Origin of the sequence: Phytomonospora endophytica (assembly GCF_014202425.1) — a bacterium.
Classification (GTDB): domain Bacteria; phylum Actinomycetota; class Actinomycetes; order Mycobacteriales; family Micromonosporaceae; genus Phytomonospora; species Phytomonospora endophytica.
This window is the reverse complement of the sequence record NZ_JACHGT010000017.1, coordinates 1-115,343: the sequence shown is the minus strand read 5'-3', so window position 1 is coordinate 115,343 and position 115,343 is coordinate 1. Positions and strand designations below refer to the sequence as shown.

Genomic DNA, 115,343 nt, shown 5'->3' with positions numbered 1-115,343 from the left:
CCGGGGCGAAGGTGATGTCGTCGAGGAGGTCGGGACGGGTCGCCGCGAGCTCGATGCCCAGTCTGGAGGCGAGTGCCCGGCGGGTCGCGGGCCCGGCGAGGCGGACCAGCCGGAGTTCCGAGGACGTTGTGCCCAGCTCGCGCAGCAGGGCCTCGTAGGCGACGCCGCGGTGGTGTCGGTCGATGGCGGCGTAGGCCGCCGGGGTGGTCGTGCCGATGTGTCCACGCAGGACTTCGACGGCGATGCGCGCCTGCTGGACGGTGGCGGTCGCGGTCTCGAACACGGCGGGGGCGGTGACCCGGTCGAGTGGCTGGAACAGGCGGGCGGCGAGGTTCGCCGGGCTGGGTCCGGGGGTGGCGCCGTCGACGCTGACGTGGTCGCCGGCCAGGACGAGGAGTTCCTGCAGGTAGGTGGTGGGTTCGAAGAAGCGCTCGACCGGGCCGGGGATGAAGGGCTGGCGCAGCTTCACGGTCACCGAGACGGACTGGTCGAACTCCTCGGGCTCGGGTTCGGGCTCAGGCTCCGGCTCGGGTGGGTCGGGCGGATCGCCGTCGCCGGGGAGGAGGTTAGGTGCGTCGCCGTCGTCGGCGACGAGGATCGGGCCGTCGTCGGCGGTTGCGGCCTCGCCGGTCATGACGCCGGGGTTGTGGAAGGGGATGCGGAAGCCGTGCGCGGTGGCGGTCAGGGTGACGGAGTCGCCGCCCTGGATGCCCGGCGGCAGGGGGCCTGAGCAGCTGAAAGGTTGCTGGTTGTTGACTTTCGCGCCGAGCGTCGCCGCGACGACCTGGCCGCCGGTGCCGAAGCGGACGTCGACGGATTCGAGGGTCAGGCGGGGCCAGCCGCTGCCGGTGATGGTGAGGGTTCCGGTGACGGGGGTGGTGAGGCCGACTTCTTCGCCGGCGACGGGGGTGTCGATGGTCATGGTGAGTGATTGGGCCATTGCCTCGCCTCTCTGCGATCCGGCGGTCAGAACCCGCCGAGAATGATGTTTCTGACGCCGATGTAGAAGTCGGTCGTCACGCGGCGTTCGGTGTACTCGTAGCCTTCTTTGAGGGCTTTGCCGCCGTAGTAGACGCCGGTCCCGGCCATGCAGAGCTTCCAGGCGGGGATGCAGAACACGGCGAATCCCGCACTGCCCTCGTCCTTCGCCGTCAGGATGCCGAGGGCGGGGACGGCCGATGCCGCTGCCGCCAGGGCGGCTTCGGCGGGATCCGGAGTGTCGCCTTCGGCCATGCCGATCAGGTAGGTCAGCGCGATCGCGATCGCCCCGCCGGCGGCGATGCCGCCCATGGTCGAGAGATTGGCGCTGCCTTTTTGCCTGGCTCGTGCGGTAGGCAGACCTGACGGAAGCTCGCGCCAGCGTCGGGTGCGGATGGAGTTCGAGAGTGCCCTCTCCCCGGCGGCGACCTGGGCGCGGGCTTCTCTGAGGATGGTGTTGAGCTCCGGCTTGAGGTTTCCGGTGTCGAGTGCGGGCACCTCATTGATCCGTGGCAGTGCCCGTTCCGTCAGGTAGTCGATGCCGCCTTTGAGCGCTCCGGTCTGAGCGTCGAGGGATCCTCGAAGCTCCTTTCTGCGCTGCAGGAGAACGCCTTCATCGTGCAGCGGGCCGTCTTTCCGGTAGAAGTTCTCTTCTTTTTGGCGTGCCGCGTCGAACTCCGTCTTTCGTGCGGCGAGTTCTTGGTCGACGGTGTCCAGTTCCACTGTTGTCGCTCGGGCGCTTTCGGTGACGTCTCGGATGGCCTCACCGTTTCGGGGAATCGCCTCGTCGTCGACCGGAGCCTGCCCGTGCGGGTCGACCAGCCGCATCGGATCGGCTGCGGCGTAGAGGTACTGGTTGAGCCCGCCCGCCATGCCGATGGGATCGCAGCATGTCCATCGGGCCAGCCATGGCGCGTAATACCGCGCCTGGTGATAGCTCAGCCCGCTCTCCTCGTCCCTTTCCTTCCCGGTGAAGCGATACCGCTTGCGCCCGTAGCTTCCGAAGCTCGTCTCCCCGTAGGGCGTGTACTCCTCCCGGCTGACGAACGCTCCCGCCCCGTCCACCACGACGGCACTGCTCCCCAGGTGGTCGGCCAGGTGAACCGCGACCGCCGGCCCACCGTCGTCCGGGTGCGGCGCGCCGACCCGAACCATCGCGATGCGTTGCCGGTCGTCCATGACGTGGATCTGGTTGTTCGCACCTGTCTTCCAGCGGTGGTGCTCGAACCCGTCACCCACGTAGTGGGTGACCGTGACGCCGCCGCCTTGGCGGCGGACGAGCTTCTTCACCCGTCGCCCGTCGGCGTCGTAGAGGTACTGCGCGTGCACCGAGGGCTCGGCGCCGGCGGTCTGGGTGCCGAAGGCGATGAGCTGGTCGGCGTGGTTCCACCCGAAGTGCCGTGTCGCGGTCTCGCCGACCAGATTTCCGGTGGCGTCGAAGGAGTAGTCGAAGGGGGTCGCGCCGACGGTCATCCGCCGCAAGCGGTTGGAGCCCGCCTCGTGGGTGAAGTCGCGGGTGAACCCGTTAGCCGAGGCGTGCGTGAGCCGCAGCAGGCAGCCTGCGGCGTCATAGGCGTAGGTCTCGGTGTACGGCCGGGTCTTGGTGATGTCGTTCCCGCGCGGCAGGTCCGTCCACGGTGGAGCGGCCGGTACGGTGTCGGTCTCGCGTCCGTTCGCGGTCGCCAGCCGGTACACCGGGTCGTAGGTGAAGCCCCGGTCCAGCGCGTCGGGGCTAACGGGGAGGCCGCAGCCCGGCGTGCGGTCGCGGATGGCCAGGACGTTGCCGACCAGGTCGTACTCGTGGCGCAGATCCTGCAGTACGACACCGTTGCGCTCACTGCGCAGCCGCACCAGCCGGAAGGTGTCCGGGTCATAGGCGCAGCGGGTCACCACGCCGTTGCCGTAGCCGATCAGCGTGCGCTGCCCCCTGGCGTCGTAGAAGATCCGGTCGACGTAGACGGCCCCGTCCAGCAGCACCGAGCGCAGGCCGCCGGCGGAGTTGTAGTGAGCGCGCACCTCGCGCCGCCGGTTCTCGACGTCGGTGGGTAGCAGTTGGCGCTTGATCCGGTTGAGGGCGTCATATTCGGTGCCGGTCCGGTAGGAGACCGTTTCGAGGAGCTCGGTGTCGGGTTTGACCCAGTCGACCTGGAAGGGTGTGACGGTCCAGCCGTTGGCGGCAGCGGCCGCGTAGACGGCCTGCACGGGGGCGTCGGCGATGACCTGGCGCGTGGAGTCGAGCACGTTGCCCTTGAAGTCGACGTGGACGATCATCACGAGGCCGGCCTCGTCGTAGTGGCGTGTCATGCGGCCGAGCAGGTTGTTCGCCTTCGCGGCGGCGCGCGTGGCCGGCGGCTGGGCGGGCGTGCCGCCGTCGCCGTAGCGCAGACGCTGCCGGAGGGTCACCGGGCCCGAAGCGTCGTTGCGCGCCCAGACACGGACCGGCCGGTGCGCCAGGTCGAAGGCTGACAGTGACAGCGCGCCTTTGGTGTCACGGACCTCGATCGTCCCGCCCAGCGCGTCGAGCACGGTGTCGCGGCGGCCGGCATCGATGCCGTCGGCACGCCAGACCCGCCCGGCCAGGTCGTGGTGGTAGGCGAACGCCTCCCGGCCGAGGGGGTCGATGACGCTCGTCAGGTTGCCTTGAATGTCGTAAGAGGACCGCGTGACGATGGGATCCCCGCCGTTGCGCGCGGTCGCGGTGACGGTGCGGCCCAGGGCGTCGACCTCGATGCTCGACGGGGTGTTCCAGTGGCCGCTGTAGGCGCTTGCGGCCGCGCCGTGCGTGCGCCCGGCATTGTCGTTGGCGTCGTAGGTGTAGGTCTCCCACGGCGTCGGTGTGAACACCGCCGGGTCGGCCAGATCGACGGGGACGCCCAGCACGACGCGCTGCTCGCTCCCGTCGGGGTTGAGGGTCTGGATCATGTGGCCGCGTGGGTCGTAGCTGATCGTCGCCTTCCGGCCGAGCTGTGCGTCTCCCGGTGGGGCGTAGTCGAAGCCGGTGGAGAAGAACGGCTCGTACCTCTGCACGACCCGGCCCTTGTTGTCACGGAGCTGCCAGCCGCTGACGACAACGTTCTCAGGAGCGCCGGGCGCCCGGATGCGAGTCGGCGGGACCGGCGCGTTCTGCCCGGTGGGCAGCACACCCCCGCCGAAGACCGGGTCGCCGATCAGCTCGTCCTCAGCCCGGGTCCGCGTCTGGACGACCCTGCCGAAGCCGTCGGAGAACTCCACCGAGACGATCACCTGGTCGCGTTCGGCGGCCGGGACCGCGGTGTCGGTGTCGTGGTGGACCCGGCGGGTCGAGCGGACCGACACCGGTCGCCCCCGCTCGGCGAAGGCGAGCAGGTCGTGGTCCAGCCGGACGCTGGGGGACAGGGTGTCGCCCTCGCCGTTCTTGCCGCGCACGAACTGGCCGGTCACCAGACCCGCGGGGGAGTAGGTCACCGAGGAGGTGTTGCCGTTGACATCGGTGATCGTCTCCACCGCGAGGACGCGGGGGTCGTAGGACGCCTTCGTTTCCAGGCCGAGCGGGTCGACGACGCGGACGGGGTGGAGGTCGTGGGCGTCGTATTCGAAACGGGTCTCGGCGCCGAACGGGTCGCGTGCGGCGGTCGGCATGCCGCGCGCGGTCCGCCCGGCTTCGTGGAAGTCGTAGCGGTGGCGTTCGCCGACGACGTAGTAGCCGGGAACGTCGCCGGTCTCGTGCCGGTAACCGGCGAGCGCCGGTGTGAGGGAGCGGAACTCGGCGGGGTATTCCGCGGGCCAGGACACGGTCCTCGGTTCGAGGTAGGGCGGGGTCGCGCCGAGGCGGGTGAAGTGGTCGTCGGCGAGGACGAGCGACTCGGTGCGGGTGAGTACGCCGAAGGCGCCGAGGCTGCCGAGGGGGAGGCCGACGTAGGCGTCGCCGTCGTAGTGGGTGCGGTGGTGTTCGATCACGCGCAGGTCGGCGGTGCCGGCGAGGACGGTGTCGTGGAGGTCGGGCACACTCGCGCGGCCGTCGTTGCCGACCTCGAAGGTGGTCGTCCGGCAGGCGCGGTCGACGAGGTAGAGGTCGTCGTCGCGCCGGGCGTACTCGGTGCGGGTGGCGGTGGCCGGATAGGGCTCGGTGGCGGTCGGGTCGGCTCGCCGTGGATCGCGTCCGCGAGGTACGGCGACCGACAGTGTGCCGGTGGCCAGGCCGTAGGCGTCGTGTCCGGTGGTGAACGCGAACCGGGTCATGGGGTCCTGGCCGCGTTCCCACTGTGTGGTGCGCGTGGCGATCGGGAAGGGGAAGAAGATCCGGGGCCTGCCGTCATCGCCGGGGCCGGGCGGGGATTCCTCGCGGATGCCGGTGAGGGTTTCGGTGACGGTGTACGGCAGGGCTTGGCGGTCGGTGCCGTCGAGTGCGTAGAGCTCGGTGCGCAGGACGCGGCCGCGCATGGCACGCAGCGCGTCGCGGCGGCCGGATCGGCTCAGCGCGGCCAGGGCGGCGGTGATCTCCGGTGGGCGCGGCAGCATGCTCGGGTCGCCCGTCCAGTACTCGCCGCGCAGGTCGAGCTCGGTCCAGTCGCCGGCTTCGACGGCGGCGACCGGGCCGGGGTGGAACCAGGTCTTGGTGAGGCTCGGCGGGCTGTGGTCCGGGGCGTCGTCGATGGTCTCGGTGTCGAGCCGCTCGACCATGGCGAAGCCGCGGAACTCGCGTTCGACACCGTCCCAGTAGCCGTGGTGGTAGCGGTATGCGGTGACCAGCCTGCCGTGGGAGATCTGGTCTTCGGTCTCCACGGAGGACACGACGTGGACCGGGAAGGGCAGGGGTGTGCGCCATCGCGTCGCCGCTGTGGCCCGGTCGCGGAGGTAGTCGGCCGTCGAGGGTGAATAGTGGACGGTGGTGCGCGCGCCGAGCTGGTTGTCCATCGTGGACAGGAGATGGGGTTTGGTGCCACCGCAGAAGTCCAGGAAGCGTGTGCGTTCCTCGGCGGCCCTGCTCCACAGGAGCCCGTCCATGCCGTTGCCGTGGAGGTCGATGAGCCGGATCTCGTCGGTGTCGACCACGTCGGGCGTGCCGTTGACCGTCACCGGCTGCTCCGTCCAGCCGTTCCCGGAGCGGTTGCCCCACACCAGCACTCGCGTGTGATCGACGTAGACGAGGTCGGCCGCGCCGTCGCCGTCGACGTCACCGAGAAGGACGCGACGCGGGTCGTGGCCTTGGGGCAGGCGCGGTGCCTGGCGCATGTGTACCCGCCGGCCCCAGCGGCCGTGGCCGAGATTGGGGAAGTAGGCGATGTTCCCGTCGCGCAGCAGCACGATGTCCTGGAGGCCGTCGCCGGTCATGTCGGCCAGCCGGACCCGTGGGTCGGTGAAGTCCACCGCCGGCCCGTGGGTTCTCGCGGTACGCGTCCAGGCCAGGCGCGGATCGGGGTCGTTGAACCAGCACTCCATCGCGGAGCCCGACCGGAGTACGTCGGTGAGGCCGTCGCCGTCGAGGTCGATGAGTCTGACCTCGGGGGAGGCGAGGTCGGTGGTGGGCATCTGCGGGAAGGACCGGAAGGAGCGGCCGCTCCACCCGCCGTCGAAACCGAGGGGGAAGTAGCCCGCCCCGCCCGGCCCGGACACCAGCAGATCGGCGCGGCCGTCGCCGTCGGCGTCGAGCAGCCGCACGTCGCGGTCGCCGACGGACGGCGCCTCCCGCATGGCGCGAGGCGCGTCGAAACGGCCGTCACCGCGGTTGCTCCAGTACCGGTGAGTTCCACCGAGCTCGACGAGGTCGAGGAGGCCGTTGCCGTCGATGTCGACCAGGACGGTGTTCGGGTCACCGTGGAGAGCCGGCAGTCCCGTGCCGGTGACGGGCGTGAAGCGCCGTGCGGTGGGATCGAAGCCCGAGTAGGCGAAGGTGACCGGGGGCATGTGCTCGCGTGCGGTGTCGTCGACGCCGACGGCCTGGACCGTGGTCAGCAGCGAGGCCCCGTTGAAGGGCGCGAGCCGATAACCGAGGCGGTACTCCTTCTGCACGCGGCGGACGCCATCGGCGGCGAGCGTGGAGATCCGGATCGCGCGGCAGCGCAGCGTCGTCCTGATCTCGAAGCCGGCACGGTGGTCGGAGAACGGATCGGGGCGATCCTCATGGTCGAATTCGACGCGGACCAGGAACGACGGGTCGGCGCGGTCGCCGTAGTCGGCGTACTCGACGCGGTGGAGGACCGGCCGATCCCAGGTGTGCTCGGCGTCGGATCCCTGGTCGCGCAGGTAGGTGTAGCGGATGAGGTTGCCCAGCGAGTCGGTGGTCTCGGTCGGCAGCCACGCGAACACTCCCGAGTCGTGGCGTGTGACGGCGGGATCCCGCCAGTCCGCGGGAGCCGACAGCGGCCGGACGGTGCCGTAACGGCTGACCGAACCGTCCCTGCCACGCAGTTCCCAGTAGTCGCCGGTCGCGTCCTGGACATGCTCGATGCGGGCGAAGTCGCCCTCGGTCCTCGGGCGATGGCGCACCCGCCCCGGACGGCCGCCGGACACCTCGACGAGGTCCTCGGCGCCCGACAGGACGAAGGTGTCACCGTCGCCGTAGCTCGGCACCCCCCGCGCGGTCTTGCGGGTGACGCCGGGTGAGCTCAGCCGCCAGCCCAGCCCGAACTCGCCGTTTCCGGTACCGGTGCTGTAGGCCAGCGCCAGCTGCGGTGTCAGTCCGCGGCGACCCGGCGGCACCGTGATCGGCACCGAGAAGTTGCCCGTCCCGGTGTGCAGGTCCGCGCTGAAGGTCTCGCCGAGCCCGGTGATCGCGCCACCGCCCTTCGGCAGTGAGATCGCCGTTTCTGTCGCCTGCCCACCGTTTCCGCTCACTTGACCGCTCCCATCGCATCGAGGCCACTGCTGGGAGAGTGGCGACATGCGCTGGAACGGCGCTGATGTGGCGCTGAAACGGGGTGTGGGAGCGGTCGCCGCGCACCTCCGCCACGCTTGAGGAGCCGGTTGTGCCCCGGTCACGACGCTGTCCCACCGAGACACGGCGGAGAGAAAACCCGTGGTGCCCGAGCGTGGCGGTACCTATGCTCAGCCCATGTCGTGGACGGTGTCGCAGCTGGCCGAGGCGGTCGAAGCCGTCGCCGGCGACGTGGCCTTCTCCGGAGTCGTGCGCGTCGACAGGGACGGTGAGGCGGCGTATCAGGCCGCGTTCGGGCTGGCCCAGCGCGGGCACGAGGTGCCCAACACCGTCGACACCCGCTTCGCCGTGGCCAGTGGCGCCAAAGGCTTCACCGCGCTGGCCGTGGTGCGGTTGATCGAACAGGGCCGGCTCGCGCTGGACACCACCGCCCGCTCGGTGCTGGGCGCCGATCTGCCGCTCGTCGCCGACGACGTCACCGTTGAGCACCTGCTCGCCCACCGCTCCGGGATCGGCGACTACCTCGACGAGGAGAGCCTCGGCGACATCGCCGACTACGTACTGAAGACGCCGGTGCACCTGCTCGCCGAGACCGAGGGGTTCCTCGCCGAATTGGACGGCCATCCCACCAAGTTCCCGGCCGGGACCGACTTCAGCTACTGCAACGGCGGCTACATCCTTCTTGCCCTGATCGCCGAGCGGGTCAGCGGAACCGGCTACCACCAGCTCGTCGACGAACTGGTCTGCCGTCCCGCCGGTCTGGCCGACACCGCGTTCCTGCGCTCCGACCAGCTCCCCGACCGCACGGCCACCGGCTACCTGCTGCGGGACGGGCGGTGGCGCAGCAACGTACTGCACCTGCCGGTGCGCGGCAATGGTGACGGCGGTATCTACACCACCGCCGCCGACATGAACTCGTTCTGGGGGGCCTTCCTCGCCGGGCGGATCGTCGGTGCGGAATGGGTGGCCGAGTTGACCCGCCCGCACAGTGCGGTCCCGGCCGAAAAGGCGCGGTACGGGCTGGGATTCTGGCTCGATGAGACGGGCCCGCAGGTGAGGTTGGCCGGCTACGACGCCGGGGTGTCCTTCAGCAGCACGCACGATCCGAGCACGGACGTCACGTGGTCGGTGCTGGGCAACAGCGACGACGGAGCCTGGCCGGTCGCACGTGCCGTCCGCTCGGTCCTGGCCGATTCCGGCCGCTGACGGACCGCGCTCACGCGGAGTTCAGGGTGAGGCTGAGCAGGCCGCACCCGTAGGCTTTCGCGCGGCCGATCCCGTCCTCCACGGCGGTGCGCAGCAGGTCGGGGTCGGTGACGGTGGCCGAGCCGTCGAAGCGGGTGATGGTGTGCTTGATCGGGCGCCGCTGGTCTCCGCTGCGGGCGCTTTCCTGCCGGGCCGAGGTGAGGGTCTCCACGTGCAGGCCGTTGGCTTCGGCGCGTTGCCGCCACCAGTCTTCGGCCTCTTCCCCGGAGAGCATCGTGAGTTTGCCCGCCTTCGCGCCGTAGACGGTGGCGAGGCGTTTGGTGGCGTTGGCCGCGATGCGGTAGTCCAGGCTCATCCCGGCGGTGAGGGCGTCGAGCTGTGGCTGCAGATCGTGGGTCTCGGAGGTGCCGTAGCCGTCGGGCAGCTGCTCGATGCGGGGTTCCTCGCGGGTTTGGACGAGCAGCCGGACCCCGTCCGGGGTGGTCTCGATCCGGTAGAGGATCCCGGCTCGCTGGCGGGCCTGGTCGCCGAGGCCGTCCTCTGCCAGTGTCATCACCCGTTGGTGCATCTTGACGGTGTCGGCGAGGTCGTCGTGGGTGTCTCGTCGGTTCAGGTCGGGGGTGATGCGGGTCAGCCACATGTCACCGGACTCCGTTCAGGTAGGCCAGAAGGCAGGACGGATACTCCCGGCGCGGCGGGAACAAGTACGGGTTGACACTATGCGCGTGACGGCGGCGGTCCGGGTGCGGCGGGTGCGACCGTCTGGAGAGCATTGTTCTAGTCGTCGAGCAGCACCACGTGTTTGCCCGCGCTCGTGCCCGCTTCGAGGTCGGCGTGGGCGTCGCGTACCTGCTCCAGGCCGTGGTAGACCTTGGCGATGGCGACGTGGAGGCGCCCGTCGGCGATGGCCTTCAGCTGGTGGTCGAAGACGTCGGGCGGTAGGTCGGTGGCGTCGCCCCCGTAGACCGTGAGCCGGACGCCGCTGGGGATGTAGGCGAAGGGACTGAACTGGGGGATGACCCACTCGCCGGAGAGTGAGCCGGTGAAGCAGGCCGTGCCGTGGGTGCGGAGCGCGCGGAGTGTGTCGGGCAGGGCGGGTCCGGCCACCAGTTCCAGGGCGGCGTCGATGCCGTCGGGGTACAGCCGTCGTACCTGCCGGGCGATCTCGCCGTCGTCCACGAGGGGGTGGTCGACGCCGATGGCGCGCAGGTCCTCGGCGCGTTCGGGGCGGCGGGTCGTGGACAGGACGGTGGCCCCCATGTCCTTGGCGATGGTCGCGGCGCTGAGGCCGACCGTGGAGGTCCCGCCGCGGATCAGGAGGGTCTGCCCGGAGCACAGGTCCAGGCCGGTGGTGAGTGATCCGTAGGCGGTCTGGAACATCTCGGGCAGCGCGCCGAGGGTCGCCCACGGCAGATCGGACTCGAAGCCGATGACCTGCCCGACGGGAACGAGGGTGTACTGCGCGTAGGCCCCGTCGAAGGACCGGCCCATGCCGCCCATCATGGTGGCCACCTGCTGCCCGGGTCGCAGGCCGCTGTCGGCGGGGGCGGCGTCGACCACGCCCACCGCCTCGATGCCGGGGACGCGCGGATAGGTCACCTCGGGGTCCGACTCGCCTTTGCGCGTGCTCACCTCGGACTCGTTGACGCCGAAGGCCCGCACCTTGATGCGCACCCAGCCCGGTTTCGGCTCCGGTGTCGGCACGTCGGTGACCACGAGCTTGTCGAGGCCGCCGGTATCGGCGATCACGACGGCGCGCATCCGCTCGGCCGCTTCGCCGCTCGCTGTCGTCATGTCGGGCTCCTGATCTTGTGAAGGGCCGCGAGTATTGTCGCCGCTGCCGTCGCCGGCGGTGCCCGTTCGCCGAAGTCAGGGCCGCGACCGGGTGGGGAGTCCCTCGATGACCAGGTCGTAGGAGTCGGTGACCAGCTCCTCGACGAACTTCACGGTGACGCCGGGTCCCTCGCCGATCGAGATCCAGTGCCGTTTGTCGAGGTATCTGCCGGGTACGACGGAGGCGTGGTCGTGCACGAGTGACCATCCCCGGTCCGGTTCGCACTTGACCGTGACGATCCGCTCGTCCGGGTCGTCGGTGATGATCAGGAAGACCTTTCCGGCGACCTTGTACACCTCCAGCTTGTCGACGAAGGGTCGTCCGCTGCCGGTCGCGGGCAGGTCGTCGGCCTTGTCGCGTGCGGCACGCTGGAGCTGAGCGCCGGTGGCGGTCACGCGTTTCACTGTTCGGCCTCCCCGTCCTCGGTGACCTCTGTGGACCGTTCCGCGCGCAGCGCGTTCCAGTGGCGGAGTCTGCGGCCGATCTCGGCTTCGTGTCCGTTCGCGGTGGGCCGGTAGAAGGTTTCGCGATCCATGTCGTCGGGGAAGTAGTTCGCGCCCGAGAAGCCGTCTGTGGTGTCGGGGTCGTACTGGTAGTCCTTGCCGTAGCCGAGGTCCTTCATCAGCCGGGTCGGTGCGTTGCGGATGTGCATGGGCGGCATGAGGGAACCGGTCTGGCGGGCGCTTCGCGTCGCGGCGGCGAACCCGCGGTACACGGCGATCGACTTCGGGGCGGTCGCGAGGTAGGCGACGGCTTGGGCGATCGCGAGCTCGCCTTCGGGGGAGCCGAGCCGTTCGTAGACCTCCCAGGCGGCGAGCGCCTGGTGGACGGCGTGCGGGTCGGCGGTGCCGATGTCCTCGTTGGCGAAGCGGATGAGCCGTCGTGCGATGAACAGTGGGTCTTCGCCGCCGTCGAGCATGCGGGCCAGCCAGTACAGGGAGGCGTCGGGGTCGGACCCGCGCATCGCCTTGTGCAGTGCGGAGATGAGGTTGTAGTGGCCTTCTTGGGACTTGTCGTAGAGCGGGGCGCGTTTGTGGACCTCGGCGGCCAAGCCCGCGGTGTCCAGGGGTGCGGTGTCCTCGGGGAGGGCCTGGAGTTGTTCGGCCAGGTTGAGCAGGTAGCGGCCGTCGCCGCCGGCCATGGCGATCAGGGCGCCGCGCGCGTCGGCGTCGAGGGGCAGGTTTCGTCCGGTGTCGGCTTCGGCTCGGGTGAGCAGGGTTTCGAGGGCGTGGGTGTCGAGTTGCTTGAGGACGAAGACCTGGCAGCGGGACAGCAGGGCGCCGTTGAGTTCGAAGCTGGGGTTTTCGGTGGTGGCGCCGACGAGGATGATCGTGCCGTCTTCGACGTAGGGCAGGAAGCTGTCCTGCTGGGCGCGGTTGAAGCGGTGGACCTCGTCGACGAAGAGGAGTGTGCCCTGTCCGATGTCGCGGCGGCGCTGGGCGGCGGCGAAGATCTTGCGCAGGTCGGCGACACCGGAGAAGGTGGCCGACAGGGGCTCGAAGGCGAGGTCGGTGCGTTCGGCGAGGAGCCTGGCGATGGTGGTCTTGCCGGAGCCGGGCGGGCCCCACAGGATGGTGGAGACCAGTTGCCCGCGTGCCAGCATCCGGCCGATCGGGGCGTCGGCGGCGAGCAGGTGATCTTGGCCGACGACTTCGTCGATGCTGCTCGGCCGCAAGCGGTCGGCGAGGGGCCGGGGCGGCGGCTCGTCGCCGAACAGCGGCAGTGCCGGCTCGGTGCGTCCCATCCTTGCCCTCCCGGCCGACGGTATCGGCAGGTCCGTAGCGCTACGGGCGTTTCACGCGGCCTGTCGGCGGCCGCGCGCGTGACCCGACGGTATCTCACATCACCGTTGATGATCTGCGAACCTCGCCCGTCGGGAGTCTGTCCGAACGGATGAGTGTGACGTGCTCGCGAGGGCGGGTATCGACGTGGCGGCGGACCGCTTGGGGCTTGCTGGGGTACCGCCGCGTAGGACAGCGCCCGGAGGGGGCACCTCCGGGCGCTGTGACGTGGTTTCTCCGGCCGGGTTCTAGAAGAACGAGTTGCCGGCGGCCTTCGGGTCGGAGCTGGTGAAGTACTCGCGTGCGGCTCGCGCGGTCTCTTCTCGCGAGACGCGGCCGTCGCCGTCGGTGTCCATCCGTTCGAACGCCCTGGCGGCATCGGCCTCGGAGGCGCCCGAGGCGCGGTGGGCCTGCTGGAATTCCCGCAGGCTGATGTGGCCGTCGCCGTCGGTGTCGCAGAGTTCGTGGGTGGCGTCGATGAGTTCGTTGATCACCTGCTTGAACTCCGGCGTCGTGGCGATCTGGTGGGCGGCGTCGACCCATTCCTCGGCCCGGATCCGGTCGGTGGTGCCCACCTGCCGGGCGATGGCGTCCCAGTAGCGGCCGGTCGCCTCGGCGTGACGGCGTGCCTTGGGCGAGTCCTCCTCGCCGAGGTTTCGGCTGAGGTTCGTACTCGACGCTTCGAGTTCCGCGCGCGTGATGAATCCGTCGCCGTCGCTGTCGTAGTTGGTGAAGAGCTTTTGGTATTTGCGTTCCAGAACTGCTGTGGACACGCTGCTTCCCCCCGTTTGAGCTGGTGACGGAGCCCGCTCCGCCTCACCGAAGCTAACAGAGCCGCCGATGCGGCATCGGGGTTCGCGGCGATGGGCCGGTTTGCGCCGGAACCCGTCGATTCACGCCGAAAAGCCGCCGAGACCGCCGATAATCGGCCGAATGGATCTCCGCGAATGGCTGCCGCAGGCGGTCGAGGCACATTCGGCGTGGCGTGCGGGCTTCGGTGTCTACACGCCCCATCCGGTTGATGACGTCGACGACGAGGACTTCGCCGCGGCCTACGCGGAGTTCGTCAAACGCATGGACGACAACTACCCGTTCTTCCACCCCCGCTACGCCGGGCAGATGGTGAAGCCACCGCATCCGGCCGCCGTCATCGGCTATGTGACCGCGATGCTGGCCAATCCCAACAACCACGCCCGCGAGGGCGGGCCGGCGACCACGGATATGGAGATCGAGGTGGTCGCCGAGCTGGCGGGCATGTTCGGTTTCCCCAGGCACCTGGGCCATCTGACCGGTGGCGGGACCGTCGCCAACCTGGAGGCGCTCTATGTCGCCCGGGAGTCGCATCCTGGCCGGGACGTCGCGTTCAGCGCCGACGGGCACACCGCCCACGCTCGCATGTGCCACCTGCTCGGGATGCGCGGCCACGCGGTGCCGGTCGACGCCCACGGGCGCATGGACATGGACGCCCTGGAGGACCTGCTGCGCGGCGGCCGGGTCGGCACGGTCGTGCTGACCGCGGGCACCACCGGGCTCGGCGCGGTCGATCCGATCCATGAGGCCCTTGTCCTGAAAGAGAAGTACGGGGTGCGGTTGCACGTCGACGCCGCCTACGGCGGTTTCTTCACCCTCCTCGCGGGCGGGAGCGGCGCCGAAGCGCTGCCGTCCGAGCCGTGGCTGGCCATCGGCGCTTGCGACTCGGTGGTGGTGGATCCGCACAAGCACGGGCTCCAGCCCTACGGCTGTGGGGCGGTCATCTTCAGCGATCCCGGTGTCGCCCGGCACTATCGGCACGAGTCGCCGTTCACGTTCTTCACCGAGGCGGCCCTGCATCTGGGCGAGGTGAGTCTCGAATGCTCGCGTGCCGGGGCCGCGGCCGCCGCCTTGTGGCTGACCTTGAAGGTCTTGCCGTTGACCCGTGACGGTCTCGGCGCGGTCCTTGCCTGTGGCCGTCGGGCCGCGCTGCGCTGGGCCGAACTGATCACGGACTCACCGGCACTGGACCTGTATCAGCGGCCGGAGCTCGACATCGTCACGTTCTTCCCGCGTACCGAGCCGATGAGCCTGTCGGGCGTCGACGCAGGCTCGACGCGACTGTGCACGACGGCCGCCGAGGCCGCGGCCGATCCGGTGTTCCTGAGCATTCTGTGCACGACGGCCGAGGCGTTCCGTGCCCGCCACCCCGGCGCCGTCGGCGACGCCGAGCAGGCCCGGGTCCTGCGCAGCGTCCTGCTCAAGCCCGAGTCGGAGACCCATCTCGACGGTCTGCACCACCGCGTCGAAGAACTCGCGATGCGGCGCGATCGGTGAATCCGCTGTGGACGCCCGCCCAGATCGACGAGGGTGTGCCGGCGCGGGACGTCCTTCCCGCGCTTCGCGCGATCCTGCGCTGGAGCAAGGGGCATCTGACCGCGCCACATCCCGCGCTCGGCCGGAGCGGGCCGGTATGCCCGTACACGGCGCCGGCGCTTCGCCGTGACCTGCTGCGCTTCACCGTCGCCACGATGACGGCGACCGGCCAGGCCCTGCACCGGCTCATGTCACGGATGCGCCTGGCCTACGCCGAGCACGCCTCGGGGCTGAAGGACGCCGAGCGGGAACTACTCGCCTACCTGATCGTCCTTCCCCGTGTGGATCCCCTGGACGCGGCGGGCCTCAACCGCGTCCAGGAAGGACTCAAAGACGAGTTCGTCGCCGACGGTCTCATGGTCGGGCAGTTCCACCCCCGTTGCGACGAACCCGGGCTGTGGAACCACGCGTACCGGCCGTTGCGCTCGCCGGTGCCTCTGCTGGCGATCAGGCAGATGCGCGATGTGGATCTGCCGTTCTTGACCGAGTCGGGGCACTTGCGGTCCTACTTCGAACGGTTCACGGCGGGACTTCCCGTCCGCGTACGTGGCCAGCTCGTTCATCGGCTCACGGGGACCGAGGCGACGCCATGACATGGCCGGGACATGTCGCCTATCCGGCCTCTGCGACCGGCTCGGGCAGCCCGCGCAGGCGGCTCACCGGCGACACCAGTACCCCGATCACGGCGAGGGCCGAGGCGACGGCGACGACCGTCAGCCCACCGTGCGCGCCGAGGTGCCCGGCCAGCAGGCCCGCGGCCAGTCCACCGAGGGCGCCGCCGCCGAACAGCAGTGTCCGGAAGACCGCGGTCATGCGGCCCATCATCGATGGTGGTGTGCTGGTCTGGCGGAGGCTGACGATGATGACGCCGGCGACCCCGAGGCCGAGGTAGGTCAGGAAGAAGGAGGCGATGAACATCCCGATCATCACCGGGACCGGTCCGCCGGCCACGACGATCACCAGCGGCCCGAGCAGCAGCGCGCTCTGCGCGACGAAGTAGACGCGGCCTAGCCGGAAGCGCGCGATGACCTTGCGGGAGACGCCCGCGCCGATCAGCCCGCCCACCGAGGCCGCGGCGAAGACCATGCCGATGGTCGCCGAGGTCAGGCCCAGGTCGCGGGTGCCGTAGAGCAGGAACATCGTCCACACCGAGATCATCGAGAAGTTGCAGCAGAAGCCGATGAGCGCCAGCGCGCGCAGGATCGGGTTGCCCAGCACCCAGCGCAGGCCGTCGCGCAGTTCGGCGCCGAGGTGTCTGCGGACCGGTGCGGGCCGCTGTTCGCGGGTGCGGATCGCCAGCAGCGACAGCACCGACACCAGGTAGGAGAAGGCGTCCACGACCAGCGCGACCGGTGCGGTGAGCGCGCTGATCAGCAGTCCGGCGAGGCCGGGCCCGGCGACCTCGGCGGTCGAGGAGCTGACGCCCATCTTGGCGCCGGCCTCGACGTACTGGGCCGGATCCTTGACGACGGTGGGCACATAGGACATCCAGCTCAGGTCGTAGAGGACCGAGGCGACACCGACCGCGCACGCGATCACCAGCAGGGTGGTCAGGTCCAGCAGGTGCGTCCAGTACAGCAGCGGGATCGCGGCCAGCAGGACCAGCCGGACCAGGTTGGCGCCGAGCATCATCGACCGCCGCCGCACCCGGTCGACCCACACGCCGAAGACCAGGGCGAGGCCGAGGTAGGGGACCAGCTGCAGGAACCGCAGCAGCCCGACCTGTTCGTCGTCGGCGCCGAAGGCCGTGATGGCCGTCAGCGGCAGGGCGAGGTTGGTGACCTGGGTGCCCATGAGCGACAGCGTCTCGCCGAACCAGAACCTCAGGAAGTCGCCGTTGCGCCACAGGTTTCGCGGCGGTAGCGTTTCGCGATCAAGGACAGTAGCGCTACTATGATCTCTCATGTCGGAGAGTAGCACTTCTGCTGACCTGCTCGCCACGCTGCGCGCCCTGGTCGCCGCCGCCACGCCTGGCGACCGGCTGCCCAGCAGCCGCGAACTCGTCCTGCGCCACCACGTCAGCCCGGTGACCGTCGCGCGGGCCATCGCCCTGCTGGCCACCGAAGGGCTCGTCGTCACCCGCCCCGGCAGCGGCACCTACGTCGCCGGGCGCGGCCGGGCCGGCGTCCGCTCGGCCGACACCGGCTGGCAGACCGTCGCGCTGACCGACCGGACCGTCGACACCCGCGCGGTCACCGACGGCCTCGGCCCGCCCCCGTCCGACGCGATCGTCCTCGACGGCGGGTACCTGCACCGCTCCCTCCAGCCGACGTCGCCGCTCGGCGCGGCCCTCGCCCGCGCCGCCCGCCGCCCCGACGCCTGGGACCGCGCCCCCAGCGACGGCCTGGCCTCCCTGCGCGGCCTCTTCGCGCGCATGACCGGCGCCGACGTCGACGCCGACGACGTCCTCATCGTCTCCGGCGGCCAGAACGGGCTCTCGGTGGCCTTCCGGGCCATCGCCGGGCCCGGCGACCCCGTCCTCATGGAGTCACCGACCTACCCCGGCGCCATCGCCGCCGCCCGCGCCGCCGGACTGCGGCCGGTGCCCGTACCCGTCGACCACGACGGGCTGCGGCCCGAACTGCTCGCCGAGGCCTTCGCGATGACCGGCGCCCGGCTGCTCTACTGCCAGCCGGCGCACCACAACCCGACCGGTGTTGTCTTGTCCCCCGAGCGCCGCGAGCAGGTCGTCGCCGTGGCCCGCGCGGCCGGGGCCTTCGTCGTCGAAGACGACTTCGCCCGCCACCTCGGGCACGGCGGCACCCAGCCCCGGCCGCTGATCGCCGAAGACCACGACGGCACGGTCGTCCACCTCACCTCACTGAGCAAACCCGCCGCACCGAGCCTGCGCATCGCAGCACTGACCGCGCGCGGACCGGTGATGGAGCGCATGCGGGCGGTCGGCTACGTCGACGCCTTCTTCATCCCGCGCCCACTGCAGGAGGCCGCGCTGGAACTGCTCAGCTCACCCGGCTGGGAACGCCACCTGAGGAGCCTCGCGGCCGCCCTGCGCGACCGCTGCCGGGTCCTGTGCGAGGCCCTGGCCGTCCACTGTCCTGAATGGACGATCGAGCGCACCCCGGTGGGCGGGCTGCACCTGTGGGCGGGCCTGCCGTCGGGCGTCGAGGAGACCGCCTTCGCCGCGGCGGCCCGTCGCGAGGGCATCGCCGTCGGTACCGGCCGTCGCTTCTTCCCCGCCGAACCCTCCGGTGCCTTCCTGCGGCTCGGTTTCGCCGCGGCCGCTGAGACCGCCACGCTCGCCGAAGGTGTACGGCGGTTGGCGGCGCTGGGATAGCCGTGGCGTTCCACGTCGTCACATTTCGACGATGACCTTGCCTTTGGCGCGTCCCTGTTCCAGGTAGGCGAAGGCGTCGTCGATCCGGTCGAAAGGGAAGACGCGGTCGGTGACCGGTGCGAGTTCGCCTTTGCCGACCATGGCGGCCAGGGTTTCGAGGTCGGTGCCGCTGGGGTGCATGAACAAGAAGCGGTAGGTGACGCCGTGTCTTCTGGCCTCGCGCCGGATCTTCCAGCTCAGCACCCCGAACAGGGCGGCGAAGAGGGGACCTTTGCCCAGATCCTTGCGGGCGGTGGCCGGCTCGGGGGTCGTGGTGACCGAGACGGTGGTGGCTCCGGGTTTGAGGATGGCGAAGCTGTCGACGAGGTCTTGGCCGCCGGTCAGGTCGAAGGCGCCGTCGTAGTCGCCGAGGACGTCGGTGAACTTCTCCTTGCGGTAGTCGATGACGGTCGTCGCGCCCAGCGAGCGCACGAGCTGCTCGCCTCGTGGTGAGGCGGTGGTCGCGACCTGGGCGCCCATGGCCACGGCGATCTGGATGGCGAGTGTGCCGACCCCTCCCGCGCCGCCGGAGATGAACACCCGGTCTCCCTTGGCGAGGCGCAGTTCGTCGCGCAGGGCCTGGAGGGAGGTCAGCCCGGCGAGCGGCAGTCCGGCGGCATCGGTGAAGCCGAGCCCGTCGGGCATCCTCGCCGCCAGTGTCTCGGCCACGACGGCGTGGTCGGCGAAGGCGCCGAGTGTGGACTTGTCCACACGGGCGAATACGCGGTCGCCGACGGCGAAGCGGGTGACGCCGGTACCGACGGCCTCGACCTCACCGGCCAGTTCGCTGCCGGCGACGGTCGGCAGCGAGAGCTTCACGATCGCGCGCAACGTTCCCTGCCGCAGTTTGTAGTCGATGGGGTTGAGGCCCGCCGCCCGTACCCGGATGAGGACCTCGCCCGGTCCCGGCCGCGGTGTGGGGACCTCGCGCAACTCCATCGCGTCCGGTCGGCCGTATCGGGTCAGAACGTATCCCCGCATGAGGCGTCGCCTGCTTTCGCCGTTGTCGTGGCCGCCGTCGGGCGGGGCATGGTGGACACGCTAGTCGGCCGACGGGTCATCCCGCCGAAGAAGTGCGCTGCTCCCGTCGTGCCTCCGCCCCGTCCTGCTGACACGACGGGGGGGAATGGTCCACAGGCGTGGCCACCCGGCCCGGGGCTGGGGAGAACCGCACCGGCGATGTCGTTCCCGGGTGCGTCGCCGTCCTCGCGCGGCGACCGCGCCCGGCTTCCGGTTGTTCACGTCGCGGCACCGTTGATACGCTCGCGATTCCTCACCGGCCGTGCTGCGACCCGGCCTCGGGCCTCGAAGAGCTGTGGAGAAGACGCATGAGCGATGTGGGTTTCGGCACCGGCAAAGTGGTCGTGAACCGGGCGATGTCGCTGGACGGCTTCATCGCCGGCCGCGAGCACGCGATGGACTGGATCGGCGAGTACCTGACCGCCGCCGAGGTCCCCGACGTCATGGCGGCCACGGGCGCGATGCTCGTCGGCCGGGGCACCTACGAGGTCGCCAAGCGCATGGCCGCCCAGGGCACCCCCTACGACGGGGGAGCGCAGTTCATCCTCACGCACAAGCCCCCCGTCGAGCCGGACCCGACCGTCACCTTCCTCACCTGCGGCATCGAGGAAGCCGTCGCCACGGCACGCGAAGCCGCCGACGGCAAGAACCTGGAGATCCTCGGCGCCGACGTGGCCGCCCAGTGCCTGCGGCACGGGCTCGTCGATGAGATCCTGGTGTACGTCCTGCCGGTACTGCTGGGCGACGGCGTCCGCTTCGCACCGCCGAGCATGGGCAGGGTCGAGCTGGAACCTTTCAGCAACACCCAGTCGGGCGCGGTCACGACGCTTCGCTTCCGCGTGCGGAAGTAGACGGGCGCTTCAAGACCGTCTTACCCGGCGCGTCAGGCACTGCGGAAGACACCGGTCGGCTAAACCAGCATGCCCCCCGGTGGAACGGCACGTAGCCTGGGCCGGTTCTTCCCGCCGAGCATCAACGAGGAGCCGTGACGGCATGAGCCACGACGAAGCGGTGCGGCGCGCGAACGCCGCGCTCCAGGAGTACACGCTGTCTGCCGAGGGCTGGCGGACGTCTCCCAGCGGAGCCCTCCAGCGCGTCCTCGCCGACCTGCTGCACTGGTGCGACGACACACAACGCGACTTCGACAAGGCGCTGACGGCCGCGCGCGAGCGGCACGCGGCGGAGTCGTCGGGGGAGTAGCCGGTTCGTGGCGCGTCGGCGCGGGGGGTCGCTGTCGTGGCTGACGCTGCCGCTCAGCCGAGGAGCCGTACGCGTTGCCCCCTGGCGATCGGACCCGACCCGTTGATCGAGCCTTCTCGCCGGTCCGGTGCGGGCTCGGCGTCTCGGTGAGCCCGCTCGGCACAGCTTTCCCGCCGGGTACCGCGCAGACCGTTCGCCTGCGCGGTACCCGGCGGAATCATCGATCCGGCGTCGGTCACCGCACCCTCGGGTGACGTGGTGGCCGGGGCCGTGACCAGTGGGTTAGGCCGCCGGTGGGAGAGCCTCGGCTTCCCCGCCACCGAAGTAGGCGGCGAGGAGTTTGGCGGTGCCCGCCTGGAAGGCCGCTGCCTGGGAGAGGTTCGCGTCGTCGACGTAGTTGAGGGCGGCGGTGAGGGTCTTGCTGCCGTCGAGGGTCGTGTACATCAGAGCCGCGTGGCCCATGGCGCCGCCGTTGTGGGTGATCAGTTTCCCGCCGCCGTCGGGTGCGTCCTGCACGAACACGCCGAGGCCGTAGCCGATCGCGGGGTAGGCGTCGAACATCTCCGTCAGGATCTCGGCGGGGAGGAGCTTGCCGGTGACGAGGCCGGTGATGAACGCCTGGAGGTCGGCGGTCGTGGAGATCATGTCGCCGCCGGTGGAGATCCAGGACGGGTTGTGGACGGTGACGTCGATGGTGTCTTCGGTGCCGTCGTTGTCGTATCGGTAGTAGGCGTGGGCGTGCGGGGCGGGGATGTCCGATGACGCGCCGGGGACGATGGTGTGGGTGAGGCCGAGAGGTCCGAACACGGTCCGCTGGAGTTCTTCGGACAGTGCGGAGCCGGTGACCTTTTCGATGATCAGGCGGAGGACGACGTAGTTCGTGTTGGCGTAGGACCAGTCCGCGCCGGGTTCGAACCGGGGGTTCTTGGACAGGGCGAGGCGGACGAGTTCTTCGGGCTCGTAGGTCCGGAAGCGCTGCTCGACCCAGGCCTTGCCCTGCCAGGTGATGCCCGGGATGACCGCCGCACCGTTCAAGGTGATGTCGGATTCGACCGAACCGTCGGTGTAGACCTCGCCGGTGAAGTTGAAGATTCCGCTGGTGTGCTGGAGCAGCATCCGGACGGTGATCCGGGGATCGAATCCGAACTCGGGCAGGTAGTCCGCCACCGCGGTGTCGAGGGCGACGCGGCCTTCGGCGACCAGCGCGAGGAGCGCCACGGCGGTGAAGGTCTTGGTGTTGCTCCCGATCCGGTGGTAGCCGTCGACCACCGGAGGGGTATTGCCGTCGAGTTCGGCGAGCCCGGCCGAACCGGTCCACTCGCCGTGCTCGTCGCTGACGCGCAGCTGGAATCCGGTGATACCCGAGTCCACGATCTCCTGCATCACCCGCGTGAGCTCGGGACGGCTGTCAATGACTGTGCTGGACATGAGGTGTCTTCCTTCTTGGGTGCGTTGGAACTCAATGGGCCGGCCGGTCGGTGCGAGCTCGTAGACACGAGTCGGCTGGGACGGCCGGAAGCCGAGGTACTCGCGGATCGCGAGCAGGCCCGGATCGTTCTCGGCGGTCGAGGTGATCTCGCCGATGTGCGGGTGGAGCCTGTGCAGCCGCTGGATCAGGGCGGCGTTGACCCATAGGCCGAGCCGTCGGCCGTGGTGGCGGGGGAGTAGCACCGGTCCGTACTGCCGGGCGTGGGGCTGGTTGAGCGGGCCGACGACGGCGAGGGCGTAGGCGGCCAGGTCGCCGCCGGCGTCGGCGGCGGTGAGCAGGGCGGTTCCGGGGCGGCCGGGGCCGCTGAGTAGTTCCTCGACCCGGGGCCGGTCGGGGAACTCGCCGGTCCAGTGGGTGAGGCGGTAGCCGTCAGGTTCGGCGGCGACCAGTTCACCCAGCCATGCCTGGTGGACGTCGTGGTAGCTGATCCGGTCCTGGCGCCTGGATCCGGTGTGCTGGAATCCGTGCCGACGGCAGAACGCCTCGCCCGGTGAGCCCGCCGCCACGTCGGCGAGGAGCCGTTGTCCGGCGATCCGTTCGTTGACGGCGGCCAGCAGTCGCGAGCCTATGCCGCGCCGCCGCCATCGCGGCTCCACGTACAGGCTGAGTTCGCCGGCACGGAGGTCTTGCCCGAACGGGGCGGCGGGGCGTAGGCCGGCCACCCCGGCCACCGAACCGGCGGGCGTGACGGCCCGCCATTGTGAGACCCCGGGGTGGTCCGACATCGCCAGGATGTCGATCGAGGTTTCGCTCATGGACCTACGATCGCCCTGGTCAGGGGTGGCGAACAACGCGAAAGACCGTATCGCCGGTTAAGGCGGAGGTTATCGTTCGAGGCCGTGCGGGTTCGGCCGAGGTGGGCGGTGGCGCGGGTCACGGTCGTGGTGTGGGTCGTTCGCGGCCGTCGTAGGCTTGCCGGTCGCGAGGCCTAAACGGGTTCGGTGGTGAGAGGAGGCGGCCTGATGGAACTGCGTGACATCGAGATCTTCTTGACGCTGGCCGATGAGCTCCATTTCGGGCGTACCGCCGAGCGGCTCCTGGTGTCCCAGGCGAGGGTCAGTCAGTCGATCAAGCTTCAGGAGCGCCGGATCGGGGGTGCGCTGTTCGAGCGGACCAGCCGCAGCGTGCGGCTCACGCCGCTGGGCGAGCGGCTGCGTGCCCGTCTCCGTGTCGGCTACGGCGAGATCATGGCGGGCATCGATGAGGCGGTCGCGGTCGCGCGTGGGCAGGTCGGCACGCTCAACGTCGGTACCTTCGACGTTCATCATCGGGAGATCGCCGCCGTCATCGACCTCTTCCAGCAGCGGTATCCACTCTGCGAGCTGCGCATGCGGGAGGTCCTCCCGGCCGACCCCTTCGGTGGGCTGCGCGCGGGCCGGGTCGATGTGGCGATCCTCTGGCTGCCTGTGCGCGAGCCCGACCTCACCGTCGGGCCGAGGCTGTACACCGAGCGGTTGGTGCTGGCCGTCGGCTCCGGTCACCCCCTCGCCACCCGTGAGCAGGTGGAGATGGAGGAACTGGGGGACCATCCGGTCGCGGGTCTGGAGGGACCGATTCCGGACTACGTCTGGGAGGCGCACACGCCTTTCACGACACCGGCCGGGCGGCTCATCCGGCGCGGTACCACGATCGCGACGCTGGAGGAGGCGCTGACCGCGGTGGGTTTCGGGACGGTCGTGTCGCCGCTGGGGTCCTACGTGGCCGCTTCACGGGTGCGCCCGGACGTCACCTTCGTGCCCATCGCCGACGGACCTGTCCTGCAGTACGCGCCGGTGTGGCGGAGTGCGGGGGAGACCGCGCTGGTCCGCGCCTTCGTCCAGGCTGCCGAGGATGCGCAGGCGACGGGGTAGGCGCGTGACGCACAGGCACGGCAACGACCGTTTCTCCTGGGAGGGACAACTCACCGGTCGTGCCCCGATCATCGGACGCGGTCGATCGCGCTACGGCGCGCAGTGGTGGTTTCGTGCCGATGGCGGCGGATGGGCTTTCCAGACCCTGGGGAAGGGGCGTTTCCTCCTGGGCGCCCGCGGTCGGGAAGGTCTCCTCGTCCCCGAGGCGGCCAGGGCTGATCACGACGCCGCCTGGACCGTCGTGGAGTCCTGCCTGGAGGCCGGCGCGAACGATGAACTCTCACCGATCGGAGAGGAGGCCCGGGGGCCGCTCTGGTGGCGCGGCAACAACGAGGTCACCGACGCCGACCCGCTTCTTCCAGGTCAGATCCGCGGCGACCGGCAAGCGCAGCCTCGCGGCAATTGGTTCCCGTTGCACCGCTACGCGGACGACCCTCGCACGTGCCGGCAATGCGGCACCTCGTTCGTGTTCACCGCCGTCGAACAGCAGCACTGGTACGAGGTCTGGAAGATCCTGGAGCTCGCCCACCCGAGCCGCTGTGCCCGCTGTCGCCGCGAACGCAGAGCTGCCGACGCACTCGGCGCCACACTCGGCAGTGCCTTCGCCGCAGTGGACAAAGACCCCGCCGACGCTTGGGCCCATCTGAACCTCGCTCAAGCGACCCTCGCCCTGCGAGCCGATCGAGCGGAAGGTGACGCCGCCCGCGCCATCCACGCCGCTCGCCGCGCGCTCGAACTCGAAGCGACCTTGGCCGCGGCGGTCGACGAGGTGATCACAAGACTGCGAGCGACACTCTGATCTGACGATCGGATCGAGGGCGCAGGCGTCCGCCGGGCGGCGTTCCACCCCTGTCGGCCCCTCGGGCGGAGATCACCACTCTGACGTGCCGCCACGTGGTCCACAGTGGACTGCACCGGCCTCGGCGGCCTACCCTACGGCGACAGCATCCGTCCTTCGGGCATACGGGGGAGTCCGTCATGGAGCCGACCGAGCCGGTGAGACCAGGCCTGTACAGGCGCGTTCGGTCGTGGGAGGGCTGGTCGCGGCCCGGTGTCCACCTGGTCGCGTTCCTGGCTCTCGTCGCGGTGATCGCGGGGGGTGTGCTGGTTCCAGCGGCCGCCCGGGAGGCGAAGCTGAAGAGCTCCGAGGAGGTCGTGCGGGCCTTCTTCGACGCGGTCATGGCCGGGGACGCCGCCGCCGCGCGAGCGATGGTCCCGGCAGACGTGGAGTCGGGCTACGCCACCGACTTCCTGGTTCCCGAGGCCATCCGTCACGACTGGCGGGTGACGGCGATGCGGACCACCGAGAGCCGGACCACGGCGATCGCCGTCGTTACCGTCACCGGGCCTTCCGGGGCGGTGAACGCGACGGTCACGCTGACCCGTGGCGGCGAGTCCGACTCCTGGGAGCTGACCAGCCCCTACGGTGCGGTCTCCTTCGCGATGTCGTCGCTGTCCTACGGCGAGGTCAACGGCGTGTTCAAGGAACTGGACGACCAGAGCACCCGCTTCCTGGTCTTTCCCGGCTTCTACCGCTTCTACACCGACCGCCCCGGCGTCCTCGACGTCGCCGGCCGGCCGGCGACGGTCGCGGTCATGCCCGAGCAGGCCGAGCCGACGTGGGCGGCGCCGGACGGGACGATCACCTTCGGGCCGCAGACCCTCGCCACCGCCGACATTGCCACCCGGGCCGCCATCGACGCCTGCACGGCCGACACCTCCGGGATCGATCCCGCATCCTGCTACTTCGCGGCCTCCGAACTGGGCCTGAAGGATCCCAGGGACATCACCTGGACGGTGGAGGCCTATCCGGAGGTCGAGATCAACATCCTGTGGCCGCCGGTGGAGTTCGGTGACGACTGGGCGATCCAGACGACGAAGCCGGGCCGGATCTCCCTGCGCGGCACCCATAGCGGCGACGACGGTCCCGAGCGGTTCAGCCTCGACTGTGAGCTGACCGGCCAGCTGTACTTCGTGCAGGTGGGCCTGTCGGGCGTGCGGGACATGATCACGGCGGAGCGTTCCTGGGACGGCGTCGAGCCGATCCACTGCGCGAACGCGTAGCCGACGCACACCGAAACCGGGTGGAACCGCAAGGTGCGAGTCCGCTTCAGTCGGCGCGGTCGCGGTATCTGCCGGGTGGTGATCCGAACCGGCGCTTGAAGGCGTGGGTGAAGGTGTACTGCGAGCTGTAGCCGACTCGGCGGGCGATGGCGGCGTCGTGCAGGGCCGCGGCCCAGCCGTGGTGCCGTGGTGGAGACGGCCGCCGCCTAGCCGCGGGCGGGTTCGGGGCGCTTCGCGAACGGCGGAACCACGCCAAATACGGGTCCTATTCAGGGTTTCATCCGTTAGGGGTGAATTCCCGGTTAAAGGCCCTTGGTCTGGACATAGCCCGGTTTCGTCCCTACATTGCGAAGCACCCCCGGATGGCCGACCCCGGCAGCGCGCGGACGGCTACCCGGCCCCCGCTTCCAGGCGGCCCCCGCCGCTCGGAGGCCTCTCCAGGAATGAGAATCGACATGACCATGAAACAGCGAGGTTTAGGCGTCCTCCTGGTCGCCATGCTGGTGCTGGTGTTCCCCTTCGCCGCCCACGCCGCCGAGAGCGGCGACGCCTCCGCCCCGGTCGCCGCTGACGGGCACCTGCTCGCCGGTGACCAGGGCGGACACGGCGCCACGGCGGCGCCGTCGAAGGGTTCGCAGGTCACCGTCCAGCTGGCCTGGTACTACTACATCAGCTCGTCGTGCAGCGGCTACGAGAACTCCATCGTCGCCGGCGCCAACTACTGGGGCGGCGGTGTGCGCACGGCCTCCAGCGGCACCCCGGTTTCCTGTACACCGGGCTACGTCTCCGGGTGCGGCGGCTCCAACGTCGTCGGCTGCAACTGGAACCAAGGCGGCCGCATCGCCCTGTCGACGATGGTGCGCGACTTCGCCCTGCTCTCCGCGCACGAGTTCGGCCACAACTGGTACGGCCACAGCGCTTCGGGCTGCGCCAACTGGAACAGCGCCTACGACGTCATGAAGACCATGATGTGCTGACCGGCGTGAACGGAGGCCGCCGCCTGGTCGCGGCGTGAACGGCCGACGTTCACGATCGCGCCACCCGCGTGGTTCCCGGCATTCGGGGCCGTCCCGCCTTCCCGGCGAGACGGCCCCGATTTCACACCAGCCACCCCGCCCAGCCGCGAACAGTCGCGCGGCCACCCCCTTTCAATCCCGCCACGGCCACGGCGAGCGCAGGAACCGCGCCGGGTGCGCCATCGCCGGCCACAGCCCGGGTTCGCTCGACATGGCGATGACGCTACCGACGCGGGCGGTCCGGGGAACGGGTGCTGGGGCTACTTCGGGGGTATGGCGGGCACTACCGGGCGGGCGTGTCGCGGGTGTAGGTCAGCAGGACGACGCCCTTGGGGGCGACGGTGCTGTCGGTCAAGGTGAAGGTGGCCATGCGGCCGTGGTCGTCGAACATGCGCTTGCCGGCTCCGAGGATGACCGGGAAGAGCAGCAGGCGGTACTCGTCGACGAGGTCGTGTTCGGCCAGTCCGCGGATCAGGGCTCCGGCGCCGAACACGACGAGGTCGCCGTCGGTGCGGTCCTTGAGGTCGGCGATGGCGTGCGCGAAGTCGCCGCCGACGAGGTGGGAGTTGCGCCAGGCGAGGTCGACCGGTGCGGACGCGACGACGTACTTCGGCATGTCGTTCATGGCCGCGATCGCCGGTTCGGATTCGTCCACGGTGGACCAGGCGTCGCGGAGGATCTCGTAGGAGCGGCGGCCCAACAGCATCCCGGCGGCGCCGACGGTCGCGTTCTGCATGAAGGCGTTGACGGTGTCGTCGCTGTAGGGCGGGACCCAGCCGCCATGCTCGAAGCCGCCTTCGCGGTCTTCGCCGGGGGACAGCGGCGACTGGATGACCCCGTCGATGCTGATGAAGTTCACGACGACTATCCGGCCCACGTTGTCTCCGATCGTTGTGAGGGCGGTCAGTGTCGCATGGACATGTGACGGCGGTGGCCCTCTCCCCTTACGGGAAAGGGCCACCGCCGTCATCGGCCTAGAGGAAGGAGCTGCAGCCGTAGCTGTCGCCGCCCCATCCGGGCATGGTGTTGGTGACCTCGCCGGTCCCGCCGTCGCGGACGTTGCCCCACGGGATGCCGTAGAGGATCGGGCCACTGGAGTAGCCGGCGTAGAGGTGGTCGTCGGAGACGCCGACGCACGGCGGGCGCGAGATGAACGCCCGGTCGGGGAGCCCGTAGGCGCCGCCGACGATCCAGCGATCGCCGGTGCCGGCGGTCTGGCCGATCACGAAGGCCTGGATCGCCCCGAAGGAGCCGTCGGGGTTGTCCTCGCCCCAGACGGTCAGGGCGAGCATCGCGGTGTCCGGTGTCGCATAGGGCTGTCCGGGCGCGGCTTTGGCCAGGCGCACCTCGGTGCCGAACCAGTCGTTCTTCTCCGCTGAACCGGTCACGCCGGACAGGTCCTGGTTGTAGTGCGCCAGCTGGCTGACCTTGCCTTCCGGCGAGATGTACAGCGTGTGCGCCATACCGGCCTGGCTCGCCGAGCCCAGGTCTTCACCGGGGACGCCCACCGCGACGAGCGTTCCGGGCACCGCGGCACCGTCGGGGAGGTAGGGGATCGCCGACAGGGCGGCCCCGAACTGGTCGCCGCTCTCGGCGCTCCCGGCGAGTTTGGTGCTGTCCTGGTCGAGTCCGGCGATGGGCTTGGGCAGCCCGGAGCCGGTGGCGTGCGCGAAGATGCTGATGCTGCCCGCGTCGGCGTCCTTGCCGATCTTCTCGGTGGGCGCGCCGACGATGATGTGGTCGTCGGTGGCGGCGACGTACTCGCCGAAGCGGTCGGAGCCTTCGGCCGAGCCGGCGACGCCGGGGCTGTCCTGGTTGAAGGTGGTCCACTTCCCGGAGCGCTGGTAGTAGACGGTTCCCTCGCCCCAGGAGCTTTTGAACTCCTCGCCGGGGGAGCCGACCAGCAGATACGGCGAGCCGTCGGCGCGGTTGCCCGCTTCGACGGAGTAGCCGAAGTAGTCGGAGCTCTCGACGCCGCCGGGCAGGCCGGGCGAGTCTTGCGAGTAGGCCTTGGTGGCGGCGAGGTTCAGTCCGCCGGGTGCGCCGGGGATGATCCAGATCTGCCCGGCGTCGACCTTCCCGCCGAGGTCTTCGCCGGGGGCGCTGACGACGAGGTCGGAGCAGCCGTCGCCGTTGAAGTCGGCGGAGGCCATGTCGGTGCCGAAGAGGTCGTCGGGTTCGGAGCCGCCGGGCACGCCGTCGGTGTTCTGGGTGATGCCGTTCCAGTTCCAGGGAGTGGCGCTGTAGCGGATGACGACCTGACCGGAGTCGTCGTAGTTGAACGTGTCGGCGATCGCGAGGTCGCGCTTGCCGTCGCCGTCGAAGTCGTTGTCGACGCCTCCGACGCATCCGGCCGCGAAGGCGGGAGCGCCGGTGAGGGCGAGCGCGGGGGCGACCGCGCATGCCGACAGGGCGGTGGCGAGCAGGATGCGGCCACCGCGGGGGGATGTCACCAAAGGGCACCTCAAGTGAGAACGGAAACCGCGGGTCCTGGGCAGGACGCGCGGTGGGAACGATCATTGAACCTGTGGCGGGTGGCGCCTGTCCATCGGGAAAACGGCCCCGGGGCGGGCTTGGGGATCCGTGCGGTGGAGAAGCGCTGCCGGTACCTGACATGTTCTGTCAGGTATGGCTCATAGCCTCGCGTCATGTCCCTGACCGCCGCCGTCGCGGCTCCCGCCGTGGCCCGTGCTTCGCGAGCCGAGCGGCTCATCCTTCCCGCCACGTTCATCACCTTCCTGGGCAACAACATCCAGCTGTCGGCCTCGGCGCTGCTCGTGGTGCGCACCGAGCACACCGCGATGGCGGTGACGTGGCTGTTCGTCGCCGCGGCGATTCCGCAGGTGCTGCTGTCGGTGCCCGCCGGGAGGCTGGCCGACCGTTTCGACCGGCGCCGGCTGCTGATCGCCTGTGATCTGCTCAGTGCCGCCTTCGCCGCGGCGCTGCCGTTGTGGCTGTTGGCCGGGGGCGAGCCGGGGCGGGCGGCGTATCTGGTGAACCTGGCGCTGGCGGCGACGGGCGCGCTGTTCATCCCGGCGGGCAACGCCTTCGTGAAGGAGCGGGTGGGCGCTACGCGGCTCGGTCGGTTCAGTGCGCGCTACGAGATGGTGTCGTCGGCGGGTTCGCTGCTGTCGGTGGCGGCCGGGGGAGTGCTGGTGGGGTGGCTGGGGCCGCTGCCGGTGTTCGCGTTCAACGCGGTGACCTTCCTGGCCTCGGCGGTGTGCTGGTTCGCCGCGGGTGAAGGGAAGGCGCGGCCGGCAGGCGAGTCGGCGACGGCCGAGCCTGCGCGGGCGGTGGGCCGGGGTGTGTTGCGGGCGGGCGCACTGTATGTGATCGGCAGCGCCACCATCGTGGTGAGCAACACGCTGATCGTGATGCTCGTGATCGAGCAGTTCCGGCGCGGAGCGGCCGTCCTGGGTTTCGTGGACGCCTTGGCCGGTACCGGGATGCTGCTGGCGGGTGTCCTTTCGGGACGGTGCGTGGCTCGGCTGGGGGATGCGCGCCTGACCCGGTGGGCGCTGGTGGTCTTGGCGGTGGTGTGCGCGCTGCAACCGTCGATCGGGCCGGCCGGGATGCTGCTGTTCTTGCCCGGCGGCCTCACCTACGGTCTGGCGAGGATCTCGATGCGGACGATGCTCATGGAGGCGGCGCCGGCCGACCGGGCCGGGCGGATCTTCGGTGTCGTCAACGCGCTGGGTCTGCTGGCGAGCATCGTGGTGGGCTTGCTGGTGGCGCTGTTGTGCGACGGGCTGGCGATCCGCTACGGCTTCTGGGTGATCTCGGCGGTGCTCCTGGCGGGCGCGGTGATCGCCGTTCCCCGCCGACGCTGAAGATTTCTCGGCCCGACGGTGAACCCGGTGGAGCGTTGCGGCGTCTGCCAGGGCAACCGAGGTCGAGGGAGAGCGCAATGGTGGATCTGCGTCGAGGGCTGGTGCGGATGGCGGCGGGTGGCCAGCTGCTGATGACGCTTCTGGTCGTGTACTGGACGGCCGTGACCAACGCCCACTTCGCCGACTCCCTGCGCCTGGGCGGTGAGACGCTCGACCGTGAACTCGGCGTCGCAGGCGTCGGCATCGCCGCCTTCGTCGCCTTCTTCCTGCTCATTCCACTGGCCAATGCCGCACTCGCGACGGTGAACCTCGGGCCGTGCCCGCGCTGGTCGGTGATGTCGGCGTGGGTCTTGAACCTCGCCAACCTCGCGACCGTGCTCACCTGGGGACTGGTGATGGACAACGGCTGGCCCATCGCCGGTGTCGACTGGTACGAGGTCAACCGTCAGGCCATGTGGTTTTTCGACGAGGACCTCAACCTCCAGGCCAACGCGCTGACGATCTTCACGTTCGGCATCGCCTTCGTCGTGACCGCGCTGCTGACCTACCCGGCTGTGCGTCCCCAGGCACGTCGTCGTCTCGCGCCTTCGTAGCCCGCCTCGCGACAGCGCGCGCCTCCTCGCTGAACTGCACCGCCCGGCGTCGACTTCAGCGACCGTGTGGGATCTGCCCAGGTTCACGCCCTCTCGCCTCTACGATGGCCCTGAGTTGATTCATGCGTCGATTCGGGGCCGTCCGTAGGGGGCTTCGTCGGAGGAGAGCAATCGTGGGGATCCGGTACAGCAGCGTCGTCGACGCGCCGCTCCGGCAGGTCTTCGACTGGCACGCCAGGCCGGGCGCGGCGGTGCGGCTGACGCCGCCCTGGCAGCCGCTGACCATCGTGCGGGAGGCGGCGTCGCTGCGCGACGGCCACGCCGAGTTCGCGTTGCCGGCCGGGTTGCGCTGGGTCGCCGAGCACCGGCCGCAGGACTACCGGGAGTCGGCGGCCTTCGTCGACGAGCTCGACTCCTTCCCGCTGCGGTCGGTCCTGCACTGGCGGCACCGGCACGAGTTCGCGCTGGTGGATGAGGACCGGACCCGGGTCACCGACACCGTCGACACGCCCGTGCCCGAGCGGATCCTGCGGCCGATGTTCACCTACCGGCACCGCCAGCTCGCCGAGGACCTCGCCGCGCAGGAGTGGGCGGCCGAGCTGTGCGGTGAGCCGATGACCGTCGCGGTGACCGGCTCCGGCGGGCTCGTCGGCACCGCCCTGACGGCCCTGCTCACCACCGGCGGCCATCGTGTCGTCCGCCTGGTCCGCGGTCCCGCCGACCGCGCCGGTGAGCGCAGCTGGGATCCCAAGGCGCCCGCGCCGGGCCTGCTCGACGGGATCGACGCCGTTGTTCACCTGGCCGGGGCCTCGATCGCCGGGCGCTTCAGTCCCGGCCACAAGCGGGCCGTGTGGGGATCGCGCGTCGGACCGACGCGTCTGCTCGCCAAGGCCGCGGCCGACGCCGGGGTGCGGGTCTTCGTCTCGGCGAGCGCGATCGGGTTCTATGGTGCCGACCGGGGTGATGAGCTCCTCGACGAGGACAGTGCGCGGGGGACGGGTTTCCTCTCCGATGTGGTCACCGACTGGGAGGCGGCTGCCGGGTCCGCTGCCGAGGACGGGGTGCGGGTGGTGTGTGTGCGCACCGGTGTGGTGCAGAGTCCGCGTGGTGGGGCTTTGCGGGTGCAGCGGCCTTTGTTCAGTGCGGGCCTGGGTGGCCGGATCGGGGACGGGCGGCAGTGGTTGTCGTGGATCGGGATCGACGACACCGCCGATGTGTACTTGCGTGCGCTGGTCGATGAGCGTTTGAGCGGGCCGGTCAACGCCGTGGCCCCCACGCCGGTCCGTAACCGCGAGTACACCCGGATTCTGGCCGGGGTGCTGAGCCGTCCGGCGCTGTTCCCGGTTCCTGAGGTGGGACCGAGGTTGCTGCTGGGGCAGGAGGGTGCCCGTGAGGTCGCCTTGGCGTCGCAGCGGGTGGAGCCGGCGAAGCTCGCCGCCGTCGGGCACTCGTTCCGGCATCCGGACCTGGAGACCGCGCTGCGGCACGTTCTGGGGCGCTGATCGCTCAGCCGAGGAGCCATCGCGTTTGTCGCCGCAGGGCTCCCGCCGCTACGGCGAGCACCACGGCGGCGGCCAGTACCAGGACGGCGACTTTGAGCGCTCCGTCGGCGACGGTGCCGGCCCAGGCCAGTGCCCAGACCGTCGCGGCGGCGAAGCCCAGGACGCCTTGGCCGAAGCGGAGACCCGCGGCGATCAGGGCCGCCGTGACGGCCCACGCCGTCCACAGTGCGACGTCGCCCGGCGCGGAGTCGAGGGAGGCGGCCGTGGTCAGGGCGCCGATGACGGTGGCGACGGCGACCCAGCCGGTGTACAGCGAGATGACGCCGTAGAGCAGGGTCCGGTCGATCCGGGATTCGGCCGGTCCGGTGGTGAGCAGCGCACGCCAGGCCATCACCAGGGTCGCCAGCAGCAGCACGATGACCACTTCGGACAGTGGCACCAGTTCGTTGCCGAACACCACGATCCACAAGGCGTTGAGGGCACCGGCCGCGGCGAGCCAGTAGCCCGAGCGCCGGTGGATCGCGCGGGTGCGCTGGCGTGGCAGGAGCTGCCACACGGCGAGGGCGAGTGCGCCGAGGTAGATGAGGTTCCAGATCATGAACGCGCCGCCGGGAGGCAGCAGCGGGTGCGGGTGGGAGTTGGCGACGTCGCCGACGGAGGTGCCCAGTGCCCCGGTGCCGCCGAGGGCGCCGAAGGTGAACTGCAGTACCGCCGCCGCCATGACGGCGGCGCTTCTGACGAGGTCGCCGTTGCGGGCGGTGTTGTCCATCGATGCCTCCTGTGGGCTTGTCCCTGCGGCTACCCGGTTGTTTTGACGGTCAAACCTTTCGGTCGTCGAAGTGATGGTGCGGGTCGCGTGCCGCGACCTGGGACAGGAACTCGGCGACACCCTCGATGAGCGCGCCGAAGCGCAGGGAACGGAACACGTCGAAGCCGTGCTGGGCGCCGGGGAGTGCGACGTGGACGGCCCCGTGGCGCGACGCGCGGGTGTGGGCCGAGGCGAAGCGCCGGGCCTCGGTGGCGGGCACGACGGTGTCGCGGTCGCCGTGCGCGAGGAAGAAGGGCGGCGCGTCGGCGAGATCGGCTTCCAGGGGTGAGGTCGGTGCGGTCCAGTCGTCGGCGATGTCGCCGAAGTAGCGGCCGTAGAAGCCGTAGAGGCAGACGACCCCGGCGACCGGGGGCTTTCGCTGCAGGGCGGTGAGTGCGGCCAGGTGTGCCCCGGCGGAGCTTCCGGCGAGGAACACCGGTTTTTCGGGGTGGTGGGCGTGCACCCAGGCGAGGATCCGGGCGGTGTCGGCGAGGTGGGCGGCCAGGCCGGCCGCCGGGCGTAGCCGGTAGTCGGCCGAGACGCACGTCCAGCCGCGGCGGGCGAGCAGGTGGAGCAGCGGCAGCGCCTCCCTGCTGCGGCGCCCGCCGGAGTAGCTGCCGCCGTGCAGGTAGACCAGGACGGGCCCGTGGGCGCGACCGTGCGCGGGCAGGTAGGTGTCGAGGAGATGGGCCGGGTCGGGGCCGTATGGGAGCCCACGGCGGCGGGCGACGGTCCTGCCGCGGCGTGGAATGGGGGCCAGGATCGCCTGTCGCCACGGCGCGCGAATCCGGACCCGGCTGGGCATGCCCGCATAGGTCAAGGCGCGCGTGACAGCGGCCGGGGTGTGTGCGGCCTGGGCGATCATCACGGTGAGAAGGGCGGTGACCAGTCCCGACGCGGCCAGCGCGGTGGTGGCCAGGGCACCGCCGGCGGGTGCGGTGAACAGCACGGCCAGGGTCGTGGCCGTCGACCAGGCCAGCGCCAGGAAGGGCAGTTCGGCGATGGGGAAGGCGAGCCAGAACGCCCCGACCGCCAGCGGCCACGGCCGCCTGGGCGCGATGAGCAGGGCCGCGCAGGCGGCGAGTAGGTAGAACTCCGAGATCAGGTACACCGTCGACAAGCCGCACCTCCAGGACCAGCGGTGAACGAAGGGTGGTTCGGTGCGGAGGCCGGTGCGGATGGGCCGCGCGGGGGAGGGTGGATCAAGGACCAATCCGCACGAGAGGGCACGGCGAATCCCTTGCGAGAACTTCGGGTGCGAGGGAGGCGGCGAGTGTCGGCAGAGACCTTTGACGCGACCGTGCCTTCCCGGCGAGGGCACCCGACAGGGCGGGGCCGGCCATGAGGACCGATCACACGCTCATCGGCCCCTACGTCCTCGGTGCCCTCGGTGAGGACGAACGGGCCGGTTTCGAACGCCACCTCGTGACCTGCGCGGCCTGCGCGGTGGAGGTCGCCGAACTCGCCGAGACCGCGACGCGGCTGGCCGACGAGGCCGTCGCGGAGCCGCCGCGAGGGTTCCGGGAGGCGGTGTTGCGCTCGGTGTCCATCACGCGCCGGGAGCCCCCGGTCGTTGACGGCGTGCGGGTGCCGGGGGGCTCGTGGCGTCGCCGGGCGTTGTTCGCCCTGGCCGCCGCGGTGGTCGCCGTGGCGCTCGCGGCGGTCACTTTCGTCGTGCAGGAGCGTCGTGTCGACGAGCTTCGCGAGCAGGCCACCGCGCAGTCGGCGACGGCCGGGGAGGTGGCGGCGATCCTCGGCGCACCCGACGCGGTGAGCGCCGACGCCCGGGCGGCCGGTGGCGGCGGATTCGTCGTCGTCTACTCCGCGGGGCAGGACGCCTCCGTCGTTTTCGGTGTCGGTCTGCCCGCGCTCACCGCGGGCCGGGTGTATCAGGCCTGGGTCGGGGAGGGCGGTTCGGTGCGCGACGCGGGCGTCATGACCGCGACGGCCCCGATGGTCGTCCACGGCATGGGCCGGGCCGATCTCGTCGCGCTGTCGGTCGAACCCGAAGGCGGCTCTGACCAGCCGACTCTCATGATCGGCGCGATTTCCTTGAAATGACACCAATCCGGGGAGCGTCCGGCGGCGAATCCCCTCCGCAAGCGAAACAGTCCACGGTCGCGGAGGAGCCGACAGACCGAGCCGAGTCCGTCCCGACAAGTCGGAGGCACCAGGCTCGCACGACTCTCCACCGATCGCGACGAGAAACCGAACCGAGAGGCCGGTGGGCCGAATGTGGGTCGACTGCGCCCGAAATCAGACAGGGATCCATCATGCGTAAGAGCTTCATCGCCGTTGTCGGCATCGCCGCCGCCCTGACGTTCGGCGCGACCGCGTGCACCAGCGACGACAAGGAACCCACCAACGACACGCCGGCACCGCCGCCGGTGACCTCGTCGGAGCCGGCCATGGCCGACGGTGTCTTCGGCGCCGCCTGTGACCAGATCCCGGCCGACCCCTCCAACGCCGGCAGCCTCGACGCCATGGCGCAGGTCCCGACCGCGACCGCCGCGTCGGGAAACCCGCTGCTGAGCACCCTGGTCACCGCCGTGGGTGAGGCCGGACTCGGCGACTCCCTCAACAGCGCCCCGGCCATCACCGTCTTCGCGCCGATCAACAGCGCCTTCGAGAAGGTCCCCGAGAAGGACCTCAACGCGCTGCTGGCCGACAAGGAGGCCCTCACCGGTGTGCTGACCTACCACGTCCTCGGCGAGCGCCTGGCGCCCGACGCCCTCGCGGGTGAGCACGAGACCCTGCAGGGTGAGTCCCTTGAGGTCACCGGTTCTGGTGAGTCGTGGACCGTCAACGGCGACTCCATGGTCGTCTGCGGCAACATCCAGACCTCCAACGGCACCGTGTACCTGATCGACACCGTCTTGATGCCCCCGGCCAAGAAGTAACCGGGAGCGCGGGCGGCCACCCGGGCGATGAGCCCCGGCGGCCGCCCGCGACGTCCGTGCGGCAAGGAGCCGAACCATGAACCGCATCCGCAAACTCTTCCGCCGCTGGCCGGACGCGCTCACCGGTCTCCTCGCGGTCTTCTCCGGCCTGGCGCTGGCCGAACTCCTCGCCGCCGTGCTGAGCCGGCCGAGCCCGTTTTTGTCCATCGGGTCGACCATCATCGACGCGACGCCGACTCCGCTCAAGGAGTTCGCGGTCCGGGAGTTCGGGACGGCCGACAAGCCGATCCTGTTGACCACCATCGCCGCGGCGATGGTCGTGCTGGCGCTCGTGATCGGTCTGCTCGCCGCCGCGCGACCGGTCATCGGCCTGGCCGGGATGGCGGTCTTCGCGATCGCCGGGGCGGTCATGGCGCTGGGCAGGCCGACGGCGACCGCGATCGACGCGCTGCCGCCGGTCGTCGGCGGCCTCGCCGCCGCGGGCGTCCTGCTGCTTCTGCGGCGCCTGCTTCACCATGAGCCGGAGCGTCCCTCGATCGCTTCGCTGTCGAACCGGCGGCGTTTCCTCATCGGCGCCGGCGCGGTCATCGTCACCGGCGGCGCGGCGGCGGCGGGTGCGCGGTTCATCTCCTCGGCCGGTGCCGTGGGGGAACAGTCGCGGGCACAGGTTCGCCTGCCCGCACCGGCCTCGCCGGCGGCGCCGCTGCCGGAGGGCAGCGACCCGATCGCGTCCTTCCACACCCCCAACAGCGACTTCTACCGTGTCGACACCGCCTTGTCGGTTCCGCAGATCGACGCCGCCACCTGGCGTCTGCGGGTCGGCGGCCGGGTCGCCCGGGAACGTGAGTACACCTTCGCCGAACTCCTCGCCCGGCCCCTCATCGAACGCGACATCACCCTGGTGTGCGTGTCCAACGAGGTCGGCGGGCCCTACCTGGGGACCGCGCGCTGGCTCGGTGTCCCCCTCGCGGAGCTGCTGGCCGAGGCCGGTGTCGACGCCGACGCCGACCAGATCGTCAGCACCTCCGTCGACGGGATGACGATCGGCACCCCGACCCGTGTGGTCACCGACGGCCGCGACGCGATGCTCGCCGTCGGCATGAACGGCGAGCCGCTGCCGCTGACGCACGGTTTCCCGGTGCGGATGCTGGTCCCCGGCCTCTACGGGTACGTCTCGGCCTGCAAGTGGATCACCGGTATCGAGCTGTCGCGTTTCGACGACTTCGACCCGTACTGGGTCCGCCGCGACTGGGCCAAGGAGGCGCCGATCAAGACGTCCTCGCGCATCGACACCCCCAAGGCCCTGGGCAAGGTCCCCGCGGGAACCACCCGTGTCGCGGGCGTCGCCTGGGCACCCCACCGGGGCGTGACGGCCGTCGAGGTCCGCGTCGACAACGGCGCCTGGCAACGGGCGACCCTCGCCTCGGTGCCCTCCACCGACACCTGGCGCCAGTGGTACCTCGACTGGGACGCCACCCCCGGACGGCACGATATCACCGTCCGCGCCACCGACGGCGGGGGAGAACCCCAGGTCGAGCAGCGGGTGACGCCGTTCCCGGACGGGGCGACGGGGTGGCACTCGATCGCCGTGCGCGTCGAGTAGATCTCGCCGTGCCCGGCCGGGCTAGGGTTTCGACGTGAAAGACGGTCTGAGCCCCAAAGAGGTCGCCCAACGGCTCGGGATCGCCGTGAGCACGCTGCGGACCTGGCACACGCGATATGGCCTCGGCCCTGGCGAGCACACCAGCGGAAGCCACCGCCGCTATGGCCACAACGACCTCGCCCGCTTGGAGGTCATGCGCGACCTCACCGCGCGCGGCTTCCACGCCGCGACCGCCGCGCGCATCGCCGTCACCGTCGGCGCCCCGCACGACGAGCGCCCCGGCACCGAGGCGCCGGAGACCATCCGGCGTAGCGTGCGGGGCCTGGCCAAGGCCGCCAACCGCCTCGACGTGCTGGCCATGCGGGTGCTCATCGACGACCATGTCAGCGCCTACGGCGTCATCGACACCTGGGACCACCTGCTGCGCCCGGTGCTGGGCGGCATCGGCGACCGCCACGCCACCACCGGCCGCTTCGTCGAGGTCGAGCACCTGCTGTCGCGTTGCGTCAGCGAAGTCCTCGGCAGTGTTCCCCGGCCGCGTCCCGGTGCGCGCCTGTCGGTCATGCTCGCCTGCGCCGCCGGGGAGACCCACAGCCTCCCGCTCGAAGCGCTCGCCGCCGCTCTCGCCGAACGCGACGTGGGCTGCTGGCTGCTGGGTTCGCGGGTGCCGACCGACGCGCTGCTCGACGCCACCGAGCGCACCGGCCCGGATCTGGTCGTGATGTGGTCGCATGATGCGGACACCGCCGATGCCGAACCGTTGACGGCGTTGTCGTCTCGGGTGCCGGTCGTCGCGATCGCCGGGCCCGGGTGGGGGGATCGGCCCGATCCGGGCTGGACTTTCCTGGCGTCGTTGCGCGAGGCCGTCGAGCTCGCTACGCGCCTGGGGGCGTGAACCCCTGTCAGATCGCGATGACGCCGACGGCGTGCGTCGGGTGCTCGGAGCCTCCGGCCGGTTCGACCGACAGACCGATCGCGGTGGCGGCGCCGATGGCGTCGACCAGGCCGGACACGTGCGGCATGAGGCCGGCGCTGACCATGACCCCGTCGACGTCGCGCCACAGCTGGTAGGCCTGTGCCTGCCCGAGGGCGGGCATGCCGATGCGGGTGACCACGGCGGCGTCCAGGCTCGCCGAGGTGACCACGCTGATGGCGCCGCCGTCGGCGGCCTCGGCGGTGATGAGGACGGCGTCGTCGGCGGCCAGGACGGCGGCGGTGCGATCGGCGTCGGCGTCGCGGGCGGCGATCTGGTCGTTGAGGTCGTCGACCCGGGACTGGGAGGTGAGGTAGATGAAGGCCGACAGTCCGAGCGCGACCACCGCGACGAAGGCCGCGGCCAGGGCCAGCCAGTTGCGGGAGCGTGGAGCCGTGGCCGTGGGGGTTGGTGGAGCGGCGGCGAGTTGTGGCGTGGAGCGGACGGCCGACAGCACCGAGGCCTTCAGCGTCGCCGGTGGCGCGGCGATCGCGTCGTCGGCCAGGCGGGCCGCGGTCGGTGCGAGTTCGGTGACCTCGGCGGCACAGGAGGAGCACTGGGCGAGGTGCGCTTCGAAGGTGGCGCGCTCGTTCTCATCGAGGGCGTCGAGGACGTAGGCGCCCAGGAGGGTGTGGGGTTCGTCGTGGATCATCGCACCCCCAGGCAGTCTCGTAGCCGGATGAGCCCGTCGCGCATCCGGGCTTTGATAGTAGGCAGGCCGACGGCGAGTTTCTGTGCGACCTGCGGGTAGCTCAGCCCGGCGTAGTAGGCCAGTGTGATCGATTCGCGCTGGAGCTCGGTCAGGCCCCGCAGGCAGTCGCGGACCTGCTCGCCTTCGGCGCGTCGCATCGCGGTGTCGGCGGCTTCGTCGAAGGGCACGTCGGGGGCGGCGAAACCGGCGGTCTTCTCCCGGTCGGCCGAGCTCTGCGCCGATCGGACGTAGTCGACGGCGCGGCGGTGGGCGAAGGTCAGGACCCAGGAGATCGCCGAGCCGCGGGAGGCGTCGAAGCGGGCAGCCTGGCGCCACACGTCGAGGAGGGCCTCCTGGGCGGCCTCCTCGGCCATCGCGCGGTTGCGCAAGACCCGCAGGGTCAGCCCGAAGACGCGCGGAGCGGTGAGGTTGTAGAGCTCCTCGAAGGCCGACTGGTCGCCGCTGGCCACCTCCGACAGCAGCGCGTCGAGGGAACGAGCGCGCGTCACGCTGGGAGAATCCTCGGGTCGGGATCGGGCGGTCACGGGCGCGCTCCACGGATCTGCGACGGGCGACTGGCCGGCTGTGCCGGTGGCCCCTCACTTTACGCACGGGCTCCCTCGCCCGGATTTCGACTCACGAATCAATGCAACATGTGGAAACTTCGTCTCTACGGCCCCGCCCGTCCACGCGGCGGCCAGGGGACGAAGCCGCTGGTGCGCCGCACGTACTCGGCGTATCCCGCCCGGTGCGACAGGTGCTGCTCCATCAGCGGCTTGCCCGTCTTGGCGGCCAGGAAGTAGGTCATCACCAGCGGTGCCACCACGGTCGCCGCGCCCTGCCATCCCGTCGAGGCCGCGATCAGGTACAGCCCCCACCAGACGCAGGCGTCGCCGAAATAGTTCGGGTGGCGCGTGTAGCGCCACAAACCGGTGTCGAGGACCTTGCCTCTGCTCGCCGGGTCGCGGCGGAAGCGTTCGAGCTGTGCGTCGCCGACAGCTTCGAAGAACATGCCCAGCAGCCACACGGCGACACCGGCGAGCAGCCACCACGAGGCCGGTGTCGTGTCATAGGACGCGACCTGGACCGGCAGCGAGATGAACCACGCCAGGACCGCCTGCAGCAGGTAGACCATGCGCAGCGCGTAGAGGTCGCGGTTCCCGCGCGCCTTGCTCAGCAACCGCTCGTAGCGGGCGTCTTCGGGCGCGCCCCGGCTGCGCCAGGCGATGTGCACCGACAGGCGCACACCCCAGACCACGGTCAGGGCCGCGACCAGGGCGCGCCTGGTGGCATCACCGTGCCCGTCGGACATCACGAAGGTCACCACCGCGATCGCCGCGAAGGCCGCACCCCACGCCACGTCGACGACCCGGTGCTTCCCGATCGCCGATCCCACCGCGAAGGCGATCAGCAGCACGGCCAGGGCGGCCACACCCGCCCACAGCAGGTTCGCGGCGAAAGCCGATCCGCTAAACACCCGGCACCTCCCCGAGCGCCCACGCCCGCGTCGCCGGCACGCCCGAGGCGCCCAGCGGGCCCGGGCGCACCGCGAGGATCTGGTCGACCCCCATCCTGCCCTGCTCGAAGGCCAGGCGGCCCCCGATCAGGTACAGCCGCCACACCCGGGCGGTTTCCACACCGGCCAGCGCCACGAAGTCGCCCCAGCGCTCCTCCAGGGTCTCGATCCACACGTCGACAGTGCGCACGTAGTGCTCCCGCATCGCCTCGACGTCACGGACCTCCAGGCCGCGCGACTCCAGGATGTCGACGGTCCGCCCGACCGGGCGCATATGCATGTCCGGGGCGATGTAGGTCTCGATGAACGGCCCACCGCCCGGCGCTGTCCCCGCCGCCCGCGACATCTGCTGGATCAGTAGCCGCCCACCGGGAACCAGCAGCGAACCCAGCCGCTCGGCGAAGCGCGGATAGTTGCCCTCCCCGACGTGCTCACCCATCTCGATGGCCGCCACCGCGTCGAAGTCGCCGTCAGGCAGGTCCCGCCAGTCGAGGTGGTGGACCTCCACCCGGTCACCGAGCCCGAGGTCGGCGACCCGGTCGCGGACATGCGCGTGCTGCTGCCGCGACAAGGTCAGCGCGGTGACCTCCACGCCGTAGATCAGCCCGGCGTAGAGACTCAGCGACCCCCAGCCGCAGCCGACGTCGAGGAGCCGCATGCCCGGCCGCAGCCCGAGCTTGCGGCACACCAGATCCAGCTTGTCCCGCTGCGCCTGCTCCAGCCCGTAGCCGGGTTCGTCCCGTGTCCAATACGCGCAGGAGTAGGCCATCGTTGGATCGAGGAGCAGCCCGTAGAAGCGGTTGGACAGGTCGTAGTGGTGCCCGATCGCCGCGCGGTCCCGGTCGCGGCTGTTGACCTCGCCGTCGAGGTCGGCGGTCGCCTCCGGCGCCTTCGGTTTGGCGCCGACGACCCCCAGGCTCCACGCCAGGCGCGCCGCCGAGGCCAGCGCCCGCGCTCGTCCACGGCGGGGCGAGGTGCGTTGCGCGGCGGCGGTCCACATGGTGCGCAGGCCTTCGCCGAGGTCGCCGATCACGTCGAGGTCCCCGGAGACGTAGGCGTGGGCGAGGGCCAGTTCGGCCGGATACCAGAGCATCCAGCGCAGCGCGCGAGGGCTGTTCAAGACCGCGACGGGACCGGTGCCGGGACCGGTGCCGGGACCGGCGGTGCTGCCGTCCCAGGCCTTCAGTCCGATCGGGAGCCCGAAACCGGCGACCTTCTCGAAGGCCTCGGCGAGTTTCTGTGCGTGACTCACGGTTTCCTCCGGAGGGTGAACTGGTGGACGTCGAGGTATCGGCTGGCGAATCCCGCCTGGGAGTAGGCCAGGTAGAAGTTCCAGGTGCGCGCGAAGACCTCGTCGAAGCCTCGGTCGGCCAGCGCGGGTGCGGCCTCGTTGAAGCGTTTCCGCCAGATGGCCAGGGTGCGGGCGTAGTCGCCGCCGAAGGCGAGGTCGGAGTCGACGCGCAGGGAGGTGTGCGCGTCGAGGACCCGGGCGATGGCGGGCATGGAGGGGATGAGCCCGCCGGGGAAGATGTACTTGTGCATCCAGGTGTAGGTGTTCCTGGTCGCGGCCAGTCGCTCGTCGGCCATGGTGATGGCCTGGATCCCGGCGATGCCGCAGGGCGCCAGCAGCCGGTCGATGGTCTGGAAATAGTGCGGCCAGTGGCGTTCACCGACGGCCTCGATCATCTCGACGCTCAGCACCGCGTCATGGCAGCGGCCGGTGTCGAGGTCGCGGTAGTCACGCAGCTCGGCGGTGATCCGGTCGGCGACCCCGGCGCGCTCGGCCCGTTCGCGGGCACCGAGGAGCTGCTCCCGGGAGAGGGTGATGGTGTGGACCCGGGCGCCGCGCCGGGCGGCGCGGACGGCCAGTTCACCCCACCCGGTGCCGATTTCGAGGACCCGTGCGCCCGCGTGGACCTCGGTGGCGTCGAGCAGCCGGTCGATTTTTCGGCGCTGGGCCTCGGCGAGGTCTTCGGTGCCGGTGTCGAACAGGGCCGCAGAGTAGGTGAGCGTCTCGTCGAGGAACGCGCCGAAGAGTGCGTTGGACAGGTCGTAGTGGGCGCTGATGTTGCGGGCGGCGTTGCCGCGTGTGTTGTCCTGGGTGGCGGGCATGGCCGCGACGTAGAAGCGCCGCAGCCACTGGAGCCCGGCGGGGACGATCTCGGCGGCGTGGGCGGCCAGCGCCTGGAGTAGCGCGGGGAGGTCGTCGCTGTCCCAGTCCCCGGCCTGGTAGGACTCGCCGAAGCCGATCAGCCCGCCGGTGCCGACCCGGGCGAGGAAGGCCCGCGGACGGCGCAGCCGGATCACCGGTGCCGGCCCGGGCGCCCCGAAGCGGTGCCCGCCGGGGAGGACGACACCGAAACCGAAGCGCTGGGCGGTGCGGCGCAGCAGGGCCGAGGCGATCGCGGCCCGGACCGGGGCACGCGGTGCGTGCCGGGGATCGGGCCAGCGGTCAGGAACGGCTGCCGGTGCGGTGGTGAGAGTCACGGGTCGCCTTTCGCGGGATCGGACGGGGATGACGGGGGAGGCCTTTGAGCAGGAGCCGGACGCCGTGCCAGCGGATGGCGAGGGACACCGCGAGGGTGCTCAGTGGCTTGCGCAGGGACTCGCGCAGCAGGGTCGCCGTCCCCGCGCGCAGGCGGGTGCCTTTGACGGTGGCGGTGAGGGCGTGGGTGCCGTCGAGGTCGAGGCGGACGGTGATGTCGAGGAGCCGGCCGGGTTCGGGCAGCCGCAGTGTGTACTCGCCGTCGACGGGCAGGAACGGTGAGACGTAGAAGGCCTTGTCGGCGCGCAGGCGTCCGTCGGCGTCGGGCCGTAGGAGGTAGCGGTGCCTGCCGCCGTAGGTGTTGTGGACCTCCGCCGCGACGCACACGAGCCGCCCCTGCGGGTCGTGGCACCAGTAGACCGACAGTGGATTGAAGACGTACCCGGCCACGCGGGCGTGGGTGAGCAACAGGACACGGCCACCGTCGAGGTCGACGCCTTCGTCGGCGAGGTAGGCGTCGAGGCCCGCGCGCAGGCCCTGGGGTTCGGCGGCGAGCTGGTCGCTGCGCGCGAAACCGGCGAGCAGCGACAGCGGCCAGGGCACCGTGGGCATGTCGTCGATGTCGACGAGCCACATGTAGGTGCGGTGCCGCAGGGAGTGGCGTTCGAGGTGGGTGCGGACGTGGCGCACCTCGCAGCGATAGAGCGCCGCCCCGGCGGCCCAGCCGCTCATGTCCGCTCCAACAGCGACCGGGCGGCCTCCACCCCGGAACGGCAGCCGTCTTCGTGGAAGCCCCAGCCGTGGTACGCGCCGGCGAAGGCGGTGGTGCCGGTGGCGAGTTCGGGGAGCCGTTTCTGCGCGGCCACCGACGCGCGGGTGTAGATCGGGTGCTCGTAGGTCATCGACGCCAGGACGTGTTCGGGGCGGACCCGCCCGGCACCGCCGAGGGTCACCACCATCGGTGTCCCGGCGTCGAGGCCTTGGAGCCGGTCGAGGTCGTAGCTGACCTGCGCGGCTCCGGCGCGGGCGTCGCAGGCGGGGAGGAGGTAGTTCCAGGAGCCGCGGACGCGCGGTCCCGGGAGCAGGGCGCCGTCGGTGTGCAGCAGCGTCTCGTTGCGGGAGTACGTGAAGGCGCCCAGGACGGCGCGTTCGGTGTCGGTGGCGTCGCTGAGCATGGTGAGGGCCTGGTCGGCGTGCGTGGCGATGACGACGCCGTCGAAGCGTTCGACACCGTCGGACTCGTCGTGGACCTCGACACCACCGCCCGGGAGACGGCGCACCGCCCGCACGGGGGTCAGCGTGCGCACGGCCGGGACCTGTTTGGCGATGCGCTCGACGTAGGTGCGCGAACCGCCGACGACGGTCCGCCATCGCGGTGACCCGCCGATGGAGAGCATCCCGTGGTTGGCGAGGAAGCGGAACAGGTACGCCGCCGGGTAGTCGGTCGCCGCGCCCGGCCCGCACGACCACACCGCGGAGACGAGCGGGACGACGAAGTGGCGGGTGAAGTAGGCGGTGTGGTGTCCGGTGCGGACGAACTCGCCGAGGCTGGGGCCTTCCTCGCCCGATTCCAGCAGTGCGCGTGCGCGCCGGTGGAAGATCGGTATCTGGGCCAGCATCGCCGGGTAGCGCGGGTCGAGGAGGTTGGCGCGCCGCCCGAACAGGCCTGCGGCGCCCCGGGCGCCGCAGTACTCCAGTCCGCAGCCGCGGCAGGAGACCGACATGCTCATCTCGGTGGGGCGAGTGGCGACGCCCAGTTCGGTGAACAGCGCGATCAGGTGCGGGTAGGTCGCCTCGTTGTGCACGATGAAACCGGAGTCGACCGGCGTCGTGCCACCGTCCTCGGTGAGGACGTCGTGGGTGTGGGCGTGCCCGCCGAGCCGCCCGTCGCGTTCGTAGAGGGTGACATCGGCGTCATCGCGAAGCCGATAAGCCGAGGTCAGGCCGGCGACGCCGGAGCCGATGACGGCGATCCGGCGCCTTCTTTGCTTCGCGGACACGAGGGGGCTCCCTTCCCGGTGACGTGACAGGGATTCGGAGCCCGGGAGGGGCCGGATGGGTCGGGTCGAGGGGAATTCGCGTCAGGTCGTACGTCACTCGCGTCCACACCTGTCACACCCGGCCCGCCAGGCTCTGCGCTCTCGGGTCGCTCCGGCGGCGAGGTGCCTGTTGAGCTGCACTTTCGGGTAGTCCTGAGCGTCCGGCGGCGACTTATGGTGGTTGAGTCTGATGTATCCGTTGGGAGCCGTGATGCGAGCCCAACATGCCGTCCGGGAACCGCGAGGTGAGCTTGTCGCCGCGGTGCGCCCGGGTGTGCCGTCGCGACCGCGGCGTCCGGTCGGAGCGGGTGCGGTACTGGAGCTGCAGCGGACGGCGGGCAACGCCGCCGTGGCCGGGTTGCTGGCCGGTCGGCGCTCGGAGCCGGTCGTGCAGCGCTGCGGCGATATTCCGGCCGAGCGGTGCCCGTGTCACGCCGACGCGGCCGACGAGACAGCCGTGCAGCGTCAGGCACCGGGCGGCGGCCGAGGCGGGGCGCCGAGCCTGCCGGTGGTCGGCACCGCCTGTGCGGCCTATACCTCCAGGATCCAGGCCGACATGGTCCATGCCGCCGTCGTGAGCGAGTTCCTGCCCCGGGTCGGGTCGCACTTCGGTTCCGAGGCCGAAAGTGTGTGGAGCGACTATCTGTCGCGCGCGTTGCCGGTACCGCGGCCGCTGCGTCAGTTCGACGTGCCCGGCGGTCAGATCGTCGGCGGCTTCGGGCGGCATCCCAAGACGAGGAGTACCGAGGCGGTCCTGGTCGACCTGGCCGCGGCCGCGCTGCGCGCCTCGCCGCGCGCGTTCCCGGCGAACACGCCGGTGACGATTCCCCTGTCGGATCTGGTGCCGCCGGGGACGGTGTGGTCGACGCTGAACTTCAGTGCCGACAAGATGCGCTTCGAGAACCCGCTGTCGATCCCCGGCCTCCTCGCCGGGGGCATCGACCCCGCCGCCGACACACGGAATGCGTGGGGCGAGGTGGTGGTCACCAACCACGCCAACCCTCTGGGTGCCACCACCGATGTGACCATCGAACCGAAGCTGACCTTCAAGGTCGAGGACAACGTCAAGTTCTGCCCCGGCAACACCGGGGGACTGTTCATCCAGCCGCTGACGATTCCGTTGTCACGGCTGGAAGCCACGGGCACCGGTCTCGGTGCTCCCTACGCCGGCGTGGTGCCGTTCTGGGTGCTGTTCGACGGGCCGGGAGCGGTGAAGTCCTTCGGTACGACGATTCCGATCACGCCGCCCGTCCCGATCCCGCCCACGCCACCCGGTCCGACGCCCGGCCCGACGCCGAGGACGGGACCCGCGCACACGACCGGCACCCACCTCCGCCTGCGCTCAGGCCCGGGCACCGACCACCCCATCGTCGGCGGCTTCCCGCAACGCGACACCCCGATCACCGTGCTGGAGCAGACCGAGGGCACGGAGGTTCGGGGCAACAACCGTTGGAACCGCGTCGAAGGCGGCTGGGTCTCGGACTCCTATGTGGAGTTCAACGCGCAGCCTTGATGTGCTGTCGGTGGCAATGCGCCCAGCGGCAATGCCCCCAGCGAAAGGGTGGTGAGCCGGGGGCAGAAGTCGACGGGGCTACTGCTTGAGTCCTTGGATGAAGCCGACCCATGTGCCAGGGGTGACCTTCAGAGACGACCCGAGGCCGTGCTTCGTGTCTGCGACCTCAACGTGGCTCAAGGTCGCATCGGTGCGGATCTGAACGCACTGACCGCCGGTCTGGCTCCGCTTGGACTTGCGCCAGGGGGAAGTGGCCACCTTCAGTACTCCTCAACTGCTCAAACGGCTTGGCGGCAGGTCCGGTCGCCGCGGACTTCACCCACGCGGGTAACCCACCGATCAGGTCGCGGTCTCGTGTGGGCGGGCGGTGTGCTGGTGCCAGCACACCATCCCTGGTGTCAACGCCCGGTCCCTTCCCATCTTGGAGACATCGGTGGAACGTCCACAGTCAGCAGACCGACATCCAGGAGGAGACATTGGGGGACTGACCTGCACGGGCCTCAGCGGTTGAAACGGTCACCCTTGAGGTTCTGTAAGAAGCCGGTGAACGTGTCGCGCGGCACCGTCAGTGCCGGACCGGCCGTGTGCTTGCTGTCTCGGACGAAGATGGTCTCGACGTCGCGGGCGCTGGCGGTTTCGACACAGTCGCCGCCGCTGGCTCCGCTGCGCTTCGACTTTCGCCACCAGGTGATGTGTCGGGTGTTCACGCTAGGTACTCCTCATTGGATGCCGCAGCATCATGCATGGGTCGGAACATTCGTTGGTACCACTCGACGGTGACACTGATCCAGACCGACGACATCGGCAAGGAGTACGCCGCACAGAAGAGCAGCGACGCCGCCGCCCTTGCCCTGGACAGCACATGGCCCCAGCGAGTCAGAGCTCGCCGGGGCCGGAACGTCGCGGGGCCCTATCTGGTGAACTGCCCCTGCTTGATCGCCAGCAGGAACTGCCGGTAGTCGCTGCTGGAGAGTTCGAGTACGGCGGCGCTGTCGGGGAGCTTGGAGTCACCGATCTGGGGTAGCTCGAGAGCACCGAGCCGGGTTTTGACGCAGTTCCCACCAGACCCTTGGCTTCGGCTACTCGTGCGCCACTGTCCAGGCGTCATCGTTGGTACTCCTCTATCGGTACGGCCATCGTGCAGAGCCGATTGAACGCCTCCACGAAGGTCGACACTATGTCCCGCGCTTCGACGTACCGGCATCCGTCCAGCGCCTCGAGGTACACGAATGGTCGTCCGGCCGCTGGCGGACCTGGGATCATGATAGTGAAAGAAGTTCCCATCGTCGGGTGCAGACCGCGGGCGATGAGAACGTCAACCGCCGGCCTGGACGCCGCGGCCCGGAGGCGTTGCAGCTGGCGTTCTTGGATGTCCGGGTGGTCGTCGAGGTACCTGATCGCCGCTTCACCGATCACATACTGGATCCGTGGATACGGCGTGCGCTCATCGAGGAGCCGCTGGCGTTGGAGCCGGAACAACCGAACATCTTCTGCGGTCGAAGGCGCGATGGGCAGCTCCGCAGCCTGGACCAAGCGCATGTACTCGTCGGTCTGCAGCAGTCCAGGGATGTACTCGCACTCCCACGACTGAATCGCAGCCGCGTCACGTTCGGCGTCGGCGAACGGCCGGAACTTCTGGCTCATGCCGCGTCCATAGGGCTGCCAGTACCCACGCCGGTCTCCTGGGACGAGCATCCGCATCAGTTCGGCCGTCGTCGCCGGGCTCGCACGGTAGAACCTGCAGAGGCCTTCCACGATCAGCCGTTGAGGGTTCTTGAGTTCACCGCGTTCGAGTTTGCGGAGCGAGTGTCGGTTGTAGCCGGTGGCATCGGCCACATAGGTCAGTGTGTGCTCGCTGCCGCTACCTTCTCGGAGTCGACGAAGAGCATTCCCGAGCTGTGTCAGCGTGAAGTCCGGGTCAGATGCCTTCGGTTTCGCGCTTTGGCGAGGCATGAGGTTGTCAGCCATCACTATATGGTGCCCCACAGTCGCCGCGAGGCGAAGGATCGCGCGGGCGATTATTGGTGTCAAAATCGCCCGTGTCACATCGCGCGCGCTTTTCTGCCGCCGCGCGCTATCTAGCCTTCGCCCTGGTCACGACGTAGCGTCGGGGTATCAGCACGGGTTTCGAGGAGACTTCAGACTTCCGGACATGTGAGCGGAAAATCGGCGCGCACCACGGAGGCAGAAGAGCCGGTCCAAAGAGTTCAGTAGGGCGATCCGGCTTTCATCGCAGCCTAGAGCAACGGACGATCTTTCCCTCTCCATAAAGGCGGGTTCGATGAACAACGAGAAGATAGACGGCCACGAGAACCAGTACTGGTTCGACCGGCCATCGCCCGGACCGATGTGGTTGCACCGAGTACTGCGTCTTTGTTGCGGGCCGTTTGTTGCGTGTGCGGCGATTCCGCTGACCTGGTGGGGCAACGAAGTGCGGGGCGAGGTGGATAAGCCTCCACTGTGGTTGGTCCTCTGTGCGGGGCTACTGGTGTTTGCCTCCTATGTCGAGGCATGTGAGTTCGTGTCTGCGCGGAGGCATCCGTGATCACGTGGGAGGACCCGCCGTTGATCGGTGTGATCCGGGTGAAGACGGCCTTCGCCAAGGACTACGAGATCCGTGGGCACAGCCCCGACCGTGTCGAGGTCGCCAGGGTCTCCAGTCTCGGCAGGCACGCCACGTTCGTCGCCGTGATCACCAACGCGAATGGTGGAGTACCTGGCTGGATCTTTGACGGCGGCGCCTATCCACTCGGTGAGGACGAGCAGCACGCGATCCTTCGCGAACTCAAGTTCCTGATGGAGACACGGTTTTTATGCCCGCCGTGTGGCACACCTTCGCCCATGTCGGGCCACCACCGTGCGATGCCGACGCACGCGATCTCTCGATCCCGGTCCCGCCACTGCGGGCACGGGACTGGCTGAAGAAGCCACCGATCCTGCGCGACGGCTGCCATCGCGACCTCGACGGCGTCGGCGTCTGGTTCACCACCAAAGTCCACACCTACCTGCCGCGACTGCACGGCTTGTGCCCGGCGATGCGCGCCGGAGTCTGGGACGCCCTGGCCACCTCCTTGCGCCGGATCCATGACGGCCGCGACGTCGTGTGGCGCCTGCGCCTGACCGGCGGCGACGACCTGTCGCTCGCGGTCATCGCCGACTGGGACCTCCCAGCACAGCAACGCTTCGACAGTCCCGACCGGACAGTCGCACCCGCGCACAGTCCGAACCACCCGACCCAAGGAACACCACCATGCCCCACCACAAGAACCGCAAGCCCGCTTCCAGTCTCGGCGAGCACGCCGACCTGGTCACCGTGCTCCGCGCGCTCGCCCGCGAGCTGAGCCGGGCCATCGCGTCCGGCCCGCTACGACCGACCACCACCTGACCAGCGAAGGAACACCACGATGTCTTCGATCGATGAACTGTCAGGCCTGCTCCATGCCACCGAGTCCCGCCTCAACGACGCCCTCAGTGCCGCCAACGCCGCACGCGAGGCCGGTGAGCAACTCACCGGCATCCTCCAAGGCGTCGGCGACGACGGGTCCGCCGCCCGCACCCGAACCGTGATCGACGGGATCGACACGGTCCTCAACACGATCTCGGCCACCGAGTCCGACGTGTCGAACCTGCGCGGACAAGCCCAGGCAATCAGGTCCTGACGATGCCGGTCGCGCCGATCCCGCAAGCCTTCTGGCCGTGGCTGGTCACCACCAGCCTCGCCCAGCACGAACTACTGCTCAGCCTCCATGCCGAAGACCCCGCGCACATCGAGGCCTACGCACACAACCTCGGGCTCACACCCGACCCGCACGCCGGACACCACGACGAGATCCGCCTGGCCCGCACCGTCGACGGCACCCGCTTCCTCGTGTGGGCACCCGGACCGGCCAGCCACTAAGACCAACCGATCAGCCCAGGAGGCCGAGCGATGACCACCACGACCATCCATAACAGACCGGCCTCTCGGGCCGACGCGGGCAACCTCGCCGCCGCGCTACTGCGCACCACCTTCGGGCCCGTCCCCGACCGGGCCCGCGCCCGCGTCTACCTCGACACCCTGCTGACCCGGCTCGCCGCCGCAGGCGTCCAGCCCAGTCACCACCCACCCCCAACGGGCCAGACACGCAGAGGCCGCACCCTGACCGAGCGGGAACTGCAGACCCTGACCGGGATGGCCGAAGGCAAGACCAACGCCGCCATCGGCCGCGAACTGTCCCTGGCCGAGGAGACCATCAAGACCCACGCCGTCCGCCTGTTCCGCAAGATCGGAGCCCGCGACCGAGCCCACGCCGTCGCGATCGGCTTCCGCGACGGATTACTCGCCTGACAAGCCACACGGGCCGGCGGATCGCTGTCGAGCACGATCCCGCCTCCGCGGCCCACACCCTGGCGTCAGCACCCCAGGCGACGCCACGAGCCCCCACCCGCCAACCGCGACCGGGTGGGGGCTCACCCTCCACGCCGCACAAGAACGGAAACCCGAAGTGAACGCGCCCAAGTCCCCACCCACCGACCACATCACCGAAGCCCGAACCCAACGCGCCGACGCACGCCGCAACCGTCAGAGGATCCTCGACGCCGCCGAGACCGTCTTCGCCCAGCAAGGCTCGAAGGCGTCGACCGAACTCATCTCCACACTCGCCGGACTCGGCAACGGCACGATCTTCCGGCACTTCGCCACCAAAGAAGACCTGCTTCGCGCGGTCGCCGAACGCACCATCACCCGACTCACCGCCCGCGCTCAAGAACTCCTCGCCACCACCACCGAACCAGGCCCGGCGTTCTTCACCATGGTCGCCGAACTGATCGACCAGGCATCCGGCAACCACTCCGTACTTGACCTGCTCACCGACACCCCCGACCAAGCCGTCGCCGCCACCGTCAACGCCTGGCGCGACATGATCACCGCCCTCCTCGGCCGCGCCCAAGGAGCACGAGCCGTCGACCCACGCTGGAAAGCCACCGACGTCCTCGCCGTACTGGCCGGCCTATGCCACGCCGCCCGAGCTTCAGGCTGGGACCGCAGGGTCGTCCTCGGCGTCACCGTCATCCTCGCCGACGGGCTGCGGCCACGGTCGTAGCGACGAAGCGTTCCCGCCCGCGTAGTCCGACGATGCCCGCGAAGGTCGACGAATCCAAAGTGAACGATCGAGGGCGCCCGAGCGCTAGGTCAATGGTTGACGGGTAGGTCTGTCACTCCCATCCGATCCGTGCCCTGGTGAACGGATCCTCAAGGGCCGAGATGGTAGCCGGGGCCACAGGGTTGTCGCCCAGCCAGGTGCAACACCGAAGATCTAAGTGGACAGACCGTGGGCATGGTCACGGAACGGTAACGATCGCTGATCTTCGATTGACAGCGGTCATGCTGCGCCACGAGAGCGGTCAAGCCCTGTATTGCCCACGCCCGATTGAGGTGCCCTCGTGCCCAACTGGTCGCTGCCCCTGCCCAGGGGCCGAGTTTCGCGGTCGGCTCTTACTTCCCTGGCTGTCGCTGCCTTTGCGGCATCACTGCTGTCCGTCCCTGCCGAGGCCACGGCCGAGGATGTCGTGACGACGTGTGCGTCCACGGTGGCGTCGAGCGTCAACGCCGCCCAGGCATTGGCAGTCTCCTGCGGAACGTCCGTTGAAGCGCTGGACGCGCGGACCCCGTATACGCAAGTTGTCGCGGACCCTGCCGGCACCATGACCATGGCCTCATCACTCGTTCCGCGGTGGGTGCCGCGGTCGGATGGCTCGTGGGCGGACGTGGACACTTCAGTCGAGGCGCGGGCGGATGGACGATACGCGCCGATCGCGTCACTCGCGGACGTGTCGTTCTCCCCGGGTGGCGACACCGTGCTGGCGAGCTTGCACTCGCCGACGGGGCAGACCCTGACTTTGTCGTGGCCTTCACCGCTTCCGGCCGGAATGCTCGACGGGGATGCCGTGCTGTACCCGGAGGTGTTTCCGGAGGTCGATCTACGGGTTCGTGCCACGCCGACAGGATTCACCCACACGCTGGTCGTGAAGACGGCTGCTGCGGCAGCGAATCCTGCGCTCGCCCGCATCCCTTACGTGCTCGGGGGGGATGTATCGATTGCGGAGACTGCGCAGGGCGGTCTGAGCGTCGTCGCCGGAGGGGAACTCTTCGCGACCGCCGATCCAGCGGTGATGTGGGATTCCACGACTCTCTCCGGCTCCGCGGCTCGCTCTCTGGACACCTCGAGCGTCGACGAGGCCGGTGATGGCGCCCAGATCGCTCCAGTGGAGATCGACCTTGCGGGTCAGACCATGGCGTTGGTGCCAGACCCCGACCTGCTGACGGGCCCGGACACGGTCTTCCCGGTGTACATCGATCCTGACTTCAACACCGATGAGAAGAACTGGGCGTACGCCAACAACGCGAACACCACTTGGGGCGCGACTCCAACGTCGGCTTTGGCCAGGGTCGGGCGTGACCCCGATCCGAGCCACAACTGGCTGTACCGGTCGATGTTCCGCTTCCCCACCGACGCCAATGGTGTGAACCTTGACGGGAAGCAGATCCTCAACGCCCACTTCGTGATCACGCTGTACCACTCGTACGACTGCGCGCCGACCTCGGTGTATCTGTACAGGTCCCGGACCCCGACAAGCCCGCGCACGAGCTGGACGAACGCGAAACTGGACAAGTACCTCACCTCCAAGTCGGCTGCGGCGAACAAAGGTGTCTGCTACGACCCCGAAGACCCCAAGCTCGACTTCACCTCTACGGCCATGAAGACCGACGTTCAGCTGGCCGCGAAGGAGAAGTGGAACTACTACACGGTCGCGCTGTCGGCACGTGACAGCGGCGGCGCGGGGGAGTCCACGCAGGGCCGGTGGAAGAAGTTCGACCAGTCGACGGCCCTGTTCAAGGTCGAGTACAACTCCTACCCAGACCCGCCTTCGGAAATGAAGGTGGGGTCGACGTACTGCGAGGACAACGACGAGATCCTGAAGTCGGGCAGCACGCACAAGCTGTCAGCGAAGTTCGGGGACGACGACAAGACTCAGCAAACATTGACCGGCAAGGTGTACTGGCGCCAGGTCGGAGCGGCAACTTGGACCGTGAAGCCGACGTCGACAACGGTCGGCAACGAACGGGCCTCCTACCAGTTGCCGGCGCTCCAGGACGGGCACTACGAGTGGTACATGCAGTCGAACGATGGAGTGATCGACAGCAAGGTATCCAAGACCTGCAGGTTCGAGGTCGACTCGAGTAGCCCCGCGCCGCCCGAGATCGACTCACTGCAGTACCTCGAGTGCGACCCGGACGTGTCATGTCCGGTGAACGATGTACCCGGCCTGACCGCGGACTTCACGTTCTCCACTGCCGATGACGCGGTGAAGTACCTCTACGACTGGTCCGCATCGCCGTTGACTCCTGTCATGGCACCGAGCATCGGTGCCGCGGTCACGATCCCGCTGACGCCGCCCTCCTACGGTGACAACGTTCTCTACGTGCGTAGCGTGGACGCGGCCGGAAACCAAAGTGGCGATGCCACGTACTGGTTCAAGGTGGCTCGCGCGTCTCCGGCCATCGCCGGTTGGGGCCTCGAAGACGGACCCGCGAGTGAGTTCCCGGCCCTGACCAACACCGTCTTCGGCGGCCAGAACCTCACGACGTCGGGAGCCTTGAGCTGGTCCGACGGCGTGCGCCTTGTCGGCGCGTCCACCGCGCAGTTCAACAATGGTGGCTGGGCAGAGACGCCCAACGCGGTGCTCGATACGAGCAAGTCCTTCAGCATCGGAGCATGGGTGCGGCTGGCGAGTACCGCGACCAGCGGCACCATCGTCGGTCAGGACGGCACGTACAACAACGGGATCTACTTCGGATATGTTGCCTCCTCGAACAAGTGGGAGTTCCGTTTCACCACTAACGACAGCGCCGACTACGCGTGGGCACCGAACGCAGTCTCCGATGTAGTACCCAAGGTCGGCATCTGGACCCACCTCGCCGCCACCTATGACGCCAAGACCGGCGACGCCAGCATCTTCGTCGATGGCGCGCTTCAGGGCGGCGAGAGCACCGTCCATGTCGGATCGCACTGGTCCGCTCCCGGGAAGATGCGCCTAGGCGCGGGGTTGCACAAGGGCGTGGTCACCGACTTCTGGCGCGGGCACATCGCCCAAGTCCGAGTCTTCAATCGTGTCATCGGTGTTGACGACATCGTCGAGGGTGCCAATGACCTGCAGCCCCTCATGGCGGCGACTCCCGTCGGGCGCTGGGACTTCGACACTGACTGTTGTGGCACGGCCGTCAACCGCCTGATCGGTTGGGGGCACGACCTGAGCCTCCAGGAGCCGGCCATCATGGAGCAGCTCGGCTCGGGATACGCCCTGCAGACCGTGGACGGCTCGGGGTACGCGCAGACCGAACCGACGGCCGACCTGCAAGCCGGCAGTCTGAACACCGACCAGTCGTTCACGGTCGCAGCCTGGGTCCAGCTCGGCGACCTTCGCGACTTCTCCACAGCAGTGTCGCAAGATGGCGTGAACATGAGCGCGTTCCGCCTACAGAACCGCAAAGTCACCATCGACGGCGTCGAGACCAGCCAGTGGTGCATGACCATGCGTAACACCGATGAGGCGGGTTCCGGGATCACCAAAGCCTGCACGACTGAGGCGTCAACCCTCGGGTTGACCCACCTGCTGGGTGTGTATGACGCAGCCCGGGGCGAGATCCGGCTCTACGTCAACGGGGCCCAGATCAACGACTCAGGAGAACTCCTTCCGTCGGCGACGGCAACGATGGCGGCACGGATGTGGGATTCGACCGGGCGGGTCGGTGTCGGCCGCGGCCAGGATGCCAACAGTGTCACGACAGCCAATCCTGACGGCGACTGCGACATGTTCAGCGGGTTTGTCGACGACGTCCAGGTGTTCCAGGGCGCGATGACCACCGCGCAGGCCAATGCCTTCTACGACAGCGTGCGGGGTGCTTGAGATGCGACCGGAAATGAAGAAGATCATGACCGTGACCAGCCGGAACGCCTTTCGTCTGGCCGCCGCGGCGACCGCCGCGACGGTACTCACTGGTTTACTGACTGGATCCATCGATCTCCCGGAAGCCCCGTTCGAGGGACCGGCGGACGTTCCTTTTGTGCGAGGTCTCGAGGTCGATCCGGCGGTCCTCGACCGCGATATCAACCAGGAGCTGGCAGGTGAGGCCACTGCGAATCTTCCCGCCCCTGTCTGGCCGTCCTCCAGCAGCGCGAGAATCGAACTCGCGACCGATCAACGCCTCACCGTGCCGGGCTCGGTGATCGCACTCGCTCCGATCGGCTCCGACCCGATCGCGTCGATCCAGGTGAACACGCTCGGACGATCCGACAGTGATGCCAAGGGTTTCACCAGCGGGCTCGTCTTCGAACTGACCCGTGTCGATGACGACGGATCAGGCGAGGTCTCCGCCCAAGTCGACTACGCCGCCTTCGCATATGCCTTCGGTGCGGACTGGCGCACGCGGCTCGCCTTGTGGACGGTACCCGGGTGCGTGGGCTGCGCCCCTGAACGGCTGGACACCACCAACAATATCGCCGGCGCCACCGTCATCGCCGACGTTCCGCTCGCCGCGGCCGAGACCACCACCCTTCTGCTGGCTGCCGACAGCAAGGGCGGCGCCGGGGACTACACCGCCTCAAAACTCTCCCCATCGTCAACATGGTCGCAAGGCGGCAACAGCGGCAGCTACAACTGGTCCTATCCGATGACCGTGCCCTCCCCAGTCGGAGCGGGCCCGCTCCCCAGCCTCGGTCTGTCCTACTCTTCGGCCTCGGTCGACGGACGCTCAGAAGCCACCAACAACCAACCCGGATGGATCGGTGAAGGCTTCTCGTTCGGGTCGGGCTCCATCGAGCGCCGCTACGTCCCATGTGCCAACGACATGGACGGCGCCAACAACACCGAAAAGACCGGCGACCGCTGCTGGAAGACCGACAACGCCATCCTTTCCATGGAAGGCCGCGGTGGCGAACTCGTTCAAGACGATGACAGCGGCAAGTGGCGCCTGAAGAACGATGACGGCACCGTCATCGAACGAAAGACCGACACCGACAACCCCGACAACAACAACGAGTACTGGAAACTCACCACACCCGACGGCACCCAGTACTTCTTCGGCCTCAACCAGCTGCCAGGCTGGACCAGCGACAAGACCGCGACCGAATCCGTCTTGACCATGCCCGTCGCCGGCAACAACACCGACGAGCCCTGCCATGACTCGACCTTCGGATCATCCTTCTGCGACCAGGCATGGAAGTGGAACCTCGACTACGTCGTCGACGTCCACGGCAACACCATGTCGTACTGGTACGACGTCGACACCAACCGGTACGGCAAAGCCGGTAAGGCCGACAACCCCGTCCTGTACGACCGGGCCGGTGAACTCGTCCGTATCGACTACGGGACCGACAACCGTGACGGCACCGAATACGGTGGCATCGTCCCCGGCCGGATCGATTTCACTTTGACCGACCGATGCCTGTCCGATTGCGGCACGCACGACGAGGCTCACTGGCCCGATACCCCTTGGGACCTGTCGTGCACCTCGACCACAAGTTGCCCGGGGAGTCTCGCGCCGACCTTGTGGTCCACCAAGCGCCTCACCAAGATCACCACGACGATCTGGGACAACGGACTCGGCAAGCACATGCCCGTCGACTCCTGGGAAATGACCCACACGTTCCCCAACCCCGGTGACGGCACCCGAGCCGGCCTATGGCTCGACACGATCACTCGCACCGGGCACGTGGGCGGCACCGCGGCGATGCCACCCATCGAATTCGACTGGGTCCAGATGTACAACCGCGTCGACGACAGCGAAGGCTGCCGACCCAGCCGTTGAGGCGACTGAGGACTTCCTCCATGGCACAACCATGACATCGGCCGACGAGATCTTGAGCAATGGCTTGAGCCTTGCGGCTTCCCTTGCCAACAAGTCTGGGACAAAGTCGGCAGGAAGCTTCTTTGCCGTGGGGCGGTCCCAAGCTACATTTGATGAGGCCTGGGATATCGCCTCCGACTATGCGGTACGAGCGTCTACATTCCACGGCGGCACGCATTGCATAATTGTCTGCAGGCTTCCGGTATCGGTTGTTTCAGAACTGGAATCATCCGGCCTCCTCGTTAGGGGCTTGAGAATGACCGAGAGCATATTCCTGCCGGGCTCTTTCGGGAAGGTCAATAGTGCGGCGGAGTGGCTCGGTCCATACGGATAGAAGAATGGAGGATGGCTAAAGTGACGGAGTCTGATTACTCGAAAGCTAAGATTACGAAAGTAAAGTTTCCGGACTCGGTATCCATTGGAACCTTGTGGCGTCGCAGGTGGGTCTTTCGTGCCCAGCTAGCCTTCGGTGAACCCATTTTTCCTCCGCCACTAGTGGAGGAGGCTTGCGAAGCTGGTCTAGTTGTTGCCATGTGGTCGCAGGAAGGTGTTGGGTTGATTGTCGATACATACACGGATGCCAGGGTTGTGACCCCGAGTGAGCTTGCGTACGTGTCGTCTATGACAATTTGGATCAAGTTCCTGCATCCTGATACCGACCTCGTGATCGATGGAATGAACATCAATTCGCTATTGGCGCATTGTAGGCTATCCGTCGACACTCTAAACGAATGGCGCCGATTGATGTAGCGCCATTTCCCCGCCCCAAGGCATCGCTATTCAGGTGTGTCTTGTGGTCACTCGTCAATTAGCATGCTGGAGTGGATGCTCGGTGCCTGTAGGGCGAGGTTGAAGTTGCTGACAGTTAGCAGAACTGGATACGTCGCCCGGACCGTCATCTGGAGCGGACGTGGCATTTATGGCGACTTGGCGAGAGACGGCCACCCGCAGGTAGGCAACTCTCACGTGGGGTTTCCCGCTCTGGTGAACCGAATTAGCACGGACCCCTACTCTTGGTGAGGCCGTGAGTGCCTTAGGGAGCCAGGCGTCGACCGCGTGACTCGAGTCGAACCAGTCGTGGCGGATTAGCTACTAAGAGCTTCTAACAGGATCTTGGTAGTCGTCGGTGGCAGATGAGGGCGCAGGCGAGGGATACCAGGGCGTCGTGGATGTCGAGGTGTTTGTCCCAGCGGATGGCGAGGCGTTTGAACTGGTGCAAGTGGGAGATCGTCTGTTCGACGACGTAGCGGAGTTTGCCCAGGCGGGCGATGCCGGTAGTGCCTCGGCGAGGGATGATCGGCATGATCCGGCGGGCGGTGATCTGTTCGCGAACGGCGTGAGAGTCGTAGCCCTTGTCGGCCAGGAGCGCCTCGAAACGGCGCCGGGGTCTGCCAGGTCTCCCGCGGACGGGTCGGATCCCGTCGACCAGCGCGATCGCCTGGGTGACGTCGGGGATGTTCCCGCCGGTGGTGATCACTCGCAAAGGAACACCGGCACCGTCGCAGATCACGTGATGCTTCGAGCCTGGCCTGCCTCGATCCACCGGCGATGGGCCGACACCCTCGCCCCCTTTTTCGCCCGTAGATGCCCGCCATCGGCCACCGCGCGCGTCCAGTCGATCCGCCCCGCCGCGTTGAGTTCGCCCAGGAGCACCTGATGCAGCTGGTCGAACACGCCCGCATCCGACCAGCGCTTCAACCTGCGCCAACACGTCATCCCTGACCCGTATCCGAGCTCCTGCGGGAGGTCTTCCCACCCGATCCCGGTGTGCAGCACGAACAAGATCCCCTGCAGACACAACCTGTCGTCCAGCGGACGGGGACCAGGCGACTTGTCTGGCCACACCGGAAGCAACGGCTCGATCCGCGACCACAACCCATCATCCACAACCCACGGTCGTCCCATACCCGATCCAACGACCAAACCCGACAACCGTCACCCACCACCAGCACAAACGCTGAAGATCCTGTTAGAAGTTCTTATGGCGCTCTTGAGAGCACGACCTACTCCAACAACAGCTTCCAGTCGAAACTGACCAACTGGCACGACGAAGCGACTGGGCGCCTCACTCGGACCGTCGTCGGTGACGAAACCAACCCTGTCGCGAACACCAACTACACCTACAACGATGTCGGGACCATCACCCGCATCGAAGAGGACGTTAAGAACGACACCCAATGCTTCGGTTACGACAGGCTCCAGCGGCTGACCGACGCCTGGACGCCGTCCAGCGAAAAATGCTCCGATGCACCTGACGCCGAGAACCTCGGTGGGCCGGCTCCGTACTGGAAGACCTACGGGCACGATGACACCGGCAACCGGATCTCGCTGACGGACAACACCACCGGCGCAACCACCGCTTACAAACAGACAGACACCGCGCACCCGCACGCGGTCACCAGCGCCAGCACCAGTACCGCCGCGACGACGGACACGCCGTTCATTCGGAACTTCCAATACGACGACGCCGGCAACATGAAGGCGCGTACGAGTCCGAGCGGGACAGAGCAGTCCTTGACCTGGGACGTCGAGGGACGCCTGGCCACCATCGCCGACGCGGCTGGGTCCTCGACCAACATCTACGGGGCCGACGGTGAACGCCTCATTCGTCGTGATCCCAAGGGCGCAACTCTCTACCTGCCCGGCCAGGAGATCCGCTACGACACCGCCACGAATAGCCGGAGCTGCGCGCGCTACTACACCCACGCGGGATCGGTCTTCGCTGTACGCACCACCGCTGGCGGCCTCCAGTGGCTCTTCAATGACCACCAAGGCACCGCATCAGTCGCCATCAATCAAGGCAACCCACAGGTCCTCACCTACCGCTACCAGGACCCCTATGGCAACCCGCGTGGCACCAGTGTGGCTTGGCCGGGAGAACGCGGTTTCCAAAACGGAGTCAACGACCCCAGCGGCCTGACCCACATCGGAGCCCGCGAGTACGACGGCACCCTCGGACGCTTCATCAGCGATGACCCGGTTGCGATGACCGAGAACCGTCAACAGCTGCACGGCTACGCGTACGCCAGCAACAGCCCACTCTCGGTCTCGGACCCATCCGGTCTGGCCCAAGACCCCGACATGCCACAGGGAACCTACGCCGCAGAGGCATGGGTCAACTCCGACAGCTACCACCCGCCGAGCTACTACGCACCCCCGCCCCCGCCCGAACCAGAAGGTGACGACTGCTGGGGCTGGTCCTGGACCTGCGAAGCCATCGACTCCGCCGACCGGTGGATCACCGACAACGCCGGGATCGTCGGCGCCGTCGTAGGAATCGCCGCCGGCGCGATGTGCATGAGCATCGCCACAGGTGCGACGTTCGGTGTGGCTGCCGCGCCAGCTGCCGTGGGCTGCGGGATGCTTGCCGGTGCCATCGGGAGCGCCGTCACCAGCAACATCGAAGGCGACAGCATCGATGAGACCGTCACCGAAAGTCTCGAAGGCGCTGTCATCGGAGGAGCGCTTGGCATCCTTGGTCCACTGGCGGGCGCTGCGAAAAATGCGGCTCGCGCGTTGCCAGGAGCTGTCAAGGCATTGCCAGGTGCCGTCAAAGCTCTGCCAGGCGCACTCAAGGGACTTCCGAGTAAACTGATCCCGAACGCGACCGCCAAAGCAGCTTCATCTGTCCGCGAATCGTATGTGGAGGAAGTGAGCGGCCTTAAAAAGCTCGGAGAGACACTTCTTGGTAATGGGGCGTCGCCTGAACTCACCGCACGAGTTCTGAGTGCCCAGCGTAGAATCATGGGAGCTCATTACAAAGCCAAATCTTCCCCCGAGATGCTCGCCACAATTTATGAGCGCAATCTCGCCAAGTACGGGGATGAGCTGGGGCCGACGGTGAATTGGCTCAGAGGTGAAGGCAAGACCTGGGAGCAAATAATCGAAAGTTCATCACGAACCGGAGGAAGGGACTTGGGGCTCTAATGCTAGTTCGCTCGTTTTCTCGCTTTCGCGATTTGGCTGAGTTCGATCCGAACAGCGGGGCTCTCACCGGCAAACGTGTCTCCTCGTCAGAAGGTGAAGTATTCGGCGCCCGGGGCTACTTCGTTACCCTGGCTGGGGATGACGTTGTGTTCTACCGTATGGGTGCCGAGCTACGACTGTGGCTCCGAGGGCGAAGTTGGATTGCGAGTGCTGCGACCGTTACCTGGCAAAAAGTCGGCAATCATTCCGTGATGAGTGCCGGGGATCTGGAGGGGCAACAGGTTTCGATTACGTATGAGCCGCTCGGGGCAATTGAGGATGACCCGACGCCTTTCGTGGAGGACGAACATTGGGATTTTGGCCTATTTGTCGTGAACGTCCTAACGGAGGAAGGTCGAGCGTCCAGGATTTTGCGCGGCTAGTTCGGTATAGAGCGGGAGGTTTCCCCTGTTAACGGGTGTGCTCACAGGTTGTTGTACAAGCCATGTTCGGGTTGGGTATGAGCTGTCCTGAATGGACCCAGATGGTTTATGGGTTAATGCTCTCTGCGAGCCAGGACGAGGCTGGTCACCGTCGTGATCGCCATCGCGGCCACGCCGACCAGGGCGGCGGTGGTGTAGGCGTCTTCGTTCGGGAAGAGGTGGCCGGTGGTGGTGCCGGTGGCCAGGACCAGTCCGCCGATGGCGCTGCCCAGGGAGTATCCGACGCTGCGGACGATGTAGTTGAAGCTCATGGCGCTCGACGTCTCGCTCTTGGGCGTGACGGCCAGGATGACGCCGGGCATGGCGGCCGAGAAGCTGCCGACGCCGAGGCCCAGTACGCCCATGGCCACGAGCAGTTCGGCGAGGCTCGACCGGGCGAGTGCGAACAGGACGAACCCGCCGCCGACGATGGCGGCGCTGCCTGCCAGCAGCAGGGGGCCGTCGATCCGTTTGCGGACTCGTGGCGTGAGTTTGCCGGCGACGAATCCCAGCACCGAGAACGGGATGAGGACCAGTCCCGCCACGAAGGTGGTCAGCCCGAAGCCGTAGCCGGCGCTGTGCGGCGTCTGTGCGTAGCGGGTGATGAGCGTCAGCAGGAGGTACATGCCGATTCCGCCGACGAACATGGCGATGTTGGCCCCGGCGACCGCCGGGTGCCGCACCGCGCGGACGTCGACGAGGGGTGTCGTGGCGCGCAGCTCGATGGCGGTCCAGGCGCACAGGAGAAGCACGGCGGCGACGGCGAGGGTGACCGCCAGGGGCAGGTGCCGGCTCCACAGGTTCCTGTCGCCGGCGAGGAACAAGACGAGGAGCAGTCCGCCCGCCAGGGTGAGCGCACCGGCGACGTTCACGTGAGCGGAGCGGCCTTCGGGAGCCGCGGGGATGGAGCGCCAGGCGGTCAGGAACGCGATGGCGGTGACGAGCAGGCCGAGGCCGTAGGCGGCCCGCGGTCCGCCGAACTCGGCGAGCAGCGCGGCCAGCGGGTAGCCGACGCCGGCTCCGATGATGGAGACCACGGAGATCAGGGCGATCGTGGCCGCGCTGCGTTTCTCGGGAAGGTGGTCGCGGGCGACGCCCATCATCAGCGCGGTGAGGCCGAGTCCGACGCCTTGGGCCGCTCTGCCGGCGAGCAGCCAGGCGAAGGGCAGTGGCAGGGCGGTGACCGCGCTGCCGCCGACGACGATGGCCAGTGTGGCGAGGATCGTGGCCCGTCGGTGAGGGCCGGCGCCGAGCCGGCCGAGGACGGGTGTGGCGACGGCGCCGCTGAGCAGGGTGATGGTCAGTGTCCACTGTGCGCTGTCGAGGGAGACCTCGAAGGCGGTGGCCACGCTGGTGATGAGCGGCGTGCCGAGGCTGGCGACGGCCGCCACGACCAGGGCGATGAACACCAGGGCGGGGACCAGCAGACGGGTGGTCGGGGCAGTGCTCGGGGGCTGGGCCTGGGTCTTCGTCACCGGTCGGACTCTTCTCGGGCGTGGCCTTCGAGTTCTGCCAGGTGCCGCAGCGCGGGGAGAGCGGCTGTCAGGGCCTCGACTTCGTCTGCGGTGAGTTGGTCGATCAACCGCGTGTACGCGTCGATGCCCGCTTGGCGCCGGGTCCGGACGTACGAGGCGCCGGTCTCGGTCAGGCACACCAGCGTGACCCGCTTGTCGGACGGATCGCCCGTCCGTTCGACCAGGCCGGATTCCTCCAGTCCCCGGACCAGGACGGTCATCGCGGGCTGGGTGACGCCCTCGGCCATTGCCAGATCGGTGATCCGTCGCGGGCCGGTCTTGTCCAGGGTGGCCAAGGTGGCCGCGGACGTCAGGCTCATATCGCGGGGGAGGCGTCGGACGGCCCTGGTGGCCAGGCCGTAGAGGGCTGAGCCGATGGCGTCGGAAGCGCGTGCGGCGCTGTGGCGACTCATGCCTGAAGCATAGCAGCTTTATATATAGGCTTTATGTATGTCGTTGTCGGGGTGCGGCTGCACGTGCGGTTCGCGCGTCAGTCCGGCAGCCAGTCCAGTTCGTGCGCCAGGGTTTTGGCGACGGCGCGGATGCGGCGGTGCAGTGGCGACTGCTCGCCGGGGAGGACCAGGTGGATCACCAGGCTTGGTGCGCCCCGCAGGGGGCGCCAGGTGAGACCGGCCGCTTGTGTCGAGATCGCGGCTTCTCCGGCCGGGGCGAGGGTGGCCCCGTCGCGCAGGTCCGTTTGAGACATGTCGAAAGCGACCGCGGGCGTGTGGAACCGGGGCTGCGGCCGGATGTCTCGGAACAGTGTGGTCAGTTGATCGTGGACCACGGGGTTGGCCGCACGGTCGGGGAGTCGCAGCGGATAGGCGGCCGCGTCGGTGATCTCGATCTCGGCGTGTTCGGCCAGCGGATGGTGCCGCGCCAGCTGGACCCCGACGCGCATGCGGCGCAGCAGGAACCGGCGCACGCCACGTCCCGGCTGTTCGCCGCGGGTGATTCCGGCGTCGATGCGGCCGTCGGCGACCGCGGGGACGATCTCCGGTGTCGCCATCGGGACGGCGCTGACCTGGAGTCCGCTGTTGTCGCGCATCAGCCTGTCCACCAGTGCCGGTACCGTCTCGGCCCCGGCGCTGAGGCTGTGTCCGATGCGCAGCGTGCCCAGTTCACCCGTCGCGGCGCTGCGGGCGGTGTCCCATGCCCGGTCCAGTGCCGCCAGTGCGGGCGGTGCGGCCTCCGCCAGAGCCGCACCGGCTGCGGTCAACGCGACGCTACGGGTGTTGCGGACCACCAGGGCCGTACCGAGTTCGGCTTCCAGCCGGCGTATCCGGGCGCTGAGCGCGGGCTGTGCGATACCGATCCGTGCGGCCGCGCGGGTGAAGTTCAACTCCTGCGCCAGCATCAGGAAGTACCGCAGGCTCACCGTGTCGGGTGCCACGCGACCTCCCCCTTGATTGATAACGATCCGTTCTGAGACTAGTCGGTATTGGTCTTTCCCTCGGCCGTGGATCAGGCCTTAACCTGCGCATACGACGCCGGACGTGTCCGGCCGAACACAGGAGGTTTCCATGACCAAGGGCTACTGGGTCAGCGTCTACCCCGCCACCACCGACCCCGAGGCGCTGACCGCCTACGACGAGCTGGCCGGTCTGGCCGTCCAGGCCGGCGGCGGGCGCGTCCTGTCTTTGATCCCGACCCGTGGTGGCCGCCTCGTCGCCCACGAGGCAGGTACCACCCAACGCGTCGTGCTGATCGAGTTCGACAGCTTCGAACAGGCCGTCGCCGCATACGAGAGCGAGATCTACCAGCAGGCGCTGGTCGCCCTCCCCGACGGCTTCGAGCGCGACTTCCGCATCATCGAAGGCATCGACTGAGCGGCCACCAGGACACGATCTTGAGCCCGGTATTCTCGCGGCATGGACACCGATCGATTCAACACCACCACGCTGAACGACGCCGAGAGCCGCTTCCAGACCGCGCTGCTGAACAACGACGTGTCCGCGCTCGACGCGTTCCTGCACGAGGACGTGCGTTTCACCGGCCCCGACGGGTCCACGATCGACAAGGCCGCCGACATGGCCGCCCACCGGGCGCAAACGCTGCTGCTCACCGAGGTCGGCGAGGTCAGCCGCGAGGTCCAGGTCATCGACGGGATCGGTGTCACCCGGGCGGTCCTGCACCTCGTGGGGACGGTCGCCGACGACAAGATCGACGCGACCTTGGCCTACACGCGGACCTGGGCCCCCTCGGCGAACGGCTGGGTGATCGCCGCCGCGCACGGATCGGTGGTCTCGCCCTGACCGACGCCCGGGTGGTCAGGCGGTGTGCGAGTCACGGTCCGGTGGGCCGTGACCTGGCCCGCCCGAACAGCCGGATCACCGGGCCGTCCTAGTCGTCCTCCTCGGCGGCCACGGGCTTCAGCCGCAAGGTCACCTTCGTGATGGCGCGGTTGTCGACGGCGCCGACCGTCGCGGTGAAGCCGGGGAGTTCGACGGTTTCGCCGGGTGCGGTGGGGATGTGCCCGAGGTGGGCCAGGACGAGTCCGGCGATGGTGGTGTAGTCGGCGTCGTCTTCGCCGTCGTCGAGGTCGATGCCGATGTCGGGCATGTCGTGGAGTGGGAAGGTGCCCGGCAGGATGAGCGTCCCGTCGTCGTTTCGGACCACCGAGAGGACATCGCGGTCGGATTCGTCGTAGATCTCGCCGATGACCTCCTCGACGAGGTCTTCGAGGGTGATGATCCCCGAGATGGAGCCGTATTCGTCGGCGACGGCGGCGAGGTGCTCGCGTGTGGCGCGCAACTGCCGCAGCGCGTCGGCGACCGGCAGGGTCTCGGGGAAGACGACGCAGTCGTGGGCGTGTTCGGCGACGGTGCCGTCGGCGTGGACGAGGTCGCGGAGGTGGACGACGCCGAACACGTCGTCGAGCCCGCCGGGGCCGGTGACCGGTGCGCGGGAGTGCCCGGCGTGCAGCAGGGTCCGCAGGGCGTCCTCGGTCGGGGTTTCGCGAGGCAGGGACATGACCTCGCGGCGGGGAACGATGATCTCCTTGACGATTCGGTCGGTGATCTCGAAGGCGCCCGAGATGATCGTGCGCTGTTCGGGAGTGAACCCCCGTTGCGCGGCGACGAGGTCGCGGATCTCTTCGGGGGAGACCTCTTCGCGGCCGGCGTCGGGGTCGCCGCCGGTCATGCGGACGACGATGTCGCTGGACTTGCCGAGCACCCACACGGCCGGCCGCGACAGGGTCGCGAGCAGGTCCAGGGGGCGGGCGACGAGCAGCGCCCATGTTTCGGCGCGCTGCATGGCGATGCGCTTGGGCGCGAGTTCGCCAAGGACGAGGGTGAAGAAGGTCAAGATGAGCGTGACGATGACGATCGCGACCGGCCTGGCGCCCGAACCGAACAACGACAGCGGTTCGATGAGCGGCTCGGCCAGCGACACCGCCGCGGCCGCCGAGGCGAGGAAACCCGCGAGGGTGATGCCGATCTGGATGGTGGCCAGGAAGCGGTTGGGGTCGCGTGCCAGCTTGGCGAGAACCTTCCCGCTCCTGGTGGTGCGCTCCAGGCGTTGCAGCTGGCTCTCGCGCAGCGTCACCAGGGCCATCTCGCTGCCGGCGAAGACCGCGTTGAGCAGGATCAGGACGAACACGAGCAGGATCTGCCCGCTGTAGCCACTCACGGCTGTCGACCTCCAAGGTCTCGTGTGGACAAAGTGGGCGCCCCCGTTCACCGGAGGCGCCCACCCGGGCGTCAGGGCTGCGCGCGCAGGATGTCGGGTTCGAGGTAGATCTGCGTCGCCGTCGGCACGGCCACCCGGATCGCGGCCTCGGCGTTGTTGATCGCCGTGGTGATCTCGTCGCCGTTGTCGGTCCGGTCGATGCCGATCTTCGCGGCGACCAGGATCTCCTCGGGTCCGATGTGGACGGTCTTGAGGTGGATGACGTGGTCGATGACCGCCTCGGCGCTGATCGCCGCGCGGATCGCGGCGACCTCGCGCGGACTGGCGGCCTCGCCGAGCAGCAGGCTCTTGGTCTCGGTGGCCAACACCACGGCGATGACGACCAGCAGCGCACCGATGACCAGCGTCGCGATCGCGTCGAAGATCCCGTTACCGGTGATCACCGTCAGGCCCACGCCGAGCAGCGCCGTCACCAGCCCGATCACGGCCCCGGCGTCCTCAAGGAGGATCGTGGGCAGCTCGGGGGCCTTGGCGTGGCGCACGAACGACAGCCACGACTGCTCGCCTTTGAGTTTCGCCGCCTCCCGCATCGCGGTGCGCAGCGCCCAGCCTTCGAGCCCGATCGCCAGCACCAGCACCACGACCGCGATCAGCGGCGAGGACAGCTCGTGCGGGTCGGTCAGCTTGCTGTAGCCCTCGAACAGCGCGTAGAGCCCGCCGAGGGTGAACAGCACGATCGAGACGATAAACGCGTAGATGTAGCGCTCCCGCCCGTACCCGAAAGGGTGCTCCCTGGTCGGTGCCCGCCGGGCGCGTTTCCCGCCGAGCAGGAGCAGCGCCTGATTGGCCGAGTCGGCCACCGAGTGCACGCCCTCGGCGAGCATCGAGGAGGATCCGGTGATCCCCGCCGCGACGAACTTGCTGACCGCGATGCCCATGTTCGCCGCCAAGGCGGTGACCACCGCCTTCGTACTGCCGTCCCCAGCCACTACGGGCCCTTTCTAGTGGTGAACGTGCGCGTTGTCGCGAGCACGGATCGAATAGCGAGCGGCCCGGCCGGGTTGGTCCGGTCGGGCCGAAGATGGCCGACCAGGTCAGTCGTCGTCACCGTCGAAGACGTCGCCGATCTCGTCGAAGACCTCACCGAGGACCATGCCGCCCACCAGGCCACCGGCCACGCTCGCGGCCACGGCTCCGCCCCCGAAGCCGCTTCCACGCTGACCATGGTGCCCGCCTCGGGAGGCGACGTCGGTCAGCCATTCGTCGACCAGGCCCTCCCAGTCGGTGCGCAGGGCGACTTCGTGCGGGAACACCCAGCGGCCGAAGTCGTCACCGCCGCCGCCGAAGACCCCGCCGCGACGGTCGGCCTCCAACACGACGGCGAGATGGTGCCGGTCGGCGACGAAGGTCAGCTCGACCTCGCCGATACGACCGGCGAACTGATGCGGCGGCTGGAACTCGATCTCCTGGAAGAACGGCAGCTCCTGATGCAGGCCGCGGATCCGGCCGCGTTCCAGATCGGCCTTACGGAAGGAGAAACCGAGTTTCCCCAGGGCGTCGAGGACGCGTTCCTGCGACACCAGCGGCGTCACCGACAGCGGGTCCAGATCGCCCTTGTCGACGGCCTTGGCCACCGCCAGCTCGGTGCTCACACCCAGCGCCATGCCGTGGAGGTGCCGGCCGAAGACGCGGGTCACCGGGGTCTCCCACGGGACCTCGATGGCGAAGGGGATCGAGTGCCGCTGCCCGGCGGCCAGCGCGAACCGGCCCGACGCGAGCTGACGGGCGAACTCCACGGCGGCGCTGAACTCGTGCTCGCCGCCTTCCATCTCGACCCGCGTCACCAGGCTCAACGCGACGTGCTCGATCGCGACGTCGTGGTCACCGCCCTGAATGTGGACCTGACCGGTCACCCGCTCGCCGGGTCGTACGTCGCTGTGGTCGAGGACCGTGTCCACGCTCGGGCCACCGACCCCGAGTTTTCGCAGCATCTTCTTGAAGACCACCGAACCGCTCCTTTGCGCACGAGGAAGCGTGGGGTCGGTCCCCACGCGAGAAGGTGGGGACGAAAACGGCCAGAAACCCTGGCCGCACCATGATCACAACGCCGGGCCGCACCCGGCTGAGGACTACAGCCCTCTATGTCGTCATCTGGCATGCCGTCGAGGTTAGCAGCCCCTAAGCAAGGTCAGGCACCGTCGAAAGGCCGGGAGACGATCCTCAATACGGGGGCGGTCCGGGGTGTCACGGCCTCCGGAAAGCCGCCGGGAAGTTAGCGTCGTTCCCATGTGCGATCGGGGAGCGGTGCGACGGGGACACCCCCGCCGACTCCTCCAACCGGTCGCCGTGATCGTGATGCTCATGCTGATCGCCGGGGCGGACCTCTGTGCGGCGCACCCCCATCACCCCGACCCGGGACACGGCGTCTCGGGCGTCGTCCACTGCGAACCGCTCGGACACCGGCACCACGTCGAGCGTTTCGACGCCGACCCCGCCACGGCCCCGGTTCCCAACGCCGTCGCCGTGAAGAGTGCCACCGTGGCCCCCAGTCGTGCCGTCGTCGACGTGGTGTCGGCACCGACGACGAGGGCCCCGTGGACGAGCGGGGGAGCCGACGGCCTGATCGGACTGTGCGTGTCACGGACATAGGAGAGCGGTGGCGGCCCATGCCGCCTCATCGTTCGTCCTTCGTCGGCACGACCCAAGGGGAAACACCATGTCCGAAACCGGCATCGCCATGCCGACCGTCCATTCACGCGTTCACCGCAGCGCCGCCGGGATGGTCGGCGACACGCCCGTCCTGCGCATCGCCGCCGGCCCAGACCGCGGCTACTGGGCCAAACTCGAAGGCGAGAACCCCGGCGGCATCAAAGATCGCGCCGCCCTGCACCTGGTCCGCGCCGCCCGGCAGCGCGGTCTGCTCGCGCCCGGCGCCCCGATCGTCGAATCCAGCAGCGGCACCTTCGGGCTCGGTCTCGCGCTGGCCGCCGGAGACCACGGCCATCCCTTGTGGATCGTCGCCGACCCCGGCCTCGAACCCTCGGTGCGCAGGCTCCTGGCCGCCTACGGCGCCATCGTCGACATCGTCACCGCCCCCGATCCCCGCGGCGGCTGGCAGGAGGCGCGCCGCCGCCGGGTCGCCGAGATCCTCGCCGACCGGCCCGGCGCGTGGTGCCCCGACCAGTACCACAACCCCGACATCACCGGCGCCTACGCGCCGCTGGCCCGCGAACTCGCCGCGCAGCTCGGCCGCGTCGACGTGCTCGTCTGCGCCGTGGGCACCGGGGGCCACTCCGCCGGGATCCACCGCGAACTGAGCAGGCACTCCCCGGGCGTGCGGCTCGTCGGCGTCGACGCGTGCGGCTCGACGATCTTCGGGCAGCCCGCGCGCCGGCGCCTCATGCGCGGCCTGGGCAGCAGCATCCACCCCCGCAACGTCGCCTACCCGCGCTTCAGCGAGATCCACTGGGTACCGGCGAGCGCGGCGGTGCGGACCAGCCGTGCCCTGGCCCGCTCCAGTTTCGGTTCGGGCGGCTGGAGCGTGGGCGCGGTCGCGCTGGTCGCCGACTGGCTCGCGCGCACCCACCCGCGCGAGACCAGCATCGTCGCGGCCTTCCCCGACGGCGTGCATCGCTACGCCGACACCGTCTTCAACGACGACTACTGCCGCGCGCACGGCCTGCTCGACCAGCCGGTGCCCGAGGGGCCGGTGACGCTCACCGATCCGCTCGCCGAGGAGGCCGTGGCCTGGTCGCGTTGCGCCACCGTGGTCGACCCGGTCGCCAAAGGCGCGGGCCGGTGACCGGGCTGCGTGCGCAACTGCGCGGCGTCGGCCCGACGGTGCGGTTGTTGTGTCTCAACCAGTTCGGCATCAACCTGGGCTTCTACATGCTGATGCCCTACCTCGCCGGGCATCTCACCGGCGATCTCGGCCTCGCCGCCGGTGTCGCCGGGTTCGTCCTCGGCGTGCGCAACCTCTGCCAGCAGGGGATGTTCCTGCTCGGTGGGACATTGGCCGACCGGCTCGGCTACCGGTCGATGATCATCGCGGGTTGCGTGCTGCGCACCGTCGCCTTCGTCCTGCTGGCCGCCGTGCCTTCGCTGCCCGGTCTGCTGGTCGGGATGGCTGCGACGGGTGTCGCCGGGGCCTTGTTCAACCCGGCAGTGCGCGCCTATCTGGCCGCCTCGTCGGGGGAGCGGCGGGTGGAGTCCTTCGCGGTGTTCAACGTGTTCTACCAGGCGGGCATCCTCGTCGGGCCCGTTGTGGGGCTGGCCGCCACGGCGCTCGACTTCACCGTGACCTGCGCTGTGGCCGCGTTCGTCTTCGCCGTGCTGGCCCTCGCCCAGCTGCGATACCTCCCCGCCCATGACGCGGGGGAGGCCGAGAAGACCTCGATCGCGCGGACCTGGCGGACGGTGGCGGCCAATCGGCGCTTCGTCGCCTTCAGCCTGGTCATGACGGTGCCCTACGTGCTCGGATTCCAGATCTACCTGGCCTTCCCGCTCCTGGTCGCCGCCGAGTCGGCGATCGTGGGCACGATGCTGCTGTTCGCCGTGACGGGCTTGGTCACCATCGCCTGCCAGGTCCGCGTCACGGCCTGGTGCCGGTCTCGATGGGGCCCGGAGACGTCGATGGAGCGGGGAATTCTGGTGATGGCCGCGGCCTTCCTGCCGCCGGCCGCCGCCGTCGGCCTCGACGCGGCGGGCGCGGTACTCGTCGCCTGCGCCGTCGCCGGAGCGGTACTCCTGGCCGCCGCGACGATGATTATCTACCCCTTCGAGATGGACACCGTGGTCGCCATGTCACGAGGCCGGCACGTCGCCACGCACTACGGGCTCTACAGCAGCGTGGCCGGCGTCGGGATCGCCGCCGGGAACACGATCATCGGAACCTCACTCGACACCGCCGGCACCACCGTCCCCTGGCTGGCCATGGCCGCCCTCGGCGTCCTCGGCGCCGTCGGCCTGCGCACCCTCCGCCGCCGGGGCCTGCTGTCCCCGGCCGCCGAGCCTGCCGGTGAGCTCGTCGCCAGGGCTTAGCCGGTTGGCCGCTGTTCGCGAGCCGGGTAGGTGAGCGGTGAGTACCGCTCACCCACCTTGGTTCAGCCGACGAGTGCCGTCTTGCCCGCGGTGACGGGGTAGGGGGTGGTCACGCCGGTCGTCCCCGTAATGTTCGCCCACGAGATCTGGTAGACGGTCTTGGCGCCGGACGCCAAGACGAGGATCCCGGTGCCCGTCAACATCAGCGTCTGCCCGAAGCCGCTGGCGGCGGTCGTCGGCGCAGGCACTCCGTGTGCTCCGGGAGCGACCAGATAGTCGGCTCCCGCCGCCGAGCCGGCCAGCGGGAACATGTGCACGGCCCCGGCGTTCGCGGGACTTCCCGCTTCCTCGCCCGGTACGCCGGCCGCCAGGTGCAACGTCGACACCGTGACAGGTGCGTCGGCGGCGAGATCGTCCAGGGACACCGATGCACCGAACTGGTCCCCGGTCTCCGGCTGGTCCTGGCGTGCCCCACCCTGCAGAAGGCTGGCGTGAAGCGTCAGCGTCTCCGAAGCCGCATCGAGGTTGAGGACCGTGACTCCACCCGCGTCGACGACCGCTTGCTGATCCTCGCCAGGCGTGCCGATCGCGATCAGGGTGTGGACCGTCTTGGAGCTCTGGCCACTGGGCCAGTAGTCCACCATGGACACCGCTGCCCCGAAGCGGTCGTTGGCCTCGGCCGTTTCGCCCACCACCGTGACGGCCTGGTCGAGCCCCTTGATGATCTTCGGGCTGCCGGCGGTGAGTTCGTGCTTCCCGATCTGGGCGCCGCCGGCCTTGGCCATCGTGCCGACCGCCTCGTTCGGTGCTCCGATGATGAATCCCCGAGACGAGGCCGCGAGGCCTCCCCGTAGTTTCAATCTGGAAAAGCACGCTGGAAGTATGGATCTAGGATTGTGGCAATGGATAAGAGTGGAATCTCAAATAATGAGTCCTCTCCCTCCTTTTCGATTACTTCGATTATTGGCGGAGGCTTCGAGGATAAACGCTGGACCTCGGCGATCAATGCCCTCCAGCGGGCGCTCGTCCACGCTGCGGGCGACGGCCCGCCGGATCCGTTCGGACTGGCCGTTACCTTCATAGTCCCCGGAGAAGTCTATGCTCCCCGGTTCGCTGGCATGCGTACCGGACGTTTCCTAGAGGAACCTCAGACGCTGGTCGTTCAAGTGGCGCTCCCGGAAAGCCCAGGCGATAATGCGCAAATCGAACTGCTCGATTTTCTGGACGAAGCGATAGAAAGAGCCGAAGGGTGGGGCGCGCGAAAGAAGCGTCTGGACTCGCAAATGGTGGAAGCGAGATCGGTCGCGGCGACCCTGCGAAGACTACTGTCAGATCCCACTGAAGAATGACCTCCTAGCGGCCGCCAGCTCGTTCGCCTTTTCGAAGGACTCCATGCCCAAGCCCCTGCACGTTCCGCTCGTTTTTGCCCTCCTCGCCGTTCTCGCCGCCTGCTCCACCGAGTCCGGCTCCGGTGGGGGTGATCGCGCCGAGGACACCCCGCCGTACGTTTCGACGAGCGAAAGCGCCGACCCCGGCGCGCTCGCCGCGCCCGACCCCACCGACGGTGTCCTCGCGCCCTTCTCCGACCCGGGCGACCCCGCGCCGGGGTCGACCATCTGGCCGGGGAAGAAGTCTCCGCCGGGGGCGCCGAAGGCCGATCCGGACGGCGACCCGCTTTACGGTGCCCGCATCGCCATCGACCCCGGTCACTACGGCGGCAACGCCGACCACCCCGAGATCATCGACAAGCTCGTCGATGTCGGCACCGGTACCAAGGCCTGCGACGCCATCGGCACGAAGACCTACGACGGCTCCTATCCCGAGCACGCCTTCGCCTGGGACGTCGCGCAGCGGCTCAAGACCGAACTGGAGAAGGCCGGCGCGATCGTCACCTTCACCCGCGACTCCGACAGCGGTGTCGGGCCCTGCATCACCGACCGGGCCGCGATCGGCAACGAGGCCGACCTGTCGGTCTCCCTACACGCCGACTGGGGTTCGACGACCGGCCGCGGCTTCCACATCATGGAGCCCAAACTCGTCAACGGCTACACCGACGACATCGTGCACGAGTCGCACGCCTTGGCCGTCGCGCTGAGGGACGCGCTGGTCGGCGGCAAGGTCGTCCAGACGTCCACGTACATGGGCACCGATGGCATCAATCCCCGCAGCGACATGGGCGGGTTGATCCTCTCGGATGTGCCGAAGGTGATGGTCGAGTGCGCCAACATGCGCAACACCAAGGACGCGGCCCTCACCAAGGATCCCGTCTGGCGCCAGAAGCTCGCGAGCGCTTTGGCCGCTGGTCTTCGCGCGTACCTCGCCTAGCGGCCGGCCGGGCGATTGGTCGGGGTTGTCCCGGGAAGGGCGCAGGGGACATCCTCCTCCCTAGCGGCGACCTAGGCTCCTCCGCGAGGAGGGCATCTCCACCCGCGAGGCGACCCGCGGTGTCCTCCCACCGGTGGACGATCGCCCCGGATTCCGGCCCTACCGTCAAGGGGACCCTGGAGGAAGACATGCCCGACGCCCTGCGACTGACCGGCCTGACAAAGGCCTTCGGCGGCAAACCCGCCGTCGACGACCTGTCCTTGACCGTCCCGGCCGGTTCCTTCTACGGCCTCGTCGGCCTCAACGGCGCGGGGAAGACCACCTCGCTGTCCATGGCGGTCGGGTTGCTACGGCCGGACGCCGGGCGTGCGGAGGTCTTCGGCGTCGACGTGTGGACCGAGCCCGAGCGCGCCAAGGAACTGCTGGGCGTCCTGCCCGACTCCCTGGGCATGCCCGAGCGGCTCACCGGCCGGGAGGTGTTGACCTACCTGGGTCTCCTGCGCGGGCTCGACCGCTCCGCGGTGGATGCACGGGCCGAGGAGCTGCTGACCGTGCTGGAGCTCGTCGAGGCGGAGAAGACCCTGGTCTCGGAATACTCCACCGGCATGCGCAAAAAGATCGGGCTGGCGGTGGCGCTGCTGCACGCGCCCCGGCTGCTGGTCCTCGACGAGCCCTTCGAGGCGGTCGACCCGGTGTCCGCGCTGACCGTGCGCAGGATCCTGCGCCGCTTCATCGACGGTGGCGGCTCGGTGGTGATGTCCAGCCACGTGATGGCGCTGGTGGAGCACATCTGCGACCACGTGGCCGTGATCGACCGTGGGCGCGTGGCGGTGTCGGGGACGGTCGGGGAGGTCAAGGCCGGACGTGGCCTGGAGGACGTGTTCGTGGACCTGGTCGGCGGTCGTGTCGAGGGTGCGGAGGGCCTGGCGTGGCTGGCGTCTTGATCGCGATGCGGGTGGCGGTCCTGCGTCACTCGCTGCGCGGGCAGAAGGCGGCCTACACCGCCTCCGCCGTGGTGATCGGCCTGGTGCTGGCCGGTGCGACCATCTACCTTGGATTCTCCGACGGCACGGCCCTGGCGGGGTTGCTGGGCCTGTGGGTGCTGGGCTGGGCGATCGCGCCGCTGATCGTCGGTGGCGGCGAGGTGCTCAAGCCGGAGAACTTCGCGGTGCTGCCGTTGACCCCGCGCAAGCTGGCCGCCGGGTTGCTGGCCTCCTCCTTCGTCGGCTTCGGGCCGGCGATCGCGTTGGTGGCTTTCGCCGCGCTGCTGCCCTACGCCGTGCAGGCCGGACCCGAGACCCTCGTGGTGGCGGTCCCGGCGATGCTGCTGGAGCTGGCCTTCGTGGTCCTGCTGGCGCGCTTCGTCAACGCCGTGGCCGGAATCCTGCTGCGGACGCATCTCGGCGCGGCGATCGTGGCCTTCGTGTGGGCCGGTGCGTTGGCGCTGCTGGCACAGGGCTGGGCCCTGGTGGCGGCGCTGACCCAGCGCTGGGGGGCGAAGGGACCGGCCGTCCTGGACGACATCGTCGGCTGGCTGCCTTCGGGCTGGCCTGTGCGGGCGGTGGACGCCGCTGGACGCGGTGAGTGGGGCCTGGCGGCCGGTCTGCTGGCGGCGATGGCCGTCCTGCTCGTCGTGATGCTGCTGACCTGGGCGCGGATGCTGCGCCGGCGACTCACCGTCAAGCCCGCTCGGCCGCGTGTCCACACCGCCGGCAGAGCCCGCCTCGGCGGCAACGGCCCGGTCGGCGCGGTGCTGGCCAAGGAGCTGCGCGGCTGGTCCCGCGATCTGCTGCGGATCAACCACATGTGGTTCGCGATCGTCTACGGCGTGGCCTTTTGCCTCCTGCCGGTGCTGGTCGGCTGGTGGGGCATGGCGCCCTACACCGGGCTGGTCGTGCTGGTGATGGCCTCGGGCCTGGCCGCCAACGTCTTCGGTTCCGACGGCACCGCGCTGTGGATGACGCTGCTGACCCCGGGAGCGGCCCGGGCCGACGTGCGCGGCCGGCAGCTGGCGTGGGTGGCGGTCTTCGGGCCGATCAGCGCGGTGCTGACGGTGGCCCTCACCGCGGTCTCCGGAGAGGACTCGGCGTGGCCGATCGTGCTGGGGTTGCTGCCCGCGGCCCTCGGCGGCGCGGCCGGACTGGCGGCCCTGGTCTCGGTGTACATGCTGATCCCGCTCACCGACCCGCACAAACGCGGCGCGAACCCGCTGGGACTCGGCGACAACGAGGGGCAGGTGTCCGGCCTCGTCTACGTGATGCTGCTGGGTGTCCCGCTGACCTGCGTACCCGCCGCCGGCGCCCTCGCCGCAGGGCTGATCACCGGCACGGCCTGGCTGACCTGGCTGACGGTGCCCGTCGGCGTCGCCTCCGGCGCGCTGTTCTCCTGGTGGTTCGGGCGCCTGGCACACCACAGGCTGGTCACCCACGGACCCGACCTGCTCCAGGCGATGCGCACCGGCAAGGCGGCCTCGACCCGCACGGTCAGGGGCGAAGACGGCGTCAAGCGCGTCCTCGCCGACTTCAAGCTGGAGGACCTGCCCAAGAAGGAGCGGACGATCGTGGGGATCTGCTGGGGCACCGGGTGGCTTCCGCTGTTCCCGCAGGGCCTGGTGGCCACCGGGATGCTGCTGTTCGGCCAACGCGAGAAGTCGTGGTTCCTGGCCACCTACCTCGGTGACTTCGCCTACCCCGTCGCGATCGCGATGCTCCTGCTGGGGCTGGCGGTCTACGGGACCGCGTTGTACTTGCCCTGGCGCTATAAGAAGTCACGGGCCGCGCGAGAGGCGCTCGGCGGTTAGGGGCCCCACCGCCGGGGGAGTCGCGATCCGGCCAGGGGAGTATGAGTCTTACCGCTGTGGTGTCGCCGGCACCGACCGAGCATCGGCTCGCGACAGCGGGATCTACGAGATGGCGGCGGACGGCAAGGCACCTCGGGAGCATCGGCGAGGTTTAGATCCGGCGCCGGTGCCGTCCAGCCGGTGTGCGACCTGGATCTCGGCGCCGTCCATGACTCACGCACCCGGGCCGGGGAGCGGCAGGCCATCGTCGTCGGCGAGGGCGGTCAGGCCGGTGACGACCAGGAGCCGGGCGACATGAGGGCGGGCTTTGGTCAGGCGCAGCCATCCTCCGGCCTCCGCGCAGTGTTTGGCCGCGGCGACGAACACACTCAGCCCGGTGCTGTCGCACGCGGCGAGTTTCGACAGGTCGACGAGGATGCGCGGCGGTGCTGTCGACCCGCCCAGGTCCGACAGGACACTCCGGAGCGAGTTCGCGTTGCTGATATCGAGTTCGCCGTCGAGGCGCAGTTCCGCCACGTCGGCCACGACATCGGAATTGGTCATGAGTATCACTGTGGGACCTCAGGCGGTTGGGGTCCGGTAGTGCGAGAAGACGTCTACCGGTACGCCGCAGACCCCGGCGACGAAACTCGTCAAGCCGTCGAGACCACAGGGGCCGATGTCCACGATGGGGACGCACGTTCACAGGCCCTCGGTTCCAGGCTACGTCTAAATCCGACCAAATGGGGTCGGGGCCGGGAGGTGTTCTGTCCGCCCGGTGGGTGAGAGTGCGCCGATCTCTTCGGCGAGGTCGGGTGGCTGTTCGTCACCAGGAAGTCGAGACCGCCCAGGGCCTCGGGGTCCAGCAGCTGAGGCACACGTCAGGCACGGCGGCTCTGTCCACGCCTGAGGTGGGGGAGTGGCTGTGCCGCTGCTGTGCCCGCGGGGTGAGGCCATGGAGGTCGAGGGCCGTGCGGGTGGTCTGCGCGGCCGCGATCTTTCAGGAGGTGGGCCATGTCAAGCCACACCAAGGCCCGGGCGGCACTCGATCTCGCCGCCGAGGAGTTCGCGCGCCTGGCATCCGATCCGCGGGTGGTGCTTTCCGGAGTGTTGGACTGGAGCGGTGAGCTCCGGCTCGATGAGGTCGCCGGGTTGCTGTTGTCGCCGGTGACGCCGTCGGACACGCGGGACAGGCTGTGGCGTGCCGTGCTGTGTCAGGCACGTGTCGATCCGGTGTGGCAGCTGGTCGCGGTCGGTTTGGCGCTGCCGTCGCTGCGTTTCCTGGCCGCCCGGATCATCGGGCACACCGATGCCGATCCCGACGATGTCAACAGTGAACTCGTTGTCGGGTTCCTCGGCGCGGTCGGGGGCATCGACCTGGCAGCGCCGGGGGTGTTTCGGCGGCTGCGGGCGGCGGCGAACGCCGCGGGGATGCGGCTGGTGCGTGCCGATCGCCGAGCCGCCGCTTCGGTCGCGAATGTCGTTGTAGAAAGGCCGGCGTTGATGTGCCGCCATCCTGACGTCGTCCTCGCTCGGGCGGTGGCGGCGTGTGTGATCACGCCGGGGGAGGCCGACCTGATCGGCGCGACTCGGCTGGAGTCGGTGCCGGTGGCCGAGGCGGCGCGGGTGGCGAGAGTGTCGGTCGCGGCGGTGTGGCAGCGTCGCTCGCGAGCCGAACGCCGTCTGCTCGCCTGGCTCGACACGGCGGCGGAAGCAGCCGGCGAAGCCGTCCCATCGTGGGCGTGACCTGGTCCAACGCGGGCGCACCCGGGACGGGTGTGCCTGTGTTGTGCCTGCGTTGTGCCTGCATTGACCCGTCAGGATCGGCCCGGTTCTTGTGCTCAGGGGTGAGTCCCGCCGGTTCCGGCGGTGGCTCGGGTGTTCCCGGTCGGCGGGGTCGATGGCGCCGAATGCCACCGGATGTGGCCGACCCATCTCCCATCCCGAAAGGGGGTGTGCGGGTGTCCGCGCCTGTCGGTGCCGACCTCGCCGCCGGGAGCACCTCACTCACTTCGAGCTGTCTGACGAGGGGGCCGGTGCCATGGAGACGCCACGGTCATCGAAAGCAAGCAGCCATCGCGGGCGCTGGCTGGACATCGCGGTCCTCGCGGTGCTGGTCACGGCATCCGCGGTGGTGTTGTGCACCAGCCGGTACGGCGACGTCGACACCACGGCCCTGCACGGCGCGGTGCTGGTCGCCGCCCCGGCCGAGCTCGCCGATCCTCCGCCGGGATATGAGGAGAGCAATCAGGCGCAGGAGACGCTGCTGGCGGTCATCCGCAACATCCGCAATGTGATCATGGGTTTGCTCGCGGCTTTCGCGACGCTGCTGTTGACGATCGCCGGCGTGCGTTATCTCGCCGGTGGCGGCGATCCCGGCGAGACCGACAGGGCCAAGGCCGGGTTGCGTGCCGCGGCCATCGGCTATGGCCTGGCGGTGCTCGCGCCGGTGCTGGCGGCCTTGCTGAGCTACGTGGTGAGCTTCCAGTGAACCGCCACGGCGAAGATTCCGCCGAGCCCCAGAGTCGATGGCACCGGTGGGCGAGGCGAGTGCTGCGTATAGCGGTGATCGTCGCCTTGGGGTTGAGTGCCTCCTGGTGGCTGCCGCGAGTCACCGTTGACACCGGCCCGAGGGAAACCCTCGTCGCGGTAGCGGTGTTCGCCGATGCTCCTGAACCGTCCGATCCACCCGAGATCGAGAGCCCCGACGGTGGTCTGGGTGAGGTCCCCTTGCCGTTGGGACCCGACGACCTGCTGGGGTTTCTCACCGACTGGGTCGCCGGCAGAGTCGCCGAAGCCTTGACCGCGATGGCCGAAGCGATCACCGCGGGCACCTTGAACCTGCGTGTGGAGTCCTTGAACGTGATGGACCCGGCCGACCCGTCGGGTTTCCACGACCTGTCCTTCGGTCTCGCGCGGGCGGGGTTGCTGTTGCTGATCACCACCGGCGGAATGTGGATCATGACGCATGAGACCTTGCAGACCCGCATCTCCCTCAAAGAGATCCTGCCGCGCGTGGTGATGGCCGCCATCGCGATGGAATTGTCGCTGCGGGTTTTGTCGTGGGTCATCGTCCATGTCAACGTCGTGGTCAACGCGATCCTGTCTCTGGGGTTCACCCCCGGCACGACCCACGCGATCGCCGACACGCTCACCGAGATCAGCGACTCGGTATCGGGCACCGACTCCTGGCTGCTGCTCACCCTCGTCATTGCGATCACCGTGATGCTGACCCTGCTGCTGGTCGGCGTGGTGTCGCGAACCCTGCTGTTGATGCTGCTGGCCATCACCGGGCCCGTCGCCATGGCCTGCCACGCCCTCCCCGCCACCGAAGCCGTGACGCGATGGTGGTGGAAGGCCCTCGCCGCGTGCGCGGTCTCGGCGGTCGGTCAGGCACTGGTGCTGGTGTTGTGGATGAAGGTGTTCTTCCGCGACGGGCAGCGTGTCACCAACCCCCTGCTCATGCCCGACGCGATCGCCGCCTACGCCGACATGCTCCTAGTGATGGCCCTGTTGTGGCTGATGCACAAGGCACTGGCCCTGCCGATGCGCAAAGCCTTCGCGCCCTTCGGCGGCAACCCCGTCGGAGCGGCCTTGCAGGCCCTGCTGTTCACCAAGTCCTTCGGGCTCGTCAAGGGCATCACCCGCGCGGCGACGGCCAGAAAGGCCGCGCCCCCGCTACGCCGCACACCACCTGGGGCGGGCGGGGTGGTGCGGGAAGAACCCGGCGGTTTCGACAGCGCCGATCCCGAGCACCCCCGCACCCCGAACAGCGACCCCCCCAAAGGCCCGAAACCCCCAAGAAGGGGCGAGGCCAGTGTCGGGCCGCGCACCGAGACCGGCTGGCCGAAAGACGAAGCCCTCGTGTCCACCGCGGTCGTTCCACCGGGCGGGGCCTACGCGCCGGCGTACCGGTCTGCTCGGACATATCACCGACCCGCCTGGCACACCACGGACAATCCATTCCTGCCTGCCACGCCGCGACCGAAACCAGCACCCGGAACGCCACCGGCATCACGGTTTCGCCCGGTCCCCGTCGTCGAGCACCAGGCCGAGCCACTACTGCCCGACGCATCCACACCACCCACGCCCGCACCGCCGGCAACGCCGACACGGCGGCGAGTGCGCCGACGGGACGGAGTACGGCAATGGTGACCACGGAAGGTCCCCGTATCGCGCGGGTACCCCAGATCGACCTGGCCGACAAGGTGCTGTTCGGGCTCACCACCCGCCAGGTCGCCTGGGCCGCGACCGGCGCCGCCTGCACCCTGGGCCTGTGGAAGGCCGTGACCGTGTTCGCGCCGCCCGCCGTGGCCGTGGCGGTGTGCGCCCCGCTCGGATTGCTGTTCGCCGCGATCGTCTTCGCCCAACGCGACGGCGCCCGCCTCGACACCCTGCTGTGGGCCGCGCTGCGCACGCCCCGCCGCCCCCTCGTCCCGGCACCCGGTGTGACGGCCGCCCCGGCCTGGATGAACACCGATACCGCACCGGTGCTGCCCCGGGTCCTGCGCTCCCCGGCCAAAGGCGTCACCGCCGACGGGCTCATCGACCTCGGCGAAGACGGGTACACGATCGTGCTGGCCGTCTCGACGGTGAACTTCGTCCTGCGCTCACCCGCCGAACAAGATGCTCTGGTCGCCGGATTCGCCCGGGCACTTCACGCCCTGTCGGGCCCCGTACAGATCATCTCGACGCAAGTCCCCGCCGATCTGGGCGACCACGCCCGGGCCGTCCAAGCCCACACCCTGCCCCACCAAGGCCTCCGCGAGGCCGCCGAGGCACACGCCGCCTGGCTCCACGACGCCTCCACCCGCGCCCGGCTCCTGCACCACCGCACCTATGTCGCCGCCCGCGCCACCACCCGCACCGGCGTCGACCGCCGGGCCCGCGACATCGCCGACGCTCTGGCCGGCTGCGGCCTGGACTGCACCCCGCTGACACCGGCGGCGGTCCTGGAACTCCTCGACCACATCACCGAACCCGGGACCCGCCCGGTGGGAGGCACACCATGAACATCCTCGACCGCCTCCCGCGCCGCCGACCTCCCGCCGACCCCGCGATGTGGCCTGCCGTCATCGACGCCCACACGCACACCATCCGCTGCGGCGACACCCCGACCGCGGCGCTGCTGGTCACCGGCCTGCCCGGCGAGGTCGGCCCCGACTGGCTGGCACCCCTGCTGGCCTTCCCCGGCCTGGCGAGCACCGCGATCCACATCGCGCCGGTCTCACGGGACAAGACCATGACCTCGCTGCGCCGCAAACGTGCCCGCCTGGAATCATCCCGCCGCTTCGCCGCCCGCCGCCAACGCCTCTCCGATCCGGAGATCGACGCCTCTGCCTTCGACGCCGAAGACCTCGCCGCACGCATCGCCACCGACGACACCCGCCTGTTCACTTTCGCCGCCTACCTCCTCGTCCACGCCGACACCGACACCGCGCTGGCCGAGACCGTCGCGCAACTCCGTGCCCACGCCGCCGCCGCGGGCCTGACCGTGCGGCCGGCGTCGTTCCGGCAACTCCAGACGTTGACCTCGGTCCTGCCTTTCGGTGTCGACGCCGTCGGCTCGGCCAGGACCATCGACACCGATGTGATCGCCGCGGCGTTTCCTTTCACCACCCCAGACCCGCCGCCCAACACCGGGATCCTGCTCGGCGTCAACCTCGCCTCGGGGGCACCGGTCACCTGGGACCGCTTTACGCAGCCCAACCACAACCAGGTCATCGTCGCCCGATCCGGCGCCGGCAAGTCCTTCCTCGCCAAAACCGAGATCGCCCGCTGGGCCTACCGCGGTGTCGCCACCACCATCATCGACCCCGACAACGAGTACACCGATCTCGTCGAAGCCCTCGGCGGGACGACCATCGCCGTCGGCGCCGACGAGGCACGCATCAACCCCCTCGACCTGCCAAGCGACGGTGAGTCGGATGCGTTCACCCGGCGGGTCATGTTCGCCAACACCGTCGCCACGATCGCCCTTGGCACCGAACTCACCGGTGATGAGGCCGCCGCCCTCGACACCGCCGTCCTGGCCGCCTACACGCACGCGGGCATCACCCACGACCCCGCGACCTGGACCCGCCCCGCGCCCCTCATGCGCGACGTCCACCACCACCTGGCCGCCGGTGACTCCACCGCTGGAAAGGCCCTCGCCGCACGCCTCAACCCGTTCATCACCGGCGGCTTCAACCGCCTGTTCAACGGCCCCTCCACCACCGTCCCCGCCGGGCACCTGGTGTCGTTCAACCTCGCACCACTCCCCGATGAACTCGCCGCCGTCGGCACCCTCCTTGTCCTCGACGCCGCATGGCGGCGCGCCACCGGCAGCACCGAGCGGCACATCGTCGCCGTCGACGAGGCCTGGCTGCTCCTGCAGTCACCCGCGGGGGCGGCGTTTTTGTCGCGGCTGGCGAAGTCGGCACGCAAACACCGCACCGGGCTGACCGTCATCACCCAAGACGCCGAGGACATGCTCGCCAGCGAGCTCGGGCGCGTCGTCATCGCCAACGCCGCGACCCAGATCCTGCTGGGCCAAGCGCCGCAGGTTGCGAGCCTGGTCGCGAATGCGTTCGGCCTCACCGGCGCCGAACGCGGTTTCGTGACCAGCGCCCGGCAAGGCGAAGCGCTGCTGTTGGCCGGCGACACTCACGTCGCGTTCTGCTCGGTCGCCGCCGAGATGGATCCGCGGTTGCTGCTGACCGGAGAGGCCGCGGCATGACCTCGACCGGGTTTCCCGACACCGGCGGGGTCCTCGCGGCAGCGGTCGCCGTCGCCGCGCTACTGGCGGTTGTCGCGCGGTGGTGGGCGCGCAGGCTCGCCACCCGGCATTGCGGGGTGGGCACCACCTTGCACATCCAGGCACCGCCGGAGGTTGACCCGCACAGCGCCGAAGCGTTCTGGCGGCACATCACCGGCCTGACCGTCTCCTCGTGGAGGCGGCTGTGGGGCGGGCAGCCGCATGTCGTGTTCGAGTACGCCTGGACCGGTGCCGTCTTCGACATCCGCGCCTGGGTCCCCGACACCGTGCCGGCCGGACAGGTCGCCGACGCCATTCGCGCGGCCTGGCCCGCCGCGACCGTCACCACCCACACCCCCGGGACACCACCACTACCCGCCGAGGAGGTCCTGCTCGACGCGAAGGCACTGCGGCTGGGGACCAGCGACGCCAGTGCCCTCACCTGCGATCACGACACTGACCCGCTGCGGCCCATGCTCGGCGCCATGACCGGCCTGCACGCCCACGAACACGCCGTCGTGCAGATCCTGGCCCGCCCGGCCGCCCGCGCCCGGATCCACCACCTGCACAGCCGCGACCACCACCGGCGAGGACTCGGGATCGTCACCGCGATCACCGAGCTGTTCCTGCCGGCCCGGACCGCCACGACACCGCGCGGCAAGCCTGGTGCGAGCGCATCGCCCTGGGAACGGACACGCCAGCGGCACACGAGCGAACGCGCCGCCGAGCCGATGCTGGAAGTCGCCGTCCGCTACGCCGTGGCCACCACGCGGGTGACGGATCGGGCGGCGGCGAAAACCCGGATTCGGGGCGTTGAAAAGAGCCTCGCCGCCGCCTTCGCGGTCTATTCGAGCACAGATCCCATCCGGCACGTCCGCCAACCCGCAGCCGCCACGACCTTGGCCACACGGATCATGTATCGCGGGAAACTCCTCACCACCAGGGAACTCGCCGCCCTGGCGCACATTCCGCTCGACGAGGCTCTCCCGCAGCTGCCTCGCGCCGGTGCCCGTCTCGTCGCCCCTGTCGCCGCGGTGCTTCGCGGCGGCCGGGGCACCAAGCCGCTGGGGACCGCCGCCGTCGGTGGCAGGCCCATCGCCCTGGCCGCGGCCGATGCCCGCCATCACCTGCACATCCTCGGGTCCACCGGCACCGGCAAGTCGACACTCCTGCTGAACCTGGTCCTCGGCGACATCAACGCCGGGCGGGGTGTGATCGTCGTCGACCCGAAAGGCGACCTCGTCGCCGACGTCCTCGCCCGCATCGACCGCACCGGCCTCGGTGACCGTCTCGTCGTCCTCGACCCGCGTGACCCCGACCCGCCGGGCATCAACCCCCTCGCCGGTACCGACAGCGACCTCGTCGTGGATCACCTCGTCGGGATCTGCCGCAAGATCTTCGAACGTCACTGGGGACCACGCGCCGACGACGTCCTGCGCTCGGCGCTGCTCACGATCGTCCGCTACCCCGGTGCCACCCTCGAAGCCCTACCTCTCATGCTGTCCAGCAAGAAGGCCCGCGCGCCCTACACCGCCGACCTCGTCGACGACCCGGCCGGACTCGGCGGCTTTTGGTCCTGGTATGACTCCCTCGCGCCAGGCCTGCAGTCCCAGGTCGTCGGACCGGTCCTGTCACGCATCCGCGCGATGATGACCCGCGCCTTCGTCCGCAAGACCATCGGCGCACCCACCACGAGCTTCGACCTGTCCCGGATCCTCAACGGCGGCATCCTCCTCGCCCGCCTCCCCAAAGGCGAACTCGGCGACGACACCACCCGCCTGCTCGGGTCGATCATCGTCGCCAAAACCTGGCAGGCCACCACCGCCCGCGCGAGCCTGCCCGAACACCGCCGCCGCGACGCGTCCCTCTACCTCGACGAGGCCCAGAACTTCCTCACCCTCCCGCGCGCCCTCGACGAGATCCTCGCCGAAGCCCGCGGCTACCGCCTCTCCCTCGTCGTGGCCCACCAGCACCTGGCCCAGATGCCCCGCGACATGCAGTTCGCCGTCTCCGCGAACGCCCGCAACAAGATCTACTTCACCGCCTCCCCCGAAGACGCCCGCCTCCTGGCCAAGCACACCCACCCGCACCTGTCCGAACACGACCTCGCCCACCTCGACGTCTACCACGCCGCGGCACGCCTGGTCGCCGACGGCCGCGAAACCCCCGCTTTCACCCTCGCCACCAACCCCGCGCCACCGATCCGCCCGAAAAACCGGGGACGGGAAGTCTCCCGGGGCAACGGGGGCGACAAGACCCCGAAAATCCTCCCGTCGCCGAAACACCACCCCACACCCGCCCCCACGAGCAACGAAAACGCAGGTCAACCCGCGTCGGGAAGCGCCCCATGAAAACCCGACACAGTACGACTGTCCCCCCGGGCGACCTCGCGGCCGTCCTGTCACGCCTCACCGACCGCGATCTCGCCATCATCGACACCCTCGGCGACCACCACGTCCTCACCACCCGCCAGATTATGAAGCTCTACTTCACGTCCATGACCCGCACCCACGAACGTCTCCTCCTGCTCTACCGCCTCGGAGTCCTCAACCGCTTCCGGGCAGCAGTAGCGACAGGCTCGGTCGAATACCGGTGGGTCCTCGCCCACCTCGGCGCCCGCATCCACGCCGCCCGCCACGACACCAAACCGCCCACCAACTCCGCCGTCAACGACCGCCTGATCACCACCGCCGCCAGCCCCAAACTCACCCACCTCCTCGGCGTCAACGACTTCTTCTGCCGCCTCGGCGCCGCCACCAGACACAACCCCGCCATCGAGGTCACCGACTGGTGGAACGAAACCCGCTGCACCGAGACCTGCGGCGGACTCGTCCGCCCCGACGGACACGCCACCATCCACACCGGCACCCGCCGGTTCGGCTTCTGGTTCGAACACGACACCGGAACCGAGACCCATCAACAGCTTCAACGCAAACTCGACCGGTACGCCAGGCTCGTCCACCCCGCTGCACGACTGCCGGTCCTCATCGAGGTGCCCACACCGGCGCGCGAAGCACACTGCCACGACGTGCTCGTCCCACCTGCCGGTCTGGTCATCGCCACGACCCACCGCGCCATCGCCGACGACCCCACCGCGACGATCTGGCGACGCCCGGAGACGACATGGCGTGCGGCTTTGTCCACGGTGGCCGACTGACCGCTCGCAGAGACCGGGTTGCCTCCCCCTTGCGGGCGTGGACACCGTCGACGAAACCGCCATCGGCATCGACGTCGGCACCTCGAACACCGTCGCGGTGCTCGCCCGACGGGACCGGCCGACAGCGCCTTTACCGTTCGGTGGGGCGCCACCGATGCCCTCGGCGGCGATCGATCCGGCCCGCTGCGAATCACATCCCAAGCGGTGCATCCACGATGGGACGGTACTGCTCGGGGAGCGCGAGTACAGCGTTGAGGAGCTGTTCACGGCCGTCTTCGCGCGTGCATCCGACGAAGCACGGCGAGTGCTCGGCGGTGTTCCCGAACGTGTGGCGGTGCCACATCCGGTGGCGTGGAGTACGCGAAGGCGAAAGACCCTGCGGATCGCCGTCGAGGCGGCGCCCACCCTCGTCGCCGGGACTCACCCGTCTGGCTCCCACACCCGCCGCAACCCCAGCACCGCCCGATGGAACAGCGCCTTGACCGCCCCCTCGGTCATCCCCAACACCTCTGCGGTCTCCTTGATCGTGCGTTCGCGGTAGACGCGCAGGTCCACGCAGCGCTGCTGCATCGCGGTCAGCTCGCCCAGCGCTGCACGCAGCTGCTCGACGTCACCGGCGAGGCATACGCGCTCGGCCGGGTCGGCGGTCAGGTCGGGCGAGTCGACGTCGGTGTAGTCGCCGCAGGGTTCGGTGATGCGGGTGTGCGGGGCCTTGTGCCAGTCGCGGACGAGGTTGGTGGCGATGCGGGTCAGCCAGGCGGCGAAGCCGCCGCCCTGCCAGGTGAAGCGGGGCATGTTGGCCCAGGCGCGGGTGAAGGTCTCGGCGATGAGGTCGTCGGCGTCGCGGCGGGCGCCGTGGCGCATGCGGGCGTAGACGACGCGGCGGATGGTGGGCCGGTGCAGTGTGTAGAGCTCGGCGAAGGCGGCGGCGTCGCCGGTCTTGGCGCGGGCGACGAGCGTGGCCAGGTCGGGGGCGGGCGGTGTGGTCATCGGGTCACCTGGGGGAGAGGCCGGCGAACCCGGTGTTCGCCGGCACGGGTATCGATGACCGCTCGATTCGCCGCGATCGTCGAGTCGCCATCCCACGCACGGGGGATGGCGCACCAGCCGACCTGTGCCTCTGGTGTGCCTGCCCGAAACGCCTCCGGCCAGCCCGAACACCGTGATCAAGGGTTAGCGTCGGGGTACCACACATTCACCCGAAAGCATGTCGAGGTTCGCTCCGCTCCCGCGGATCGGCGCCTAGCCGTGACGGACGTCCACCCGCCCTCTCGTGAGGACTCGTCGACTCCGCACCGGCCGCGCCACGCACATCCCGCACCTGCGTTTCGACCTCACCGGCCGACCGGCCACGCCGCTCGCCGACCCCTACCGCGACGATCCTGTCGCCGCCCACAGCGCCACGCGCTGTCCGGCCATCACGGCTGCCTCCTGCCCGTCTCCACGGGCCCGGCCACCCATGCCCTGACACAGAAGGCGTCACCATGTTCTTCATCGGACACGAGTGCGTCGCCTGCCGACGCGCGCACCCCGGTGCTCACGATCGAGCCTGCCTCGACGACCCGTCCCACCTGCACGTCACCAAGGCCACCCCGCCCGCCGAGGGCGGCGCACGCTGGTGGATCACCCCACCGCCCGACCCGCAGGGCCGCATCCTCGACCGCTGGAGCCTCATCGAGGCGATGTCGGCGGCGACCTGGACGACCTTCGCCGCGAGGCTCCCGTCGGCCGAGGTCACCTTCGCGTCGACCGCGCTTCAAGACTCCGGGTGGCGGCTGCACGCCTTCACCCGGTTGACCCGGCCGCGGGCACTGCGCCCGTACCGGCTGCTCGGCATCACCCACATCGACCGCGCGGAGTCCCGCCGCACCTTCTGGCTGGCCGAAAGAGACCGCAGCGCCCACCCGGTGGCGGTCGAACTGCGGCCCTAGAGCCACCAAGCACCCGCCCGGCCCATCGGCCAAAAGCGGCTCACACCCATGCACGCCAGCGACCCGCGCCGACCCCGGCGGCGGGTCTTTCCCGCTGCCCTCGACCAGAACGGACATCCGACCATGACCTACTCCACCGAAACCCCCAGCGAACTCCTCGCCGTCATACCGCACCTGGCCGGGCACGTCATCAGCGACGCGATCGTCATCGTCGGTCTCCAGCCCGACGGGACCATCCGCGCGATGTGGCGCGTCGGGGCCATCAACCCCGCCGTACTGTCCCGGATCGCGGTGTCCCTGCGCGACGTCGAGGCCGACCTCGACGCGGTCATCCTCATCGGCTACGCACCCGTAGACATCGCCGCACCGGCCCTTGCCGACCTCGCCGCGCACATCCACCGGCTCGGCATCGACGCCACCCTGCTGGTCAGCCACGCCGGCCGCCACTGGGACCTCAACGACCCGACCTGCCCCGCCGAAGGACGCCCCACCCAGGTCTCGGCCGACATCACCGAGGTCTTCACCGTCGCCTTCGGACCCGTCGCCGCCGACGAGGACGCCGTGGCCGCCGTTCTCGACCCCGTCACCGGTGCGGCACGAGCCGCGATGAGGGCGGCGACCACGGCCTTCACCACCGCACTCACCCACGATCCGCTGCTCCTGCCCCGCATCGACCTCGCCGCGATCATCGACGCCGAGGCCGCCCCTGATCCGCACGCCGCGGCCCACACCGCCGCCGCCCTCGACCGGTCCATCGACACCTTCATGCAGGCCCTGGCCCTCACCGAGCACCGGCCCGACACCGCCATGCGGCTGTGGATCCACCTGGTTCGGCACGCAGAACCCGACTACCGGGGAGCGCCCGCCTTGCTGGCCGCCTATTCCTGCGCCCTGACCGGCCAGGGCGTACTGGGCTGCCACGTCGTGGCGATCGCCGAACACCTCATCCCGCACCACCCCTTCACGCACCCGATCGCCGCGGCGATCCGCTCGGGCCGCGTACCCAGCGCCTACGCCGCCGGCCTCGCCCTGATCGACCCGAACTAGGAGAAAGGAATGCGACATGTACACCACATCCCGAGCCTGCATCGCCTGCAGGCGCACCCATCCCCATGCCCACGACCGCGGCTGCCTGAACATCCCCGCACCGCACATCACCAAAGGCACCACCCCGGCGATCGGCGTCGAACGCTGGTGGCTGGCAGCGCCACCGGAGGCCGCCGGGCGCCTGTCCGACCGGCTCTGTTTGAGCGAGGTCATGTCAGGCGTCACCTGGCAGACCCGGGAGCGATGCCCCGTTCCGGCCGCCCTGGCCGGTCTGTCGGCCTGCCTGGAAGACGGTTTCTGGTGCCTGACCGGCTGGGCGACACCGTCGGCGCCGAGGGTGATGGCGCCCTATGAGCTGCTGGCCTTGCGGCACCACCAGGGTTCGGCGGTGCGGGTGTTCTGGCTGGCCGCGCACGAGATCGTCGCGCACGTCTTCGCCATCGACCTCTCCACCCGGCGAGGTCACCAGGTAGCGAAAGGAGGCGGCAGCGATGTTGCCGCAGCTGCTTAGATCACATCGGGCCCACGTGGCCTTCCTTGACCGGGTCATGCTTCGCCTGCCCGACAACGCCACCGTCAGGCACTACGGCCTGGCCGGCGCGGTCCGCGAGGTGACGATCGGTCGCTTCCATGTTCGTGTCCCGCACCGCGGGCAGATCATCCGTATCCCGCACGCCGAGGCCGGCATCGACAAGCCCCATCGGTGCTGGCCATGGCTGCGCTCCATCCGCCCGGAATGCCTCCCCGCACCGCCGGTACGCCGTGCCGCACAGGTGGACGCCCTGACCGCCGGGAGCATCGCGACGGCCTTGGCCGCCTGCCCACGCCACGCCAGCGTGGTCATCGCCATCGCCGACTGTGACCACCAAGGCCACGCCGTGGCCTCCATCGCCACCGGTGCCCCGCCACGTGTGGGGATCGGCCGCCCGGTGTGGTTCACCGCCGCCGCGGCGGTCTCGCCGACCGCGTCGACGATGCGGGTCCGCGACTTCCGAAAATTCCTCGCCTTGGCCGACCCGGCCGATGCGGTGCTGCTGGACGGCGGCGCACAAACCTTCACCGTCAAGTCGGTGGCCCTCACCTCCAGCCGGGTGGTCTGGCTGCTCACCAACCGGCCGATCACCGCCCCCGCACCGTTGCTGGCGCGGTTGATGTCCTGGGCCCACCACTGAGCCCGACATAACCCCTTCCCACCAACGCCAAGGCCCGCACCCGGCCACCCAGGTGCGGGCCTTGGCCATGTCCTTCCACCGCCCCCACCACAAGGGGCGCACGAACAAGGGAGCAGATCATGCACACCAGCCTCGACCTCAACACCCCCGAGGCGGTCATCGCGGCCGTCCCGTACCTCATCGGCTACCACCCGCAAGCCCCCAACCTCGTTATCCTCGGCATCCGCGACGGCAAGGTCACCGTCTCGGGCAACCTCGACCTCGAACCCGGGATGGCCGCCCTGCCGATCCCTGCGGGTTTCGTCGACGCCTCCCTGGCCGACACGCTCCTGCTCATCGGCTTCGGCCCCCCGGAACTGACCGAAGCGATCGTCACCGGCGTCGCCCAGCTCATGGAACTCCTCGACGTCGACGTCGCCCTCGCCCTGATCGTCCACGATGGACGCTGCTTCGGCCTGCGCGGGGAAACCCCGCCCGAGGGCGTGGCCGTCCCGCCGCCCGATACGGCCATGACCGACGACATGCCGGTCTTCGCCGACCGCGACGCCGTCGACGCGCTGTTCGCACCGGCCCGCGGGCCCGCCTACGACACCGCCCTGGCCGCCATCGACACCTTCCGATCGACGGTGGACGCCATCAGCCACCCGGCCGACCATTCCGCCTTCGTCACCGCCTCGCTGGAGCTCCTTCACCAGGTCACCACCGACCCACAGACCCTCGACACCGACCAGACCGCGCGCCTGACCGTGGCCTTGACCTTCGGTGAGGTCCGTGACGCGGCGATGGCAGCCGTCGACGACGACCCGGCGGGCGCCACCGAGGACATCTGGCGGCACCTGGTCTCCCACGCCCCACCCGAACTGCGCACCGCCCCGGCCGTGCTGGCCGCCTACAGCGCCTGGCGCGGCGGTGCCGGGCACATCGCCGCAGCGGCCCTGCGCGTCATCGAAGACCAATCACCCCAAGACCCCACCGCCCAACAACTGCGGCGCCTCATCGACCTCGCCGCCCACCCCGACACCGTCGCCGCCTACCGGCCCGGCCAAGCCCTCACCCGCACCTCGACACCACCCCCGCACAGCGACAGCCAGAAAGGCCGATGACCATGACCGACCCCCAACCCACGCCACGCCACACACTGGCCGCCTACCTCGCCGCACACCCCCACGCGACCATCGCCGACATCAGCGCTGGCGTGCACCTGGCCCGCTCCACCGTCACCAAACAACTCAAGGCGATGGAACACGACGGACTAGCCGAGCGCACCCGTCCGGGCAAGCCCGGCGCACCCGACCTGTGGAGGCTGTCAAGCCACGACGCACCCCACACCACCGCCGCCACACCGGCCGCGGTGGGTGTGACCCGCAAGCTCGCCGCCGGTGAACTCCACGCCATGGTCGCCGCGTACTTCACCGACCACCCCGAACAGGCCGTCACCGCCGGCGACATCGCCCGCGTCCTCGGCCGCTCCGCCGGGGCGGTCACCAACGTCATCGACAAACTCATCCACGCCGGGCAGGTCCGGCTCCACTCCCAGCCACCCCGCCGCTTCATCGCCCGACCCGCACACGACGACGGCGAACCCACGACCTGACCCCACACCCCCTCCTCCCACGAAGGCCGCCACGGAACGTGGCGGCCTTCGCCACACCCACCCCACCGAAAGGAAACCGCCATGCCCGCACACGACCTGCGACGCGTCCACCTGACCAGATCACCACACCCCACCGGAGCCCCACCGGCCCTGCAAGGCACCGCCTGCACCTCCCGCCAACCCGCACTCGCCCCCGACACCGACGACACCGACGGCGACGTCTACTCCCTCCTCGACGAGTACGCCGTGGCGTTCCGGTCCGAAACCGACGCCCTCGACCTGCTCCTGCACAGCGTGGCCGGCCTCATCGACATCACCACCCGACCCGACCGCGACATCCCCATCGCCCGGCTCCTGACCGAACTGGCCCCCGGCGCCTGGCGACGCCACGACAACGACCGGCTGCTCATCGAGGCCGCCACGGCCTTCCTGGTCAGCGAAGCGACCTGGCTGATCGCCTTCGCCTCCGGCGTGCCCGGCAGCGACCGGCACTCCACCGCCGCACAGGCCAGCCTCGGCTGGCTCGACGCCGCGCCCAGGCCACTGCGCGCACAACTCATCCGCGCCACCGCCGCCCGCTACGTGGGCTGAGAAAGGACCTCTCACCATGCCCGACCACCCCCGCAGGACCCGCCTGGCCGAGGCGGTCTCACTGCAACACGACCGGACCCAGCAAGCCTGGGCCTGGAAGGACACCGGCATCCGCGCCCAAGCCGAACGCGGATCCATCGACGCCGCAGACCTCACCGCCTGGTACCGCCTGGCCGTCGAACGCCGCTGGTGGCAAGCGCTGCTGGCAGCCGTCGACACCCGCGAGGCCGCTGCGGACGTCGGCCTCCAGATCGACGCCGCCGACGGCGTTCTCAACCGTGCGGCACTGGCACAGGTCGTCATCCCGCCACTGGCGGAACCCTTGCCCTTCGAGATCGCCGCGACGCTCCTCGACCTCGACGCGATCGCCCGCTTCCTGGCCACCGCCCGCGTCCTCATCGACGGCATCACCTACTAGCCCCGACCCGCACGTGGAGTCCCCGCGCCTGCCCGGCTCCCCGCGCGGGGACACCGGCAGGCGCGCACCCCTAGAAAGGGAAACCGCCATGACCACCCGAACGCACCACACGACTCGACGGCAACCGTCGAGTCGAGCTATCCCGGCCGGTGACCAGCAGCCAGAAACGAGATCACGATGACCAGCCCTCGCCGGCGCGGCCGCAACGGCCTCAAAAACGACATCCTCGGCCACCTCACCCGACCCGAGGCCGCATGGGAGACCGTCGCGGCCATCCACGCCGCCGTCGGCGGCACTTCCGCCGGTGCCGTCCACCGCTCCCTGCGCCAACTCGCCGCGACCGGACAGGTCATCACCGACGGCCGCCGGCCCCAACGCTGGCGGATCCCCGCCACCACCGGTCCCACGCCGTCACCATCGCCGGCGGTCGGGCACGTCCTCACCGGCGCCACACCGGTCACCCGCCCCAACGGGCAGCTCTACCACCCCCGCGGCCTCGCCGGGGAATCCGACGTCGACGTCCTGCGCCGACTGCGCACCGCCGGTGTCCCCGTCCTGCTCTACGGACCACCTGGCACCGGCAAGACCGCCCTGGCCGAAGCCGCACACACCGACATCATCACCATCGCCGGGGACAGCGACACCACCGTCGCCGACTTCATCGGCGAATACACCCAAGCCCCCGACGGGACCTTCGTGTTCACCTACGGACCCCTCATCCGCGCCATGGAAGAAGGCCGCTGCCTCTTCGTCGACGACGCCACACTCATCGCCCCCACCGTCCTGGCCGCCCTCTACCCGGCCATGGACGGCCGCGGCCAGGTCCACATCAAAGCCCGCCCCGGCGAAACCGTCACCGCCGCACCCGGCTTCTACGTCATGGGCGGCCACAACCCCGGCGTCCACGGCGCCGTCCTCACCGACGCCCTGGCCTCCCGCTTCTCCACCCACATCGAGGTCTCCACCGACTTCGACCTCGCCGACGCCCTCGGCGTACCGGCCACCGCGATCGCCATCGCCCGCAACCTCAACCGGCAACTCGCCGCCGGGGAGTGCCGATGGGCTCCGCAACTCCGCGAACTCCTCGCCTGCAAACGTCTCGCGACCGAACTCGGCCTCGACGCCGCCATCGCCAACCTCGCCGCGATCGCACCGACGGGCGACCGGGCCCTCGTGCAGCGCGTCGCGGCCAACCTGCACGGCAAAGCGGTCACCCCGCTGGCGCTGGGCACCCAACTTTCGCCACCGCCCCAGAAGGGCAGCTCGTCATGACCGCCGTCCCGCACATCCACACCGACCCGAAGGCCACACCCGCGACCAGTAGCCACAGCGGATGGCTGCGCGTCTCGGCCGACCTGGCCGTCCTGGTCCGCGTCTTCTGCGACCGCAGCGACCTGGTCGTCATCGCCGCACCGGGCGCATCCCCCGACGCGCCCGGCTGCTACAAACCCGGCTGCGCCAGCATCGAACTCGACAGCGACATCTGCTTCCCCGGCATCGACCCGGCCGGCATCAACGCCACCGACCCCCTCGACCTGCCCCGCTACGCCGCCGGGATCGGTGTCCTCGTCCACGAAGCAGCCCACGCCCGCCACAGCCGCTGGCGCGAAGACCACACCTGGCCCCGACAGGTCCGCGACGCCGCGCTCCTCCTGGAGGAACTGCGCATCGAAGCCGCGCAACTGCGCCGCCGCGGCATCGACCGCGACTGGCTGCGCGCGTCCACCAAGACCATCATCGCGCCCAACCTGACCATCACCGACCCGAAGACCCTCACCCCCACAGACGCCGCGACCGCCGCGGCGCTGCTGCTGGGCCGCGTCGACGCCGAGGTCCTCACCCCCATCGAAGTCGCCGCGGCACGCACCGCCCTGTCTCGCGCCCTGACCGCCACACTCCTCGGCAAACTCGAACGGATCTGGCGAGCCGCGATCCTCACCGGCGACAACGACGCGGCCAGGACGCGCCGCCTGGCCCACCAGTGGTGCACGCTCCTCGACGACGACAAGGTCAGCGGCCCGGGCAGCCGCACCAAACGCAAGACCACCGCCCGCCGGCGCGGCATCACCGCCGCGATGAACACCGCCGCCCAGATCGCCGCCGACCCCTTCACCACCCAGCAGACGATCACCCCACTGGCCGGTGGCACCTCGCCAGGCACGAGCGTCTTCGCCCGCCACCACGGGCTGCCCACCCGTGCGGCGTCCAGCGGTGAACACCGCGCCGCCCGCCGCCTGGCCCAGACCCTGCAGGACGCCGCCGTCACCGAACGGATCACCACCACGGTGACCAGCCGGGTCCCACCCGGGCGGCTGCGCATGCGGGCCGTGCTGACCGGCCGGGCCCAAGAAGCCGCCGGGGCACCGGTCACGGCCGAACCCTGGCGCGCCACCCGACGCAAGCGCCCACCGGCCCCACGCCCGACAGTCGGTATCGCCCTCGACGTGAGCATCTCGATGGGCCGTGTCACCGACGCGGCCTGCGCGGCGGCCTGGATCTGCGCCCACGCCGCCGCCCACGCCCACGGTGCCGCCGCCGCGGTCACCTTCGGTGCGGCCGCCACAGCCCTCGTCGCCCCCGGGCGGCCACCCGAGCGGATCCCGCAACCACCCGCCGAGAACAGCACCGACCATCTCGACATCGCCATCGACGCCCTCGATGAGGCCCTCGGCCTGTCCCACCACGGGCACGACGCCCGCATCCTCGTGCTGGTCACCGACGGTCGCCTCGCCAGGCGACAGGCCGCCCCGGTGCTTCAGCGCCTCACCGGACTGGCCGCGTCGGGTTGCGCCCTGGTCCAGATCACCCCCGAGGGCCCGCACGTCCATCTCCCGCACACCACTCTCGTGTGCTGCACCGACCCGGCCGCGGCCGTCACCGAGATCACCGCGGCCGTCGCCACGGCCATGGCCACCGCCAAGCCCGCGACCTGACAAGGAGGAACCTCATGGTCCACCGCCGCGTACTGGTGTGCCTCCCGCACACCGCCTGCCCCGACAAGGACACGGCATTCCACGCCATCGACACCGCACTCGAACCCTTCGGTGAAGGCTTCCCCGTCGCGCCCTACCGCCTCGACCTGCCCGACGACCCCGCCGACTGGCACCTCCTACCCGAACTCCACGAACAGACACCGCTGCCCGCCGACCTCACCTGGGAGGCCGTCGCCGACGCCCAGCGAACCATCCCGCACCGCATCCCGGCAGACCAGCGCGTCCACCTCGACACCACCGGCCGCGCCTTCGTGATGTCGACCGGCAACCCGCAAGGCCACTGGGAAGGCTGGACCCTCGGCGGCAGAGGACACCCCTTCCTCCACCTGCACCCCGAGCGCCCACCGGACACGCTCCAGCTGAGCGCATGCCCGGCCAGCGCCTGCCCGCTCGGCCCCCACCCCGACCGCGCCGACGCCGCCGTCGCCGCCCACATCGACTGGGCCGCCACCCAACACGCCCACACCGACCGCGCCGAGGGTGCCTTTGCCTCCTGCGAACTCCTCACCCTCGACGGGACCTGGCTCGCCTGCCGCACCGGCAGCAGCCCACAACGCCAACGGCATCACGCCGCCCTGGCGGCCTACCTGACCGGCCTGGCCGGTGAGGTGTTCGTCGCCGCCGTCGACTGCCACGCCTGACAAGATCACCGGCACCATCCCTCCACCGCCGTCGGGCCCGTGCGCGTCTCCACGCCACGGGCCCGCAGGCACCCCTTTCGCACATCACCCGCATGAGCCCGGCCCTTTTTTTATGCCCAGGACACCAGCCGGACATGTCGCATGCACCGCCTAGAGTGCCGCGCATGGACATCGATCACGAAGTCGCGTTCATCGTCCTCACCGACCAGGCCGGACGGATCTTGATGCAGCATCGTGGCCCCGACAAACGCGCCGAACCCAACCGGTGGTCCCCACCGGGCGGACTGATCGAACCCGGCGAAGACCCGCTGACCGCCGCCCACCGCGAACTCCTCGAAGAGACCGGGCTGACCGCCACCCTCACCTTCACCCGCGCCTTCGATCAGGCCCTCACCGACGGCACCACCGTCCGCATGCACGTCTACACCGGTGACACCGACGCCCGGCAAGAAGACGTCGTCCTCGGCGAAGGCCTCGCCATGCGGTTCCTCACCCGCGAAGAGATGACCACCAGGCCCCTCGCCGGCAACATCAAGGCCCTCCTCGGCGAGCACTGATCGCCGTCGTGCACGTGCATCCGCCCTGGTAGACGCTCATGATCGCCCCGATGGTCACGCCGGCCCCACACGTCACCGCCTCGGGGAGAACACCGGCATTTTCCACCCCGGGATCCTTGCCGAACACCCCACCACGAGTGGATCATGGTTGCAGCATGGCCATACGGGGGTGGTGGCGATGGACGCCACAAGCAGCCCCGCCCACCACGGCGGGCACGCTACCGAAAGCTCCCCATCGGGCTTCGACGTCCCTGAGACGCCCGGCATCGACGGGATCTGGACCTCCGGTGTGCACCTGCCCCGCTGGGTCGCCAACACCGGCCTGATCGCCCTCGCCCTCCTCGTCGCCTCCGGCATGTTCGTCCACGCCGCCCGCGGCATCCTGTTCACCCCCGACGCCGCCGCCACCGCGTTCTTCACCGCCCTCGCTGAGCGCGATACCGCCCCGGCCAACGGCATCCGCACCGACCTGATCACCGACGACACCTACCAGCCGCCGGCCGACCCGACCGTCGAGACCGTCCACCCCATCACCCCCGACCTCGCCCTCGTCGTCGTCGGCTTCGACCTGGCCGGAACCCGCTGGCGCACCGAACTCACCGCCGCGCGCACCCACTTCTGGGGCCCGTGGACGATCACCCCGCCCAGCAGCCGCGTGACGATCACCTGGCCGCCGCACACCACCGGCCTGCTCGCCACCGTCAACGGCACCGCCCTCCAAGCGGGGGAGAGGCTCCTGCCCGGTGTGTACACCGTCGGCACCGCCGAACACGACACCTTCACCGCGGCCGGGGAGGTGCCCCTGGTGGTGTCCGGGACCGCCGAGTCGGTCACCGTCGCGCCACCGATCACCCCGCGCACCGACCTCGCCCCGCGCCTGTCGACCCTCGTGGACACCTACCTCGACGACTGCGCCGCCGGCGCCGGCGACGAGGCCACCGTCGTGCCCGGCTGCCCACTGCGCCTGGAGGCCGGTCTGCCGTGGCCGGAACACATCTCCTGGCGCATCGACGCCTACCCCGAGCTGGCGCTGACCATCGGGGAACTCAAAGCACTGGAGGTCACCACCCTCACCCCCGGCCGGGCCACCGCGACCTTCGAACAAGACGGCGAGGCCAAGACCCACAGCATCGCCCTCAGCCCCGGAGGCTGGGTCGAACTGACCGCGGGCCGCATGGTCTGGCACCGCGACAACCTCGCCTACGTCAGCGAGTAGACCGGAGACGCCGATGAGGACCGGACACATCCTTCGCGGCCTCATCGCGCCAGACCACCCCCACCGGCCACGGACCCGGATCGGCGTGTGGTGGTCGCTCACCACCCTCGCCGCGATCCGTGACAACGGCACCGACACCACCCCGGTCATGTTCACCGCCTGGCCCCTGCTGCCCATCGCACCCGGCACACCCGACGTCGAGGTCTGGCGCACCGTCGCCGCCGCGGCGACCATCACCCCCGACGGCATCGAGGCCATCGCCGCCATCCCCGCCGACTGGGGCCCGGCCCGCCGCGCCGGCTGGCACCGCGCCGCCACCGAAGCGGGCGTGACCGTACTGCGGACCGTGCCCGCCGCCGAGGTCATCCTCACCGCCGCGAACGTCGCCCCCGGCGAGGTGGCCGTGGCCATCACCGCGCTGACCGACAACGACTACCACCTCGCCGCACTCGGCCACACCGACAACCAGACCCGCGTCCTCGCCCAGCACACCCGACAGCGCAGCACCGACACCACACCACTGGCCACCGAACTCCACACCTGGATCCACGCCCTGTGCACCGACGCCGACCTGGCGGCCCCACCGGCACGGCTCATCGTGATCGGCGAACCCACCGCCACCGCCCACCTCACCGCCCACCTCACCACCGACATCCCCATCGGCCAGATCTCACCGCTCGCCCTGGCCGAACACACCATCACCGTCGCCAACGCCCATGCCCGCGCCGCCACACCCGCACCGCCACACGTCCCGCCCGCCGGAGTCCTGTCGGCGGCCGCGACCGCGGTGTTGTCGCTGGCCTTGGCCGGTTCGGTCATCGGCGGCACCGAACTCGGCTACGACGCCGGCGGCCCGATCCCGGTGTTCTCACCCGGCCACCTCGCCGTCGCCGCCGTCGGGCTGGCCATGGCCACCACCGCCGCGGCGATGCTCCTGGCGCACTGGTGGCTGGCCCGGCACCGGGTGTGGGACTGGCGCCTGGCCGGGGCCTGGCTCGCCTACGACGCCGCCGGTGGCCTGGTCGCCGCGGGCGCGACCGGGCTGCTGCTGGCCTCGATCGCCTACGTCCAGGCCCGCGGTCCTCTGCTGTGGACGGTGCTGCCCACCATCGCGGTCAGTTCGGCCTATGCCGCGACCGGTGTCGCGATCCATCTGCACCCCGACACACCACCGGCACGGCGGCTGTGGCCGCCCATGCACGCCATCGCCCTGGCCGTCCTCGCTGTCCTGGTCATCAGGGTCGCCGAGCCGCTGTTCGCGCAGATGTCGACCAGCAGCGCCTTCATCGCCCGCATCGGACTGATCGGGCTGGCCGCCGCCGCCGGCCTGGTCCTGTCGCCGAAGCGCACGATCGTCATCGCGGTGACGGTGCCTTTGGCCCTGGCCTACCTCCTCACCGTCTCGGCCGGCACCGGGACCGTCGCGTGCGTGGTGTTCATCGCCGCCCTCACCGTCCGTGCCGCCATCACGCTGACCGCGACCGTGCGCGACCAGCACCTCGACCCGCCAGGAAGGAGCCTGTGATGCGATGGGTCTACGGCACGATCCGCGCCCTGTTCCTCGCCGCGATCATCGTCGGGCTCCCGTGGCTGCTCCTCCAATACGGGTCACCCCTGCCCGGCCGCTTCCCGCGTGGTGAGGACTGGCGCGTCCTGGTCACCGCACCCGACGAACACACTCTGGCCGACATCATCGTCATCGCCGGGTGGATCACCTGGGCCGCCCTCGTGTGGGCGATCATCGCCCGCATCGTGCGCCTCGCCCGCGAAGAACCCACACCCCAGGCGCAGCGGTGGGGCGTCCCCGGCCCGGTCGGCGCGATCAGCGCGTTCCTCCTGGGCACCGCGGCCACCACCGCCGTCACCGGGACCATCACCACCACCCCCGCTGCGGCGAGTACCCCTGAGACCGCGGACGCTGCCGGTATCGCCGTCAACGGCACCTACACCGTCCGGGCCGGCGACACCCTCTGGGACATCGCCGACCGGCAACTCCACGACCCGCAGCGCTGGAAGGACATCTACGACCTCAACGAACACCGCCGCCAATCCGACGGCGGCAGCCTCACCCGCCCCGCCCTCATCCGTCCCGGATGGACCCTGCAACTCCCCGGCACCCTCACCCCACCCAACCCGCCCCCACCCGAACCACCGCCGCCGGACACCCCGCCACCCACCACACCACCGACCACCACCGGAAGCCCGTTCCCGCAGCACGACAACGGCGGCTTCCGCCTCCCCACCGGAGCCTGGATCGCCGCAGGCCTGGCCACCGCCATCGCCGCCAGCGTCACCCTCGCCCGAGCCCGCCGGCGCCGCCACACCCGGTCGGGTACGCCCACCCCGGTCACGCCCATCCCGGCGAAAGTCGGCTCCATCCTCGACGCCGCCATCGAAACCATCGGCGACCCCGAACCCGACACCGCCGGCACCGACCAGCACCACGCGCCCGTCGCCATCAGCGACCTACCCGGCGACGGCATCGGCCTGACCGGCCCCGGCGCCCACGCCGCCGCCCGAGCCCTCCTGGCGGCACACCTCGCCGAAGGCGACCGCGTCCTCATCAGCGACGACGACCTGACGCTCCTCCTGCCTGAGCCGACCGGCACGCCGAGCAATCTCACCGCGGGCGAGGACACCACCACAGCCCTCCACAGCGAGATACTCACCCGCCTCCGCGACGCCGACACCCACCCCGGCCACGCCCCCGGGCCGCTTCTGGTCATCACCAGCGATTCCGCCATCGCCGCCCACGCCGGTGACCACGCCGCACTGGCCATCACCACCGTCGTCCTCGGCCCCTGGCCCAAGGCCACGGCCACCGTCGACACCGACGGCCACGTCACCGAAACCACCGGGGCGGCGCTGCCTGTCGCGCGTTTCCACCACCTCACGAGCGCCGACCTCGCCGGGATCCTCGCCACCCTCGCCGACACCGAGGCCAGCAAACGCCCACCACCCGAACCCAACACCGCCGAGCCCCTGGCCCCAGCGCCCACCGTCGCGGTGGAGTCGACCGGTGCCCTGGCCGACATCGGCGTGTTCGGGCCGATCACCGTCACCGCCGACGGCCACCCCATCGCCATCGGTCTGCGCACCAAGACCCGCGAACTCCTCGCCTACCTCGCCTGGGCGCACCCCCACGGCGCCTCACCGGCCACGCTCATGGAAGAACTCCTCCCCGACATCGCCATGTCCAAGGCCGGCAACCACCTGCGCACCCTCATCGCCAACGCCCGCGAAGCGCTGCGCACCAGCACCGGCCACCCCGAGGCCACCTTCATCACCACCACCGCCGAACGCCACGGCCTCGACCCCACCGTCGTCGACTGCGACCTGTGGCGCTTCCACACCCACCTCAACACCGCCGCCCACACCACCGACCCGACAGAAGAAACCCGGCACCTCACCGCCGCCACCGCTGCCTACCAGGCCGACTTCGCCACCGCCTGCGACGGCGAATGGGCCGACCCCGTCCGCGAAAACCTCCGCCACCGCACCGTCAACGCCCACATCCGCCTTGCCGAACTCCACCACGACAGCGGCAACCCCCAGGCCGCCATCACCAGCCTCGACACCGCCTGCACCCTCGACCCGCTCAACGAGACCCTCCACCAGCGCACCATTACCGCCCACCTGGCCGCCGGCCGCCTCGACGCCGCCCTGCGCCTGTTCCGCACCTTCAAGACAGCCCTGCGCGACATCGACGAAGAACCCGACCAGGCCACCTATGGACTGTTCAACGACGGTCCCTAGCCGACGCGGACGCTGCTATGAGGCCGGGGACGTGGCGAATCATCGGGCATCGCACCGGATGAGCGGCATGGGATAGCAGCAGAGGTGGCTCGTCGGCCCGGCTGAACCGGTCACCGCGCATGGGCGTCGACTCGCCAGGTTCAACTCCAGTTCTTTTGGCACGGTGGCAGAGCTCGTGGGCACGGTGGTCCCAGTCCAGGCCGAAAAGGCGCACCTGACGGCGGCTTCCTTCTTGCGCACGGGTCGATCTGGACAGCGCATCGCGATCACCAAGGGGTTGTGCCTGGCCTGTGCCGCGCGGATGCGGGTTCGGGGCCGTCGCGGTGCTCAAGCGCGGATATCGCGGCCTCGCGACCGCGCCCCAGGCCGGAGCCGGCGTCGCCTGAAGCCGATCTGAAGCCGGAGAAACCTAGCGTGATCGTCACCGGCACGGCCGCAGACGGGTAGGGGCTGCGATGCGCTGTTGCCGTTGATCGAGGGAGTCACGATGCTCAGACGACGGCTGCTCCAGGCCGTGATCGGGTTCGGGTTGGCCGCGGTGGCGCTGGTGGGAGCCGGTGGCGCCGCGAACGCGTCGCCGGGCGGCTTCACCGCCACCTACACACACGCCGGTGGATCGGGGGCGCTGGCCGATAAGGCGACCGGCGGCATCAGCTGGTACAACCGCTCGGTCACGTTCACGTCGGTGAAGTTCTGGGTCCATGCCGGTGAGTGCGGGACCCTGCAGCTGCAGGGCAACAACACGGCCGGAGAGCTCGTCGACGAGGCGGAGTTCACCGGGCTGTGCGGTAACGCGGCCACCGGCAAGTGGTACACGATCGGTGATGTCCCGCTCGACGGCAGCGCCGACTACGGCGGCATCACCAGGGTGTACATCTTCGTCTGGGATGACACGCACCAGGGCTACGGATACACCTATTGCGACCGTTCAGCCTCTTCGTGTCGGGTGGGCGCGAGGTGATCTAGCCCGTGGCGTTCTCGGCCACGCCCGTTGTGGGCGTGGCCGAGCGTGCCCGGGTCGCTGTGCCTGTGCTGTGCCTGTCCTGTGCCTCACCGATCCCGGTCGGCGACGCCGCCGGTGGTGTAAAAACAGAAGCGGTTGCCTCCGGTGGCGGAGCGGATCAGCCCGCACGAACCACATGACCAATACACCTGATCTCCCCGCCCCACTGGCGGGCAACCTCGATGTGCCACCGTCGGTGTGGGCCGGCTCCCACCGCGTCGAGGAGCAGCTGCCCGAAGGCCTCATCGCCGTCTACACCCGCCCACAGGGCCTGATCCTCGACACCACCGGCACGGCGCTGCTGCCGGCGATCACGGCGGGCCGACGGTGCATCGCCTTCGTCCCCACCGACCCGACCACGCTCCTCGACACCACCGAGCAGCGCGCCCTGGGACAAATCCGCCTCGTCGACCCAGACGACCTACCGACCGCGGTGTCGGCCTACACCGACGAAGCCGACCTGGTCATCGCCACCAGCGACGCGGCCCACTCACCCGGCTGGTGGCCAGCGGTGCGGGGAGCGTTGCGCACCGGCGGGCACCTCGCGGTCATGTGCGCCACACCCGACTCCCACGCCGGGATCGTCACCGGCGCCGCCGCTGTGGGCCTGGCGTTCACCCAGCACCTGGTGACCGTCTCCGGCGCCGTCCTCGATGAGGCGGTCACCACCGAGGCCAACCTCAACGACCGAAAACGCCGCCGCCGGGCGCACACCCGCTCCCACCGCGACGTCTACGTCTTCGCCAACCCGCGGCGCCCGGTGTGAGCAGACGCCACCGGCAATGGGGCTCGGTATGGGCCACCGCCCAAGACTCCCCCCAAGCCCAGCGCCGCCACTACGTCAGGGCCTCCACACCGCACCCGGCCAAGATGCTCCCGGCGATCGCCCGCCACGCCATCGGCGCCTACACCAGTCCCGGCGACCTCGTCCTCGACCCGATGTGCGGGATCGGCACCACCCTGGTCGAAGCCCTGCGGGCCGGGCGGCACGCGTGCGGCGTCGAACTCGAACCCCGCTGGTCGGCCGTCGCCGCAGCGAACCTGCGACGGGCCGGGCGCGCGGGCCTGTCGGCGACCATGCGCACCGGCGACGCTCGCGGCCTGCCGGGCCTGTTCCCCGACCTGCACGGCCGAATCGACCTGGTCGTCACGTCCCCTCCCTATGGCCCGGGCGTCCACGGGCGGGTCATGACCGCCCGCGACCTACCCGCCGACACCCCCGGGCTCGTGCGCTTCGACCGCGACTACGGCCACGATCGCGCCAACCTCGCCCACCGGCCGCTTCCCCAACTGCTGGACGACCTGGCCGACATCCTCACCGGCTGCTCCACCCTGCTGGCCGCACACGGCCGGGTCGTGGTGGCGACCAGGCCCTTTCGGGTCGGCGGTGAACTCGTCGACCTGCCAGGCCTGGTCACCGCCGCCGCACACCAAGCCGGACTCGTACCCGCCGAACGCTGCGTGGCGCTGCTGGCGGCATGGCGCCGGGGGCGCCTGGCCAGCCGACCGTCCTTCTTCGCCCTCGACTACGCCCGCCGCTCCACCTCCGCCGGCCGCCCGGTCGCCGTCATCGTCCACGAAGACATCCTCGTGTTCACCAAAACCGGGGACCAGCACATGAGGGCTGTGTCGTGACCAAGGGCATGAGCGAGCGCGAACTACTGGCACTGCCGGTCGTAGTCGACCTCGACACCGCCGCACAGGCCCTGCGCATAGAACGCACCAAGGCCTACCGGCTCGCCGCCGCAGGCGAGTTCCCGGTCCGGGTGTTCCAAGCAGGCGGGAGGGACGCCGCCTACCGAGTCGCGACCGCCGACCTGATCACCTTGATCGGCACCAGACCACCACGACATCACCAGAGACGAACCCGTGGCGGTATCGCCAAGCACTGCACCTGCCGCGACCCCGACACCAACCAGAAACTCGGCCCGACATGCCCGAAACTCCACGACGCACTCGGGCGCTGGTCGAGCAGGCACGGAACCTGGAAATACCAGTGCAAACTCCCACCCCACCACGACGGCAGGCGCCGCAACCCCTTGCGCCGCTACGGTTTCGCCACCAAAGCCGCCGCGACCGCCGAACTCACCACGGTCCGCCGCTGCCTGGCCCTCGCCGGCGAGAACCCGCACCTGCGCTCCCTCACCGCCGACCTGATCACCGCCGCACTACGCCGGACCCGACAGATCCCCACACCCGAAACCCTGCGACCGGCAGGCACACGCTGCGACTACCAGGCCCACATCCACCTCCACATCACGCCCCACCCACATCCGTCAAGCGAACCCGAGCCGTTTGACACACCCCCCGCGTGGGCATCCATCGAACACCGGTCCGACCGAGCACCCCGAGGAGGCACCATGGGCCCCGACGAAACCCGCAAATACGCCCGCAGCTTCCTACGCAAGCACCGCGCCTACCTACTCTCGCTGCGCTCAGGCGGTTTCAAGTCCACCGCCGCGATGGACCGCGCCGAAACCCGCGCCCACACCATCACCGACCGCAACGCCAAGATCTCCGCCCTCGTCGAAGTCGCCCTCCGAGCGGCCCGCATCGCCCCCGACGACGCCGAACGCATCGTCCGCACTCTCCCCGATGCCGACACCGCGGCCACCGAACTCGCCTACGCCCACCTCGCGGCCGCCTTCGCCGTGCCCTACCCGGACCGCTGCGAAAAGATCGCCGCCCTCATCACCGACGAACTATGGGCCGCCCACGCCAAAAGACGCATCGCCACCGCCCTGGCCGCCGCCGACCTCCCACGCGCCGAACGACTCGTCATGTCGACCACCGACCGCGCCGCCCAATCGGTCACCCAGCGCGCCCACGCCCTGCTCTGGGTCGCCGAAGAAGGCGCCAAGCAGTCACCGAAAGCCGCCCAGCGGCTCATCGCCCTGGCCCGCAAACTCGCCGTCGCCTGCCGCAGCGAATTCCTCGTCGCGCTCGCCGATGCCATCCGTGAGGACGTGGTGGACGGCGCGACCCCGGCACAGCCGCGCTGACCCGCGCGAGGACGTGTCGATGGTGGACCGGTTCAGGGTGCCGACGGGGTGGTGAGGTCCAGGCCTCGGGCCGCCACGACCTGCGCGCTGCCGTCGGCGAGGCGATAGCAGAGGCCGACGATCGCGGTCTTGCCGGTCTCGACGCGTTCGGCCAGGACCCGGGAACGTTCCAGGAGCAGATCGACGGTGTTCTCGACGTGCGCGGCGAGGATGCTGTCGGCGTCGAAGTGCCCCGCCGCTCGCGCCGCCAGGACGCTGGGGGTGACTCGTTCGACGATGTCGCGGATGTATCCGGCGGGTGCGGAGCCGTCTTCGAGTGCCGCGCAGGCCGCGGCGACCGCGCCGCAGGAGTCGTGGCCGAGCACGATGACGAGCGGGCAGTCGAGGACGTGGACGCCGTATTCGATGCTGCCCAAGACTTCCCCGCCCACCACGTGGCCGGCGGTGCGGACCACGAACAGGTCACCGAGGCCCTGGTCGAAGATGATCTCGGCGGCCAGGCGGGAGTCGGAGCAGCCGAACATCACGGCGAAAGGCTGCTGGCCGGGAGCGAGTTCGGCGCGGCGTGCCGCGTCCTGGTTGGGGTGCAGGGGCGCGCCCGTCACGAAGCGTGCGTTGCCGGTGAGCAGCCGGTCGAAGGCCTCGCCGGGCGAAGGGGATTTGATCTTGGCCATGGTGCGAAGCCTAGGGCAGAACCACCCCCCGTCGGACGGCATGTCGCGATCGAAGTCGCGCGGTGCCGGTCACGGCAGCCACGCCGCGCACCTCCCGGTGCCGTCACGTCACCGACCGCGCCCACTCGAAGATCACTGGCCCATGGCGCTGTTTCGAATCGGTCTGTCAGCGCGGCGGCCGGGCACCCATCCAGCCCTGGATGTCGGCCAGCGGCCAGTAGAGGCGGTAGAGGATCCGCTGCGGGGCGGGAAACGGCAGCTCCTGCGGGGCATTGCTGTTGACCCAGCCGGTGATGGTCTGGGAGGCCACGCCGACGACCGCCGCGGCACCGGCGATGTCGACCCACACGCCGTCACCGGGCAGTTCGGGCAGACCCAGCAGACGCCCGGCCGACGCGGTGCCGGCCTCGACGGCGGCGGTGAGGTCGTCGATGCTCGTGCCGAGAGCACCGGGGACGACAGGGGGAGTGGGAGTGTGCGTGGGGCCGGTCATGCCACGAAACCTACCGTCGGTCATCGGTCATCCCCCTCGTCACCGGCATCGCCACCGCCCTTTCCGCCGGCGCGTTGACTGACGCGGTCGCCGTCGAAGCCCGCAAAGCCGCCCAAGCCGACACCGAACCCGTCGGTCCGGCCGCAGCCGCGGTCGAGACCACGCAACCCGGTGCTGCGCCTGGCGCCTCGCCCACACCCGAGCCCTCCAAGGCATCCCGTCCTGACAACCGTCCCCACTGGTCAGGCAGGATCGGCGCATGCCCGAAACCCCCATCGAAGATCAGCAGGCAACCCGAGTTCGACAGGCCATCGAACACATCGCCGGCAAGCCGCTGCCCCAGGACTGGCCACAAGGAGCTCTACCAGCAGGAACCCGCGTTCACATCACGCGTGACCCCAACTGGGACGGCCCGTGGGCGGCCGAGTTCACCGGCGCCATCAGCACCGTCGGAGCACCAAAACCCGTCCAACATGCACACGCCACACCCGGCGAACTCGAATACTTTGTGACCTTCGACGAGCCCCGGTACGAGAGCAGTGGCGAAGGCCCCTACCACGGGGCACAGATCTGGGATCGATACATCCAGCCCGAGTAGCCCACCAGGCCACCAATCACGCAACGCGCCGTCCGACACTATCGGTAGGGCCAGGACCCGCCCGTGATCATGGACCCCGCAGCGCAGCGTGGCACCACCACGCACCTTGCGGCATCAGGCGAAGGTAGTGATCACGCTTGTCCGCCAAAGGCGCGGGACCACGCCTCCTACGGGTACGAAACGGCCTGGTCACTGCAACGTCCCTCGGGCCGGGAGTTGCGACGAGATCTAGAACCTAAGTTCCCGCTTACCACCCTTGAAACCAGCCGCGACGGTCGGTGAAGCGCGTCCGGGTCGGCCATCGATACTGGCGCGATGAATGTGACGTCGCTGTGCCTGTGCTACCTGACCCGAACGTCGGACACAGGTCCTGAGGTGCTGCTGGGTCTGAAGAAGACCGGTTTCGGGGCCGGGAAGATCGTCGGGCTGGGCGGTCACGTCGAACCCGGTGAGTCGCCGGCGCAGGCGACCGTGCGAGAAGTCGAGGAGGAGTCGGGCATCCGGGTCGATCCCACCTGTTTGCGCGAGCTCGGTGTGGTGACGTTTCGTTTCCCGACGCGCCCGGCCTGGGATGCGGTGGTGTCGGTGTTCGGGGCCGACCGCTTCAGCGGCCGGGCCGTGGAATCCGACGAGATCATCCCGGAGTGGTTCCCCTTCGACGACCTGCCGTTGACGAAGATGTGGGACGACGCCCGGCTGTGGCTGCCCCGGGTGCTGGCCGGCGAATACGTGACCGCCGAGATCAGCTTCGCCGCGGACTGCGAGACCGTCGCCGAGGCCCGCTTCAGCGAGCAGGCCGCCTGACACCCGGCCCCCTTGGGGTTGACGTAGACCAACGGTTGTTGACAGTGCCGTGCCCCTGCGGCACAGTCGAATGTCGACGAGCCCGGACGTCTGCTCGGTGGGAGCCTGCGAGCCCGTCGCGATCCGCCGATCGGCGCCACTTCGACCATCGCCCGGGCGCGCTCGGCCCCAGCGCCCTCGGGAGGATCCATGGAGTCGTTTCGGGACCCCACATACCCGCTCATGCGCTGGCCGGATCGCTGGTCGAGACCGCCGCTGCCGCACGGATTCGGCGGCATCGCCGTTCGAACCCGCCGCGCCCGGGGGATACGCCGCCACGAACCCGACCGCAACATCGGCGTCAACGGTCGTCCACTGTGGCACGGCTGGGGCCGGATGATCGCCGTGGTGCCACCGGGGGAGCACCTCGTCGAGGTCCGCGAAAAAGCCGTCGAAGGCGCCTCATGGGTGTCGGTCCGCACCGGCGAAGTGGTCGAACTCGACTACGTCGCCTCACGCACACCAGGAGCCCACGGCCTCCTCGGGCGCCGCCCGGTCCGTGGCATCGGGACGACGAAACGCTCCTGGGTGTTCTCGGCCGCCGCACTGCTTGTCGCCTTCGCCGTTCTCCCCTTCACCGGCCTACCCGAAACACTGGGCCGGCCTCCCCGCTTCACCTTCCTGGTCGCGGGAATGATCGCGATCGCCTGCCTCGCCCCATGGGCCTGGGAACGCCGGCGCCGACGCGCCGACCGTCGCATCCGCATCGACGCCGCCGACGAGGCACGCCTGGTCACCGACGCCGTCTCCCGCCAACCGGCCTCCTTCCTGGGCACGACCCCGCGCAGCATCCCCGCCCCCGCCGAGGGCCTGGGCTGCCTGCTCATCGCTTTCCAGTACCGGCACACCCTCGCCGAAGACCTCCCGCACGCCGGCAACGCCCACTCCTGGCTCGCCGACCCTCGACTGTGGATCGACGGCCGCAGCAGACCGGCGTCCTGGGCGACCTGGTGGTACGAACTGACCCCCGGCCGCCACGAGGTGGAGGTGTGGCTCCCCACCGGCGAAGGCCGCTCCGGCGAACCCGACGATCGGATCACGCCCCTGACCGTCCCGGTGCGCGTCGCCGAAGGCGACATCCGCCTGCTGGCCATCGAAGTCGACACCCACACCCGGCTGGGAGCCACACAGCTCAACCTCGTCGAAGACGGCAGCACCCGCACCCTTCGCCGACCGGCCTTCGGTGAACGCGTCGACGTCAGCCACCAGATCAGTGTGCGAACGCGGTAAGGCCGAGACCGGATCCCACGACCTGCCACCGTCTTTCCACACCGAGACCCCGGCACAGACCAACCCGGTGTGCGCCACCCCGACCGTCCGGCACACTCGCACCGGTTGCTGCGTGGGATCGGGTGCCGGCATCGCCCAACAGACCCACCATTGCAGAGCAGATACCAGAGCTGGTTCGACGAACACCTTGAGCAGCAGGAGTGACTCCGGGAGGAGATGATGCGGCTGTACCCAGAGGTGTACCCCGAGGACGTTGACGATTCAGATCAACCCGGCCCTCGCGCCGAACACCGCGGGATCGGATCATCTCCACGCTCGTGGAGAGCACGACCGACGGTGAGCCGTCTTGTTCCCCAGCTCCGGACCACCTCCACGCTCGTGGAGAGCACCTCCTCCAGCCACCCGCCGCAGCCGGGACACGCGGACCACCTCCACGCTCGTGGAGAGCACCGTTTGCCATGGCGTCAAGGTCGTACGAGCTGCGGACCACCTCCACGTTCGTGGAGAGCACGTTGCGCGCGGCGACCGTGCTCACGGGAGAACCGGACCACCTCCACGCTCGTGGAGAGCACCCCGACCCCGGCCTGCTGCGCAAACGGGTCGTCGGACCACCTCCACGCTCGTGGAGAGCACACGCACCGGCGCGACAGGCCGCGGCCGACGGCCGGACCACCTCCACGCTCGTGGAGAGCACCTGTCCGTGCAGGGTAAGGACGTCTACAGCCCCGGACCACCTCCACGCTCGTGGAGAGCACGTCTTGACTACAAGAGTCGTACGCGCTGCAACCGGACCACCTCCACGCTCGTGGAGAGCACATGAGGCTCGCGAGCGCGGCAGGCCCGAAGAGCGGACCACCTCCACGCTCGTGGAGAGCACGGCGCCGGGGTCGCGGTGCCCGCGATGATGACCGGACCACCTCCACGCTCGTGGAGAGCACGGCTCCAGCTCCAGGCCGCCGAGACGGGCCATCGGACCACCTCCACGCTCGTGGAGAGCACTGGAGTGGAGAGACGTACACCGCGACGGTCTACGGACCACCTCCACGCTCGTGGAGAGCACCCGACGACCTCGATGGCCATGGCCCGGTTGACCGGACCACCTCCACGCTCGTGGAGAGCACTGCCTCACGCGGCGTAGCGGCTCGCGCGAGCGCGGACCACCTCCACGCTCGTGGAGAGCACCTGGTTGCGCCGATCGGTCGCGTTGACGATCGCGGACCACCTCCATGCTCGTGGAGAGCACGGTTTCGAGGGTGCGTTTCGGCATGATCAGGACGGACCACCTCCACGCTCGTGGAGAGCACGCGGGCCTCATCCAGTGAACACCGCGCCAAGGCGGACCACCTCCACGCTCGTGGAGAGCACAGGTCGGTCGGGGTGTTGGCGGTCAGGCCCGCCGGACCACCTCCACGCTCGTGGAGAGCACCCGGACGACCTCGACGCAGATCTGCGGCTCACCGGACCACCTCCACGCTCGTGGAGAGCACGGGCTCGGCATCGCCGACACCCTAATCACCTCCGGACCACCTCCACGCTCGTGGAGAGCACCACATCGGACAGACGTTCACCAATAAGTACATCGGACCACCTCCACGCTCGTGGAGAGCACTTAGACATAGCGTCGCCAGCGGCACGGCCGGCCGGACCACCTCCACGCTCGTGGAGAGCACCGGGGTCAGCTGTCTAGCCGATCCCCTGAACGCGGACCACCTCCACGCTCGTGGAGAGCACCCCTGTCCCCCCTCCCGCTGACTCTCGCGGGTAGGACCACCTCCACGCTCGTGGAGAGCACCACGACGGCAGGTACCACACGCTATTTCGCGGCGGACCACCTCCACGCTCGTGGAGAGCACATCAAAAGGCAACTCGTGTTTACGCAGCCACGCGGACCACCTCCACGCTCGTGGAGAGCACCTGAGCCATCGCCGAGGCGGCGAACTCGGCGGCGGACCACCTCCACGCTCGTGGAGAGCACGCCTGCGTGCGGATAGCGACGGTCGCCATGTCCGGACCACCTCCACGCTCGTGGAGAGCACGTGGGGTGGAACTCATCGGTGTCGGTGTCGGCCGGACCACCTCCACGCTCGTGGAGAGCACGCCCTCGCCGACGTCCACGGCCATCACCTCACCGGACCACCTCCACGCTCGTGGAGAGCACCCTTTGCGAAGTGCAGCTTTACCGAGCCTCTTGCACGTTTTGGCGAGCCATGGCTCCGCAGCCGTGCATGATCCGTCCTGCCGCATGTCCCGTCACATGCCAAGAGTAGGTTCCGAACCTCCGACATCCTCTAGGGCGGCGCGATCCCTCAGCAACTGATTCCGCGTTCGTGTGGATTCATTTCGCCAGCAATCCGGGAACTTGCGCCTGCTGCGGGGTGTCGCTGTGTACGCGGCCTGGCGTCTTGTCCCGGTCTAGGAAGGCCATTACCAGGCATCAGCGGAGGCTGCGTTTCCGAGCCGGTGGTTGTCGGCGGAAGGTCTTCCTGACGGTTAGGTCGTAGAGGGCCATGCTGCGACGAGGCAACCAAGACAGTCAGAAAGCGACGACGAACAGTAGCCGGAAGCTGTCCGGACGCAACAGCGCCACCACCCGGCCCGCGGTTAGGACCAGGCGACGATGTCCACAGCGAGCGTCGTGTGGATGTGAGTCATTGGTGCCTCAACGCGCGGATCGGACGGGTGTCAAAGGGCGCGGACGTGCCCGACCCTAGGGCGTGTTTGCAAAGGTGGGTAGCCGTTGGTGGATGGCGGCGAGGGTGATAGCTGCCTGGTAGGACTCGGTTGTTTTGTCGTATCGGGTGGCGATGCCGCGCCGCTGCTTCAACCTGTTGAAGCAGCGTTCGACGACGTTGCGTCGGGCGTAGCGCTGCTGGTCGAAGGTCGGTGGCCTGCCACCGCGGGGGCCTTTGCGGGCGCGGTTGGTCTGGTGATCGGCGCGTTCGGGGATCGTGGCGCCGATACCACGTTTGCGTAAATGGGTGCGGATCGCGCGCGTGGAGTAGCCCTTGTCGGCGATGACGTGGTCAGGTCTGGTGCGTGGCCGCCCCGGCCCCGGCCGGGTGACTCTAATGGCGTCCCAGACGGCTTCGAACCGGGTGCAGTCGTTGACGTTGCCCGCCGAGACGACGAAGGCGAGGGTCCGTCCGTTCCCATCGCAGGCGAGATGGACCTTCGTGGTCAATCCACCTCGGGATCGTCCGATGGCGTGAAGCGATTCGCCCGAATCGCTCCGCCCCCTTTAGCGCCGGCGGCGTGCTGGTGGGCACGCGTGATCGTCGAGTCGATCGACACCAGCCAGTCCACGTCCCCACGCGCATCGGCTCGCGCCTGGAGCCCGGCCAGGACCCGCTGAAAGGTCCCATCCAGAGCCCACCTGCGGAAACGCGCATACACACTCCGCCAAGGGCCATAACGTTCGGGAACATCCCGCCACGGCGCACCCGACCGGATCTTCCACGCGATCCCGTTCAACACCCGCCGGTCATCCATCCTCGGCCGACCACCGTTCACCACCGGCGGCAACAACCCCGACAAGCCCTCCCACTCACCATCCGACAACTCATAGCGACGAACCACCACACCATCATCCACCCCTTTGCAAACACGACCTAGTACTACAGCTGTGGTTTGTGATGTTGTGGGTGTCTTCGCTGGTAGTGGCTGCGTTGTGCGCGGGTTTGGTGTCGGCGTCGCCAGTGCCAGG

At 69.6% G+C, this 115,343-nt stretch carries 104 protein-coding genes, 2 pseudogenes and 1 CRISPR repeat array (1 of these 107 running past the window's edge); of the genes and pseudogenes, 67 read left to right on the top strand and 39 right to left on the bottom strand.

Translation table 11 applies throughout. From position 1 onward, the window contains the following. Together HNR73_RS31885 and HNR73_RS31880 are read right to left on the bottom strand one after the other, a co-directional pair. On the bottom strand, positions 1-940 hold the beginning of the coding sequence (locus HNR73_RS31885; RefSeq protein WP_184791405.1) for a Tc toxin subunit A-related protein. 3,890 nt of this gene lie to the left of the window's left edge; only the first 940 of its 4,830 coding nucleotides appear in the window; it begins with the start codon at positions 938-940; its stop codon lies beyond the left edge, outside the window. 26 nt (positions 941-966) lie between these two features. Further along, positions 967-7,791, bottom strand: a complete 6,825-nt coding sequence (locus tag HNR73_RS31880) for a SpvB/TcaC N-terminal domain-containing protein (RefSeq protein ID WP_184791404.1) — start codon at positions 7,789-7,791, stop codon at positions 967-969. Between the two features lie 217 nt (positions 7,792-8,008). Here HNR73_RS31880 and HNR73_RS31875 point away from each other — a divergent pair, with 217 nt between their 5' ends. Further along, positions 8,009-9,037: a serine hydrolase domain-containing protein gene (locus HNR73_RS31875; RefSeq protein WP_184791403.1), complete on the top strand. Its 1,029-nt coding sequence runs from the start codon at positions 8,009-8,011 to the stop codon at positions 9,035-9,037. A gap of 10 nt (positions 9,038-9,047) precedes the next feature. On the opposite strand, the gene cas6e is transcribed toward HNR73_RS31875, so the two are convergent. The 5 genes from cas6e to HNR73_RS31850 all read right to left on the bottom strand — a co-directional run bounded on the left by cas6e (position 9,048) and on the right by HNR73_RS31850 (position 13,425). Beyond that, on the bottom strand, positions 9,048-9,677 hold the full coding sequence (gene cas6e, locus HNR73_RS31870) for a type I-E CRISPR-associated protein Cas6/Cse3/CasE (protein WP_184791402.1): 630 nt from the start codon (positions 9,675-9,677) through the stop codon (positions 9,048-9,050). Between the two features lie 137 nt (positions 9,678-9,814). Next, on the bottom strand, positions 9,815-10,831 hold the full coding sequence (locus HNR73_RS31865; RefSeq protein WP_239122270.1) for an alcohol dehydrogenase catalytic domain-containing protein: 1,017 nt from the start codon (positions 10,829-10,831) through the stop codon (positions 9,815-9,817). 75 nt (positions 10,832-10,906) lie between these two features. Next, the gene (locus tag HNR73_RS31860; protein ID WP_184791401.1) at positions 10,907-11,266 is read right to left on the bottom strand and encodes an MmcQ/YjbR family DNA-binding protein; all 360 of its coding nucleotides are present in this window, start codon (positions 11,264-11,266) and stop codon (positions 10,907-10,909) included. Between the two features lie 5 nt (positions 11,267-11,271). Continuing rightward, positions 11,272-12,615, bottom strand: a complete 1,344-nt coding sequence (locus HNR73_RS31855; protein ID WP_184791400.1) for a replication-associated recombination protein A — start codon at positions 12,613-12,615, stop codon at positions 11,272-11,274. Positions 12,616-12,900: 285 nt separating this feature from the next. Continuing rightward, on the bottom strand, positions 12,901-13,425 hold the full coding sequence (locus HNR73_RS31850) for an EF-hand domain-containing protein (protein WP_184791399.1): 525 nt from the start codon (positions 13,423-13,425) through the stop codon (positions 12,901-12,903). 160 nt (positions 13,426-13,585) lie between these two features. Between HNR73_RS31850 and HNR73_RS31845 the strand changes: the two genes are divergently transcribed. Together HNR73_RS31845 and HNR73_RS31840 are read left to right on the top strand one after the other, a co-directional pair. Then, positions 13,586-14,959 (top strand): pyridoxal phosphate-dependent decarboxylase family protein, encoded by a 1,374-nt coding sequence (locus tag HNR73_RS31845; protein ID WP_184791398.1) that lies wholly within the window; start codon positions 13,586-13,588, stop codon positions 14,957-14,959. Beyond that, positions 14,956-15,591 (top strand): DUF6875 domain-containing protein, encoded by a 636-nt coding sequence (locus HNR73_RS31840; RefSeq protein WP_184791397.1) that lies wholly within the window; start codon positions 14,956-14,958, stop codon positions 15,589-15,591. The genes HNR73_RS31845 and HNR73_RS31840 overlap by 4 nt, the downstream gene beginning before the upstream one ends. Positions 15,592-15,610: 19 nt before the next feature. Here the strand turns inward: HNR73_RS31840 and HNR73_RS31835 are convergent, their stop codons facing one another. Then, positions 15,611-16,903, bottom strand: a complete 1,293-nt coding sequence (locus HNR73_RS31835) for an MFS transporter (protein WP_184791396.1) — start codon at positions 16,901-16,903, stop codon at positions 15,611-15,613. Here HNR73_RS31835 and HNR73_RS31830 point away from each other — a divergent pair. Then, the gene (locus tag HNR73_RS31830) at positions 16,902-18,293 is read left to right on the top strand and encodes an aminotransferase-like domain-containing protein (RefSeq protein WP_184791395.1); all 1,392 of its coding nucleotides are present in this window, start codon (positions 16,902-16,904) and stop codon (positions 18,291-18,293) included. The two genes, HNR73_RS31835 and HNR73_RS31830, sit on opposite strands and share 2 nt — an antisense overlap. A gap of 18 nt (positions 18,294-18,311) precedes the next feature. Here the strand turns inward: HNR73_RS31830 and HNR73_RS31825 are convergent, their stop codons facing one another. Beyond that, positions 18,312-19,313, bottom strand: coding sequence for an NADP-dependent oxidoreductase (locus HNR73_RS31825; protein ID WP_184791394.1), 1,002 nt, complete (start codon positions 19,311-19,313; stop codon positions 18,312-18,314). Positions 19,314-19,660: 347 nt separating this feature from the next. Here HNR73_RS31825 and HNR73_RS31820 point away from each other — a divergent pair, with 347 nt between their 5' ends. Both HNR73_RS31820 and HNR73_RS31815 read left to right on the top strand, forming a co-directional pair. Further along, positions 19,661-20,203 carry a dihydrofolate reductase family protein gene (locus HNR73_RS31820; RefSeq protein ID WP_184791393.1) on the top strand — a complete coding sequence of 181 codons (543 nt, stop codon included), beginning with the start codon at positions 19,661-19,663 and terminating at the stop codon, positions 20,201-20,203. Between the two features lie 142 nt (positions 20,204-20,345). After that, on the top strand, positions 20,346-20,552 hold the full coding sequence (locus tag HNR73_RS31815) for a hypothetical protein (protein WP_184791392.1): 207 nt from the start codon (positions 20,346-20,348) through the stop codon (positions 20,550-20,552). A gap of 282 nt (positions 20,553-20,834) precedes the next feature. Here HNR73_RS31815 and HNR73_RS31810 read toward each other — a convergent pair whose 3' ends face one another. Beyond that, positions 20,835-22,796: a GNAT family N-acetyltransferase gene (locus HNR73_RS31810; protein WP_184791391.1), complete on the bottom strand. Its 1,962-nt coding sequence runs from the start codon at positions 22,794-22,796 to the stop codon at positions 20,835-20,837. 207 nt (positions 22,797-23,003) lie between these two features. Between HNR73_RS31810 and HNR73_RS31805 the strand changes: the two genes are divergently transcribed. The 3 genes from HNR73_RS31805 to HNR73_RS31795 all read left to right on the top strand — a co-directional run bounded on the left by HNR73_RS31805 (position 23,004) and on the right by HNR73_RS31795 (position 25,955). Next, on the top strand, positions 23,004-23,891 hold the full coding sequence (locus HNR73_RS31805; RefSeq protein WP_184791390.1) for a LysR family transcriptional regulator: 888 nt from the start codon (positions 23,004-23,006) through the stop codon (positions 23,889-23,891). A gap of 241 nt (positions 23,892-24,132) precedes the next feature. Beyond that, a complete protein-coding gene (locus HNR73_RS31800; RefSeq protein ID WP_184791389.1) occupies positions 24,133-24,690 on the top strand; it encodes a zinc-ribbon domain containing protein in 558 nt (185 codons plus the stop codon). 179 nt (positions 24,691-24,869) lie between these two features. Next, on the top strand, positions 24,870-25,955 hold the full coding sequence (locus HNR73_RS31795; protein ID WP_184791388.1) for a hypothetical protein: 1,086 nt from the start codon (positions 24,870-24,872) through the stop codon (positions 25,953-25,955). Positions 25,956-26,001: 46 nt separating this feature from the next. Here HNR73_RS31795 and HNR73_RS41270 read toward each other — a convergent pair whose 3' ends face one another. After that, complete coding sequence (locus HNR73_RS41270; protein ID WP_373316631.1) at positions 26,002-26,211, bottom strand: helix-turn-helix domain-containing protein; 210 nt, start codon at positions 26,209-26,211, stop codon at positions 26,002-26,004. Between the two features lie 199 nt (positions 26,212-26,410). Here HNR73_RS41270 and HNR73_RS31790 point away from each other — a divergent pair, with 199 nt between their 5' ends. Beyond that, positions 26,411-26,932: a hypothetical protein gene (locus HNR73_RS31790; protein ID WP_184791387.1), complete on the top strand. Its 522-nt coding sequence runs from the start codon at positions 26,411-26,413 to the stop codon at positions 26,930-26,932. Between the two features lie 322 nt (positions 26,933-27,254). Here HNR73_RS31790 and HNR73_RS31785 read toward each other — a convergent pair whose 3' ends face one another. Continuing rightward, positions 27,255-27,830 (bottom strand): dihydrofolate reductase family protein, encoded by a 576-nt coding sequence (locus HNR73_RS31785; protein ID WP_203686684.1) that lies wholly within the window; start codon positions 27,828-27,830, stop codon positions 27,255-27,257. A 115-nt stretch (positions 27,831-27,945) separates the two neighbouring features. After that, positions 27,946-29,424: an FG-GAP and VCBS repeat-containing protein gene (locus tag HNR73_RS31780; protein ID WP_184791385.1), complete on the bottom strand. Its 1,479-nt coding sequence runs from the start codon at positions 29,422-29,424 to the stop codon at positions 27,946-27,948. Between the two features lie 195 nt (positions 29,425-29,619). Here HNR73_RS31780 and HNR73_RS31775 point away from each other — a divergent pair, with 195 nt between their 5' ends. The 3 genes from HNR73_RS31775 to HNR73_RS31765 all read left to right on the top strand — a co-directional run bounded on the left by HNR73_RS31775 (position 29,620) and on the right by HNR73_RS31765 (position 32,896). Next, complete coding sequence (locus tag HNR73_RS31775; protein ID WP_184791384.1) at positions 29,620-30,801, top strand: MFS transporter; 1,182 nt, start codon at positions 29,620-29,622, stop codon at positions 30,799-30,801. Positions 30,802-30,878: 77 nt separating this feature from the next. After that, a complete protein-coding gene (locus HNR73_RS31770; RefSeq protein WP_184791383.1) occupies positions 30,879-31,394 on the top strand; it encodes a hypothetical protein in 516 nt (171 codons plus the stop codon). Between the two features lie 173 nt (positions 31,395-31,567). Further along, positions 31,568-32,896, top strand: coding sequence for a TIGR01777 family oxidoreductase (locus HNR73_RS31765; protein WP_184791382.1), 1,329 nt, complete (start codon positions 31,568-31,570; stop codon positions 32,894-32,896). A 4-nt stretch (positions 32,897-32,900) separates the two neighbouring features. Here the strand turns inward: HNR73_RS31765 and HNR73_RS31760 are convergent, their stop codons facing one another. Together HNR73_RS31760 and HNR73_RS31755 are read right to left on the bottom strand one after the other, a co-directional pair. After that, positions 32,901-33,665 carry a TspO-related membrane protein gene (locus HNR73_RS31760; RefSeq protein WP_184791381.1) on the bottom strand — a complete coding sequence of 255 codons (765 nt, stop codon included), beginning with the start codon at positions 33,663-33,665 and terminating at the stop codon, positions 32,901-32,903. 49 nt (positions 33,666-33,714) lie between these two features. Next, complete coding sequence (locus HNR73_RS31755) at positions 33,715-34,815, bottom strand: alpha/beta hydrolase (protein WP_239122278.1); 1,101 nt, start codon at positions 34,813-34,815, stop codon at positions 33,715-33,717. Positions 34,816-35,045: 230 nt separating this feature from the next. Here HNR73_RS31755 and HNR73_RS31750 point away from each other — a divergent pair, with 230 nt between their 5' ends. From HNR73_RS31750 to HNR73_RS31735, 4 genes are all read left to right on the top strand, one after another. Next, positions 35,046-35,765, top strand: coding sequence for an anti-sigma factor (locus HNR73_RS31750; RefSeq protein WP_184791476.1), 720 nt, complete (start codon positions 35,046-35,048; stop codon positions 35,763-35,765). A 212-nt stretch (positions 35,766-35,977) separates the two neighbouring features. Next, positions 35,978-36,604, top strand: a complete 627-nt coding sequence (locus HNR73_RS31745) for a fasciclin domain-containing protein (RefSeq protein ID WP_184791379.1) — start codon at positions 35,978-35,980, stop codon at positions 36,602-36,604. A 76-nt stretch (positions 36,605-36,680) separates the two neighbouring features. After that, positions 36,681-38,207, top strand: coding sequence for a molybdopterin-dependent oxidoreductase (locus HNR73_RS31740; protein WP_184791378.1), 1,527 nt, complete (start codon positions 36,681-36,683; stop codon positions 38,205-38,207). 34 nt (positions 38,208-38,241) lie between these two features. Continuing rightward, positions 38,242-39,102 (top strand): MerR family transcriptional regulator, encoded by an 861-nt coding sequence (locus HNR73_RS31735; RefSeq protein ID WP_184791377.1) that lies wholly within the window; start codon positions 38,242-38,244, stop codon positions 39,100-39,102. Positions 39,103-39,109: 7 nt separating this feature from the next. Here the strand turns inward: HNR73_RS31735 and HNR73_RS31730 are convergent, their stop codons facing one another. The 7 genes from HNR73_RS31730 to HNR73_RS31700 form a co-directional block, all read right to left on the bottom strand. Then, positions 39,110-39,832 carry an anti-sigma factor gene (locus HNR73_RS31730; protein WP_184791376.1) on the bottom strand — a complete coding sequence of 241 codons (723 nt, stop codon included), beginning with the start codon at positions 39,830-39,832 and terminating at the stop codon, positions 39,110-39,112. Then, on the bottom strand, positions 39,829-40,380 hold the full coding sequence (gene sigK, locus HNR73_RS31725) for an ECF RNA polymerase sigma factor SigK (protein ID WP_184791375.1): 552 nt from the start codon (positions 40,378-40,380) through the stop codon (positions 39,829-39,831). Before sigK ends, HNR73_RS31730 begins: the two co-directional genes overlap by 4 nt. A 161-nt stretch (positions 40,381-40,541) precedes the next feature. Then, on the bottom strand, positions 40,542-41,348 hold the full coding sequence (locus HNR73_RS31720) for a DUF1295 domain-containing protein (protein WP_184791374.1): 807 nt from the start codon (positions 41,346-41,348) through the stop codon (positions 40,542-40,544). Next, complete coding sequence (locus HNR73_RS31715; RefSeq protein WP_184791373.1) at positions 41,341-42,639, bottom strand: SAM-dependent methyltransferase; 1,299 nt, start codon at positions 42,637-42,639, stop codon at positions 41,341-41,343. The genes HNR73_RS31720 and HNR73_RS31715 overlap by 8 nt, the downstream gene beginning before the upstream one ends. Next, positions 42,636-43,874: an SAM-dependent methyltransferase gene (locus tag HNR73_RS31710; protein WP_184791372.1), complete on the bottom strand. Its 1,239-nt coding sequence runs from the start codon at positions 43,872-43,874 to the stop codon at positions 42,636-42,638. Before HNR73_RS31710 ends, HNR73_RS31715 begins: the two co-directional genes overlap by 4 nt. Further along, positions 43,840-44,604: a DUF1365 domain-containing protein gene (locus HNR73_RS31705; RefSeq protein WP_184791371.1), complete on the bottom strand. Its 765-nt coding sequence runs from the start codon at positions 44,602-44,604 to the stop codon at positions 43,840-43,842. Before HNR73_RS31705 ends, HNR73_RS31710 begins: the two co-directional genes overlap by 35 nt. Then, entirely contained in the window at positions 44,601-45,872 is a 1,272-nt protein-coding gene (locus HNR73_RS31700; protein ID WP_184791370.1) for an NAD(P)/FAD-dependent oxidoreductase, read from the bottom strand. The genes HNR73_RS31705 and HNR73_RS31700 overlap by 4 nt, the downstream gene beginning before the upstream one ends. Before the next feature lie 250 nt (positions 45,873-46,122). Between HNR73_RS31700 and HNR73_RS31695 the strand changes: the two genes are divergently transcribed. Continuing rightward, positions 46,123-47,424, top strand: coding sequence for an SH3 domain-containing protein (locus HNR73_RS31695; RefSeq protein ID WP_184791369.1), 1,302 nt, complete (start codon positions 46,123-46,125; stop codon positions 47,422-47,424). Between the two features lie 78 nt (positions 47,425-47,502). On the opposite strand, the gene HNR73_RS41265 is transcribed toward HNR73_RS31695, so the two are convergent. After that, complete coding sequence (locus HNR73_RS41265) at positions 47,503-47,682, bottom strand: DUF397 domain-containing protein (protein WP_184791368.1); 180 nt, start codon at positions 47,680-47,682, stop codon at positions 47,503-47,505. A 242-nt stretch (positions 47,683-47,924) separates the two neighbouring features. Beyond that, entirely contained in the window at positions 47,925-48,131 is a 207-nt protein-coding gene (locus HNR73_RS31685; protein ID WP_184791367.1) for a DUF397 domain-containing protein, read from the bottom strand. 69 nt (positions 48,132-48,200) lie between these two features. Between HNR73_RS31685 and HNR73_RS31680 the strand changes: the two genes are divergently transcribed. Next, a complete protein-coding gene (locus HNR73_RS31680) occupies positions 48,201-48,383 on the top strand; it encodes a hypothetical protein (protein ID WP_184791484.1) in 183 nt (60 codons plus the stop codon). On the opposite strand, the gene HNR73_RS41260 is transcribed toward HNR73_RS31680, so the two are convergent. Together HNR73_RS41260 and HNR73_RS31670 are read right to left on the bottom strand one after the other, a co-directional pair. After that, on the bottom strand, positions 48,335-48,532 hold the full coding sequence (locus HNR73_RS41260; protein WP_184791366.1) for a DUF397 domain-containing protein: 198 nt from the start codon (positions 48,530-48,532) through the stop codon (positions 48,335-48,337). The two genes, HNR73_RS31680 and HNR73_RS41260, sit on opposite strands and share 49 nt — an antisense overlap. Further along, positions 48,529-49,392 carry a helix-turn-helix domain-containing protein gene (locus HNR73_RS31670; RefSeq protein ID WP_184791365.1) on the bottom strand — a complete coding sequence of 288 codons (864 nt, stop codon included), beginning with the start codon at positions 49,390-49,392 and terminating at the stop codon, positions 48,529-48,531. The genes HNR73_RS41260 and HNR73_RS31670 overlap by 4 nt, the downstream gene beginning before the upstream one ends. 313 nt (positions 49,393-49,705) lie before the next feature. On the opposite strand from HNR73_RS31670, the gene HNR73_RS31665 reads away from it, so the two are divergent. From HNR73_RS31665 to HNR73_RS31630, 8 genes and pseudogenes are all read left to right on the top strand, one after another. Further along, the gene (locus tag HNR73_RS31665) at positions 49,706-49,969 is read left to right on the top strand and encodes a hypothetical protein (protein WP_184791364.1); all 264 of its coding nucleotides are present in this window, start codon (positions 49,706-49,708) and stop codon (positions 49,967-49,969) included. Positions 49,970-50,237: 268 nt separating this feature from the next. Continuing rightward, positions 50,238-50,765 (top strand): hypothetical protein, encoded by a 528-nt coding sequence (locus HNR73_RS31660; RefSeq protein WP_184791363.1) that lies wholly within the window; start codon positions 50,238-50,240, stop codon positions 50,763-50,765. A 63-nt stretch (positions 50,766-50,828) separates the two neighbouring features. Further along, on the top strand, positions 50,829-51,083 hold the full coding sequence (locus tag HNR73_RS31655) for a hypothetical protein (protein WP_184791362.1): 255 nt from the start codon (positions 50,829-50,831) through the stop codon (positions 51,081-51,083). A gap of 2 nt (positions 51,084-51,085) precedes the next feature. Continuing rightward, the gene (locus tag HNR73_RS31650; RefSeq protein WP_184791361.1) at positions 51,086-51,322 is read left to right on the top strand and encodes a hypothetical protein; all 237 of its coding nucleotides are present in this window, start codon (positions 51,086-51,088) and stop codon (positions 51,320-51,322) included. 234 nt (positions 51,323-51,556) lie between these two features. After that, positions 51,557-51,751: pseudogene (locus tag HNR73_RS40310) on the top strand (response regulator transcription factor); the annotation flags it as partial. A gap of 157 nt (positions 51,752-51,908) precedes the next feature. Next, entirely contained in the window at positions 51,909-52,505 is a 597-nt protein-coding gene (locus tag HNR73_RS31640) for a TetR/AcrR family transcriptional regulator (RefSeq protein ID WP_184791359.1), read from the top strand. A gap of 340 nt (positions 52,506-52,845) precedes the next feature. Continuing rightward, on the top strand, positions 52,846-56,370 hold the full coding sequence (locus HNR73_RS41005) for a laminin G domain-containing protein (RefSeq protein ID WP_184791358.1): 3,525 nt from the start codon (positions 52,846-52,848) through the stop codon (positions 56,368-56,370). A gap of 13 nt (positions 56,371-56,383) precedes the next feature. Beyond that, complete coding sequence (locus HNR73_RS31630; protein ID WP_184791357.1) at positions 56,384-58,270, top strand: hypothetical protein; 1,887 nt, start codon at positions 56,384-56,386, stop codon at positions 58,268-58,270. A 1,141-nt stretch (positions 58,271-59,411) separates the two neighbouring features. Here the strand turns inward: HNR73_RS31630 and HNR73_RS40300 are convergent. Then, positions 59,412-60,154 (bottom strand): IS5 family transposase gene (locus HNR73_RS40300; protein WP_311677836.1). Its coding sequence is split into 2 segments (ribosomal slippage): positions 59,412-59,884 and positions 59,884-60,154, totalling 744 coding nucleotides; the frame shifts between segments, so codons are not numbered across the junction. On the opposite strand from HNR73_RS40300, the gene HNR73_RS31615 reads away from it, so the two are divergent. Continuing rightward, on the top strand, positions 60,077-62,236 hold the full coding sequence (locus HNR73_RS31615; RefSeq protein ID WP_184791356.1) for an RHS repeat domain-containing protein: 2,160 nt from the start codon (positions 60,077-60,079) through the stop codon (positions 62,234-62,236). The two genes, HNR73_RS40300 and HNR73_RS31615, sit on opposite strands and share 78 nt — an antisense overlap. 32 nt (positions 62,237-62,268) lie before the next feature. Further along, complete coding sequence (locus HNR73_RS31610; RefSeq protein WP_184791355.1) at positions 62,269-62,658, top strand: hypothetical protein; 390 nt, start codon at positions 62,269-62,271, stop codon at positions 62,656-62,658. 113 nt (positions 62,659-62,771) lie between these two features. Here HNR73_RS31610 and HNR73_RS31605 read toward each other — a convergent pair whose 3' ends face one another. The 3 genes from HNR73_RS31605 to HNR73_RS31595 form a co-directional block, all read right to left on the bottom strand. Beyond that, positions 62,772-64,172 (bottom strand): MFS transporter, encoded by a 1,401-nt coding sequence (locus HNR73_RS31605; RefSeq protein WP_203686686.1) that lies wholly within the window; start codon positions 64,170-64,172, stop codon positions 62,772-62,774. Then, positions 64,169-64,624, bottom strand: a complete 456-nt coding sequence (locus HNR73_RS31600; protein ID WP_239122272.1) for a MarR family winged helix-turn-helix transcriptional regulator — start codon at positions 64,622-64,624, stop codon at positions 64,169-64,171. The genes HNR73_RS31605 and HNR73_RS31600 overlap by 4 nt, the downstream gene beginning before the upstream one ends. Positions 64,625-64,701: 77 nt before the next feature. Continuing rightward, positions 64,702-65,604, bottom strand: a complete 903-nt coding sequence (locus HNR73_RS31595) for a LysR family transcriptional regulator (protein WP_184791354.1) — start codon at positions 65,602-65,604, stop codon at positions 64,702-64,704. 130 nt (positions 65,605-65,734) lie between these two features. Here HNR73_RS31595 and HNR73_RS31590 point away from each other — a divergent pair, with 130 nt between their 5' ends. Continuing rightward, positions 65,735-66,040 (top strand): DUF1330 domain-containing protein, encoded by a 306-nt coding sequence (locus HNR73_RS31590; protein ID WP_184791353.1) that lies wholly within the window; start codon positions 65,735-65,737, stop codon positions 66,038-66,040. 42 nt (positions 66,041-66,082) lie between these two features. Continuing rightward, the gene (locus HNR73_RS31585; RefSeq protein ID WP_184791352.1) at positions 66,083-66,466 is read left to right on the top strand and encodes a nuclear transport factor 2 family protein; all 384 of its coding nucleotides are present in this window, start codon (positions 66,083-66,085) and stop codon (positions 66,464-66,466) included. 88 nt (positions 66,467-66,554) lie between these two features. Here the strand turns inward: HNR73_RS31585 and HNR73_RS31580 are convergent, their stop codons facing one another. The 3 genes from HNR73_RS31580 to HNR73_RS31570 all read right to left on the bottom strand — a co-directional run bounded on the left by HNR73_RS31580 (position 66,555) and on the right by HNR73_RS31570 (position 69,850). Beyond that, positions 66,555-67,844: a hemolysin family protein gene (locus tag HNR73_RS31580; RefSeq protein ID WP_184791351.1), complete on the bottom strand. Its 1,290-nt coding sequence runs from the start codon at positions 67,842-67,844 to the stop codon at positions 66,555-66,557. 71 nt (positions 67,845-67,915) lie between these two features. Beyond that, complete coding sequence (locus HNR73_RS31575; RefSeq protein WP_184791350.1) at positions 67,916-68,833, bottom strand: cation diffusion facilitator family transporter; 918 nt, start codon at positions 68,831-68,833, stop codon at positions 67,916-67,918. 105 nt (positions 68,834-68,938) lie between these two features. Further along, positions 68,939-69,850, bottom strand: a complete 912-nt coding sequence (locus HNR73_RS31570; protein WP_203686688.1) for a sporulation protein — start codon at positions 69,848-69,850, stop codon at positions 68,939-68,941. A 280-nt stretch (positions 69,851-70,130) separates the two neighbouring features. Between HNR73_RS31570 and HNR73_RS31565 the strand changes: the two genes are divergently transcribed. The 3 genes from HNR73_RS31565 (at position 70,131) to HNR73_RS31555 (ending at position 72,884) form a co-directional block, all read left to right on the top strand. Next, positions 70,131-70,493 (top strand): hypothetical protein, encoded by a 363-nt coding sequence (locus tag HNR73_RS31565; protein ID WP_184791349.1) that lies wholly within the window; start codon positions 70,131-70,133, stop codon positions 70,491-70,493. 67 nt (positions 70,494-70,560) lie between these two features. Next, on the top strand, positions 70,561-71,646 hold the full coding sequence (locus HNR73_RS31560) for a PLP-dependent cysteine synthase family protein (RefSeq protein ID WP_184791348.1): 1,086 nt from the start codon (positions 70,561-70,563) through the stop codon (positions 71,644-71,646). Then, positions 71,643-72,884: an MFS transporter gene (locus tag HNR73_RS31555; protein ID WP_239122273.1), complete on the top strand. Its 1,242-nt coding sequence runs from the start codon at positions 71,643-71,645 to the stop codon at positions 72,882-72,884. The genes HNR73_RS31560 and HNR73_RS31555 overlap by 4 nt, the downstream gene beginning before the upstream one ends. Positions 72,885-72,946: 62 nt before the next feature. On the opposite strand, the gene HNR73_RS31550 is transcribed toward HNR73_RS31555, so the two are convergent. Next, positions 72,947-73,669 carry a hypothetical protein gene (locus tag HNR73_RS31550; protein ID WP_184791347.1) on the bottom strand — a complete coding sequence of 241 codons (723 nt, stop codon included), beginning with the start codon at positions 73,667-73,669 and terminating at the stop codon, positions 72,947-72,949. 117 nt (positions 73,670-73,786) lie between these two features. Between HNR73_RS31550 and HNR73_RS31545 the strand changes: the two genes are divergently transcribed. The 4 genes from HNR73_RS31545 (at position 73,787) to HNR73_RS31530 (ending at position 78,009) form a co-directional block, all read left to right on the top strand. Then, a complete protein-coding gene (locus HNR73_RS31545; RefSeq protein WP_184791346.1) occupies positions 73,787-74,233 on the top strand; it encodes a hypothetical protein in 447 nt (148 codons plus the stop codon). A gap of 43 nt (positions 74,234-74,276) precedes the next feature. Then, positions 74,277-75,209, top strand: a complete 933-nt coding sequence (locus HNR73_RS31540; RefSeq protein ID WP_184791345.1) for an N-acetylmuramoyl-L-alanine amidase — start codon at positions 74,277-74,279, stop codon at positions 75,207-75,209. Positions 75,210-75,385: 176 nt separating this feature from the next. Then, the gene (locus HNR73_RS31535; RefSeq protein ID WP_203686702.1) at positions 75,386-76,153 is read left to right on the top strand and encodes an ABC transporter ATP-binding protein; all 768 of its coding nucleotides are present in this window, start codon (positions 75,386-75,388) and stop codon (positions 76,151-76,153) included. Next, positions 76,138-78,009: a hypothetical protein gene (locus HNR73_RS31530; protein WP_184791343.1), complete on the top strand. Its 1,872-nt coding sequence runs from the start codon at positions 76,138-76,140 to the stop codon at positions 78,007-78,009. Before HNR73_RS31535 ends, HNR73_RS31530 begins: the two co-directional genes overlap by 16 nt. Positions 78,010-78,222: 213 nt before the next feature. Here HNR73_RS31530 and HNR73_RS31525 read toward each other — a convergent pair whose 3' ends face one another. After that, on the bottom strand, positions 78,223-78,552 hold the full coding sequence (locus HNR73_RS31525) for an STAS domain-containing protein (protein WP_184791342.1): 330 nt from the start codon (positions 78,550-78,552) through the stop codon (positions 78,223-78,225). 450 nt (positions 78,553-79,002) lie between these two features. On the opposite strand from HNR73_RS31525, the gene HNR73_RS31520 reads away from it, so the two are divergent. The 7 genes from HNR73_RS31520 to HNR73_RS31490 all read left to right on the top strand — a co-directional run bounded on the left by HNR73_RS31520 (position 79,003) and on the right by HNR73_RS31490 (position 87,881). Then, positions 79,003-79,734 (top strand): hypothetical protein, encoded by a 732-nt coding sequence (locus HNR73_RS31520; protein WP_184791341.1) that lies wholly within the window; start codon positions 79,003-79,005, stop codon positions 79,732-79,734. A 295-nt stretch (positions 79,735-80,029) separates the two neighbouring features. Then, entirely contained in the window at positions 80,030-80,479 is a 450-nt protein-coding gene (locus tag HNR73_RS31515) for a pilin (RefSeq protein ID WP_221331233.1), read from the top strand. Between the two features lie 59 nt (positions 80,480-80,538). Beyond that, the gene (locus HNR73_RS31510; protein ID WP_184791340.1) at positions 80,539-82,143 is read left to right on the top strand and encodes a hypothetical protein; all 1,605 of its coding nucleotides are present in this window, start codon (positions 80,539-80,541) and stop codon (positions 82,141-82,143) included. Further along, positions 82,137-83,000: a PrgI family protein gene (locus HNR73_RS31505; protein ID WP_184791339.1), complete on the top strand. Its 864-nt coding sequence runs from the start codon at positions 82,137-82,139 to the stop codon at positions 82,998-83,000. Before HNR73_RS31510 ends, HNR73_RS31505 begins: the two co-directional genes overlap by 7 nt. Beyond that, positions 82,997-84,706, top strand: coding sequence for a VirB4 family type IV secretion system protein (locus HNR73_RS31500; protein ID WP_184791338.1), 1,710 nt, complete (start codon positions 82,997-82,999; stop codon positions 84,704-84,706). Before HNR73_RS31505 ends, HNR73_RS31500 begins: the two co-directional genes overlap by 4 nt. Beyond that, a complete protein-coding gene (locus HNR73_RS31495; protein WP_184791337.1) occupies positions 84,703-87,075 on the top strand; it encodes a DUF8128 domain-containing protein in 2,373 nt (790 codons plus the stop codon). Before HNR73_RS31500 ends, HNR73_RS31495 begins: the two co-directional genes overlap by 4 nt. Continuing rightward, positions 87,072-87,881, top strand: a complete 810-nt coding sequence (locus HNR73_RS31490; RefSeq protein ID WP_184791336.1) for a replication-relaxation family protein — start codon at positions 87,072-87,074, stop codon at positions 87,879-87,881. The genes HNR73_RS31495 and HNR73_RS31490 overlap by 4 nt, the downstream gene beginning before the upstream one ends. Before the next feature lie 420 nt (positions 87,882-88,301). On the opposite strand, the gene HNR73_RS31485 is transcribed toward HNR73_RS31490, so the two are convergent. After that, positions 88,302-88,871 carry an RNA polymerase sigma factor gene (locus HNR73_RS31485; protein WP_184791335.1) on the bottom strand — a complete coding sequence of 190 codons (570 nt, stop codon included), beginning with the start codon at positions 88,869-88,871 and terminating at the stop codon, positions 88,302-88,304. A gap of 494 nt (positions 88,872-89,365) precedes the next feature. On the opposite strand from HNR73_RS31485, the gene HNR73_RS31480 reads away from it, so the two are divergent. The 19 genes from HNR73_RS31480 to HNR73_RS39235 all read left to right on the top strand — a co-directional run bounded on the left by HNR73_RS31480 (position 89,366) and on the right by HNR73_RS39235 (position 107,802). Beyond that, a complete protein-coding gene (locus HNR73_RS31480; RefSeq protein ID WP_184791334.1) occupies positions 89,366-89,812 on the top strand; it encodes a hypothetical protein in 447 nt (148 codons plus the stop codon). Between the two features lie 123 nt (positions 89,813-89,935). Continuing rightward, positions 89,936-90,859, top strand: coding sequence for a DUF4192 family protein (locus HNR73_RS31475; protein WP_184791333.1), 924 nt, complete (start codon positions 89,936-89,938; stop codon positions 90,857-90,859). A gap of 16 nt (positions 90,860-90,875) precedes the next feature. Continuing rightward, positions 90,876-91,370 (top strand): hypothetical protein, encoded by a 495-nt coding sequence (locus HNR73_RS31470; protein ID WP_184791332.1) that lies wholly within the window; start codon positions 90,876-90,878, stop codon positions 91,368-91,370. Next, entirely contained in the window at positions 91,351-92,031 is a 681-nt protein-coding gene (locus HNR73_RS31465; protein WP_184791331.1) for a hypothetical protein, read from the top strand. Before HNR73_RS31470 ends, HNR73_RS31465 begins: the two co-directional genes overlap by 20 nt. 119 nt (positions 92,032-92,150) lie before the next feature. Continuing rightward, positions 92,151-93,134 carry a DUF4192 domain-containing protein gene (locus HNR73_RS31460; RefSeq protein WP_184791330.1) on the top strand — a complete coding sequence of 328 codons (984 nt, stop codon included), beginning with the start codon at positions 92,151-92,153 and terminating at the stop codon, positions 93,132-93,134. A 2-nt stretch (positions 93,135-93,136) separates the two neighbouring features. Then, positions 93,137-93,625, top strand: a complete 489-nt coding sequence (locus HNR73_RS41000) for a MarR family transcriptional regulator (protein ID WP_184791329.1) — start codon at positions 93,137-93,139, stop codon at positions 93,623-93,625. 81 nt (positions 93,626-93,706) lie between these two features. Continuing rightward, entirely contained in the window at positions 93,707-94,216 is a 510-nt protein-coding gene (locus HNR73_RS31450) for a hypothetical protein (protein ID WP_184791328.1), read from the top strand. 16 nt (positions 94,217-94,232) lie between these two features. Continuing rightward, complete coding sequence (locus HNR73_RS31445; protein WP_184791327.1) at positions 94,233-94,634, top strand: hypothetical protein; 402 nt, start codon at positions 94,233-94,235, stop codon at positions 94,632-94,634. A 177-nt stretch (positions 94,635-94,811) separates the two neighbouring features. After that, complete coding sequence (locus HNR73_RS31440) at positions 94,812-95,906, top strand: AAA family ATPase (protein ID WP_184791326.1); 1,095 nt, start codon at positions 94,812-94,814, stop codon at positions 95,904-95,906. Next, on the top strand, positions 95,903-97,567 hold the full coding sequence (locus tag HNR73_RS31435) for a hypothetical protein (RefSeq protein ID WP_184791325.1): 1,665 nt from the start codon (positions 95,903-95,905) through the stop codon (positions 97,565-97,567). The genes HNR73_RS31440 and HNR73_RS31435 overlap by 4 nt, the downstream gene beginning before the upstream one ends. 14 nt (positions 97,568-97,581) lie before the next feature. Then, the gene (locus HNR73_RS31430; RefSeq protein WP_184791324.1) at positions 97,582-98,268 is read left to right on the top strand and encodes a hypothetical protein; all 687 of its coding nucleotides are present in this window, start codon (positions 97,582-97,584) and stop codon (positions 98,266-98,268) included. 164 nt (positions 98,269-98,432) lie between these two features. Continuing rightward, entirely contained in the window at positions 98,433-98,825 is a 393-nt protein-coding gene (locus tag HNR73_RS31425; RefSeq protein ID WP_239122274.1) for an NUDIX domain-containing protein, read from the top strand. Positions 98,826-99,003: 178 nt separating this feature from the next. Further along, the gene (locus HNR73_RS31420; protein ID WP_184791322.1) at positions 99,004-100,041 is read left to right on the top strand and encodes a hypothetical protein; all 1,038 of its coding nucleotides are present in this window, start codon (positions 99,004-99,006) and stop codon (positions 100,039-100,041) included. 13 nt (positions 100,042-100,054) lie between these two features. Beyond that, complete coding sequence (locus tag HNR73_RS31415; RefSeq protein WP_184791321.1) at positions 100,055-101,566, top strand: hypothetical protein; 1,512 nt, start codon at positions 100,055-100,057, stop codon at positions 101,564-101,566. Beyond that, positions 101,566-103,797, top strand: coding sequence for an AfsR/SARP family transcriptional regulator (locus HNR73_RS31410; RefSeq protein WP_184791320.1), 2,232 nt, complete (start codon positions 101,566-101,568; stop codon positions 103,795-103,797). Before HNR73_RS31415 ends, HNR73_RS31410 begins: the two co-directional genes overlap by 1 nt. Before the next feature lie 487 nt (positions 103,798-104,284). After that, positions 104,285-104,758, top strand: coding sequence for a hypothetical protein (locus tag HNR73_RS31405; protein ID WP_184791319.1), 474 nt, complete (start codon positions 104,285-104,287; stop codon positions 104,756-104,758). Between the two features lie 178 nt (positions 104,759-104,936). Then, a complete protein-coding gene (locus tag HNR73_RS31400) occupies positions 104,937-105,566 on the top strand; it encodes a hypothetical protein (RefSeq protein ID WP_184791318.1) in 630 nt (209 codons plus the stop codon). After that, positions 105,563-106,435, top strand: coding sequence for a TRM11 family SAM-dependent methyltransferase (locus HNR73_RS31395; RefSeq protein WP_184791317.1), 873 nt, complete (start codon positions 105,563-105,565; stop codon positions 106,433-106,435). Before HNR73_RS31400 ends, HNR73_RS31395 begins: the two co-directional genes overlap by 4 nt. Next, positions 106,432-107,802 carry a hypothetical protein gene (locus HNR73_RS39235; protein ID WP_203686690.1) on the top strand — a complete coding sequence of 457 codons (1,371 nt, stop codon included), beginning with the start codon at positions 106,432-106,434 and terminating at the stop codon, positions 107,800-107,802. The genes HNR73_RS31395 and HNR73_RS39235 overlap by 4 nt, the downstream gene beginning before the upstream one ends. 32 nt (positions 107,803-107,834) lie before the next feature. Here HNR73_RS39235 and HNR73_RS31385 read toward each other — a convergent pair whose 3' ends face one another. Beyond that, entirely contained in the window at positions 107,835-108,476 is a 642-nt protein-coding gene (locus HNR73_RS31385; protein ID WP_184791316.1) for a carbonic anhydrase, read from the bottom strand. A 166-nt stretch (positions 108,477-108,642) separates the two neighbouring features. Beyond that, a complete protein-coding gene (locus tag HNR73_RS31380; RefSeq protein ID WP_184791315.1) occupies positions 108,643-108,969 on the bottom strand; it encodes a hypothetical protein in 327 nt (108 codons plus the stop codon). A gap of 259 nt (positions 108,970-109,228) precedes the next feature. Here HNR73_RS31380 and HNR73_RS31375 point away from each other — a divergent pair, with 259 nt between their 5' ends. The 3 genes from HNR73_RS31375 to HNR73_RS31365 all read left to right on the top strand — a co-directional run bounded on the left by HNR73_RS31375 (position 109,229) and on the right by HNR73_RS31365 (position 111,640). Next, positions 109,229-109,567 (top strand): ferrous iron transport protein A, encoded by a 339-nt coding sequence (locus tag HNR73_RS31375; RefSeq protein ID WP_184791314.1) that lies wholly within the window; start codon positions 109,229-109,231, stop codon positions 109,565-109,567. A gap of 315 nt (positions 109,568-109,882) precedes the next feature. After that, positions 109,883-110,371, top strand: a complete 489-nt coding sequence (locus HNR73_RS31370) for an 8-oxo-dGTP diphosphatase (protein WP_184791313.1) — start codon at positions 109,883-109,885, stop codon at positions 110,369-110,371. Between the two features lie 189 nt (positions 110,372-110,560). Beyond that, a complete protein-coding gene (locus HNR73_RS31365; protein ID WP_184791312.1) occupies positions 110,561-111,640 on the top strand; it encodes a hypothetical protein in 1,080 nt (359 codons plus the stop codon). Between the two features lie 299 nt (positions 111,641-111,939). Next, positions 111,940-113,798: direct repeats of the CRISPR family, unit length 29 nt; unit sequence CGGACCACCTCCACGCTCGTGGAGAGCAC. A gap of 549 nt (positions 113,799-114,347) precedes the next feature. On the opposite strand, the pseudogene HNR73_RS31360 reads toward HNR73_RS31365, so the two are convergent. Further along, positions 114,348-115,216, bottom strand: a pseudogene (locus HNR73_RS31360) (IS5 family transposase). Positions 115,217-115,343 lie beyond the last annotated feature (127 nt).

Excerpts from the sequence above, each read along its gene's own strand:
- HNR73_RS31490 (WP_184791336.1), top strand. The coding sequence starts at position 87,072 with ATGAAAACCCGACACAGTACGACTGTCCCCCCGGGCGACCTCGCGGCC.
- HNR73_RS31420 (WP_184791322.1), top strand. The coding sequence starts at position 99,004 with ATGGACGCCACAAGCAGCCCCGCCCACCACGGCGGGCACGCTACCGAA.
- HNR73_RS31815 (WP_184791392.1), top strand. The coding sequence starts at position 20,346 with ATGAGCCACGACGAAGCGGTGCGGCGCGCGAACGCCGCGCTCCAGGAG.
- HNR73_RS41000 (WP_184791329.1), top strand. The coding sequence starts at position 93,137 with ATGACCGACCCCCAACCCACGCCACGCCACACACTGGCCGCCTACCTC.
- HNR73_RS31805 (WP_184791390.1), top strand. The coding sequence starts at position 23,004 with ATGGAACTGCGTGACATCGAGATCTTCTTGACGCTGGCCGATGAGCTC.
- HNR73_RS31830 (WP_184791395.1), top strand. The coding sequence starts at position 16,902 with ATGTCGGAGAGTAGCACTTCTGCTGACCTGCTCGCCACGCTGCGCGCC.
- HNR73_RS31705 (WP_184791371.1), bottom strand. The coding sequence starts at position 44,604 with ATGAGCGGCTGGGCCGCCGGGGCGGCGCTCTATCGCTGCGAGGTGCGC.
- HNR73_RS31475 (WP_184791333.1), top strand. The coding sequence starts at position 89,936 with ATGACCTACTCCACCGAAACCCCCAGCGAACTCCTCGCCGTCATACCG.
- HNR73_RS31790 (WP_184791387.1), top strand. The coding sequence starts at position 26,411 with ATGACCATGAAACAGCGAGGTTTAGGCGTCCTCCTGGTCGCCATGCTG.
- HNR73_RS31585 (WP_184791352.1), top strand. The coding sequence starts at position 66,083 with ATGGACACCGATCGATTCAACACCACCACGCTGAACGACGCCGAGAGC.
- HNR73_RS31730 (WP_184791376.1), bottom strand. The coding sequence starts at position 39,832 with ATGATCCACGACGAACCCCACACCCTCCTGGGCGCCTACGTCCTCGAC.
- HNR73_RS31695 (WP_184791369.1), top strand. The coding sequence starts at position 46,123 with ATGCGAGCCCAACATGCCGTCCGGGAACCGCGAGGTGAGCTTGTCGCC.
- HNR73_RS31845 (WP_184791398.1), top strand. The coding sequence starts at position 13,586 with ATGGATCTCCGCGAATGGCTGCCGCAGGCGGTCGAGGCACATTCGGCG.
- HNR73_RS31670 (WP_184791365.1), bottom strand. The coding sequence starts at position 49,392 with ATGGCTGACAACCTCATGCCTCGCCAAAGCGCGAAACCGAAGGCATCT.
- HNR73_RS31375 (WP_184791314.1), top strand. The coding sequence starts at position 109,229 with ATGCCCGAAACCCCCATCGAAGATCAGCAGGCAACCCGAGTTCGACAG.
- HNR73_RS31500 (WP_184791338.1), top strand. The coding sequence starts at position 82,997 with ATGAACATCCTCGACCGCCTCCCGCGCCGCCGACCTCCCGCCGACCCC.
- HNR73_RS31465 (WP_184791331.1), top strand. The coding sequence starts at position 91,351 with ATGTTGCCGCAGCTGCTTAGATCACATCGGGCCCACGTGGCCTTCCTT.
- HNR73_RS31630 (WP_184791357.1), top strand. The coding sequence starts at position 56,384 with ATGAAGAAGATCATGACCGTGACCAGCCGGAACGCCTTTCGTCTGGCC.
- HNR73_RS31565 (WP_184791349.1), top strand. The coding sequence starts at position 70,131 with ATGTGCGATCGGGGAGCGGTGCGACGGGGACACCCCCGCCGACTCCTC.
- HNR73_RS31520 (WP_184791341.1), top strand. The coding sequence starts at position 79,003 with ATGTCAAGCCACACCAAGGCCCGGGCGGCACTCGATCTCGCCGCCGAG.
- HNR73_RS31740 (WP_184791378.1), top strand. The coding sequence starts at position 36,681 with ATGAACCGCATCCGCAAACTCTTCCGCCGCTGGCCGGACGCGCTCACC.
- HNR73_RS31495 (WP_184791337.1), top strand. The coding sequence starts at position 84,703 with ATGACCTCGACCGGGTTTCCCGACACCGGCGGGGTCCTCGCGGCAGCG.
- HNR73_RS31370 (WP_184791313.1), top strand. The coding sequence starts at position 109,883 with ATGAATGTGACGTCGCTGTGCCTGTGCTACCTGACCCGAACGTCGGAC.
- HNR73_RS31425 (WP_239122274.1), top strand. The coding sequence starts at position 98,433 with ATGGACATCGATCACGAAGTCGCGTTCATCGTCCTCACCGACCAGGCC.
- HNR73_RS31825 (WP_184791394.1), bottom strand. The coding sequence starts at position 19,313 with ATGCGGGGATACGTTCTGACCCGATACGGCCGACCGGACGCGATGGAG.
- cas6e (WP_184791402.1), bottom strand. The coding sequence starts at position 9,677 with ATGTGGCTGACCCGCATCACCCCCGACCTGAACCGACGAGACACCCAC.
- HNR73_RS31855 (WP_184791400.1), bottom strand. The coding sequence starts at position 12,615 with ATGGGACGCACCGAGCCGGCACTGCCGCTGTTCGGCGACGAGCCGCCG.
- HNR73_RS31655 (WP_184791362.1), top strand. The coding sequence starts at position 50,829 with ATGTCTTCGATCGATGAACTGTCAGGCCTGCTCCATGCCACCGAGTCC.
- HNR73_RS31435 (WP_184791325.1), top strand. The coding sequence starts at position 95,903 with ATGACCGCCGTCCCGCACATCCACACCGACCCGAAGGCCACACCCGCG.
- HNR73_RS31795 (WP_184791388.1), top strand. The coding sequence starts at position 24,870 with ATGGAGCCGACCGAGCCGGTGAGACCAGGCCTGTACAGGCGCGTTCGG.
- HNR73_RS31590 (WP_184791353.1), top strand. The coding sequence starts at position 65,735 with ATGACCAAGGGCTACTGGGTCAGCGTCTACCCCGCCACCACCGACCCC.
- HNR73_RS31445 (WP_184791327.1), top strand. The coding sequence starts at position 94,233 with ATGCCCGACCACCCCCGCAGGACCCGCCTGGCCGAGGCGGTCTCACTG.
- HNR73_RS31410 (WP_184791320.1), top strand. The coding sequence starts at position 101,566 with ATGCGATGGGTCTACGGCACGATCCGCGCCCTGTTCCTCGCCGCGATC.
- HNR73_RS31470 (WP_184791332.1), top strand. The coding sequence starts at position 90,876 with ATGTACACCACATCCCGAGCCTGCATCGCCTGCAGGCGCACCCATCCC.
- HNR73_RS31385 (WP_184791316.1), bottom strand. The coding sequence starts at position 108,476 with ATGGCCAAGATCAAATCCCCTTCGCCCGGCGAGGCCTTCGACCGGCTG.
- HNR73_RS31770 (WP_184791383.1), top strand. The coding sequence starts at position 30,879 with ATGGTGGATCTGCGTCGAGGGCTGGTGCGGATGGCGGCGGGTGGCCAG.
- HNR73_RS31400 (WP_184791318.1), top strand. The coding sequence starts at position 104,937 with ATGACCAATACACCTGATCTCCCCGCCCCACTGGCGGGCAACCTCGAT.
- HNR73_RS31440 (WP_184791326.1), top strand. The coding sequence starts at position 94,812 with ATGACCAGCCCTCGCCGGCGCGGCCGCAACGGCCTCAAAAACGACATC.
- HNR73_RS31485 (WP_184791335.1), bottom strand. The coding sequence starts at position 88,871 with ATGACCACACCGCCCGCCCCCGACCTGGCCACGCTCGTCGCCCGCGCC.
- HNR73_RS31480 (WP_184791334.1), top strand. The coding sequence starts at position 89,366 with ATGTTCTTCATCGGACACGAGTGCGTCGCCTGCCGACGCGCGCACCCC.
- HNR73_RS31430 (WP_184791324.1), top strand. The coding sequence starts at position 97,582 with ATGGTCCACCGCCGCGTACTGGTGTGCCTCCCGCACACCGCCTGCCCC.
- HNR73_RS31665 (WP_184791364.1), top strand. The coding sequence starts at position 49,706 with ATGAACAACGAGAAGATAGACGGCCACGAGAACCAGTACTGGTTCGAC.
- HNR73_RS31545 (WP_184791346.1), top strand. The coding sequence starts at position 73,787 with ATGGATAAGAGTGGAATCTCAAATAATGAGTCCTCTCCCTCCTTTTCG.
- HNR73_RS31650 (WP_184791361.1), top strand. The coding sequence starts at position 51,086 with ATGCCGGTCGCGCCGATCCCGCAAGCCTTCTGGCCGTGGCTGGTCACC.
- HNR73_RS31600 (WP_239122272.1), bottom strand. The coding sequence starts at position 64,624 with ATGAGTCGCCACAGCGCCGCACGCGCTTCCGACGCCATCGGCTCAGCC.
- HNR73_RS31450 (WP_184791328.1), top strand. The coding sequence starts at position 93,707 with ATGCCCGCACACGACCTGCGACGCGTCCACCTGACCAGATCACCACAC.
- HNR73_RS31865 (WP_239122270.1), bottom strand. The coding sequence starts at position 10,831 with ATGACGACAGCGAGCGGCGAAGCGGCCGAGCGGATGCGCGCCGTCGTG.
- HNR73_RS31745 (WP_184791379.1), top strand. The coding sequence starts at position 35,978 with ATGCGTAAGAGCTTCATCGCCGTTGTCGGCATCGCCGCCGCCCTGACG.
- HNR73_RS31540 (WP_184791345.1), top strand. The coding sequence starts at position 74,277 with ATGCCCAAGCCCCTGCACGTTCCGCTCGTTTTTGCCCTCCTCGCCGTT.
- HNR73_RS41260 (WP_184791366.1), bottom strand. The coding sequence starts at position 48,532 with ATGACGCCTGGACAGTGGCGCACGAGTAGCCGAAGCCAAGGGTCTGGT.
- HNR73_RS31505 (WP_184791339.1), top strand. The coding sequence starts at position 82,137 with ATGGTGACCACGGAAGGTCCCCGTATCGCGCGGGTACCCCAGATCGAC.
- HNR73_RS31365 (WP_184791312.1), top strand. The coding sequence starts at position 110,561 with ATGGAGTCGTTTCGGGACCCCACATACCCGCTCATGCGCTGGCCGGAT.
- HNR73_RS31405 (WP_184791319.1), top strand. The coding sequence starts at position 104,285 with ATGCTCAGACGACGGCTGCTCCAGGCCGTGATCGGGTTCGGGTTGGCC.
- HNR73_RS31835 (WP_184791396.1), bottom strand. The coding sequence starts at position 16,903 with ATGAGAGATCATAGTAGCGCTACTGTCCTTGATCGCGAAACGCTACCG.
- HNR73_RS31525 (WP_184791342.1), bottom strand. The coding sequence starts at position 78,552 with ATGACCAATTCCGATGTCGTGGCCGACGTGGCGGAACTGCGCCTCGAC.
- HNR73_RS31810 (WP_184791391.1), bottom strand. The coding sequence starts at position 22,796 with ATGAGCGAAACCTCGATCGACATCCTGGCGATGTCGGACCACCCCGGG.
- HNR73_RS31380 (WP_184791315.1), bottom strand. The coding sequence starts at position 108,969 with ATGACCGGCCCCACGCACACTCCCACTCCCCCTGTCGTCCCCGGTGCT.
- HNR73_RS31750 (WP_184791476.1), top strand. The coding sequence starts at position 35,046 with ATGAGGACCGATCACACGCTCATCGGCCCCTACGTCCTCGGTGCCCTC.
- HNR73_RS31515 (WP_221331233.1), top strand. The coding sequence starts at position 80,030 with ATGGAGACGCCACGGTCATCGAAAGCAAGCAGCCATCGCGGGCGCTGG.
- HNR73_RS31775 (WP_184791384.1), top strand. The coding sequence starts at position 29,620 with ATGTCCCTGACCGCCGCCGTCGCGGCTCCCGCCGTGGCCCGTGCTTCG.
- HNR73_RS31875 (WP_184791403.1), top strand. The coding sequence starts at position 8,009 with ATGTCGTGGACGGTGTCGCAGCTGGCCGAGGCGGTCGAAGCCGTCGCC.
- HNR73_RS31460 (WP_184791330.1), top strand. The coding sequence starts at position 92,151 with ATGCACACCAGCCTCGACCTCAACACCCCCGAGGCGGTCATCGCGGCC.
- HNR73_RS31820 (WP_184791393.1), top strand. The coding sequence starts at position 19,661 with ATGAGCGATGTGGGTTTCGGCACCGGCAAAGTGGTCGTGAACCGGGCG.
- HNR73_RS31760 (WP_184791381.1), bottom strand. The coding sequence starts at position 33,665 with ATGGACAACACCGCCCGCAACGGCGACCTCGTCAGAAGCGCCGCCGTC.
- HNR73_RS31660 (WP_184791363.1), top strand. The coding sequence starts at position 50,238 with ATGCCCGCCGTGTGGCACACCTTCGCCCATGTCGGGCCACCACCGTGC.
- HNR73_RS31550 (WP_184791347.1), bottom strand. The coding sequence starts at position 73,669 with ATGGCCAAGGCCGGCGGCGCCCAGATCGGGAAGCACGAACTCACCGCC.
- HNR73_RS31415 (WP_184791321.1), top strand. The coding sequence starts at position 100,055 with ATGAGGACCGGACACATCCTTCGCGGCCTCATCGCGCCAGACCACCCC.
- HNR73_RS31560 (WP_184791348.1), top strand. The coding sequence starts at position 70,561 with ATGTCCGAAACCGGCATCGCCATGCCGACCGTCCATTCACGCGTTCAC.